The 114,043-nt window shown below is 61.7% G+C and carries 101 protein-coding genes, 1 pseudogene and 1 riboswitch (1 of these 103 cut by a window edge); of the genes and pseudogenes, 37 read left to right on the top strand and 65 right to left on the bottom strand.

Features of this window, described 5'->3' with window-relative positions; all coding sequences use genetic code 11:
• Positions 1 to 166, bottom strand: partial view of a winged helix-turn-helix transcriptional regulator gene (locus tag AC1VS5_RS00510; protein ID WP_204627020.1) — the beginning only. It extends 236 nt beyond the left edge of the window; 166 of the gene's 402 nt are visible here — the first part of the coding sequence; the start codon lies at positions 164 to 166; the stop codon falls past the left edge of the window.
• A 130-nt stretch (positions 167 to 296) separates the two neighbouring features.
• Between AC1VS5_RS00510 and AC1VS5_RS00505 the strand changes: the two genes are divergently transcribed.
• Positions 297 to 863 (top strand): flavin reductase family protein, encoded by a 567-nt coding sequence (locus AC1VS5_RS00505; protein WP_481217324.1) that lies wholly within the window; start codon positions 297 to 299, stop codon positions 861 to 863.
• Between the two features lie 430 nt (positions 864 to 1,293).
• Here AC1VS5_RS00505 and AC1VS5_RS00500 read toward each other — a convergent pair whose 3' ends face one another.
• The 3 genes from AC1VS5_RS00500 to AC1VS5_RS00490 all read right to left on the bottom strand — a co-directional run bounded on the left by AC1VS5_RS00500 (position 1,294) and on the right by AC1VS5_RS00490 (position 4,279).
• Positions 1,294 to 1,806 (bottom strand): hypothetical protein, encoded by a 513-nt coding sequence (locus tag AC1VS5_RS00500; RefSeq protein WP_481217323.1) that lies wholly within the window; start codon positions 1,804 to 1,806, stop codon positions 1,294 to 1,296.
• A gap of 215 nt (positions 1,807 to 2,021) precedes the next feature.
• Positions 2,022 to 3,008 carry a GNAT family N-acetyltransferase gene (locus AC1VS5_RS00495; RefSeq protein WP_481217322.1) on the bottom strand — a complete coding sequence of 329 codons (987 nt, stop codon included), beginning with the start codon at positions 3,006 to 3,008 and terminating at the stop codon, positions 2,022 to 2,024.
• A gap of 155 nt (positions 3,009 to 3,163) precedes the next feature.
• The gene (locus AC1VS5_RS00490; RefSeq protein ID WP_481217321.1) at positions 3,164 to 4,279 is read right to left on the bottom strand and encodes a winged helix DNA-binding domain-containing protein; all 1,116 of its coding nucleotides are present in this window, start codon (positions 4,277 to 4,279) and stop codon (positions 3,164 to 3,166) included.
• A gap of 87 nt (positions 4,280 to 4,366) precedes the next feature.
• On the opposite strand from AC1VS5_RS00490, the gene AC1VS5_RS00485 reads away from it, so the two are divergent.
• Positions 4,367 to 4,891 (top strand): AAA family ATPase, encoded by a 525-nt coding sequence (locus AC1VS5_RS00485; RefSeq protein ID WP_481217320.1) that lies wholly within the window; start codon positions 4,367 to 4,369, stop codon positions 4,889 to 4,891.
• 183 nt (positions 4,892 to 5,074) lie between these two features.
• On the opposite strand, the pseudogene AC1VS5_RS00480 reads toward AC1VS5_RS00485, so the two are convergent.
• The 5 genes and pseudogenes from AC1VS5_RS00480 to AC1VS5_RS00460 form a co-directional block, all read right to left on the bottom strand.
• Positions 5,075 to 5,128, bottom strand: a pseudogene (locus AC1VS5_RS00480) (macro domain-containing protein); the annotation flags it as partial.
• Positions 5,129 to 5,146: 18 nt separating this feature from the next.
• Positions 5,147 to 5,725, bottom strand: coding sequence for a GNAT family N-acetyltransferase (locus AC1VS5_RS00475; RefSeq protein ID WP_481217319.1), 579 nt, complete (start codon positions 5,723 to 5,725; stop codon positions 5,147 to 5,149).
• A complete protein-coding gene (locus tag AC1VS5_RS00470; protein ID WP_346680346.1) occupies positions 5,718 to 6,164 on the bottom strand; it encodes an Rrf2 family transcriptional regulator in 447 nt (148 codons plus the stop codon). Before AC1VS5_RS00470 ends, AC1VS5_RS00475 begins: the two co-directional genes overlap by 8 nt.
• Positions 6,165 to 6,592: 428 nt before the next feature.
• The gene (locus AC1VS5_RS00465) at positions 6,593 to 7,861 is read right to left on the bottom strand and encodes a uracil-xanthine permease family protein (protein ID WP_087186584.1); all 1,269 of its coding nucleotides are present in this window, start codon (positions 7,859 to 7,861) and stop codon (positions 6,593 to 6,595) included.
• Between the two features lie 12 nt (positions 7,862 to 7,873).
• Positions 7,874 to 8,245, bottom strand: coding sequence for a cysteine-rich small domain-containing protein (locus AC1VS5_RS00460; RefSeq protein WP_481217318.1), 372 nt, complete (start codon positions 8,243 to 8,245; stop codon positions 7,874 to 7,876).
• A gap of 324 nt (positions 8,246 to 8,569) precedes the next feature.
• On the opposite strand from AC1VS5_RS00460, the gene AC1VS5_RS00455 reads away from it, so the two are divergent.
• The gene (locus AC1VS5_RS00455) at positions 8,570 to 9,166 is read left to right on the top strand and encodes a helix-turn-helix domain-containing protein (protein WP_417046365.1); all 597 of its coding nucleotides are present in this window, start codon (positions 8,570 to 8,572) and stop codon (positions 9,164 to 9,166) included.
• A gap of 369 nt (positions 9,167 to 9,535) precedes the next feature.
• On the opposite strand, the gene AC1VS5_RS00450 is transcribed toward AC1VS5_RS00455, so the two are convergent.
• From AC1VS5_RS00450 to AC1VS5_RS00440, 3 genes are read right to left on the bottom strand one after another with little or no spacing between them, the layout of a single operon-like run.
• Entirely contained in the window at positions 9,536 to 10,726 is a 1,191-nt protein-coding gene (locus AC1VS5_RS00450) for an ABC transporter permease (protein ID WP_481217317.1), read from the bottom strand.
• Positions 10,713 to 11,909 (bottom strand): ABC transporter permease, encoded by a 1,197-nt coding sequence (locus AC1VS5_RS00445; protein WP_481217316.1) that lies wholly within the window; start codon positions 11,907 to 11,909, stop codon positions 10,713 to 10,715. Before AC1VS5_RS00445 ends, AC1VS5_RS00450 begins: the two co-directional genes overlap by 14 nt.
• Before the next feature lie 9 nt (positions 11,910 to 11,918).
• Positions 11,919 to 12,854 carry an ABC transporter ATP-binding protein gene (locus AC1VS5_RS00440; protein WP_481217315.1) on the bottom strand — a complete coding sequence of 312 codons (936 nt, stop codon included), beginning with the start codon at positions 12,852 to 12,854 and terminating at the stop codon, positions 11,919 to 11,921.
• Between the two features lie 389 nt (positions 12,855 to 13,243).
• On the opposite strand from AC1VS5_RS00440, the gene AC1VS5_RS00435 reads away from it, so the two are divergent.
• Positions 13,244 to 14,131 carry a helix-turn-helix transcriptional regulator gene (locus AC1VS5_RS00435; protein ID WP_481217314.1) on the top strand — a complete coding sequence of 296 codons (888 nt, stop codon included), beginning with the start codon at positions 13,244 to 13,246 and terminating at the stop codon, positions 14,129 to 14,131.
• A 110-nt stretch (positions 14,132 to 14,241) separates the two neighbouring features.
• On the opposite strand, the gene AC1VS5_RS00430 is transcribed toward AC1VS5_RS00435, so the two are convergent.
• Positions 14,242 to 15,540 (bottom strand): MFS transporter, encoded by a 1,299-nt coding sequence (locus tag AC1VS5_RS00430; RefSeq protein WP_481217313.1) that lies wholly within the window; start codon positions 15,538 to 15,540, stop codon positions 14,242 to 14,244.
• Between the two features lie 144 nt (positions 15,541 to 15,684).
• Positions 15,685 to 16,590 (bottom strand): TetR/AcrR family transcriptional regulator, encoded by a 906-nt coding sequence (locus tag AC1VS5_RS00425; RefSeq protein ID WP_481217312.1) that lies wholly within the window; start codon positions 16,588 to 16,590, stop codon positions 15,685 to 15,687.
• 685 nt (positions 16,591 to 17,275) lie between these two features.
• Here AC1VS5_RS00425 and AC1VS5_RS00420 point away from each other — a divergent pair.
• The 3 genes from AC1VS5_RS00420 to AC1VS5_RS00410 all read left to right on the top strand — a co-directional run bounded on the left by AC1VS5_RS00420 (position 17,276) and on the right by AC1VS5_RS00410 (position 19,580).
• Positions 17,276 to 17,860 carry a hypothetical protein gene (locus tag AC1VS5_RS00420; RefSeq protein WP_481217311.1) on the top strand — a complete coding sequence of 195 codons (585 nt, stop codon included), beginning with the start codon at positions 17,276 to 17,278 and terminating at the stop codon, positions 17,858 to 17,860.
• Positions 17,861 to 18,411: 551 nt separating this feature from the next.
• Positions 18,412 to 19,032 (top strand): TetR/AcrR family transcriptional regulator, encoded by a 621-nt coding sequence (locus AC1VS5_RS00415; RefSeq protein ID WP_204627036.1) that lies wholly within the window; start codon positions 18,412 to 18,414, stop codon positions 19,030 to 19,032.
• 11 nt (positions 19,033 to 19,043) lie between these two features.
• Positions 19,044 to 19,580, top strand: coding sequence for a flavodoxin family protein (locus AC1VS5_RS00410; protein ID WP_481217310.1), 537 nt, complete (start codon positions 19,044 to 19,046; stop codon positions 19,578 to 19,580).
• A 47-nt stretch (positions 19,581 to 19,627) separates the two neighbouring features.
• Here AC1VS5_RS00410 and AC1VS5_RS00405 read toward each other — a convergent pair whose 3' ends face one another.
• Together AC1VS5_RS00405 and AC1VS5_RS00400 are read right to left on the bottom strand one after the other, a co-directional pair.
• Complete coding sequence (locus tag AC1VS5_RS00405) at positions 19,628 to 20,434, bottom strand: class I SAM-dependent methyltransferase (RefSeq protein WP_481217309.1); 807 nt, start codon at positions 20,432 to 20,434, stop codon at positions 19,628 to 19,630.
• 77 nt (positions 20,435 to 20,511) lie between these two features.
• The gene (locus AC1VS5_RS00400; RefSeq protein WP_481217308.1) at positions 20,512 to 21,105 is read right to left on the bottom strand and encodes a TetR/AcrR family transcriptional regulator; all 594 of its coding nucleotides are present in this window, start codon (positions 21,103 to 21,105) and stop codon (positions 20,512 to 20,514) included.
• 154 nt (positions 21,106 to 21,259) lie between these two features.
• On the opposite strand from AC1VS5_RS00400, the gene AC1VS5_RS00395 reads away from it, so the two are divergent.
• A complete protein-coding gene (locus AC1VS5_RS00395) occupies positions 21,260 to 21,544 on the top strand; it encodes a type II toxin-antitoxin system RelB/DinJ family antitoxin (RefSeq protein ID WP_022348787.1) in 285 nt (94 codons plus the stop codon).
• A gap of 2 nt (positions 21,545 to 21,546) precedes the next feature.
• Positions 21,547 to 21,855: a type II toxin-antitoxin system RelE/ParE family toxin gene (locus tag AC1VS5_RS00390; RefSeq protein WP_419058740.1), complete on the top strand. Its 309-nt coding sequence runs from the start codon at positions 21,547 to 21,549 to the stop codon at positions 21,853 to 21,855.
• 66 nt (positions 21,856 to 21,921) lie between these two features.
• Here the strand turns inward: AC1VS5_RS00390 and AC1VS5_RS00385 are convergent, their stop codons facing one another.
• Entirely contained in the window at positions 21,922 to 23,829 is a 1,908-nt protein-coding gene (locus AC1VS5_RS00385; RefSeq protein ID WP_481217307.1) for a PH domain-containing protein, read from the bottom strand.
• 3 nt (positions 23,830 to 23,832) lie between these two features.
• Positions 23,833 to 24,309, bottom strand: coding sequence for a PH domain-containing protein (locus tag AC1VS5_RS00380; protein WP_276765907.1), 477 nt, complete (start codon positions 24,307 to 24,309; stop codon positions 23,833 to 23,835).
• Positions 24,310 to 24,557: 248 nt separating this feature from the next.
• On the opposite strand from AC1VS5_RS00380, the gene AC1VS5_RS00375 reads away from it, so the two are divergent.
• The 3 genes from AC1VS5_RS00375 to AC1VS5_RS00365 all read left to right on the top strand — a co-directional run bounded on the left by AC1VS5_RS00375 (position 24,558) and on the right by AC1VS5_RS00365 (position 26,071).
• Positions 24,558 to 24,908: a DUF2200 domain-containing protein gene (locus AC1VS5_RS00375; protein WP_144687210.1), complete on the top strand. Its 351-nt coding sequence runs from the start codon at positions 24,558 to 24,560 to the stop codon at positions 24,906 to 24,908.
• A 384-nt stretch (positions 24,909 to 25,292) separates the two neighbouring features.
• Positions 25,293 to 25,502: a helix-turn-helix transcriptional regulator gene (locus tag AC1VS5_RS00370; RefSeq protein ID WP_019127722.1), complete on the top strand. Its 210-nt coding sequence runs from the start codon at positions 25,293 to 25,295 to the stop codon at positions 25,500 to 25,502.
• A 65-nt stretch (positions 25,503 to 25,567) separates the two neighbouring features.
• The gene (locus AC1VS5_RS00365) at positions 25,568 to 26,071 is read left to right on the top strand and encodes a hypothetical protein (RefSeq protein ID WP_022348791.1); all 504 of its coding nucleotides are present in this window, start codon (positions 25,568 to 25,570) and stop codon (positions 26,069 to 26,071) included.
• An 86-nt stretch (positions 26,072 to 26,157) separates the two neighbouring features.
• On the opposite strand, the gene AC1VS5_RS00360 is transcribed toward AC1VS5_RS00365, so the two are convergent.
• From AC1VS5_RS00360 to AC1VS5_RS00350, 3 genes are all read right to left on the bottom strand, one after another.
• Positions 26,158 to 26,949, bottom strand: coding sequence for a MerR family transcriptional regulator (locus tag AC1VS5_RS00360; protein ID WP_481217306.1), 792 nt, complete (start codon positions 26,947 to 26,949; stop codon positions 26,158 to 26,160).
• A gap of 424 nt (positions 26,950 to 27,373) precedes the next feature.
• Positions 27,374 to 27,595: a DUF6440 family protein gene (locus tag AC1VS5_RS00355; protein ID WP_481217305.1), complete on the bottom strand. Its 222-nt coding sequence runs from the start codon at positions 27,593 to 27,595 to the stop codon at positions 27,374 to 27,376.
• A 183-nt stretch (positions 27,596 to 27,778) separates the two neighbouring features.
• Positions 27,779 to 28,375, bottom strand: a complete 597-nt coding sequence (locus AC1VS5_RS00350; RefSeq protein ID WP_368284806.1) for a helix-turn-helix transcriptional regulator — start codon at positions 28,373 to 28,375, stop codon at positions 27,779 to 27,781.
• 298 nt (positions 28,376 to 28,673) lie between these two features.
• On the opposite strand from AC1VS5_RS00350, the gene AC1VS5_RS00345 reads away from it, so the two are divergent.
• Positions 28,674 to 29,657 carry an NAD(P)-dependent oxidoreductase gene (locus AC1VS5_RS00345; protein ID WP_481217304.1) on the top strand — a complete coding sequence of 328 codons (984 nt, stop codon included), beginning with the start codon at positions 28,674 to 28,676 and terminating at the stop codon, positions 29,655 to 29,657.
• A gap of 292 nt (positions 29,658 to 29,949) precedes the next feature.
• On the opposite strand, the gene AC1VS5_RS00340 is transcribed toward AC1VS5_RS00345, so the two are convergent.
• Positions 29,950 to 30,843, bottom strand: a complete 894-nt coding sequence (locus tag AC1VS5_RS00340; RefSeq protein WP_481217303.1) for a CorA family divalent cation transporter — start codon at positions 30,841 to 30,843, stop codon at positions 29,950 to 29,952.
• A 435-nt stretch (positions 30,844 to 31,278) separates the two neighbouring features.
• Here AC1VS5_RS00340 and AC1VS5_RS00335 point away from each other — a divergent pair, with 435 nt between their 5' ends.
• The 6 genes from AC1VS5_RS00335 to AC1VS5_RS00310 all read left to right on the top strand — a co-directional run bounded on the left by AC1VS5_RS00335 (position 31,279) and on the right by AC1VS5_RS00310 (position 36,885).
• On the top strand, positions 31,279 to 32,007 hold the full coding sequence (locus AC1VS5_RS00335) for a lantibiotic protection ABC transporter ATP-binding protein (RefSeq protein ID WP_481217302.1): 729 nt from the start codon (positions 31,279 to 31,281) through the stop codon (positions 32,005 to 32,007).
• The gene (locus tag AC1VS5_RS00330) at positions 32,004 to 32,954 is read left to right on the top strand and encodes a lantibiotic immunity ABC transporter MutE/EpiE family permease subunit (protein WP_481217301.1); all 951 of its coding nucleotides are present in this window, start codon (positions 32,004 to 32,006) and stop codon (positions 32,952 to 32,954) included. Before AC1VS5_RS00335 ends, AC1VS5_RS00330 begins: the two co-directional genes overlap by 4 nt.
• Positions 32,954 to 33,787, top strand: a complete 834-nt coding sequence (locus tag AC1VS5_RS00325; protein WP_481217300.1) for an ABC-2 family transporter permease — start codon at positions 32,954 to 32,956, stop codon at positions 33,785 to 33,787. The genes AC1VS5_RS00330 and AC1VS5_RS00325 overlap by 1 nt, the downstream gene beginning before the upstream one ends.
• Entirely contained in the window at positions 33,780 to 34,250 is a 471-nt protein-coding gene (locus AC1VS5_RS00320) for a hypothetical protein (protein WP_481217299.1), read from the top strand. The genes AC1VS5_RS00325 and AC1VS5_RS00320 overlap by 8 nt, the downstream gene beginning before the upstream one ends.
• A gap of 380 nt (positions 34,251 to 34,630) precedes the next feature.
• Positions 34,631 to 35,293, top strand: a complete 663-nt coding sequence (locus AC1VS5_RS00315) for a response regulator transcription factor (RefSeq protein ID WP_204666428.1) — start codon at positions 34,631 to 34,633, stop codon at positions 35,291 to 35,293.
• Between the two features lie 29 nt (positions 35,294 to 35,322).
• Positions 35,323 to 36,885: a sensor histidine kinase gene (locus AC1VS5_RS00310; protein ID WP_481217298.1), complete on the top strand. Its 1,563-nt coding sequence runs from the start codon at positions 35,323 to 35,325 to the stop codon at positions 36,883 to 36,885.
• A 346-nt stretch (positions 36,886 to 37,231) separates the two neighbouring features.
• On the opposite strand, the gene AC1VS5_RS00305 is transcribed toward AC1VS5_RS00310, so the two are convergent.
• The 3 genes from AC1VS5_RS00305 to AC1VS5_RS00295 all read right to left on the bottom strand — a co-directional run bounded on the left by AC1VS5_RS00305 (position 37,232) and on the right by AC1VS5_RS00295 (position 39,021).
• Positions 37,232 to 37,630, bottom strand: a complete 399-nt coding sequence (locus AC1VS5_RS00305) for an MmcQ/YjbR family DNA-binding protein (RefSeq protein WP_481217297.1) — start codon at positions 37,628 to 37,630, stop codon at positions 37,232 to 37,234.
• Between the two features lie 100 nt (positions 37,631 to 37,730).
• Complete coding sequence (locus AC1VS5_RS00300) at positions 37,731 to 38,480, bottom strand: GyrI-like domain-containing protein (RefSeq protein ID WP_481217296.1); 750 nt, start codon at positions 38,478 to 38,480, stop codon at positions 37,731 to 37,733.
• Positions 38,481 to 38,568: 88 nt separating this feature from the next.
• The gene (locus AC1VS5_RS00295; protein WP_481217295.1) at positions 38,569 to 39,021 is read right to left on the bottom strand and encodes a zinc ribbon domain-containing protein; all 453 of its coding nucleotides are present in this window, start codon (positions 39,019 to 39,021) and stop codon (positions 38,569 to 38,571) included.
• 322 nt (positions 39,022 to 39,343) lie between these two features.
• Here AC1VS5_RS00295 and AC1VS5_RS00290 point away from each other — a divergent pair, with 322 nt between their 5' ends.
• Positions 39,344 to 41,353, top strand: a complete 2,010-nt coding sequence (locus AC1VS5_RS00290) for a GTP-binding protein (protein ID WP_481217294.1) — start codon at positions 39,344 to 39,346, stop codon at positions 41,351 to 41,353.
• 16 nt (positions 41,354 to 41,369) lie between these two features.
• Here the strand turns inward: AC1VS5_RS00290 and AC1VS5_RS00285 are convergent, their stop codons facing one another.
• The 3 genes from AC1VS5_RS00285 to AC1VS5_RS00275 all read right to left on the bottom strand — a co-directional run bounded on the left by AC1VS5_RS00285 (position 41,370) and on the right by AC1VS5_RS00275 (position 42,292).
• Entirely contained in the window at positions 41,370 to 41,549 is a 180-nt protein-coding gene (locus tag AC1VS5_RS00285; protein ID WP_204627055.1) for a hypothetical protein, read from the bottom strand.
• Positions 41,550 to 41,630: 81 nt separating this feature from the next.
• Positions 41,631 to 42,125 carry a pentapeptide repeat-containing protein gene (locus AC1VS5_RS00280; protein WP_481217293.1) on the bottom strand — a complete coding sequence of 165 codons (495 nt, stop codon included), beginning with the start codon at positions 42,123 to 42,125 and terminating at the stop codon, positions 41,631 to 41,633.
• Positions 42,092 to 42,292: a hypothetical protein gene (locus tag AC1VS5_RS00275; protein ID WP_481217292.1), complete on the bottom strand. Its 201-nt coding sequence runs from the start codon at positions 42,290 to 42,292 to the stop codon at positions 42,092 to 42,094. Before AC1VS5_RS00275 ends, AC1VS5_RS00280 begins: the two co-directional genes overlap by 34 nt.
• A 410-nt stretch (positions 42,293 to 42,702) precedes the next feature.
• Between AC1VS5_RS00275 and AC1VS5_RS00270 the strand changes: the two genes are divergently transcribed.
• Both AC1VS5_RS00270 and AC1VS5_RS00265 read left to right on the top strand, forming a co-directional pair.
• On the top strand, positions 42,703 to 43,209 hold the full coding sequence (locus AC1VS5_RS00270; protein WP_481217291.1) for a flavin reductase family protein: 507 nt from the start codon (positions 42,703 to 42,705) through the stop codon (positions 43,207 to 43,209).
• Positions 43,210 to 43,380: 171 nt separating this feature from the next.
• Positions 43,381 to 44,010, top strand: a complete 630-nt coding sequence (locus tag AC1VS5_RS00265) for a helix-turn-helix domain-containing protein (protein WP_481217290.1) — start codon at positions 43,381 to 43,383, stop codon at positions 44,008 to 44,010.
• A 192-nt stretch (positions 44,011 to 44,202) separates the two neighbouring features.
• On the opposite strand, the gene AC1VS5_RS00260 is transcribed toward AC1VS5_RS00265, so the two are convergent.
• Positions 44,203 to 46,044, bottom strand: a complete 1,842-nt coding sequence (locus tag AC1VS5_RS00260) for an ABC-ATPase domain-containing protein (protein WP_481217289.1) — start codon at positions 46,042 to 46,044, stop codon at positions 44,203 to 44,205.
• 162 nt (positions 46,045 to 46,206) lie between these two features.
• Between AC1VS5_RS00260 and AC1VS5_RS00255 the strand changes: the two genes are divergently transcribed.
• A complete protein-coding gene (locus AC1VS5_RS00255; RefSeq protein WP_481217288.1) occupies positions 46,207 to 46,821 on the top strand; it encodes a YdcF family protein in 615 nt (204 codons plus the stop codon).
• A gap of 325 nt (positions 46,822 to 47,146) precedes the next feature.
• On the opposite strand, the gene AC1VS5_RS00250 is transcribed toward AC1VS5_RS00255, so the two are convergent.
• Positions 47,147 to 48,145, bottom strand: a complete 999-nt coding sequence (locus AC1VS5_RS00250; protein WP_481217287.1) for a VanZ family protein — start codon at positions 48,143 to 48,145, stop codon at positions 47,147 to 47,149.
• 315 nt (positions 48,146 to 48,460) lie between these two features.
• On the opposite strand from AC1VS5_RS00250, the gene AC1VS5_RS00245 reads away from it, so the two are divergent.
• Positions 48,461 to 48,931 carry a YbaK/EbsC family protein gene (locus tag AC1VS5_RS00245; RefSeq protein ID WP_481217286.1) on the top strand — a complete coding sequence of 157 codons (471 nt, stop codon included), beginning with the start codon at positions 48,461 to 48,463 and terminating at the stop codon, positions 48,929 to 48,931.
• Positions 48,932 to 49,034: 103 nt separating this feature from the next.
• Here AC1VS5_RS00245 and AC1VS5_RS00240 read toward each other — a convergent pair whose 3' ends face one another.
• The 6 genes from AC1VS5_RS00240 to AC1VS5_RS00215 all read right to left on the bottom strand — a co-directional run bounded on the left by AC1VS5_RS00240 (position 49,035) and on the right by AC1VS5_RS00215 (position 57,013).
• Positions 49,035 to 50,315, bottom strand: coding sequence for an MFS transporter (locus AC1VS5_RS00240; RefSeq protein WP_481217285.1), 1,281 nt, complete (start codon positions 50,313 to 50,315; stop codon positions 49,035 to 49,037).
• Between the two features lie 403 nt (positions 50,316 to 50,718).
• Positions 50,719 to 51,717: a ketol-acid reductoisomerase gene (gene ilvC, locus AC1VS5_RS00235; protein WP_481217284.1), complete on the bottom strand. Its 999-nt coding sequence runs from the start codon at positions 51,715 to 51,717 to the stop codon at positions 50,719 to 50,721.
• A gap of 103 nt (positions 51,718 to 51,820) precedes the next feature.
• The gene (ilvN, locus tag AC1VS5_RS00230) at positions 51,821 to 52,294 is read right to left on the bottom strand and encodes an acetolactate synthase small subunit (protein ID WP_019127688.1); all 474 of its coding nucleotides are present in this window, start codon (positions 52,292 to 52,294) and stop codon (positions 51,821 to 51,823) included.
• A 1-nt stretch (position 52,295) separates the two neighbouring features.
• Positions 52,296 to 54,467 (bottom strand): biosynthetic-type acetolactate synthase large subunit, encoded by a 2,172-nt coding sequence (gene ilvB, locus AC1VS5_RS00225; protein WP_481217283.1) that lies wholly within the window; start codon positions 54,465 to 54,467, stop codon positions 52,296 to 52,298.
• Positions 54,464 to 56,128: a dihydroxy-acid dehydratase gene (gene ilvD / locus AC1VS5_RS00220; RefSeq protein ID WP_481217282.1), complete on the bottom strand. Its 1,665-nt coding sequence runs from the start codon at positions 56,126 to 56,128 to the stop codon at positions 54,464 to 54,466. The genes ilvB and ilvD overlap by 4 nt, the downstream gene beginning before the upstream one ends.
• 696 nt (positions 56,129 to 56,824) lie before the next feature.
• The gene (locus AC1VS5_RS00215; RefSeq protein ID WP_481217281.1) at positions 56,825 to 57,013 is read right to left on the bottom strand and encodes a hypothetical protein; all 189 of its coding nucleotides are present in this window, start codon (positions 57,011 to 57,013) and stop codon (positions 56,825 to 56,827) included.
• A gap of 738 nt (positions 57,014 to 57,751) precedes the next feature.
• On the opposite strand from AC1VS5_RS00215, the gene AC1VS5_RS00210 reads away from it, so the two are divergent.
• From AC1VS5_RS00210 to AC1VS5_RS00185, 6 genes are all read left to right on the top strand, one after another.
• Complete coding sequence (locus AC1VS5_RS00210; protein WP_481217280.1) at positions 57,752 to 58,375, top strand: DUF1819 family protein; 624 nt, start codon at positions 57,752 to 57,754, stop codon at positions 58,373 to 58,375.
• Between the two features lie 5 nt (positions 58,376 to 58,380).
• Positions 58,381 to 58,983, top strand: coding sequence for a DUF1788 domain-containing protein (locus tag AC1VS5_RS00205; protein WP_481217279.1), 603 nt, complete (start codon positions 58,381 to 58,383; stop codon positions 58,981 to 58,983).
• 66 nt (positions 58,984 to 59,049) lie between these two features.
• Complete coding sequence (gene brxC, locus AC1VS5_RS00200; RefSeq protein ID WP_481217278.1) at positions 59,050 to 62,631, top strand: BREX system P-loop protein BrxC; 3,582 nt, start codon at positions 59,050 to 59,052, stop codon at positions 62,629 to 62,631.
• Positions 62,632 to 62,697: 66 nt separating this feature from the next.
• Complete coding sequence (gene pglX, locus AC1VS5_RS00195) at positions 62,698 to 65,262, top strand: BREX-1 system adenine-specific DNA-methyltransferase PglX (RefSeq protein WP_481217277.1); 2,565 nt, start codon at positions 62,698 to 62,700, stop codon at positions 65,260 to 65,262.
• A gap of 12 nt (positions 65,263 to 65,274) precedes the next feature.
• Entirely contained in the window at positions 65,275 to 65,784 is a 510-nt protein-coding gene (locus tag AC1VS5_RS00190) for a hypothetical protein (protein ID WP_481217276.1), read from the top strand.
• Positions 65,785 to 65,805: 21 nt separating this feature from the next.
• The gene (locus AC1VS5_RS00185; protein ID WP_481217275.1) at positions 65,806 to 66,414 is read left to right on the top strand and encodes a hypothetical protein; all 609 of its coding nucleotides are present in this window, start codon (positions 65,806 to 65,808) and stop codon (positions 66,412 to 66,414) included.
• 316 nt (positions 66,415 to 66,730) lie between these two features.
• Here the strand turns inward: AC1VS5_RS00185 and AC1VS5_RS00180 are convergent, their stop codons facing one another.
• Positions 66,731 to 67,414 carry a DUF3800 domain-containing protein gene (locus AC1VS5_RS00180; protein ID WP_481217274.1) on the bottom strand — a complete coding sequence of 228 codons (684 nt, stop codon included), beginning with the start codon at positions 67,412 to 67,414 and terminating at the stop codon, positions 66,731 to 66,733.
• A gap of 187 nt (positions 67,415 to 67,601) precedes the next feature.
• Between AC1VS5_RS00180 and AC1VS5_RS00175 the strand changes: the two genes are divergently transcribed.
• From AC1VS5_RS00175 to brxL, 3 genes are read left to right on the top strand one after another with little or no spacing between them, the layout of a single operon-like run.
• Positions 67,602 to 68,576: a BREX-1 system adenine-specific DNA-methyltransferase PglX gene (locus AC1VS5_RS00175; RefSeq protein WP_481217273.1), complete on the top strand. Its 975-nt coding sequence runs from the start codon at positions 67,602 to 67,604 to the stop codon at positions 68,574 to 68,576.
• A gap of 12 nt (positions 68,577 to 68,588) precedes the next feature.
• Entirely contained in the window at positions 68,589 to 71,213 is a 2,625-nt protein-coding gene (gene pglZ / locus AC1VS5_RS00170; RefSeq protein ID WP_481217272.1) for a BREX-1 system phosphatase PglZ type A, read from the top strand.
• A 5-nt stretch (positions 71,214 to 71,218) separates the two neighbouring features.
• Positions 71,219 to 73,447, top strand: a complete 2,229-nt coding sequence (brxL, locus tag AC1VS5_RS00165) for a BREX system Lon protease-like protein BrxL (RefSeq protein ID WP_481217271.1) — start codon at positions 71,219 to 71,221, stop codon at positions 73,445 to 73,447.
• 296 nt (positions 73,448 to 73,743) lie between these two features.
• Here brxL and AC1VS5_RS00160 read toward each other — a convergent pair whose 3' ends face one another.
• The 11 genes from AC1VS5_RS00160 to ilvA all read right to left on the bottom strand — a co-directional run bounded on the left by AC1VS5_RS00160 (position 73,744) and on the right by ilvA (position 87,906).
• Positions 73,744 to 74,688, bottom strand: a complete 945-nt coding sequence (locus tag AC1VS5_RS00160; protein ID WP_481217270.1) for an FHA domain-containing protein — start codon at positions 74,686 to 74,688, stop codon at positions 73,744 to 73,746.
• Positions 74,688 to 76,517 (bottom strand): serine/threonine-protein kinase, encoded by a 1,830-nt coding sequence (locus AC1VS5_RS00155; protein ID WP_481217269.1) that lies wholly within the window; start codon positions 76,515 to 76,517, stop codon positions 74,688 to 74,690. The genes AC1VS5_RS00160 and AC1VS5_RS00155 overlap by 1 nt, the downstream gene beginning before the upstream one ends.
• Positions 76,518 to 76,609: 92 nt before the next feature.
• The gene (locus AC1VS5_RS00150) at positions 76,610 to 77,572 is read right to left on the bottom strand and encodes a hypothetical protein (RefSeq protein ID WP_481217268.1); all 963 of its coding nucleotides are present in this window, start codon (positions 77,570 to 77,572) and stop codon (positions 76,610 to 76,612) included.
• A 745-nt stretch (positions 77,573 to 78,317) separates the two neighbouring features.
• Positions 78,318 to 79,160 carry a PHP domain-containing protein gene (locus AC1VS5_RS00145; RefSeq protein WP_481217267.1) on the bottom strand — a complete coding sequence of 281 codons (843 nt, stop codon included), beginning with the start codon at positions 79,158 to 79,160 and terminating at the stop codon, positions 78,318 to 78,320.
• Positions 79,161 to 79,263: 103 nt separating this feature from the next.
• The gene (locus AC1VS5_RS00140; RefSeq protein ID WP_481217266.1) at positions 79,264 to 80,256 is read right to left on the bottom strand and encodes a CehA/McbA family metallohydrolase domain-containing protein; all 993 of its coding nucleotides are present in this window, start codon (positions 80,254 to 80,256) and stop codon (positions 79,264 to 79,266) included.
• A 265-nt stretch (positions 80,257 to 80,521) separates the two neighbouring features.
• Positions 80,522 to 81,547, bottom strand: coding sequence for an ABC transporter ATP-binding protein (locus AC1VS5_RS00135; RefSeq protein ID WP_144687242.1), 1,026 nt, complete (start codon positions 81,545 to 81,547; stop codon positions 80,522 to 80,524).
• Positions 81,547 to 82,377: an ABC transporter permease gene (locus tag AC1VS5_RS00130; protein ID WP_144687243.1), complete on the bottom strand. Its 831-nt coding sequence runs from the start codon at positions 82,375 to 82,377 to the stop codon at positions 81,547 to 81,549. Before AC1VS5_RS00130 ends, AC1VS5_RS00135 begins: the two co-directional genes overlap by 1 nt.
• Positions 82,374 to 83,276 carry an ABC transporter permease gene (locus AC1VS5_RS00125; protein ID WP_481217265.1) on the bottom strand — a complete coding sequence of 301 codons (903 nt, stop codon included), beginning with the start codon at positions 83,274 to 83,276 and terminating at the stop codon, positions 82,374 to 82,376. The genes AC1VS5_RS00130 and AC1VS5_RS00125 overlap by 4 nt, the downstream gene beginning before the upstream one ends.
• Positions 83,277 to 83,341: 65 nt before the next feature.
• The gene (locus AC1VS5_RS00120; RefSeq protein ID WP_276765611.1) at positions 83,342 to 84,496 is read right to left on the bottom strand and encodes an ABC transporter substrate-binding protein; all 1,155 of its coding nucleotides are present in this window, start codon (positions 84,494 to 84,496) and stop codon (positions 83,342 to 83,344) included.
• Between the two features lie 344 nt (positions 84,497 to 84,840).
• Entirely contained in the window at positions 84,841 to 86,220 is a 1,380-nt protein-coding gene (locus tag AC1VS5_RS00115; RefSeq protein ID WP_481217264.1) for an outer membrane protein assembly factor BamB family protein, read from the bottom strand.
• A gap of 465 nt (positions 86,221 to 86,685) precedes the next feature.
• The gene (gene ilvA, locus AC1VS5_RS00110) at positions 86,686 to 87,906 is read right to left on the bottom strand and encodes a threonine ammonia-lyase (RefSeq protein ID WP_481217263.1); all 1,221 of its coding nucleotides are present in this window, start codon (positions 87,904 to 87,906) and stop codon (positions 86,686 to 86,688) included.
• 377 nt (positions 87,907 to 88,283) lie between these two features.
• Between ilvA and AC1VS5_RS00105 the strand changes: the two genes are divergently transcribed.
• Complete coding sequence (locus tag AC1VS5_RS00105) at positions 88,284 to 89,102, top strand: ABC transporter ATP-binding protein (protein ID WP_481217262.1); 819 nt, start codon at positions 88,284 to 88,286, stop codon at positions 89,100 to 89,102.
• Between the two features lie 105 nt (positions 89,103 to 89,207).
• On the opposite strand, the gene AC1VS5_RS00100 is transcribed toward AC1VS5_RS00105, so the two are convergent.
• The 15 genes from AC1VS5_RS00100 to AC1VS5_RS00030 all read right to left on the bottom strand — a co-directional run bounded on the left by AC1VS5_RS00100 (position 89,208) and on the right by AC1VS5_RS00030 (position 108,972).
• Positions 89,208 to 90,113 carry a zinc ribbon domain-containing protein gene (locus tag AC1VS5_RS00100; protein ID WP_481217261.1) on the bottom strand — a complete coding sequence of 302 codons (906 nt, stop codon included), beginning with the start codon at positions 90,111 to 90,113 and terminating at the stop codon, positions 89,208 to 89,210.
• Between the two features lie 544 nt (positions 90,114 to 90,657).
• Positions 90,658 to 91,530 carry a MetQ/NlpA family ABC transporter substrate-binding protein gene (locus tag AC1VS5_RS00095; protein ID WP_346680581.1) on the bottom strand — a complete coding sequence of 291 codons (873 nt, stop codon included), beginning with the start codon at positions 91,528 to 91,530 and terminating at the stop codon, positions 90,658 to 90,660.
• Between the two features lie 112 nt (positions 91,531 to 91,642).
• Complete coding sequence (locus AC1VS5_RS00090; RefSeq protein WP_019127659.1) at positions 91,643 to 92,326, bottom strand: methionine ABC transporter permease; 684 nt, start codon at positions 92,324 to 92,326, stop codon at positions 91,643 to 91,645.
• Entirely contained in the window at positions 92,319 to 93,068 is a 750-nt protein-coding gene (locus AC1VS5_RS00085) for a methionine ABC transporter ATP-binding protein (protein WP_481217260.1), read from the bottom strand. The genes AC1VS5_RS00090 and AC1VS5_RS00085 overlap by 8 nt, the downstream gene beginning before the upstream one ends.
• Before the next feature lie 406 nt (positions 93,069 to 93,474).
• Entirely contained in the window at positions 93,475 to 94,080 is a 606-nt protein-coding gene (locus AC1VS5_RS00080; protein ID WP_481217259.1) for an Asp23/Gls24 family envelope stress response protein, read from the bottom strand.
• Positions 94,081 to 94,125: 45 nt separating this feature from the next.
• Positions 94,126 to 94,575: a DUF2273 domain-containing protein gene (locus AC1VS5_RS00075; protein WP_022348865.1), complete on the bottom strand. Its 450-nt coding sequence runs from the start codon at positions 94,573 to 94,575 to the stop codon at positions 94,126 to 94,128.
• On the bottom strand, positions 94,568 to 95,116 hold the full coding sequence (locus AC1VS5_RS00070; protein WP_022348866.1) for a hypothetical protein: 549 nt from the start codon (positions 95,114 to 95,116) through the stop codon (positions 94,568 to 94,570). The genes AC1VS5_RS00075 and AC1VS5_RS00070 overlap by 8 nt, the downstream gene beginning before the upstream one ends.
• Positions 95,117 to 95,308: 192 nt before the next feature.
• On the bottom strand, positions 95,309 to 96,115 hold the full coding sequence (locus tag AC1VS5_RS00065) for a YebC/PmpR family DNA-binding transcriptional regulator (RefSeq protein WP_019127653.1): 807 nt from the start codon (positions 96,113 to 96,115) through the stop codon (positions 95,309 to 95,311).
• Positions 96,116 to 96,351: 236 nt separating this feature from the next.
• The gene (locus AC1VS5_RS00060) at positions 96,352 to 97,479 is read right to left on the bottom strand and encodes an SIS domain-containing protein (protein ID WP_481217258.1); all 1,128 of its coding nucleotides are present in this window, start codon (positions 97,477 to 97,479) and stop codon (positions 96,352 to 96,354) included.
• Between the two features lie 267 nt (positions 97,480 to 97,746).
• Positions 97,747 to 99,078, bottom strand: a complete 1,332-nt coding sequence (glmM, locus tag AC1VS5_RS00055; protein WP_019127651.1) for a phosphoglucosamine mutase — start codon at positions 99,076 to 99,078, stop codon at positions 97,747 to 97,749.
• Positions 99,079 to 99,594: 516 nt separating this feature from the next.
• Entirely contained in the window at positions 99,595 to 100,293 is a 699-nt protein-coding gene (locus tag AC1VS5_RS00050) for a DUF4430 domain-containing protein (RefSeq protein ID WP_481217257.1), read from the bottom strand.
• A 230-nt stretch (positions 100,294 to 100,523) separates the two neighbouring features.
• Complete coding sequence (locus AC1VS5_RS00045; protein ID WP_481217256.1) at positions 100,524 to 103,346, bottom strand: DUF4430 domain-containing protein; 2,823 nt, start codon at positions 103,344 to 103,346, stop codon at positions 100,524 to 100,526.
• 45 nt (positions 103,347 to 103,391) lie between these two features.
• Positions 103,392 to 103,498: riboswitch (adenosylcobalamin-variant (AdoCbl-variant) riboswitch) on the bottom strand.
• A gap of 324 nt (positions 103,499 to 103,822) precedes the next feature.
• Positions 103,823 to 104,638 (bottom strand): prolipoprotein diacylglyceryl transferase, encoded by an 816-nt coding sequence (lgt, locus tag AC1VS5_RS00040; protein WP_481217255.1) that lies wholly within the window; start codon positions 104,636 to 104,638, stop codon positions 103,823 to 103,825.
• 105 nt (positions 104,639 to 104,743) lie between these two features.
• Positions 104,744 to 105,028 (bottom strand): NifU family protein, encoded by a 285-nt coding sequence (locus AC1VS5_RS00035; RefSeq protein ID WP_019127648.1) that lies wholly within the window; start codon positions 105,026 to 105,028, stop codon positions 104,744 to 104,746.
• 476 nt (positions 105,029 to 105,504) lie between these two features.
• A complete protein-coding gene (locus AC1VS5_RS00030; RefSeq protein ID WP_481217254.1) occupies positions 105,505 to 108,972 on the bottom strand; it encodes a DUF6020 family protein in 3,468 nt (1,155 codons plus the stop codon).
• A gap of 596 nt (positions 108,973 to 109,568) precedes the next feature.
• Here AC1VS5_RS00030 and AC1VS5_RS00025 point away from each other — a divergent pair.
• Positions 109,569 to 110,099 carry a response regulator transcription factor gene (locus AC1VS5_RS00025; RefSeq protein ID WP_481217253.1) on the top strand — a complete coding sequence of 177 codons (531 nt, stop codon included), beginning with the start codon at positions 109,569 to 109,571 and terminating at the stop codon, positions 110,097 to 110,099.
• Entirely contained in the window at positions 110,069 to 110,437 is a 369-nt protein-coding gene (locus AC1VS5_RS00020) for a sensor histidine kinase (protein ID WP_481217252.1), read from the top strand. Before AC1VS5_RS00025 ends, AC1VS5_RS00020 begins: the two co-directional genes overlap by 31 nt.
• Before the next feature lie 63 nt (positions 110,438 to 110,500).
• Here the strand turns inward: AC1VS5_RS00020 and AC1VS5_RS00015 are convergent, their stop codons facing one another.
• Positions 110,501 to 112,330, bottom strand: coding sequence for an OPT/YSL family transporter (locus AC1VS5_RS00015; RefSeq protein ID WP_481217251.1), 1,830 nt, complete (start codon positions 112,328 to 112,330; stop codon positions 110,501 to 110,503).
• 158 nt (positions 112,331 to 112,488) lie between these two features.
• Between AC1VS5_RS00015 and AC1VS5_RS00010 the strand changes: the two genes are divergently transcribed.
• Entirely contained in the window at positions 112,489 to 113,403 is a 915-nt protein-coding gene (locus AC1VS5_RS00010) for a type III pantothenate kinase (RefSeq protein ID WP_481217250.1), read from the top strand.
• 476 nt (positions 113,404 to 113,879) lie between these two features.
• On the opposite strand, the gene AC1VS5_RS00005 is transcribed toward AC1VS5_RS00010, so the two are convergent.
• Entirely contained in the window at positions 113,880 to 113,990 is a 111-nt protein-coding gene (locus tag AC1VS5_RS00005; protein ID WP_463671811.1) for a DUF4368 domain-containing protein, read from the bottom strand.
• Between the last annotated feature and the right edge of the window lie 53 nt (positions 113,991 to 114,043).

The following is a 114,043-nucleotide window of genomic DNA, read 5'->3' as shown; positions in this document are numbered from 1 at the left end:
CGTTGAAGCGCACCGGCTGGAATTCCATCAGGCAATACAGGATCACCATCTTGTACTTGCCCTGGATGAGGGAGAGCGTATACGAGAAGCCCGTCTGCTCGAAGTCCGCGTCCTCAATACACGCCCATGCATCGCGGCACGCTCTCTCTTCTACGCGTTTCTCCATATCCCGCCCTTTACTATCCAAATGGTAAGTACCTGTCATAAGTTTCGGTACTTGCTTTGATTTGTGTTCAAGCGTATCACAGAAGCAGCGGCAGTTACGCCGCCGCCAATCCCTAGTGAACGGAGGAACCGTGAAGAAGGACCTGGGCGTACAGCCTGCGATTTACCCTATGCCGGTGCTTATGATCGCCACCTACAATGACGACGACAGCGTCGACGTCATGAACATGGCGTGGGGCGGTATCTGCGCGCGCGACATGGTGGCGCTCAACATCAGCCGCGGGCACAAGACCACCAAGAACATCGAGCAGCGCGGTGCATTCACGCTGAGCATCGCGGACGTGGCCCATCTGGACGAAAGCGACTACTTTGGCATCGCGAGCGGAAACAAAGTGGCCGATAAGTTCGAGCGGACGGGCATGACCGCCACCAAGAGCACCCGCGTGGACGCACCGGTGGTGGACCAGTATCCCATCACGCTCGAATGCAGCGTGGTCGAAATGCAGGAGCAACCCTACGGCCTGCGCGTGCTGGGCAAAATCGAAAATGTGCTGGCCGACGAGGCGGTGCTCGACGAAGAGGGTAAAGTCGACCCCGCAAAACTCGGCGCGTTCGCCTTTGACCAGTTCCAGAGCGGATATTTCGCCCTGGGCGAGAAGGTTGGCCAGGCCTGGGACAGCGGCAAGCGGCTCGTGTAGGAAGCTATGCCGGCGAGGCGCTGCCATTGCTAGGACGTACATCACGAGGACGTATTGCGTCGCCCTGATGCGCTTTTTCGCAGCAGGCCCCATTTTTCTGGCAGTTATTTCAGATATGCGCGATTGACTTGCGTAGCTGTCGCTGTAAAACACCGAGACACCCACAGAACGATGATAAAACCGCAGGAAAGCGGCACTCGAAACTGACAGCTTGGTCCATTCTTGCGCCTTTGCGCCACTTCGCACGCCCGTCAATCGCGCATATCTGAAATAACTGCCAGAAAGAACCCGAGCATCGAGAAAAAACATTGGCTTTGTCGCAACGCATCGTTGATTTCCAGCGTCTTCCCATGCGAAGGGGCGAGAATCACAGCGCGTTCTTTTGACCTATCGTGCGCATTGTGACAGCAAAACTTCGCACAACCATGCCCTATGCGTTCTTTGGCGCTTTGCCGCCGACCGAAGCTCCTGCATCCCGTTCGCGACGCTTGCGCGCGACCGCATCTCCGACCGCCTTGCCGCCGGCAGCCGCAAGCTTGCCTCCTGCCGTAGCTGCCGCCGCAATTCCTTTGCCCGCAGCTCGGGCCGCCTTTTCTGCCACTACGGGCGCTTCCCGCGCCGCTGTCTTCGCGATTTTTCCCGCTTCTTTTTTGGCGGCGCTGCCAAGCTTTTCTGCAGCAGCATCAAGCTTGCGCTCCACCTTGGTCGGCTTGCGGCCTGAATAGGTGCGCTGCCCCTTGCTCGCCAGCGCCACCCCGCAAGCAATGACCGCCACGCCGGGACCAGGCAGCACGCATAGCGGGACACCAATGGCTGCCACAGCAATGCCTGCAATCATTTGAGAGATTCCCTTTGCTTTCTCTCGCTTCGGCTGCGAGTGATGCCCTTTTCTTGTTTGCGGATTCGTTGCCTCGTTGCCCTCGGGCATGCCTTTGGTCTGCACGGAAACTCCCTTTGCGTTCGTATCTTAGCAGCGCTTTTTCCCGAAGGTGTGCAGACTATACACCGCTTGCACTCAACCACGAACAAAGCGCCCCGTTGGCCGAGCGCCTCGCGTGCGCCGCCATGGCCCACGCGCCCGGCCGACTCACGCGTCTCGTGTGTGCCATCCCAGCTTCACGGCGATACGACGCCCCAGCCTCTCACGCCTCGCGAGCCTCACGCATCCGCCCGCTTCATGTAAAGCAGCGGAAACGGATCGCCTTGCGTGTCGGTATCCGTTCTTCGATAAGTCACGAAGCCCATATGCTCGTAAAACCCTATGGCCTGCGGATTTTGCTCGTTGACCGAGAGCTCAGTAACGCCGAGAAGCTCTGTTGCGCGCTCAAGCAGCAGCCGGCCGACGCCCGAACCCCGTGCATCGTCCGCAACGAAGAGCATCTCGAGAAACGCGCCGTCGGTTCCGGCAAATCCCACCGGCGCACCGCCCCGGCGCGCCACAAGCAGATGAGGAACCTCCGCTATGGCCTGCGGAACCATGCCACGCAAGCGCTGAATGTCCGCCTCGGCCAGAAAGGCGTGCGTCGCACGGACAGACCCTTCCCATATGTCGAGCAACCGGGCGACGAGCTCGCTCGACGGGCGCTGTTCCTCCCCAACGGTTATGCCCCGGCGCTCGAGCGCAAGCAGCGCCCGCTTGCGCCAGAGGCCGCCGGCATATCCTGTGAGCGAGCCATCCGCCCCCGTCACGCGATGACACGGCACGATGAGCGAGACAGGATTCCTGCCCACCGCCGCGCCAACCGCGCGGGCAGAAGTTGGCGCACCGCGATGCTCTTCGATGCTCTGGGCAAGCTTGCCGTACGTTGTCGTCTCGCCATACGGGATACGCTGCAATGCCTCCCAGACCATTCGTTGGAACGGCGTACCAAGGAGTTCAAGCCGAAACAACTCGCCAGCCGGCGCCCTCAGCCCCGGGCCAGCGGGCGCGCCCGCGCACTCCTTCGGCATTTCACCTGCTAAATATGACTCGAGCCATGCTTGCGCGAATTCGAAAACCGGCAACCCTGGAGCATCCGCCGCATCGGCTGGCAAACCCGCACCGCAATACGCCTGCCCCACAAACCACAAACCCGTGAGCGCCGCGCCGTCGCTTGCCAAGAGTATGTCGCCCAGCGGCGACGGGCACACCGTCTTGAACTGCATATACGCCTCCCTTGTCGCCTTCAGTCTACCTTGATGGATAGATCGGCACACCGAACAAGCGCCGCCTATGCAACGATCTGGAAGAATGCAAGCCGGTTGAGAACCATTATCCGGCAGATAAATCCTACTCAACGCATCCGAAAGCGCCGCGGCCGTTAGCCCTCAGATGAGCCGCGAAGCGCACTGGGCAGCGTCTCGAGGTTGAAAGGCTTTGGCGCGGGAAGGTCCGCCTCTGTTTGAAAGCCCACCACGATGCGCCTCCCCGCAAAAAGCCTGCGCCCACGCGCAGCGATTGCATCGCGCGCCGTTTGAGAAAGCGGGCGGAATTCCGTGATGGACAGGCGCTTGCCCACAAGCTTCCAGCGCGCGCAGGCGCGGCCGCGATAGAGCACGATGGGAAAGACGATGCCCGCTCTGTTGGTGATGTGGGGCAGGTCCTCGGTGCGAGCAAACCGGGATCGGTTGCGGTATCCCAGCACGAGCTGGTCAAAGCCCGCCAAGTACACGCATCCGGGCATGCGCGCCTCGGGGTCGAGGTCTCCAAGATAGAAGAGCTCGACGCCGTCGCATGTCACCCTGCGCAGCGACAACCCGGCGCGGCGCACGAGCCCCGCCACCTCGCTCGATGGATACCCAAGAAACGCCGCACAGTCCGCTATGGTCGCCGGGCCAAAATGCTCGAAGTATCGACGGACGAACATCGCTCGTGCCTCGTCTCGAGGCATCCATACGGGCTCCTCGGGAGGGAGCGTGAAGCGCTTGGACGTGCCCGCCTCGTACACGAGCATGCCGCGGTCGCACATCTCCTTAAGCAAGCCGCCCCATCCGTTGAAGATGCGCGGCACGAGCTCCGGGGCCATACCGGCAGCCACGCAGGCCCGCTTGAGCTCCTCGCGTTCTCCCATGCCTGCAGCAGCTCGCTCCCGGATAACATCGGCCCAACGTTCGACCTCGTTCAGCGGGATACCCCAGCCATGCCATGCCTCGGTAAGCGAGCCCGTATTGCCGCGCGCCGAGAGGTGCAAGCCAAGCTCGCTCGCTGGCACCACATGGATGGTGCCGCGATGCGACCAGATCTTGACAAGTCCCCGGTCCCAGCCGTCCTCGGTGTAGTCTCGCGCCCGAATGCGCAGCGCCTCGCGCGGACCGGTGGCAAACTGGGCCTGTAGGCCGCAGAGGTCCGACACGACCTGGAGCTGGGTGGCGCGCTGCAGCACATGATGCCGAGCTAAGGACTGCGCGAGCAGCTCTTTCTTGGTAAGGCTCGTCATGGGCGCCTCCTCACACGTAAGATATGGCAAGCTTATAGCAGAAGCGGCATGCCGCAATCTACGAAGACTCCGCTCGGGAGGAAGCACATGAAGACCTTGTATCTCATCGGCGGCACCATGGGGGTGGGCAAATCGACGGTCGCTCAGCGCCTGCGCGATGCGCTCCCCGCCGCCGTGATGCTTGATGGCGATTGGTGCTGGAGCGCAGACCCCTTCATCGTGACGGACGAAACGCGCACGATGGTGCTCGACAATATCTGCCACGTGCTCGGCAACTTCTTGCGTTGCAGCGCCTATGAGAACGTTGTGTTCTGTTGGGTGATGCACGAGCAGGCGATTATCGATGCGATACGCGCGAACCTTCCTCTTGCGGAAACCGGCTGCCGTGTCGTGAACATATCGCTCACCTGCTCGGAAGCGGCGTTGCGCGAACGGCTGGCACGCGACGTTTCCGCTGGCAAGCGCACAGACGACGTTATTGCACGAAGCGTTGCGCGCTTGCCGCTTTACCCTACCCTAGACAGCACGCTTATCGATACCACCGCGCTCACGCCAGAAGAGGTTGCAGAGAGAATCCTCTCGATCAGCCCCCTGCTTGGTAACAGCGCTTAGGACTTTGCCGAGAGATTGACCGGGAATTCCAGTGAGAAACTGGCAGGCTCAAATCTGCTACGCGCTGAGCAGGCGCCGGTAGATCGCGGCATCCTCGTCGAGGAACACGTTGAAGATGACGCGCAGGCAAGCAATTGGATGCGCGCCAAGCCACGCGCGAACGGTTCGCACGGCGATTTGCGCCGCTTCATCGCACGGGAAACCGAACACGCCCGTGCTGATGCAACAGAATGCAATGCTGCCGAGCCCCTCGCCTTAGCAAGCAGCCGCCCATGCGTCGCGCGACAAGCACATGCAGTGCTCCACGCGCCGCTCGCCGAGCAAGGGCACGTCGCATTCCGCGCTGCGTTGGTACGCCATGCCCAAGCGCTCCATCACCCGGTGGGAGCGCTCATTTCCCTCGTAATAGCAGGCCCAAATTGCCGAAAGCCCCAGCTCGGTAAAGCCGTATCGAACAAGCTCGCGGGACGCCTCCGTAGCAAGTCCCTTGCCCCAGAACGGCACACCGAGCCAATAACCCAGCTCGGCCTCTCCCTCGCCTGCAGCGCTCGACGCCTCCGCCGGCGTAAGGCCAACGCAGCCAACCAATGCGCCGCCATCTTCAAGAAACGCGGCGAAGCAATAGGGCGCGGACAGCACGTCTCGAATCACCTGCCGGCTCTCATCAACGCTCGCATGCGGCGCCCAGCCCGCCGGCGGCCCTACCCGCGGATCGCGCGCGAGCTCGAAGAGGGCGGGCGCATTATCGACGTTCCAAGGACGCAGCAGTAGGCGCTCGCTGCGCAAGGCCGTACAATCATCGCAAGACGAGGCACTTAGTGCGGGGCTAGGCACGGGAGCCCTCCTTTGCAAGCTGAAGTTCGACCTCTGCATCTAGATCGGCAATCGTTGTCTCGCTCAGCCGTTGTTCGAGCGCATGCTGCGCCGCAGCAACCTCGCCATCGAGCACCGCATGCACGTTGCGCCCCACCGGGCACTCCGGATTGGGATTGGCGTGGAAGCTGAACAGGTCGCCCTGCACGCAATCGACCGCCCGGTACACATCGAGCAAGGTGATGCGCTCCGCAGGGCGCGCAAGCGTAGCACCGCCCACACCCGCCTCGACCAGCACGATGCCCGCTTCCTTGAGCTGCCCGAGCGTCCTTCGAATGACGACCGGATTCACGTTCACGCTCCCCGCGATAAACGCCGAGGTCACTTTCTGCGAGCCCGAGAACCGCGCGATGCACAGCAAGGTGTGCACCGCGATGGTGAAGCGAGAAGAGATCTGCATGGCCGTACCTCCGAATTCTGCGAAAAGCAGTGGCGTCACCGCGCCGCGCCTCGTTGTATACATCAAGTGTACAACACACGGAGCGGTAGTCCGGCGCGGGACGGCTATTTGGAACGAGGCGCACGATGCGGGGGGCCAGCCCGCCATTCGGCTCGGAGGGCCGCCGCTCGGCACGGCCAGCCCGCCATTCGGCACAAAACGCGCTAGGGAAACGCTGATTTCATCTTAGGGGCGATCGCGATTTCAGCTTTTGGGCACTTCGGGGCGGAGGGCCCGGGTAGCCGCGCCGCTGCTGGGAGGGCGCCGGCCGCCTGAGCTGCGCCTTTCCCTTCCCCTCGCTTTCCTCTACCCGCCCGCCGCGTCGGGAAGTGCCCAAAAGTTGAAACCTCGCGGGACGGACAGCTCCGGTGCCCAATAATCAGCGTTTCCTAGCGGCTCTCCTGGCGCCCGCCCGGCAGAATCAGGTTGAGCAGAATGCCCGCAAGTGCCGAGGTGGCCATGCCGGGAAGCGTGTAGTCACCGATGGGAATCGAGATGCCCGAGGTCTCCATACCCACGCCCACGATGATGACGACCGATGCGATCATGAGGTTGCGGTTGACGTCGAAATCAACCTTGTTGGAGACGAGCATGCGCAGGCCGTTCGAGGCGATGAGGCCGAAGAGCAAGAGGCACACGCCGCCCATGACCGGGCTCGGGATGGACTGGATGAGCGCCGCCAGCTTGGGGCAGAACCCGCCGATAACGAGCGCGAAGCCGCCTGCATACCAGAAGATCTGCGTGGAATACACGCGCGTGACGCTCATGACGCCGATGTTCTCGGCATAGGTGGTGGTGGGAGGGCCGCCCAGGAAGCCGGAAATCATGGTGGAGATACCGTCGCCCGCGAGCGAGCGCGGCAGCATCTCGCGGTAATCCTTGCCCACGATCTCGCCCACGGCAAGCAGGTGGCCGATGTGCTCGATCACCACGACGATGGCCACAGGAGCCACGAGCGCAATGGCGCCCACATCGAAGCGCGGAGTGGAGATGTTCGGCAAGCCGATCCACGCGGCCTCGGCCACGGGCGCGAAGTCCACGAGCCCGAGCGGGACCGACACCACATAGCCCACGATGATGGCCAGAAGCACCGGAATGGTGCCGAAGATGCCTCCCATGCTGGAGAACACCACGGCTGCAACGAGCGTGATGGCGGCAACGATGGCTCCCAAGCCATAGAACGCCGACGTTCCATCGGGGAGGTCCTGCATGAAGGCCATATCGACCGCCGTAGCCGAAAGCCCCACGCCGATGACCACCATCACCGACGCCACGAGCACCGGCGGCAGCAAGCGGTCGATCCAGCCGGTGCCGGCAAGCCTAACGATGCCGGCAACCGCCAAAAACACGAGGCCCGCGACCACGACACCGGACATGGCGGCGTCGAGCCCCTGCGTGGCGCCCACGGCGAGGATGGGGCTGATGAAGGCAAAGGAGCTGCCCAGGTAACTGGGGATCTTGTTGCCCGTAACCAGCAGATAGCAGATGGTGCCGATGCCCGAGCACATGATGGCCACGTTGGGATCGAGCCCCGTGAGCACGGGCACGAGCACCGTCGAGCCGAACATGCTCATCATATGCTGGATGCCTAGCGGGATGGCGCGACCAACCGACACGCGGTCGTCGACGCCGATCACTTCACGTTCATGTGAACTCATGCAAAGCCCCTCTCAGTCGGTGCCATCATTCTCGCATACGGCGCGCCCCCGAGGCGCCCGCCCCGTGCTCTTAGCAAGATTGGAAACACGTTCAAACTGCCGCATGAGGTACTCGTAGTTTTCCACGCGGTGCGGCAGCGTGCACGCGCTGCAATCCTTGATATCTCCGATATAGCTGAAATTGCCCCCGCAGGTGCTGCCCAAGCAGTAGAGCGGGCAGAAGCAGAATAAGCAATTGAGCTGCTCGGCGGGCATATCGTGGCACGGATAGAATTCGCATGTCGTATGGTTGAAGAACTTGTAGTGCTGGGTCGCGGGCCAGTCGCCGGACGCAGCGGGCCGGTCGCCGCGATCGGCGGGTTGCCCGACAGGCAAATCGTCCATGTGCCCTCCTCATGCCATGGCACCCAACATGAGGACGCCCTCGTCCATGCCATTGTAGCGCGCGTACACCAAACTCGTGAATCGTAGACACCGGGTGTTCGCGAGTCATGCACCAAATCGAGGTCCGCGGGGCGCCGCATGGTTCGCAGACACCCGGTTCCCGCGAACCATGTGAATCGTAGACACCGGGTGTCTACGATTCACGCTCTACGGTCCGTAGGTAGCGCCCGGCCGAATCGGCGTACATAATGAGCGGTGCCGGCACCAATCGAGCGACCGTCATACCTCGACGCACTCCATGACCACACAACACGAAAGGATGCCATGAGCACCTACATCACTGCAGATACCATCCGAACCCTGCGTGAACAGCAGGGACTCACCCAGCGCGCCCTTGCCGAAGCCGTCGGCGTCACCGACAAAGCGGTTTCCAAGTGGGAAAGCGGCCGGGGTCTTCCCGACATCTCGCTCATCGAATCGCTCGCAGCAGCGCTCGGGGTGTCGGTAGCCGAGCTTCTCACGGGCGATGTGCGCCAAAACGCCAACCGCGCCGGCAACATGCTTCGCTCTCGCTTCTACGTTTGCCCTATCTGCGGCAACGTTGTCCATGCCCTTGGCGAAGGATCGTTTTCCTGTTGCGGAAGCCAGCTGATTTCCCAGGAAGCAGAGGAGCCCGACGAGCACCATAACGCCACCGTAACCTGCCTCGACGGATCGTGGCATGTGCTGATCGACCACAACATGACCAAGCAGCACTACATCAGCTTTATCGCCTACGTAACCTCGGGCGGCATCCAGCTCACCAAGCTGTATCCCGAGCAGGAGGCAGAGGTCCGCATCCCCGCAAACGGATCGGGATACCTTTACTTCTTCTGCAACCAGCACGGCCTGTTCCGCATGCGCACCCCGCGCCGCCGCTAAGGAATCGCTGGCTTTGCCATCGAGGGTGAACGGGATTGCAACTTTTGGGCACTTCGCGGCGATGGGCTCGAGTAGCCGCGCCGCAGCCGGGAGGGCGCAGGCCCTCTGAGATGCACTTTTTCCTCCGCCCCGTTCACCCGTACCTGCCGTGCGCGCGGGGAAGTGCCCAAAAGTTGAAAACTCGACGGCAGTACGCCCCCGACTCGACGGCAGTACGCCCCCGACTCGTCTGCCAGGCGTCTCCGGCGCCCGGCAGACGGCACTTCCCGAGGGAATCGCTGACCATTGCTCTTGGCGCGCCGCGGCGGCGATCCCTCCGATAAACCCAATTTCCCCACCGCGCATGTTCGCGGCATGCGGACTTCCCGGCTACGCCCTCGGACGGGCGCGCCCCAAAGCAAGCCCCACTGCCGTGAAGGCGACGGCAAAAAGCAAGGTAACGCCCACATCGGTTCCCATGCGCAAGAGAAGCTCTTCGGTAATCGAGGGAGAGGTCAACGCAGCGGCGACGGCATCGTTTGTCCAGTACGCGGGCGAAAAGAGCGCGGCTGTCTGAACGGCGTTGCCCAAAAGCGCTATAGGCACCCACGCCCCTCCCAAAAACGAGGACACCATGCCTCCAAGGTTACCCAGGGCATTGAGCCCTTCCTCACGAAATCCCAGCTGAGAGAGCACGAAGGCGAACGCGAGCGGAACAAGGGAAAAGGCGAGCATCGCGCCGAGTGCGAGCGCAATCTGCACTGCGCCCACACCGTTGGCAAGCGCCCCGCTCGAGATGACTCCCACCGCGCTCGTGAGCGCCCAGACGCACAGCACGAGCGCCAGGCATGCTACGAGCACTCCGGCGCTCAAACGCCACGGGCGCGTGGGCGACACGAGCATGCGCCGGCGAACATCCTGCTCGCTCATCTTGGTGAGCACAAGGCCCACGCAGACCACAATTGAGCACACGATGGTGTATGTGCTGAAGCTCAAGTACGCGCCAAGCGGGTACGAAGGCCCTCGCGACGACGAAACCCCGATCACCTCGGTATCGGCTCGCTCGGCGGTCGCAGCGGCAGCAAGCTCCGCAATCTGCGAAACGTCCGCCTCGGGCTCCAGCGCTGCAGCTGCCCCGGCCAGTTGGACCCACTGCACCGCCTGTTGCTCAGCCAGCGCAGACGCCTGCGTGTAGCCGCCGTACGCGACCTCGACCTTCGGGAGCTCCTCCCCCGCACGCGCCGCCGCCAGGCAATCCGACCCGAAACCCTCCGGAACGATGACCACCGCGTCAACCGTGTTGGTGGCAAGCGCATCTTGCAGGGCGTACTCATCATCTGCCACGTCCGCGACGTTGTGCATGTCCGCAAGATAGGTCTCAAGCGCCTGCGAGAGCGCCGAACCGTCGCGATCGACCACCGCCAAGTTCGCCGGCTCCGCCACATAGGTGGTGCCAGCGGTGTCCACATAGGTAGACCCGCCGGTGAGAAAGATCCCCAGAAGCGAAAGGAATACCACGTAGACACCCAGATATATGGGATGCGCCAAGGCAATGCCAAAGACCGATTTACAGATGCGCATAGCGTTGCCTCCTGAACAACGGCGCCGCGAGCGCGAAGAACACGACTCCCCAAGCGATGCAGGCCGCAAGGCGCGCGGCGAACGGCGCGAGCGATTCGTAGAAGTACAGGCTGTGGAACAGATCGCAAACGAGCTTGGCCGGGTTGATCCACGCGGAGACCGGCACCGCGCGAGCGATGGCGTCGGCGAGCTTCATGGTGGGCTCGCCGTAAAGCCCCGCGAAGATGGAAAGGACGCAGGTGAGGCCCGTAAGGATGCCCGATCCAGCAGAGGCTCCTCCGTGGAGCGGAAGCGAGCCCACCAGCGAGCCGAGCCCCGCCGCCATGAACGCGCTACCGGCGATGCCAACCAGGCAGAGCACCTCGCGCCCCGCGAAGTCGATGTTCACCACGAAGCGGACATAGCAGAAGGCGACCGAGAGGAACGCGACCGAAAGCAGCCATGACCCTGCGAGCGCGCCGGCAAGTTGCCGGACACGGCTCACCCCGGCGATAGAGCGCCGCGCGGCGACGGCCGAGGCAGTGGGCCGGATGTTCGCCACGGCAAGCATGGAGAGCTGCGACGCGAAGAGCGCTGCCATGCCCATGAGGGCGTAATAGTAGCGCACCGTCTCGTCGGGCGTGCCCCGGGTGAGCGACACGCGCTCCGAGCCGGCCTCGAGCGAGAGCGCGCGGGCCACGGCCACGGGGTCGGCGAGCACGGCGGGATCAGATGCGGCAACCTCCTCGATCAGTGCCGCCGACTGCACGTAAGAGCTTGCGAGCGTCTCTAGGATGGACCGATTGATGCCGTAGGACCGGCCGCGTTCACCTTGGTGGGCGTCGGAGGACTCGGGCGCGACCGTAAGGTGCGGAACGCCCGCCTCGTCCACCTCGAACGTGCCGTCTACCTCGCCCTCCTCAAGAAGCGCTCGGGCCTCGGCCGCATCATCTACCTCCCGCACGGCCACAAGCGCGTCGTCACCCGATGCAAGGCCATCGATGACCTGCGAGAACGTTGATTCTTCCCATGCGCCATCTGCTACCACCGCCACGGGCACGGCGTCGACCGTACCGTCGGTGCGCATGCTCGAGAACATGAACATGAACAGCGTTGCCATGAGGATGGGGAACGCCAGCGCCCACACGATCGCCCCCGGCGTGCGCAGGAGCATCTTGACGGTGGCCTTGAACGTACTTCTCATGTGAGCCCCCTAATCGCGCAGTTCGCGGCCGGTAAGCTCGAGGAACACGTCGTTCAAGGTGGGTGGCTCGGCCCAAACGCGCCCGGGCACGATGCGCGCCGCCCCCAACACGCCGAGCACATCGACGAGGTTGTGCGGGCTCGCCTCGCAGCGGACCGTAAGCTCCCCATCGGCGAACGCGGCGTCGATCACATGCGGGAGGGCGCGCAGGCGTTCGAGCACGCGAGCGGGAAGCTCGGAAAGCTCTACCACGATTTTCTCGCCCGTAGATACCATGCGCTTGAGCTCTTCATTGGTGCCCTGCGCCAGCACGCGCCCGCGGTCCATGATCATGATCTGAGAGCAGATCTGCTCGACCTCTTCCATGTAATGGCTGGTATAGACCACCGTTGCGCCCTCGTCGCGCAGGCCCTGGATGCCAGAGAGAATGGCGTTGCGGCTCTGCGGATCCACGGCGACCGTGGGCTCATCGAAGAAGATGAGCTCGGGCTTATGGGCGATGCCGCAGGCGATGTTAAGGCGGCGCAGCAGGCCACCCGAGAGCTTCTTCGGGCGGAACCGCACGTAATCTCCAAGGTCGACGAACTCGATCGCCTCGTCTACCAACGCCCGGCGGCGGGCGCGGTCGCGCACGTAGAGCGAGCAGAAGAAGTCGATGTTCTCGCGCACGGTGAGCTCCTCGAGCACCGCGACCTGCTGCGGCACCATGCCGATGCGCCGCTTGAGGTCGTAGCGCGTGGGCGCCATGGCCTCCCCGAAGAGCTCGATGGAGCCGCGGTCGTAGGTGAGAAGCTGCAGCATGCAGTTGATGGCCGTGGTCTTGCCGCTGCCGTTGGGGCCGAGCAGGCCGAATATCTCGCCCTGTTTGATGGACAGATCGAAGTGGTCGAGCGCAAGCAAATCTCCGTAGCGCTTGACGAGGCCGGTAACACGAACGATATCCACAGGCTCCTCCTCGTGGTCGGGTGACCGGATGGTCGAATGGTCGGATAGGCGGGCGGTTGATGGACGGGCTGGCAATCTTGCGTGGACGCGACGGCGGGCGTGGGCAGACGAAGCCTCGCAGGCGGCGAGCGGGCGCGCGTAACGGGCGCGGCTTCGCAGCCGGCCGTTGCGGCGCCGCGGCGACGCACGAAATCGCAGCCGGCGGATTTCGGCGCTGCGGACAGCGGCCCCGCGTTGCCACCCATAATGCATAAGATCGCTTCCCGCAACTAGTGACAAATGTCACGAAGTATCGTTTTCGCAGGTACATTGATTGTGCTGAGATGCTAGGCCGGCGCGGTCCCACCACCTTTGCTGCGCGACTTCGCGCATTTGCTACTATGGAGCGCATGGAACGAATGACCGACAAATGCGCCGTATTCATCGCCTGCCTCGTGTGCCTGCTCACCGGGGACGCACTCGCGAGCGAGGCGGGAGGGGCCGCGCTGCTTTCTGCGCCGGGCGTTGCCATGGTGCTGCTCGCCATCTCCGCCGCAGCGCTCGAGCACGCGCTCCCCGCACGGCTGCGGGCTGTCGCACCGATCGCCTATGGCGTCGTCGCGCTTGCCGCCCAACCGGGCCTTTACTTCATGCCCCTCGCGCTCTATGACGCCATGCGCGAAATCCACGAGCCGGGCGTTGTTCGCGGCGCGCCGGGCATCGTCGCAGGCTTGCTTGCCGTATCCGTGGTGGCCTGGCACCCGCAGCTTTCGTCGGTTCTCCTCGTCCTCGCTTCATGCGGGCTCGCCGCGCTGCTCGCCCTGCGCACCAACCGCCTGCTCGCGCGGCTCGGCACCTTCAACCGCATACGCGATGACCTTGCCCTCAGGACGCGCTCGCTCCAAGACCGCAACCGCGCGCTCGAGGCCGAACTTAACCATGTACAGCACGCCAGCGGCGCTCCGGAAACCACTGGCCTCTCCACAGCGGGCGGCACGCCTGCAACTGCCGGCACGCCTGCGCGCTCAGCAGGCCTCTCTACCATGGACGCGCCGGCCGAGGCGGATCTTCATTCCGCGGCCTTTGAGCGACCCGCCGCGTTCAGCTGTCTCACCGATCGGGAATACGAGGTCGCGCGCCTTGTGGCCGACGGACTCGACAATCGCGAAATCGCCGCTGCAGCCTATATGGGCGAGGGCACGGTGCGCAACCACATCTCTTCGATTCTCTCCAAAATGCAGCTTAGCAACCGCACCCAGCTCGCCGTGTCGTTCTGGCGCGCCCACTACGAGGCGTGAATCCAAGCCCGCAATCTGCCCCCCGCGCGATTCGCAAGCACCCAATACGTGAATCGCAGACACCCGGTGTTGGCGATTCATTCGCTGCGAACGCACCGCTGCCGCGAGGGTCATTCCCCGCGGCGGAAGGAGCGCGACATGGGCACCGCCACAAGCGCCGTCGCCACCGCCGCCAGCGCAGCGACGAACCATGGGCTCGCAAGGTCGAACGCCGCACCGTACGCTATCTGCCCCGCAGGAGTAGCCAGATTGCCGAACATCATCGCGAGCCCCATCACTTTGCCGGTGAACTCGTCCGGCGTCTCCATCTGCAGATACGACGTCATAAGAATCGACGCAGCCATACAGCACACCATCACCCAGAGATAGCTCGCGAGCATGCCCGCGAACGCAACGTAGGGCTCCCCCGCAACGAGCAGCACAGCCGCCACGGCCCCGATACCTGCCGCCGCAAGCCCAACGAGGCGCGGCGTTGCCTTCACCGTGAAGCGCTCCGGCATGAACACCACGAGCGCGCCGCCCAGAAGCCCGCCCACGGCAAGAGCCCCCTGTGCGATGCCCATAAGCTGGTTCGAGAGTCCAAGCGACTCGGTCACGATATAGGGCGTGCCGATGTTGATGAACGACGAGCCGAAGAGGTTTATCAGCGTGGCGGCGGCGATAATCTGCCAGAGCACAGGTCGCATGCGCAGGAAATGCAGCGCATCGCGGATGTCGCCGGAGGCTGTGCGCAGCACACCCTCGGTCCGGACCGGCGGCTCATACGGAATGCGCACGAATGCAAGCACCAGCGCGCTCGAGACGGCAAACGACACCGCTGCGACCACTACGATGGGTGCCAAGCCAAAGAATCCGAACACCATGCCACCGATTACCGGCCCGCCAATACCTGTAATCATGCTCACCTGGTTTGCGACGGCAGTGGCCTGCGGGATGCGCTCGGTGGGGACCACGAGCGGGAGAGCAGACTGCACGCAAGGATGGTAGATGGCCTGAGCTGCGAAGGCGACCATGAGCACGAACACGGTGATTCCCACGAGGTGCTGAGACCCCGAACAGGCAAGGTAGCCGAGCATGATAAACGCGAGAACGGCGTCGAGCGCGGCCATGACCCCGCGCTTGCGGGTACGGTCGGCAATGACGCCGCCCACCGGCGACAGGGCGATATAGGGAACGAAGCCGGCTGCGACCACTCCCCCGTACAGCGTGCCCGATCCAGTCAGGTTGAGCAGATGGAGCGGAAGCACGAACTGCAGGATCTCAATACCAAGGAGCGAGAACACCTGCGCCACCACGATGGCGCGAAACCCCGGCGTAAGCAAACGGCTTTGGGAACCAGTTTTTGGCTCGTCATGAAGCGCCTGCGGCACCTCGTGCGGAGCCCGCGCTGCCCTGAGCCTTCTTTCCATGATACATTCCTTTCTTTTTCATACATTCGGTTGGTATGTAAACACGGTCGAAAGAAAGCCGCTTGTAGCGGCCTCCTCCCGCGATTACAACCATATGGGGCGGACGCGGTTGCATCCACCAACCACTGGTTGCAAGATGAGATGCTACGAATCCGTCTCCCTGGGGCAACCAGCGGGTTCCTCCCCGGCGCCAGCGGGGCTCGCGGCTGTTCCGGCGGCGGGTTCCTCCCCGACGGCTGCGGCGGTAGCCGGGCTCGCCGCCGTACCCGCAGCAGCCCCCTCCCCGGCCGTCGCTCCAGCAACGGGCTCCTTCCCGACTACCATGCCAGCAGCGGGCTCCCCCACGCCGCCGGCCCAAGGCTCCTTCTGCGCCCAGCGCCAGCTCGCCCAGTCCTCTTCCTCCGCTACCTTCCCAACACGTTTTTGGTCAAGGGATTTCCAGTCGACCAGATCAACACCGACCGCATGCGAAACGCGCAGGAACGTTTGGACGCGGCGCTGGTACGCCTCGCGATCGTCTGCCGGCAACGGGTTGAACATTGGCACGAGCCAGAGATTCGCCAAAAGTATCAGCACTTCGGCCACCTCGCGCGGGTGCTCCGCCGCGATGGACCCATCCGCCATGCCCTCGCGAATCACCGGCTCAACATAGCGGTGCGCCGTATCCATGGCATCAACGAACTCCTGCGCGATGAGGCGCGGGTTCTGAACGGGGTCAGATGAAGGCTTCATCGCGTGCCACATATCGACTGAAGGACCCTCGGAAGACGCCTTGTCGAGAGCGCGGAACTTCTCCAAACCCGTAAGCGAACGGTCGGCAAGAATCGCATCCGATCGCTCGTACACCGGCCTGTTCGCCCTCTCGAACACGGCCTCGAAAATCTCCTCTTTGCTCTTGAAATGATGGTAGACGGCACCCTTGGTAAGGCCCCCAAGGCCATCGACGATATCCGCCATGGTGGTGTGCTCATAGCCCTTCGTATAGAAGAGCTCTTCGGCCACATCGAGAATGCGGCGAACGGTCTCCTCGGGATACTTGTTGCGCGCCATCGACGCCTCCTCTTACGCGGCAAGGCACCTGCATGCCACGCCCCGCTCAAAACCCACCGGGTCTCTTTCGCAATCCGCCCTCACCGGACCTCTCGAGACCCGCCCTCACCGGACCTCTCGCGATCTACTCGCACGTTGTAGCCACATTACATACCATTGGTATGTAAGTGTCAACTGCCATATGCGAACGCCGCGAGCTCTTTCGGCTATTCACCCTAGGAAAACACTGATTATTGGACGCAGGAAGCATCCCGCCAAGAGAGATTTCAACTTTTGGGCACTCGCTCGCACTGCGGGCGAGTACAGGCGAACGAGGGGAAGAGAAAGGCGCAGCTCAGGTGGCCGGCCCCTCCTGGCAACGGCATGGCTACTCGGGCCTTCCACCCCAAAGTGCCCAAAAGTTGCAATCCCGATCGGCCAGAAGATAAAGTGAGAACCGTTCCGTTAACCCGGGCTCACGCCCCGAATGTCGAGCGAAGCGAAGGCCATGCCGCAACATCCCGCCACACACCGGCCCGAGACCCCCATGTGCAAGCCCCTGCCGGCTGATGAAACGCACACACCGGGTGTGCGCGATTCAGGCAACGCGCTAACGCATGATGTACGCCGCGGGGAAAACGATGAAACGCCAACACCGGGTGTGCGCGATTCACGAGAGGGGGCTTTGCGCCGAAGGACGCTCGCCATGCTCGCGGAGCGCGGGCTGCTCATGCAAGCACCTGATGGCACCCGTCGCAACCGCAACCGTAGCCACCAGCACTCCGAACACACGCGTGACGCGCAGCAGCCAAACGTAATAGAGGCAGAACCACTCACCATCTACCACCAACCGGCGTGGCGCGCCGTCGATCCCGAACGCAAGCCGCAAGCACTCATGGATGCCTCTGCACGTCAGCGCGACCTCGTTGCCCTTGCCCACGCCACGCCCGCGGCAGAGGCGGACCAATGCGCCGCCTGGGTTGAACGCGTCTTCCTCCGCATGGGGCTCGGTGTGGTTACCGGCGATGCGTCCGCCCTCTATCACGCCTGGTGCCAAAGCTCCGACACGAGATGCCTTCGCGTGGGTATGATCGTCGCCGTACCCGCACACCCCTATGGCGCGGGTGGACGCTCATGGGGCCATGTTGGTCTTTATCTTGGCGACAGCCGTGTACGGCATTGCACGGACGGACACCTCGCAGACGCTCCGCTCGAGCTGTGGGCGTCGGTATACGGAGTCATGGCCGAACCGCGCTGGGGTTGGCTCGGCGGTATCGCGCTCGGTTCATAGAATCGATCGTTTTGCACGCAGCCCAATAAACGTTCGCATTGCCGATGGAGCGCCGGTTGATGGCGATGCCGAGGGAAACCTAACCGGTACCGTGCTCTCTGCCGGTTATGCGCAGCCTGCGACACCACCCCGGCAGCGAACCGGCTACCAGTGCCGCCCGGCAGCGAGCCGGCTCGTGTCGCAGCCCCATCCCAAGCAGGAGCGCGCAAAAACTTGTCGAGTGCTGCGCACAAACTTGCTGAGTGCCCGGAAATGCGTAACTTCAGCAAAGTTGTGCGCACCACTCGTCAAGTTTGTGAACCCAATCGGCCATGCGAGCCGCTCGGCTACATAGGCCACTCGGGCATGCGCACCACCCGGCCACATAGGCCACTCTGCCATACGCGCCGTCCGACGATGGGACCCGCTCGGCCATAGGCCCCTCTCTGCTAGGGGCGCCGCTCGGCCATGCGCACCGCCTAGCAAGACTTTGCGCACCTACCCCGACATTCCCTTGACTCACACGCCTTTCCCAATAAACTAGTAGTTGATAGTTTTAAGAAAGGAGCGCCATGGGGCGACCAGCGGGGCCAACGCGCGACACCAAGGCCCTTATCTGCGAGCGGGCGCTCGACGTATTCGCGGAAAAGGGCTACACCGCCTCGACCATGCGCGACATCGCCCATGGGGCAGGGATGAAGGATGCTTCTCTCTACAACCATTTTTCCAGCAAACGCGACCTGTTCGACGCGACGGTCTCGTTGCAGCTCGAGCGGCTCACCAACCTGCTGCGCAGCCACCAGGCCCTCGCTCATCCCGAGGACAGCGCGGCAGCATATGCAACCGACGACCCCAACCGACTGCTCTCGACCGTCCTCGCCAGCTACGAGCCCTTCTTTTCAGACCCGGCCATCATCAAGCTGCGACACATCCTCGAAGCGGAGCGACACGCCGATCCAAGTATCTTCCAGCTCTACCGCACGATATTCATCACGAGGCCAATCCAGCTGCAGGAGACGATCTTCGCCCAGCTCATCGCACGCGGATACCTCGGTCCCTGCGATACGGAACTTGCTGCTAGGCAGTTCCACGGAGCTGTGTTTCTAGCGCTCTCAGAGGAGATGCCGTGGGACGACGCCCGTCGGTTTATCGCCAAGCACCTCGACGCATTCCAAAGTGAGCACCGCATCTGAAAGGAGCACGCATGAGCACCGCCGTCGTTTACTGCTCCCAAACGGGGTACACCAGGACCTACGCTCGATGGCTCGCTGAGTCGCTCGGCACGGAACCCCTTCCATTCAAGAGGCGCGACGAGGCAGCAGCGTCCGGTGCCGATACGCTCGTCTTCCTTAGCTGGTTCCATGCCGGCGGGCTCAAGGGCGCAAAATGGCTGCGCGGTCTCATGGATGCGCAGCCGGGCAAACGCTATGTCGTCGTCGGCGTGGGCGCGTACCCCATGCCGAGCGAAGACTGGCCGCAAAGCGATACCGACGAGGCGTTTGAGCGCGCCTTTCCCCGCGAGCGGTATTCCGCGCTCAAGCACTTCTATTGCCAGGGCGGCTTTGATTTTGACCGACTTTGCACGCTCGACAAGCTGGCCATGAGGGCATTCTTCCGCTTGCAGGCCAAAGCAGCCGAAACCGATCCGCGCATCGCCTTTGCCCTCGAGTCCATGAAGCAAGGATTCGACGGCACGAACCGCGCTTACCTGCAACCGGTCCTCGACTATCTTGGAGCGTGACCGCGCGACATGCTGGCACATGGTCGATTGTTCCGCAGTTCAGGCATTCAGCCCTTGCTTGCGACCACAAGGCACCCCGTGAGCCCAATCCGGCTCCAGCGCACTCGCTGGAACCATGTTCCCAGAATCGCGCGAAGCTCCGTCTCCGAGTAGATGCGCACATCCCCCTCGTGAGAGAGGGGCATCCAGGCATTCATCACCGCGCGTGCGGGCGCTGGCTGCCACACGTCGCCCAGTACCAGCGCCCCGCCTTTTCTGAGAACGCGCCACATCTGAAACGCCGCGCGATCTGGGTCGGGATAGTGATGAAACGAATCATTGCATACCACAAGGTCGAAGACTCCATCATGAAAGGGCAGACGCTCCGCATCGGCCTCGCGGACCTCTGCCCTGCCCGCAAGGCGCGCCCTTGCACGCTCTACCATGGCAGGCGAAAGATCGACGCCGGTAAGCCGACAGGAAGGGAATGCGCTTAGCAGCTGCTCGGACAGCATTCCGGTGCCACAGCCCACGTCTAGCACGCTTGGAACGGGAATGCCTTCCAGAGCTCGGTGCGCCTCATCGAGAATACAGGGATAGAGCGCGCGGGCATGGTCCCCTTGCATGCCCTCGTCGTATATCGGCGCTTGCTCGTCAAAAGCCGCTTTTGAACGAGCTTTGAGCTGCTCCGAATCGGGCTTGCTGCCCCTACGCCCGTGCACGTTGAGCCGCCGCGGGGCCGGCGCTTCTCCCCTGCGCCCGTGCATGCTGAACCGCCGCGGGGCCGGCATTTCACCCTTCTCCGCGCGCGCGTCGAGCTGCCCCGAGCCCGCTTCCCCATTCTCTCCCGCCTGCCTGTCGATACCCTCGTCCATCTCTCATCCTTTCTGTTGAACATTGCTCAATTGTTACGTGCAAGAAAAGCCCAAGCCTAAGGACTCGGGCAAATCTCCTATCCTTTGCGCTCGCCGATGTGCCGGAACTCCTTTATAAGGGCCGCTACGTAGCGGCGCGCTGCCCGCCGTGTCTGCTCACCCAACTCGTGCCCATCCGACGCAAGCCCGATGCTTCCGTATACGAGCATCCCGGCAAGCATCTCGGCATCGGGCGCCGACATGCCGCGTGTTGCCGCATCGCGCTCGAGCGCGGCGGTCAGGCTGGGCCGCACCGCTTCGCAGATGCCGAGAGAGAGCCGCTCGTGAAGCGCACCGTGCTCGCTCGCATGGAAGAAATCGGCATACGGAAACGCTTCCCTCTTAGTTCCCAGGTCGAAGGCTAGGTCAAGCTGCTCATCCAGCGAAAGCGAGCGGTCGGTAAAAATCGAGCAGAACCGTTCAGCGCACTGGCGTGCGTACTCCTCAATCGCCGCATCGAAGAGCGCCTGCTTGGAATCGAAATAGTGGTACGCAAGCCCCGATGCCACGCCTGCCTCCCGCGCGACCGCACGGACCGACACGTTGTCATAGCCTTTCTCGGCAAACAGCCGCATGGCGCACGCCAAAAGCTCGCGTCTGCGCTCCTCGGGATCTTTAACCGTTCGGACCATACCATCGCCTCCTTGTCAGGCCTCATGGTAGTCCTTGATTGAGCATTGGTCAATATGGGATCCATTAATCTCTCACTGAAATTCAGAAGTGATGTATATATACATATGATTGAGGTATATTCAATATATCTTCTATATACCAGAGGTGATTGCCATGGCAACGACAACTATTACTTTGGATGATGCCGTCAAGCAAGAAACAACGGAAATCCTCGACACCCTTGGTCTTTCGCTCAGCGGGTACTTCAATCTTGCTGCCCGCCAGCTCATCATCAAGCGCCGCATTCCATTCGACATCGAAGCGCCCGATCCCGCACCAAACGAGGCAACACGTCGCGCAATGGTAGCAGCCGAAGCAAGGGAACTCGGCATCATTCCCGATGATACGCCGGCTTTCACCGACGTCGATGATCTTCTCGCTTACCTTGACGAGGCGTAAGCATGTTCGAGCTGAAACCTGAGCCGCAATTTATCGCCGACTATCGGCAGGTGATGCGAAAACACCCTGCTCTAAAATCGGAACTCAGAGCCGCTCTTCGAGAACTTGCCGCCACGGGAACGCTTCCCGCAATGTACCGGCTTCACCAGCTTGCCAATCCGGGAGGAAACTACAACGGGCACATGGAGTTCCATCTCGCCGACGGCATGGTTGATGTCCTTGTCCTATTCATGCCTCACCGCTCCAACCCTGTTATCAGGCTCGTGCGTATGGGGTCGCACCAAGAGCTGTTTCAGGGCACGCTGAAATAGCGCAGCGTGTTATCATCCGCATACAAAAGCAATTGATAGAAGCCGGGGAAGGGCCTCTCATCCCTCTTAAGAATCCTTTCGAGAAGCCGCCGCATCAACAGGTTTCGCCGCACCGGCACCTCTACGCGGGCGAATCCAAGCAAGCAGCGCATCGGCATCGGCTGCCGAAACATCGCGCAGCGCGAGATCGCCCGTTGCAGCGGTCCTCGTCATGAACGTCGCAACCTGCACCCTCTGCTGGAAAGGGCTCGCCGAAGCGGTCGCGTGTTGGAGGCGCGCGCGTAGCACCACTTCGGTCCGGCGTTTAACGCCGCCCAAAACCATCACGAACCGCGTGCGGTCGTGACCGATGCGGCTATCGCGGTAGCGAAGAACGGCGCTCAGTATCATCCGTGCAACGACCGCGACCCCCATGACGACAAGAAGCGCGCCGACCGCCAAACGCACCATACTCCAAGATTCACCCGCTAGCAGCACGCGCGCCAGAAAGACCCCCACGCCCGCAAGTGCAACGGCAAGCGCCAGGGACTTCATCGCCGTACGGAACGCCAACCTCCGCGCCGCCGCTCGAGGAAGCCGCACCAGGCCGATCTCTTCGAGCTCCTCGGAAGATGAGTCAAAACAAACCCGTCCCGTTTTGACCACCGAGAAATCGGGTGCGATAGACGCCAGGAACGCATCGACCTCGGTCAGGCGGATGAACGGGTGCAGCACCACGCCGTCGGCAGTGGATGTCTCATCCGAAGACCCGATAGCTCCCACTACAGACGCGCGCACCTCCGCATAGCCTATGAGCTGCCGAATAATCCCTTGTCGAATGCTAATCGACTGGATGCGCTCAAGCGCAACCGTATGAGACGTACGACTGAGCAAACCGCGCTCGACCGAGATGCGCCCGCCCGCGCGCTCCGCCCGGTATCCCGCAAACCCGATCAAGCTCATGACAAACGAGACCGCGAACCCAACAACCAATGCCAAAGCGAGTAGGAGCGCTACGGCACCAACGAGCAACGCAACGGGAAGCACCGCGATATCTCCCGCAACGTCTGAAAGGTTAACGAGCGCGCTTTCCTGCAAGAGATTGATACCTTGAACGATGAGAATGAGAAATGCCGCCGCCTGGGCCACAACACGTGCCTCGGTTAGGGCCGCGAACACGAGCTGGGCGGTCGTAAGCGTATAACATGCGTCGGGCGAGGGCGCCGGGGCAGTCGGCGAGGCCCCATCATCCGCTTCGGCGCTTGCATCCGCGGCGGCGGCTCGTGCGTCCAACCCCTGATCCGCCAACATCGCCGCCTTGCGCCGGAAAAGCTCTTCTCGCAGCGCTTCGGCCATGCCTGCTTGCAGGCCCCTAATGCGTGTTGCCTCGCCCTCCGAGCTCGCCGCACCTGTATCTAGGTCGAGCGTCATAAGGCCGAGCACGCGCTCAACTAAGTTAGACGACATGTTTACCGTGTGGATGTGCTCGTACGGAACCTGCAACTGCTTGGACGTGACAAGCCCGCTCCTCAACATGATGCCCGCATCGGTTAGCTCCCAAGTGCGCGTGCGCCATGTTATAACCGAGCTCACTACACTCAATGCAACGATGGCGCTCGCGATGGCAATGACGCCGGGCAGGTCCTTTGCAACGTTACCGCCAACCGTCCGAACAATCGCCACGAGCGACACGCCGAACGCAACGCCCAAGCCGCTCACCGCTCCCGTAATGAGCGAAAGCGCGCTTCCCCGATGCACGCCAGAAAGCGGGACGCCCGCCTCTTCAAAAAGGGAGTTCCTCGGATTCGCAAGGCGCTCTACCTCGCGCCCAAGGTGCTCCAGGGTCCGGTTCGAACCCGCGCTGCGGGCCTTCTCTGCCGCATGAGCCGCTTTTGCTGCAGGAGTTCCCACCGGAAGCGTCTTGCAATCTGATTCCAGCCGCGCCGGCGCCTCCTCGCTCGCATGCGCGCGTTTCTTATCGTCCTGCCCGGCCATGTTCTACACGTCCTCTTTGGCAAGACGCGCGAGCTCCGCAACGCGGTCGCGCAGCGTCCGCGCATCGTCTTCGGCGAGCCCGGGAATCTCAAAGCTCTCCCCCGCCGTTGAGATACGCACGGCGGCCAAACCGTTCGCCTTGAGGATCGGCCCCTGCTTGGTCTCGACATGCTGTACGCGAACGAGGGGAACGATTACGCGCTTCTTAACGAAAACGCCGTGGTAGAGGTCAACATCGGTGGGCGTCACGTCAAATCGCCACGTCGCATACTCAACGCGCGGGCTGATTGCCATATCCGCCAGCTCAACGACGAGCGCAACGCCCATGATGATGAGCGGGACCAAGATAGGACCCCCGAAATGACGGACAATGAGCATAGCAACGAGGCCTACCGCCACGGTTCCCACCATGAGTGCAAGCGATCCGGCATACCATGCCCGCAGCATGCGCGGGTCAAGACGGCGTGAGGGGAGTTCCACGGATGCCTCCTCTTGCTGAACAATATGTCTGCTCATGATAGCACCCCCCCCCGAGCGCGACACAACCGCTTTGGGTCTGCGGACACAACCGCTGTGGGCCTGCGCATGGTACGCTTGACGGACAGCCTTGATTCTCTCCGGAATGAGGGACGCTGGCCCTGTCCCGGCTTGGCTCGCTGGCTCGGCCCGGCTTGCCCCGGCCTGCCCCGCCGGCTCGGCTCGGCCCGCCTTGACTGAAAGGAACTGCCATGGCTCGCATGCAGATCGCGCAGATGTCGTTTGCCAAGGTCTATCCACTGCTCGTGCAGAAGGCCGAACGCAAGGGCCGTACTAAGGAGGAGGTCGACCAAGTTCTCTCCTGGCTTACCGGATACGATGCGGCGGGGCTTCAGGCACAGCTTGAAGCGGATGCCACCTACGAGCAGTTCTTCGCGTCCGCGCCGCGGCTCAATCCCAATCGTTCCCTTATCACCGGCAAAATCTGCGGCGTAGACGTCTCTGCGATTAAAGATCCGGTCGAGCAGAATGCGCGCTATCTGGACAAATTGGTAGATGAGCTCGCTCGCGGGCGCGCCATGGAAAAGATCCTACGGTCATAGCTGTCGTAAAGCCATCCCCGGCGGTGGTCATGCCGTCGCTCCTCCGGCGGCGTCATTCCTGGAAGTTGGTTCGCTGGGCGAACGGTCGGCCCTGATTCTCGCCCAAGTGAGTCAAAACAGACCCGTCCCATTTTGACCGTCGTACTCGCCATGTGCTGCCTGCAAAGCATTATCGCCTACCCTCAGCCCCTTTGAGAATCTAGAAGGACGCTGAATGTTGCCTTTGAGATGGCACGGCGTCTCCTCAAGAGCAAGGGCCAGCGCTTCCCTAGTGCGAGCAATTAATTTGCAAAGTTTACTTGTCATCTTTTGCAAAGTATACTATGCTTGTCTTGCAAAGCGAACTTTGCACCTTCAATCGCAATCAGCCGAGGAAGGGAGACCATGAGGAGCCGTATCCGCGAACTCCGGCGAGCGCAAAAGCTCAGCCAGGCCGAGCTTGCCGACGCCGTGGGCACGACGCGCCAAACCATCACCTCTATCGAGGTCGGTAAATACACCGCGTCGCTCCCGCTCGCATACAAAATCGCCCGCTATTTTGGACTCACCATCGAGGAAGTATTTGATTTTTCCGAAATAGATGAGGAACTGTAGCCATTCAATCCGGCAACCCGCCGGCTAGTCCAGCACTTCGAAGAACAAAAGAAAGGGGCCCGTCCATGAAGACCACCATCGAATCCCTACGTGAAGATGCCGCCAGGCGTCTCCGCCGCGAAACTCTGTCTGCAGCAGCCATCTGCATCGTGCTCGTCATGGGCGGCGCGCTCACGGCGACCGAAAACCTCCCTGCCCTAAACGGCACGACGAGCACGTCGGCCTTCCTCTTGGGGGCTGTGATGGGGCTTTGCACGGTCGCCGCCGTGGTCACCATCAAAAACATCGTTGACCTGCGCCGCGCGCTTTCGGACGACCGGGCGCTTCGCCACCTCCATGCAAAGGAGAACGATGAGCTTCAGGCCCACATGGAACGGGAGATAGCGCGGTCGTTCGTCCAGATCATGCCCGCCCTTGCCGTGATCGCCATCTTCGTTGGGGCGCTCGTGAGCCTTGAGGCCATGGCAGCGGCTGCCGCAACGCTCGTGTTCCTCTCGGTGGCCCTGCTCGTGGTCAAGCTATCCTACAAGATCCGCTTGCAGGGCGAAATCGGCGATGAAGCGGAGTAGCAAGCGCGATTGCTCTGCCCGCAACTCGTGAACGCATTGGTGCCCGCCCGCACAATCTCGGTACGGACGGGCACGGTTTTGCCGAGCTACGGCAAGCATGCCTCTAATGCCTTGACGAGGAACTCCGTTGCTCCCGCGCCGACAGCATCGTCGTAATACGAGCGGAATCGGTCGTCGGCTAGATACATCTGCGCCAAGCCTCGATGCGCCTCGGGCGTGTAGCGCCCGGCACCCCAATGCCCCTCGATCCACTGTGCGTGCATGTGCGCGAGCCGCCGCGCCTCCTCGCCCGCCGGGTCGCCCGTTGCCATGGCAATCGCGAGCTGCCTGTTAATTTCATCGCCCAGCCGCTCGAGCGAATCCCATTCCTCGCGCGAAGCGGCCCGCAAGCGCTCATTCGCCGCATCTACCGCTTCATCGCCCCAGCGCGCCCGTGCCTCGTGACCATACGCACGCTCGTTCTCCGCAATCCTTTCGCCCTTCAGCGCCTCGAAGGCATCGTTCTCGTTCATCTGCTCGATCCTTTCGATTGCGGTAATTGCCGCTTCCGTGCGTTCAATCGCCTCGTCCAGCGAATCTCTCTGCGCGCTCAGAGTAAGAAGGTGCGCATGGAGCACATGGCGGAGATCTCCCTCATCGTTCTCCAGCAAGCTGCGAATCGTAGCCACCGGCAAGCCACAGGCTCGCATGGACAGGATGTACGCCAAGCGCTTGGCATCGCTGGCGGCGTACACACGATACCCGCTCTCCGCGCGCGAAGGACGGAGTAGCCCCTCCTCCTCGTAGTACCTGAGCGTGCGCGCGCTCACGCCGGCGAGCTTGGCCAACTGGCCCACCGTATAGCTCGCGTCGCTGCGCTCCTTACCTCGTTTTCCCATGCCACACCTCCCTGCAACCATAGTGCACCTTGCCGCAGCGGAAAGGTCAAGCACGAGACAGCTGGCGCCCCAGCCTCCCTCTCTTCAATACATCGAACGCACATAGACATACCGGCCGCGCGATTTACCAACCACGCGCCCTCAATGCCCCCTCCTCTTACAAGGTTTCAACTTTTGGGCACTTAACGTGCGCGCCGCCAAGTACAAGCAAAATGGCCCGAAAGAAAAGCGCTGGTAGAACGGTTGATGACCATTGGCAAACCCGGCTTATATTCGGGTCACTCTCGATAAAGTGCCCAAAAGTTGCAATCTCGTATGCGCTTGCATCCGGAGAACGACTCGCAGGCGTTATCCAGGCCGCCAGCCGACAAGCATGGTGCTCGCGATACAGCGCCCACCGCGTTGCGATGGGCGCCCGCATCAGCTATTCCCTGTTGAGCAGCTGACCCATCGCCACGGAGTCATCTGCGTCGAGCGGCGTGACCACTGGCTTACCGCCGGCGTCTACCAGAACGGTGATGCCGCTACCGCCCGTCATGTTGGAAGACATCAGCAGGTAGTTCGCCCCGGTTTGCGTGTCGACAATAATCTTGCGAACGTTGGTTACTCCCTGGGAATAGACCTCGACGAAACGATCGGTTGCCATGGTTGTTCCTTTCTGTAAATGGATAGAAGCAATCGCACTGGGCATTTCCCACACCCAGGAGATTCCACGAAGCGAAGGCTGGCTCGAGACGAGGCGGCTCGGACCTGAAGGCAAAGCAAGCCGAAGCGGGGCGACACGAGCGCTCGGCAAACCGGGGTCGGAGCCTTTCTCGCCGGCGGGCCATCACCCTACGAATCTGAGGACAATGCCGGCGGCTCCCCACCCGCAGCAAAGACCTACGATAATCATCAGAACAGTGAGCGCGATCCGCCGCGCGACCCAGTGCTCGCCGGCACGCTGGTTGAAGCGGCTGTTCACATCGGGGTCTTCGCCCGCTAGGTACGCCTCCACCGACTGGTACGCGTACAGTTGGTTGTCATGACGCATCTTGTCGACTCGAAACGCAGCAACCGATGCGGGAGCGAACAGAACGACCGCGGGCATCACGATGCACGGGACGTCCAGATCCATGATGATTCCGGCTATCACCCACGCCAAGCAGGCAAGACCGAATGCCGTCATGACGATTCCAAGACGACGCATCCTCTTCGAGCCCGCGGCAAGGGCCTCGCGCATCTCAGGCGAATCCTCCCTCACCAGCGCATCGATACTCACACCAAAGATATTGCTTAGGAGGAGCAGGCTCTGCACGTCGGGGTACGTTCGATCCGTCTCCCAGTTGGAGATGGTGTTCCGTGTCACGAACACTGCCTTCGCCAGCTCTCCCTGGGACATCCCCAGCCGCTCGCGATGCTCCTTGATGCGCTTTGCGAGTTCCACGCGGATCCCTTCGAATCTTGAGGTGTTGGACCGCGGCAACTGTACCATCGAACCGGTTTGGCGAGCGCGCAGCCATGCGAAAATGGCATGCCAAAAGATTTGTGCAACTATGCTGAGCTGGCTGCCTGTCATTCATACCTAGATTTTGAACAGTATTTGCTAAGGGATTCATAATGCGCGAGCGCGCTATGATGGGACGGCGCGGCTGCCATGTTGCTCGCCAGCCTGCCGCATGCCGGCCCGCGCGCTGGCAGCACAGCCAGCCTCTACCATCCATCCAATCGCCCTAAGGAGCGCTATGAAGATCTTCGCGTTTGCCCTGCGCCCGTTCGACGAGCTCGCTTACCTTGAGCGCGCCTGCCATGAGCTGAACATCGAGTTCGACTGGACGAGCGAATACCCCACGCTGGAGAACGCCTCGCTCGCCGCCGGCGCGGACGCGCTCACCATCATCACCAACCCCATGACGGCCGAGCTCCTCGACCGCTATCACGAGCTCGGCATCCGCGCCATCGCCACGCGCTCCATCGGCTACGACCACATTGATGTGGACCATGCCCGCTCGCTCGGCATGCGCGTGGCTCATGCCGCCTATCCGCCCGAAGGCGTTGCAGATTACACCATCATGCTCATGCTGATGGCTCTCCGCCGCGCCAAGCAGGTGTTTCGCCATGCCGGAGTGCAGAGCTTCGGGCTCGAAGGCAAACTTGGGCGCAGCTTGGGATCCTGCACCGTGGGCGTAGTGGGCACAGGCGCCATCGGATCGTGCGTGATTCGAGAACTCACCGGATTTGGCTGCCGGGTGCTGGCATACGATCCGTTCCCGCGCGACGACGTGCGCGCGATGGCAGAGTACCTGGAGTTGGAGGAGCTGCTCTCTGAATCTGATGTGGTGACGCTCCATGCACCTGGACTCGCGGAAAACCACCACATGATCGGCGCCGCCGAGCTCGCGCTCATGAAGCCCGACGCGGTGCTGATAAACGCCGCTCGCGGTATGTTGGTTGATACCGATGCCCTTATCACCGCGCTCGAACAGGGGCGTTTGGGAGGCGCCGCGCTCGACACCATCGAGCATGAGGCCGGCCTCTACTACCTCGATCGAAGCCTTGACGTGCTCGCCAACCGAGAGCGCGCCATCCTCATGGCTCTGCCCAACGTTGTCGTCTCGCCCCACATGGCGTTCTACACTGCCGAGGACGTTGAGCAGATGGTGCGCACCAACGTCGAGGCGCTGTTGGCGTTCACCAGCGGAGCGGGCACGCCGTACGAGGTGCGGTAACCGGTACCTTGTGAGAAGATTCCACGCCGTATAAAGTGGTTTACGCGGATACCGGAGCTGCCGAAAAGCGTCGCATAACTCGCGGGAGAAGGCCCAATCTGAACTCCAGTCTCGAGATATGCGACGCTCGGAAGGGCAGAATGCGGATTGCTGGCGTCTACGATGAAGCGCCGGCCACCCGCGCCTGAGGGACGTCGGCAGCTAGCGCCGGCCGCCTGCGCCTGGGGCTGCGTCCACACGGCCGTTGGCGCCCGCGACTGGACCGACTGCCTGCCAGCAGCGAGGCGAATTCCTAGCGCCTGCGGCGGCGACTTCCGAATCTCAGCCATCCGCGTCGGTAGAAGAACACCACCTCTGCAACGACTATGACGATGCAGACACACGCCACTAGCAGGTAGCCGCCCGCAGCATCGATGAGGCCCATATGCGGGAAGTTCATGCCGTACCATCCGGTTATCACCGTGAGCGGCATGGCAATCGTCGTGACCACGGTGAGCCACTGCATCACGTTGTTCTGCCGGATATCAATTCCCTCTTGATAGAGGCCGTTGACCTGCAGCGCATAGTTCTGCAGCGATTCAAGCCGCGCGGACAGGCGGTCGAGCTGACGTGAGAGCGCCGCAAGGCGCGCGCGGGAAACCGGGCTCATGAAGGCTGCATCTTCCCCGCCCAAAAGGCCCGTTATATCGGAAAGCCCTTGGTAAAACGTATCTAGCCCGAGCATTCGGCGAGAATCGGCCATCATCTTCGCTCGGTCGATACGCTCTCGCCCCTCCAAAAGCAACTGCTCGAACTCCTCGAAATCCGCGCGCACGCGAGAGAGGAGCTCGGGCTGCTCGCGCAACGGCTCGGCAAGCAGGTAACAAAGAACGTCGGCGCAGCTTTCCACCGCGACATCGTCTGAGGACAGCGCGTTGAGCACCGGCGCGCAGATGCCGTCGCCATCAACGATGACGAGCTCGCTCGATGTGAGAGAAAAGGCGAAACGCGGGGCCTCCGCAGCCCTCCTACCTGCAGGGGGAAGCACCACTACACCCACAGCACACGTATCGCCCACCTCAGCGAACGGCATCGCTGCATGTGGAAGCTGGGCGACGACCTCCATGCCCACCCGACCGAACTCATAGTCGGCGGCATGCTCGGGGCCGACAATCATAACCGTCGGTACGCGAGATGGCCGTGCCATGCCCTCCGGTTCTGCCGTTCGACCGCCATGCGGCGCCAACTTTTCCGCAGGTTTCAGCCGATCACCCAAAACTGTCCAGACCTTCGCCATCGCCGCACCTCCATATGGCATCAATATCTACGCCTCATGGTACCCATCGGGGGGCTTTAGGACCGCGGCCTTGCGGGGAGGTAGTGGCATTGGCTGTATGCGGGATAGACACCCTGGCGCTCTTCGGAGACATTCCGGAGGTTTTGCACCTATCGGCTGCCTGTGGGAGCGGCCCCGGCGCTCTTCCGAAGCTTGCAAGGCAGCCCACGAGCAGAGCTCGAAAGAGCGCACGGCGCGCCCATGTCCCGCGCCACACAAACAGATAAAAGACCGTTATGGCTTCGTTATAGTTGCCCGCGAGCATAGGAAACGTCAGGAAGCGAGACGCGAATAGAAAGGACCTCCATGGCGTTCATGCTCGAAACACGCGGGCTCACCAAACAGTTCGGCCGCGGCGACCACGCCCAAACAGCCGTAGCCAGTGTGAACCTCCACATCAAAGAGGGCGAAGTGTACGGCCTCCTCGGGCCAAACGGCGCGGGCAAGTCCACGACACTCAAGATGATCTGCGGAATGCTTCGCCCCTCGGCAGGGCAAATCCTCATCGGCGGCCACCCGTGGCAGCGCGACGACCTCTACCGCATTGGCTCGCTCATCGAAGAGGCACCGCTCTACCCCAATCTCTCTGCAAGGGAGAACCTGCGCGTCCGCACGACGCTCCTCGGCCTGCCCGAGGAGCGCATCGACGAGGTTCTTGCCGAAGTGGGTCTCGGCAACGTGGGCAGCAAGCGCGCAGGCCGTTTCTCCATGGGCATGAAGCAACGGCTGGGAATCGCGCTCGCCCTGCTCGCGCACCCGCATCTGCTCATCTTGGACGAGCCTACGAACGGCCTCGACCCCATTGGCATCGAGGAACTCCGCGACACCATCCGCGGCTTTGCGGCGCGCGGCATCACGGTCCTCGTCTCGAGCCACATCCTTTCGGAGGTGCAGCAGATGGCAGATTCGGTGGGTATCATCCACGAGGGCAGGCTTGCCCATGAGGACCGGTTGCACAAAGGCCAGGACCTCGAGCAGCTCTTCATGGATGTCTGCAGGCACGGAGGGGCTTCTCGGCAGAGGGAGGTGGCATGATGGCTTCCCTAGATCGATGCCCCGCAGCAAACGCGGGCCGCTTGGGTGCTAGCGCGCAGGCGCCTCGCGTAACCCCAGCCGGCGCACGCACGCCCCGCATCAACTCGACCGACGCGCAGGCGCCCCGCGCCACCTCGACCGGCGCGCAGGCGCCCCGCGCCACCTCGACCGGCGCCCAGGCGCTCCGCGCCACCCTTAGCTCGGCACTTGCCGCGGAGGTGCGCAAGTTCCGGCACGCCGCGCCCATGCGCCTCGCCCTCATCATGGCACTACCGTTTCCACTCATAGCACTCCTTACCGCACCGAGCGGCAACGTGAGCTTCTCGCCCTGGAACTACTGGTACGTGCTCCTCATGCCGGTCACGATCGCCCTGTTCACTGGATGCGTTGCCAACGCCGATGCGCGCATGCGCAATCGCCCGCTCCTCGGTTCAGGAGCCCCGCTCGGGCAGGCCTGGTGGGCGAAGGCGCTCTGGTGCCTCATGCTCTCGGGGCTCTCCAACCTCGTCGTGCTCGCTCTGTACATCGCAGCGCTCGCCATCGGCGGAAGCCTTTCTGCCGCAGCGGTGCTTACCATGGCATTGGCGGCCCTTGCCACCACCATCACGAGCGCATGGATGATACCTGCGGGGCTTTTCCTCACCGCCCGCGCCGGGCTCTTGGCGGGCATCTTCCTGCCGCTCGCCGTTCAGCTTGTGGGCGGGTTCGCCTGGAGCGCCATCCCCGTGCCGCAGCTCTTCCCGCCCTCGGCGACCACCGTCATCCCCACGGCCTTCATACCCGTGCTACCGAGCGGCGAGCCCCTTGCCGCAGATACCGTGCTGGGCGGTGCGCTGGCAGCGAACGGCGCGCTCACCTGGGCGGGCATCGCCGTTGCCGCACTGACGTTTGTCCTGCTCACCGCCGTATCCGCAGCATGGTTCGCGCAATCTGAGGAGGTACGCTGATGAGCATTCTCGCCGAAGCTCGGACAGAGCGCATGACACTCCTTCGCGCCTTGCGTTCCGAGGCACTTCGCCTCGCGCGCTCACCGCTCGCGCCCGTCCACCTCGCCTGCGCGCTCACGGGCGGCACCGCCTGCGGGGTGTACTTCGCCTACGCACCGTGGGATCCGGCCTTTGGCGCAGACGCGTACGTGCAACTGCTTGGCGCGCTTATGCCGCTGATGGCGAGCATCGTCTGCGGGCTCAATATGGACGAGGAACGCCGGGCGGGACGGCTCGCCAATCTCACAGGCGCTCCTTCGCGTGCGGTCGCCATCGCAGCCAAAGCAGCCGTGCTCTGGGCGGCGGGCGCGCTCGCGCTGCTGCTTTCGATGGGTATCTTCGCCAGCGCGCTCGCCCTAACCGGAAGGCTCTCGCTCGGCGCCGAAACGCTCGGCTTGGCCACCGCTGGAATCTGCTTAGGGAGCGCCCCACTCTATCTGCTCTTTATCGCCATTGCCCTACAGAGCGGGCGGAACGCCGCTATCGGTGCAGGTGCGGCGGGGCTCGGCATCGGGCTCTTCTCGGTAGGCGGCCTGGCGCATGGCCTCATGACCGGCGAGCTCACGGCGGCAAGCGGGGGCGTGCTCGGCCTGATTCCCTTTTCCTGGCCTGCACGGCTCGGGTCGCTCGCCGTCGAAGCGGGCATTGCGCGAGCAACGGATGCCGCCCAGGCCGCCGCAATCAGCTCGCTTGCCTGGGCGCTCGCCATCGCAGCGGCCACGCTCACCATAACGGGGCTCGCTGCGCTCATAGTATGGTTCAACCGATTCGAAGGAGGACGAAACGATGCCTAATCCAGCCCCTGCCCGTGCCATGCCTAACCTCACCCGCACCCATGCCGTGCCCAACCCTGCCCGCTTCCGCGCTGTCGCGCTCCTGCTTCCTGCGCTGTTCGCCTGCACCCTGCTCTCGGGCTGTGGAGGCGGCTGGGGCGTGGCGGTGAGCTCGTTGTTCGACCGCGTCTTCATGCCTCAGGAGACCGTCTGGGCGGCCTCCCCAGAACCCGATTCGTTCACCGAGAGCTACGCCGATGCCACCGGCGCCGGTACCAACTACGTCTACCGCGTCCAGGCCGCCACCGCCGATGGTTCGCCCGTTGAAGTTACCCTTATTTCGTACGGGGGCAAGACGTCGGGCGAGGGATGGCTCCAAATCGAAGCTCATGGTGGGTCCGGCGTGCGGTACCGGACCATAGATGAACTCGATGTGCCGCTCGCAGCGCATGAGGCGCTTGCGGCACCCTCTTCTGCATCGTAACGGCGATAATCCATCGCAAAACAAGTTCGAAGCTCGAGTCGGCAGGTTTTATGCGAGCCTCCGAGTAGGCACGACCGCACAATCAACAAAACCCCTGTTGGCAGCTGCGCATTACAGCCGGCTACTCGGCCCATCGGCAAAAATCTTCCGACTCGAGCCTCGAACTGTTTCAACCGTGCGGCGGCATCGAGCAAATGGGGCGAACCCTCTCCCATCGTTATCGCTTCGTTAGAATGTTGGCGCACCATGAAACACGATGAACCACAGACACCGGGTGCCTACGACCTACGAGTCAAACGCGGGCACCACGTGAAACGCAGACACCGGGTGTCCACGATTCACGAACCACGGTGAGCCAACCGCAGCAGAAAGGAGCGAACGTGGCACGCATCATCGCGATCGACGACGAGCAGGCGATACTCGATGTGATCGAGCGCATCCTCAAGCGCGACGGGCACGACGTGCTCTGCCTCGCCGATCCCACCAGCGCTCTAAAGCTGAACCTTGCCCGAGCGGACCTCATCTTATGCGATGTGATGATGCCCGGCATTGACGGCTTCGAGCTCGTGCGCGAGTTGCGGCCGCGCTTCGACGGGCCCATCGTCTTCCTCACCGCCAAAGTTGCCGAAGAGGACGCCGTGACCGGCTACGGCCTCGGCGCCGACGACTACGTACGCAAGCCGTTCGGTGCGGCCGAACTGCGCGCGAAGGTCGCTGCTCACGTGCGCCGAGAACGGCGCGAGCACACGCATGCCATCGCATTTGGCCCGGTTCGTCTGGACCTTGGTGCTCGGCAGGTCACGGTCGATGGCACACCCGTCGCCCTCACTCCCACGGAATATGAAATCTGCGAGCACCTTGCCCGCCATCCCGGTCAGGTGCTCAGCCGCGCGCAAATCTGCGAGGCGCTTTTCGGTTGGGAGCGCGAAGTTGACGATGCGGCCATTTCCATGCACGTAAGTCGTGCGCGCAAGAAGCTCGCCGCCGCCGGAGCCGACCCGATTGCGACCGTATGGGGAATGGGGTACAAGTGGCAGCTTTAAACAGCAGCGATGACCGGGGAGGCCAGCCCGTGCTAGAGGAATGCGAGGTAGCAGGCACCCGTGAAGAGGACGCCGATGGGGCAGGAACCGGCAAGGCCGGTGTTGCCGACGCGCGCGCCCGCCGCGCATGGCGCATGCCGCTTTCCTTCCTCATCGTGCGCTACTTCTTCTACGTGCTCGCCGTCCTCGCGGGAGTATGGCTCGTTGCGTTCACAGCATTCAGCATGACGCTCAACGCCGGGCTCGTCTATTCAGCGAATTACGGCGCGGCCCATGCCAACGAGACCATTACTGCGGTGCAAGAGGCGGGATCGGTAAACGAGGCGAGCATTCCCTCTGCATATCGGTATGCCCATGTAGCCCATGACGGCATGGTGCTTGCCACCGACCTTTCGGCGGAACGTCTTTGTCGTGCGCTCGATGCCACCGCCAGCTTTCGATCTGAGGACACGAGCAGCCCGCAAACGTTTGGCATGGACGGAACCACATATTCGGTGGGCAAGCTCGCAGACGGAACGTTCTGCATTCTCACCAGCACCTACATGCCCGAATACACCACACGAGAGCTACGCGACACACTTCCTAACCCGCAGAACCTCATGATTGCAGCCGGCTGTGCTGGAAGCGCCTTGGCGGTTGCCCTCATCGCGCGACGTGCCTCGTCTGTGCTAACAGGCAAGATGTTGCTGCTAACAGACGCGGCCGAGCGCATCGGGAAGGAGGAGCTCGATTTCGCTGTGGGCGCAAGCAATGTGCGCCAAATTGACGACGTGCTTGCGGCGATGGAACGCATGCGCTCCTCGCTCGCAGATTCTCTTGAAGCGCGCTGGCGCTCCGAGCAAGCACAACGCGACCAGATCGCAGCGCTCGCGCACGATCTCAAAACGCCGCTCACCGTGGTACGCGCTAATGCTGAATTTGTTGCAGAGGAAATGCAGGACCTTGCGAAGCCTGGGGCATGCAATCAACTGGCGAATAGCGCTTTTTCCGATGTCGCCGCTGCTGCGCATGACGCAGCGCAGGGTTGCAAGCAGGTCGATCGATACGTGCAGCTCCTCATAGAGGCATCGCGCGGAAAGGCAGCCGAGGGAGCCAGACAGCGCATCGATGCTGCCAGCTTGGCAAAGCATCTTGAACGAGAGGTCGTCCCGCTCGCACGGACCGCGGGGGTGGAGCTGCGCGTCATACGCGACGACGCCCTCGGGGGCGCGAGCGTTTTCGTTGAAGCCGAAGCGGTTGAGCGCGCAGTGGCCAATGTCGTCTCGAACGCCGTCGACCATGCGCGAAGCCGAGTGCGCATAGCATTTAGCCTTGCAGAACATGACAAGGGTTCCGCTCGCGCGTTCGCCATCGACGTGGAAGACGACGGACCAGGCTTCTCGCCCGCAGCCCTCGAACATGGTTGCGAGCGCTTCTTCCGCGACGATGCGTCCCGCACAGGCGCCGCATCGGGAACACATTACGGCATCGGGCTCTTTGCTGCTGCGGAAACCGCTCGCAACCATAACGGCACCATTGAGCTCACCAACCTCACGAACCCTGATGGCTCCATCCGCGGTGCCCGGGCTGCGCTTCAGCTCCCGCTTGCTTAGCCTGTCGCCCCCTTTGTCCGGCTGGCCCTCCGCATGCTTGATGCACCTTTCATCCTGTCCAACCCAACCCCTCTCCTGTCCAGTGTGCTCTTCCATGCTGTTTTACGCAGTAAGGGCTCGATTTAAGGTGCTTATTGCGTAATTCTGCATGCTACCTTCATCGCGGCACGCCCGCCCGCAACACGCCATCCCATTGTGGTCCGTCACGCCCTCGCGGCGCACGCTCCCGTCGCCGTCCGTTACGCCCCGGCGGCGGCGCGCGCCTCCGTCGGGGTACGCTACACCCCGACGGCATGCCACCCCCACCGCAAGCAACCAAGCGCCCTCGACAGTTCAGCCTATCGCTTCAATTGGCGAGAATCTCGCGCTGCACCCTCTTCGTAAGCTTGGTAAACACAAACCGGTAGCTCATGTCGCACAGATCGAGCACAAGGTCCTCCGACGGGCCTCCGGGCCGCCCAACGCAATCGATATCCACCGATATCCAGGTGCGCCCGTCAGAATAATATCCAGGCAACACTGTGTTCGGATACTCCGCGCGCAGTTCGCGAATGCGATCAGGGTCGCACTTGAGCGAAAGAAGATGCCTGCCGGCATAGGGCTTCTTGGCTTCTGGTGCAGCAACGAACTCGCAGGCAAACTGCTTGCCGCCCACCCAATACACCATCCATCCCCACGCCTCATGGAACGCCCTCGATGCTCCGGCATGCGAGAGCAAGCGTTCGTCTATGTGCGCGTAGTCCATCTATGCCCCCCGAAGACTAGAACTGCACTGACAGCATTCATCGAGACGCTCCGCAACACCCCCGCCTAAGCCCGGCAAGCGTAAACCCGGCAAACGCACGCTACACGAGGGCACTCACCGGATGCCTAATCACCGTCTTGAGATTCTCGGGCTTCGTACGCCGCGGGTCCCCCAGATATATCTCGTGATGCAATCGGACCGCGGGAACAGCACCATGCACATCGAGCGCATCGAGCATCTCAGTGGCATCGAAGTCCCTCGTCGCCTCATGCCCCGCCGGAGACTCGCCGCCCTCGGCGATATCAGTCACCAGCCCTTCGCTCTCGATAAATGACGACAGCTTAGCGATGGTCGCAGGCTCGTCATCGTACGGCCCCCGATGCAAAACCTGAGCGCATGATCCTTCAGCGAAGCGGACCAGGCGTAGGTCGCCCCGGTCGACCGGAACAGCAAGCTCGGGCTTTTTCTGGACGAGTAGCTCACAAACCTTAATGAACACATCGGGAGTCACGAAATCGGGCTGTCTGATGAGCGAGACCCATGACAGAGCCCCTTTGTCGGCGATAACGGTACCATCAAAGGCCCCGGCACCACCCCACCACAGGCCCTCGAGCGGCGGCACCACATAATCGAAGTAGCCGTCAGGCTGCCAGGAACCCATCTTCGCCATCTTCACGGTGTAGGAGAACCCATAGAGCAATGCAAGCGCCCGCGCGTATGCGCCGCCCTCCTCGTTGGGGTCGCCCGTACCGGCGACCGCGGCAAACGTCATCGCCGGCACCTCGACGCGCACCGGCTTCGTCTTGGCCTGATAGAGGTCGCGGTACTCTTTCTTGAAATCGAACGCCATGCCGGCCTCCTCTGCCTCCGGGGTCTCTTTCGTACATACTACACGAACATGTGTTCTCTTTCAAGCTTCTATTCGCGCCGACTGCGAACTAGCGACTCTCCTTCCAGCGCTTGAGCGTGGGAAGCACAGCGCCCAGAAGCGAGGCGCTCTCGTCAACCGTCCAACCCATCGCCTCCGCCATGCGCGGGGCGCAATCCTCAATCATGTCCTCCATGGTGGTTTCGTAGGTATAGGCGCCGTCGTCGTAGCACCATCGGCAGAAATCCTCGACCTCGGTTCCATCCGCCTCGTGGCCATGCTGATCGGGCGCCGTAAACATCATTCCGCAGCTCTGGCAATAGTGTTCCGGCATCTCGAGGAGCTCGGTTACGGGCACATCGAGCGTAACGGCGATGAGCTTCGTCATGTCGATTCCCGGCGCCGTCTCGCCCGTCTCCCACCGACTAACCGCTTGACGGGTGATAAAGAGCATCTTCGCTAGATCTTCCTGTGTGAGCCCGCGCTCGCGGCGCAGACGAGGCAGCACGTCTTTGATAGCCATACCGGCACCTTCCTCGCTGATAACACTCGTGGAATCGCCCTCCCCGAAAGCGGGGCGCGGCATCCCTATTCTCTCCTCGCTCGCCTGTTCCTGTCGAGCAACAAGCTGTTGCGCGGACCCTCTAGGTGAAGGAGCTCTACGGGGCGAAGACGAAAGCCCTCGCCGAACGACGAGCCGCACGTCCCCCCGGCGATGGCCTGCCAAGCGAATCGGCATGCAAACCCGTAAGGAACGGCTGCCCCACGGCACGGCCCGCGCACGCGATGCTTGGCCACCGCACTTGCTACAATCATGTGCGCTGGCAGCGAAGGAAGGAGCACGAGTGAAGCAGGCGGTCGTAGGTCTTCTGGCGCATGTCGACGCAGGCAAGACAACGCTCGCCGAGGCCATGCTCCTCGCCGCGGGCGCCATCCGCACCGCCGGGCGCGTAGACCGCGGCGACTCGCACCTCGACACCGACCCCATGGAGCGCGAGCGGGGCATCACCATATTCGCGTCACAGGCCTCGCTTGACTTGAACGGCACCCACATCATGCTTCTCGACGCACCCGGGCACGTGGATTTTTCCGCAGAAGCAGAGCGCACCATCGCCGCCCTCGACTGCGCGCTCCTCGTCGTGGGCGCCAACGACGGCATCCAGGGCCACACCGAGACGCTCTGGGACCTGCTCCGGCGCCACCAAGTCCCCACGCTCATCTTCATGAACAAATGCGATCTTGAACACCCCGGGCGCAGCGCGCTTATGGCCGATCTTCGCGTACGCCTTTCCCCCGCCTGCCTCGACGGCGCCGCCTTCGCGTCGGGAGATCCCACGGCTCTTGAAGACGCCGCCTCCGCAGACGAGGCGGCGCTCGATGAATACCTCGAGACGGGCTCGATCGCCCCCGCCTCCTATGCAAGGCTCGTCGCAGAGCGTTTCGTCTTCCCCGTCTTCTTCGGAGCTGCACTCCGCAACGATGGCGTGCGTGAGCTGCTCGACGCATTGGCCGCCCTTGTTCCCGAACACTCCTGGCCCACCGCCTTCGCGGCGCGCGTATTTCGCATCAGCCGCTCGGATCGCGGCGAGCGCCTCTCATGGCTCAAGGTCACGGGCGGCACGCTCCGCGCCAAGATGATGGTCGAGGGCGCCGATCATGGCGCGCCATGGGCCGAAAAGATCAACGAGATTCGCCTCTACCAGGGGAAGCGCCACGAAACGGTGGCCGAGTTGCCCGCCGGCAGCATCTGCGCGGTCACAGGCCTCACGCACACTATGCCCGGTAGCGCGCTCGGTGCCGAGGCAACCGCACCGCGCCCCCTGCTCGCCCCCGTCCTCTCCTACCAAGTCATCCCCGCGCCGGGAACCGACGCCTCCGCCCTCGTGCGCGCACTTCGCGAGCTTGCAAGCGAGGACCCGCTCCTCGGAGTTACCTGGCATGAACAGCTCCAAGAGGCCCATATTCAGCTTATGGGCGAGGTTCAGCAGGACGTGGTTCGCGAGCTCCTGCGTGATCGATATGGCATCGAGGTGGGATTCGGCCCCGGCGGCATCCTCTACAAGGAGACGATTGTCGACCCGGTCGAAGGGGTGGGGCACTTCGAGCCGCTGCGCCACTATGCCGAGGTGCGCGTACAGCTGGAACCGCTGCCGCGCGGAACGGGGGTGCAGTTTGGCACGCGCTGCTCTGAAGATGACCTCGATCGTAACTGGCAGCGTCTCGCTCTGAGCAACGCCATGGAGCGCGACCATGCGGGCGTGCTCACCGGGGCGCCCCTCACCGATGTGCGCATCACGCTCATCGCTGGCCGGGCGCACGCCAAACATACCGAGGGCGGAGACTTTCGACAAGCCACGTACCGCGCGGTTCGCCAAGCGCTCATGACGGCTCGCGAGCAGGGAGCGTGTGTGCTGCTGGAGCCATGGTATCGGTTTCGGCTTGTCGTTCCCGCCGATAAGGTTGGTCGCGCGCTCACCGATCTCACGCGCATGGCAGCGGTATTCGAAGCACCCGAAGCAGCAGGCGAGATGGCAGCGATCGAGGGGGTCGTTCCGGCTTCCGAAACCGGCGAATATGGGCTCGAAGTCGCTCGGTATACTGGAGGACGCGGCCGCATCTCACTTGAGCTCGAAGGCTATGCGAGCCGCCATGACGCAGAAGCGGTCATCGAAGCCGCCGCATACGATCCGGAGGCAGACCTCCCCAATACGCCTGACTCCGTGTTCTGCAGCCATGGCGCTGGCCATACCGTCAAGTGGTACGACGTACCGGAACACGCCCACACGACGGTCGACCCCGCGCACCTGCGCCCATGGCGCCCAGCCGACGCTGCGTTTTTTACGAAAAGGCCGTAACCGGTGGACTATGAATTTAACGCGCGCGATCAAGCTCTGCCTTGAGGCGGGCGGCGGCGCTGCGATGGGCCAGGAACGAGAACGCCCCGCACGCTATAACCCATGCGACCATAAGACCTGCAAGCAGTGCGGGCGGTGCAGCCGACCCCATGCCGCAGAGCGCCCGGGCGAGCTCCGCCGCCTGGCCACCCGGCATGAGCCACCACACCTATTGCAACGCACCGCCAAGGCCACGCCCACAAGACCACCCAAGTGTGGCAATCCCGGCGAGGGCGCCCTAATCCTCTTTCACCTGGATGCCCAGAAGACCAGCAAGCTGCACGGCCTGCTCGGGACCAACGATGCAACCGCGCAGCTCGCGGAACGTATTCGATACGATGATGCCGGAAATATCGCATGTTGAAAGGTCTATTCCCAAAAGCGACGTGCGGAACACATCCGCGCGCGTTAGGTCGCACGACTCGAACGCGCTGCGCTTGAGCGAAACGTCGTGCCACAGGCTCTCGGCCAGATTCGTCTTCCGTGCGCGCAAATCGCGAATGGAAGCCTCCGAGAACTCTGCGTAGCGCATCTGGCTCTCTGCCAGCAAGACGCTGGTAAAGCGGCCTTTCTGAAAGCTCAGGCCCGGAGCGGAGCACGAGATGAAGTCACACCGGTTGAGCCAGCAGCGCTCCATCGAGCACGAGATGAACCGGCACCCCATGAACTTTACATCGGTAAACGTGCAACGCGAAAAGTCTACGTCCTCGAACACGCAGGATTTGAAGACCACCTGATCGAATGTTGCGCCCCTGCCGACACCGCGACAAGCTCAAGCCCATCGAAGGCCGTCATCGTCACGAGCGCATCGCCCTCGGCAAAGAGCGCGAGCAACTCGTCGCTGCCCACATGCGCATTGATATGCTCGCTTGCCCGCGCAAACCCTTCACGCCGCGCCATATCGACCTCACCGCACGCCCGAAACCACCCATCGAAGTTGGCCGCCTTGCGAAGGCCCGCTGCGCGGCCCCGCCCATTGTCCCACAAGGCCAACGCGCGCAAAAGGAGGGCACGGAGCGCGACGTCCCGCAAATCCGCGTGCGGTGCCAGAGTCCTGCCATGCCCCACGGATTCGAACGCAGAGCGAGGCCTTGCCATGCCCCGGGAATCCGCACACTGCGCCAGGGCCCTGCCATGTCCCACAAGTCCGCGCACGGCGCCACCCCCCAGCAATGCCCCGGGAATCTATGCGCAGCGCCATGCCCTGCAAATCCACTATGATTTGAATTATGGGCGGGCAAGCCCCCCGCACGACACCAGCGAGGCCACCGCCCGTTAGCCGCCTAACCGCATCTCGCAAAGGAGCACGCATGGCACTTCAGGAGATACCCATCAGCGACCTCAGCATCAATCCGTTCGAGCTCATCGGCACGGAATGGGGGCTCGTGACCGCCGGCGATGCAACGGGCTTCAACACCATGACGGTGAGCTGGGGCGGCATGGGCGTGATCTGGGGCAAAAACGTCGTAACGATCTACGTTCGCCCGCAGCGCTACACCAAGCGCTTCATCGATGCCACGGGCCGTTTCACGCTCTCGTTTTATGCCCCGGAGCACAAGCGCGCGCTCGGGGTGCTTGGAACGAAAAGCGGCCGCGACGGCGACAAAGTTGCCGAGGTGGGGTTCACGCCGTTCTTCCTCGACGGCACGACCGCATTCGAAGAGGCGCGCCTGGTTCTCTCGTGCCGGACGCTCTACGCCGACGACATCAAGCCGGAATGCTTCCTCGACCAAAGCTGCGACAGCGCCCATTACCCCAAGCATGACTATCACACCATGTATATTGCCGAGGTTGAGCACGTCTATCGCGCGGAGTAGGCCGAGTGCAACGTATATGGTTTTCGCGGGTCAGATGGCATGTCAAGACCTTTTGACGGCACCAATGCGCTGTGATTGGGGCCATGTCGGGCCCTTTTGATGGTACGCTAGCTCGCGCCATGGCACGCTCCTTCTCGACAGGGCCGTGCCGAAGATCGAGGGAGGGCAAGCATGCAGATCGGAGCGCGCATACGCAACCATCGTACTCAGGCGGGCATGTCGCAAGACGACCTCGCCATGCGCGTATACGTGAGTCGCCAGACCATCAGCTCGTGGGAAAACGATAAGACGTATCCCGATGTGCAAAGCCTGCTTCTGCTCTCCGAGATCTTCGACACGTCCATCGACGACCTCATCAAAGGAGACGTGGAGACCATGACCAGTACGCTCGATTCAGATGCAACCACCATGAAGCGGCTTGGCTACACCATGCTCGGCTTCCTGGCACTGATGCTGCTTGCTTTGGTTTGGCTAACGGTTCAGCTCGTGGTTTGGGATTGGCCATTTGCCCAGACGTTGCCTACCTTCGTGCTCGCACTCATGCTATGGGGCATCGCGATGTTCGCAGCCGTTTGGGCGGATCGCATCAAAAAGGAGCATGACCTCGTAACCTATCACGAGATCGTCTCCTTCTGGAAAGGCGAGCCCATCGACCGCGATACGCCTCGCGGGCGCCGTTTGCGCTTGATCCCTACCTGGATGAAGGTCATCCGCACGATCGGCATGACGCTTCTCGCGGCAGCGATCGGCGCCTTCGTGGGCTACGGCGGCTCCGCACTCGTTAACCTGCTGTTAGGGTAAGTTCTAGGGCAATGGCGCCGGCACCGCATTTAGATGGTGGCCCGGCACCGGGCAGAATGGCGGCTCAGCGCCGGGCATGGCACGGTCAAATGGCAACGCATTACCTGGTGTCGAGCGGTCAATCGGCTCTCCAAAATCCCGTTATGAAACGCCAACACCCGGTATTGAATTGTCAAAACGGCCATTGCCCATTCAGCGCAGGCGATTAAGGGCGGCGAAGAGCTCGCACGGGCGAGGGCGCGCCAGACCGCAGGCAGCATCTCCGTAAGGCGAAAGCGCCTCCCAACCCTGCTCGTCAAGAACACGGAAGGCCTCGTCTACCACATCCCGTAGCGCGCGCATGCCATCGAGCAGCCCACGCTCGAGCACCACGCGCACCATCTGGGCAAGAGCCGCTGACTGCTCAGCATCCACGAGCTGCTCGACCAAGCGCAGATCTGTGTCGTACGAGCCAACAGAAAACCCGTCACGACCGCGCCCGCGGACCTTGAGATGCTCGTGCCGAGCGGTTCCAGCACCGTCGCCTCCCCTTGCTCGGCCACGACGCCCGGGCCGCCCCGTCGAGCGGCGCTCGAGCCTTCCACCCAGCTCGAGCGGACGCGATGCCGGGGCATCTTGATCCGATGACGATGAAGCGGAGGTCTCGCCCGCCTCGCTCGCCTCACCCGCCTCGCTCGCCTCCCCCGCCGAAACGCCCAGACCGGACACCTCCGGGTACGTGCCCGCCAACCGCGCATCGGCAAGCACAGCCCGTACGCGCTCCGTGATATCGTTTGCCTCGTAGGCGTCCATCTGAATAACGCTATCTGCCACCGGGAAAAACGCTCCCGAGCTTCCCATCACGAGCACGCAGCTCACGCCGTGCCGCTCCCAAAGGGCGCGCACGCGCTCGACGAACGGCGTGATGGGCTCGTGCCCCGCCGCAACCACCGCCTCCATGAGCGCGTCGCGCACCATGAAATTCGTTGCCGATGTGTCTTCATCGATCAGCAGCGTCCGAGCGCCGGCCTCGAGGGCCTCTACAGTCGACGCCGCCTGCGAGGTGCTTCCACTTGCGTCTTCCGTGCTGAACGAACGCGTATCGCGACCATCTGGAAGGTTGTTGATGAACGGGGAAATATCGACCGCATGCACGACGCGGCCGTCTTCCGCGCGCAGCTTCATCGCCGTCTCATCGGTTGCCACAAGTTCGCGCCCATCGCCCGCAATATGGTCGTATACACCCTCTTGCAGTGCTTTGAGCAGAGTCGACTTGCCATGGTAGCCACCGCCCACGATGAGGGTGATGCCCCGGCGAATGCCCATGCCGCGCACACGGCCGCGGTGGGGCAGCTCGAGCGTCACGCGCATGCTTTCGGGAGAGGTGAAGGGCCGAGCGCCCGCAAGCGGCTTCGCCGAGACACCGCTCGACCGTGGCAAGACCGAACCGTCCGCTACAAAGGCCACGAGGCCCCGCTCCCGCATCGCAGAGCGAACTGCCCGCTGATCGTCGGCCAATTCCGCTGCCTTCTGAGCCGCACGCCGCCCAGCGTCATCTAGCATGAGCGCGCGCTCCACACAAACCGGGATGAGGTCCAGCAGCATACGCGCCGCAGCGCGCGCATCGATGGTGCGACCATGCGCCGGGAGACCCGCCTCGAAGCGCAGCATCACCGCGCCATCCGGCGCGATCTCGCTGGCCGACCGCGCGAGTATCTCGGGACCCGGATTGCTTGTTCCGATAAACCCGCTCTTGCCCGAGCCTCCCACCTTGAAGCTCGCCCGCGCCGCCTCCTTCGAGAACCGCCGCACGAGCAGGTCCTCCGTCGCCGTGCGCCTATGCGCGGCATCGCGGCAACATGCCGGAAGCCCGGAAACATCGCCTGGAACAAATACCGCAAGTTGAGAGGGCGCGGCGAACGGATCCCCCTGCACGTGGGCGATATCCAGCTCGAAATCACCGAAATCGTATGTTCCGCGCAGGCCCTTGTATGCCGGATATCCGCGCCGATCGATTGACGCGAGCTGGCGCTCCAAGTCCCGGTCCGTCTTCATGCCGCCCCCTTTGCTAGCTCATCCGATTGTAGCAAGGTGTCCAAGACGCTGCTTGTGGGCGAAGGAGTGCCCGCAGGCACACCGCGCGTACCGCCCGCGCCACCGCACCTGCCCCCGGCCTCACCGAACCTGCCCCCGGCCTCGGTTGGCAAGCAATCACGCATGGGTACCATGGAGTCATCCAGAGAAACGGAGGTGACCGTGACAGCGCTCTTTCTGCTGGCTGCACTCCTAGCCGTTGTGCTCGCCTATTGCGCCGCGAGCATAATCATCATGCGCGCGGGCTGCAGCACCCCGCCCCAAGACCTTGAGTACCTCATCGTGCTCGGCGCCATGGTCCGGCCCGACGGACTGCCCACGCGCGCGCTGCATTATCGGCTCGAAGCGGCGCTTTCCTATCTTGCCGAACACCCCACCACCATCGCTATCGTATCCGGTGGCCAGGGTGCCGACGAACCCGTTAGCGAAGCGGCTGCGATGGCATGCTGGCTCGCAGACCGCGGCGTCGGCAGCGAGCGCATCATTCAGGAGAGCGCCTCGACCACCACAGCCGAAAACCTCTCGCTATCCACTCAACTCGTGCCCGGACTCCGAAAGCGGCGCGTAGGTATCGTGACAAACGACTTCCATCTTTATCGCTCCCTGCTCATCGCCCGCAAACAGGGGTTTCAACGAGTCTGGGGCATTCCCGCCGCCTCCACGCCCGAAAATCTTCCCGTGAACCTCGCCCGCGAGTGCTTCGCCCTCATCAAAAACCGCATCCAGGGCAACCTCTAAACCATCGCAGCCTCCCGGAGCGCGCTCATTGATGCCCTCATAAGGTCAATCCAAACAAGTTTTCAACTTTTGGGCACTTCATCGGCACCTGTCTGAGTACATGCCAATTGAGGCTCATAGAAACCGCAGGTGGAAACGTTGCTCGAGCAAGGGGCAGGACCTATATACCCAGACCTCTTCCAAGCAAGTGCCCAAAAATTGAACTCTCCTATCAATTAAGAAGCACTCGTCTGCCGAAACGCTAGAAGGCGCGCTCGTCGCCGCCCGCATGGCCCACTTCATACATGCTCGCCCCGCCCTGCAGACGCCCACCGCCCGCCGCACATTACAGCTCGTCGTACGGCATGCGGCGGCGGACGAAATAGTACAGCACCAGCAGCGACCATGCGAACGGGAAGAAGCAATAGCTCATGCCCAGCACTGCAAGACGCGCCACGTAGAACACCCCGCGCCCGAGCCCCTCGCGCTCTCTGGTTTCGCACGTCATGCGCACGAAGCTGCCTCCCGGCGTGGACCCACCGTGCAACCATGGAAGCACACCTTCAACCAGCAGAAACGTCGCAACTGACACGACGAGAATCCATGGTGCTCGCGCCAAGCGATCCCCGCCCGGCACGTTCTCGAATAGCATCGTGAGTGCCGTGGTCGCCACGATGACGATCAGCCCCATAAGGAGGCTATCGAGCCCGAACGCCACGCAGCGGCGCACGAACCCCGGTTCATGGGTGATATCGCTGGCATTTGCCAGCGCGCCCGGTGGCAGAACGCGCCCGAGCTGCCCGGCGAACCACCAACCAATCGCCGCGCCAAGCGTGTTGTACATGAGGTCGTTGACATCGGCGGTGCGGTACGCGTACGGATATATTCCGAACAACCCCGTGCCCTGCGCGAGCTCGATGCAAAGCGAAGCCACAAGCCCCGCCACCACCGAAGCCCCAAACCCCCAGCGCAGAAGGCGCCCAGCGATAAACCCGAGGGGCACGAAGAACACCACGTTAAACGCAATCTGCGGAATCGTCGATATGCCCTCGCGCACGAAATCGCCTATAAATGCCAAGGGATTTAGTTGCCATGGCACACCGTACGTGATGCCCAAGCCAGAATCTCCCGACGGCAGCGGGTAGAGGGTAAAACAACCGAGACCAAGCAGGTAGAGCACCGCGAGATAGGTCGATGCCACCGAAACGAATTTGAGACGCCCATCGCGATGGTAGAGATACGCCAAAATAGGCAAGGTGAGCGCCGTGGCCGCAAGCGGCCACAAACCCACCGCGAGCATGAAGTTCTCGCTGTATCCGCTTATGAATCGCTCGATCATGCCCATGGCTACCCCGTGTTCGAAATCGCATTTGCACCGCAGCGCTATGCTCCATTGCCTACGCTGCCAGCCATTTTTACAGGTACACGCCAGACACACCATCGATTTTGCTTACGTGTAGCTTACGGTTTGGTAAGAAGAGGAGCAGGGAGTGTCCAGATGCGCGCGGCCGTCGCGAAAAAGGGCGCGAGATGCTTCGGGCCTGGCGCGTGAAGCGTTCTCAAAAGGGCCGCGCATTGCCCCCTCAAAAGATGCACGGAAGCCACTGCAAGCGATATGCTAAGAAGATAGCAAACTCATTCTGGAAAACGGGGGTTGCCCATGGCAATCGAAAAGGTCAGGGCGTATTTAGCCGAACATGACATGGCAGATCGCATCTTGGAATTCGAAGTTTCAAGTGCCACCGTCGAACTTGCCGCCCAGGCGGCGGGCGTGGAACCGGAGCGCATCGCGAAAACGCTCTCGTTTCACGCGGGCGACCGCGTGGCGCTCATCGTTGCTGCGGGAGACGCGCGCATCGACAATCAGAAGTACAAAGCGCAGTTTCACACCAAGGCGAAGATGCTCGGGACCGAGGAAGCCGAGCAGCTCATTGGCCATGCCGTCGGCGGCGTGTGCCCCTTCGCCGTGAACGACGGATGCGATGTGTACCTCGACGCCTCGCTCCGCCGGTTCGAGACGGTCTTCCCCGCCTGCGGCAGCGCGAACAGCGCCATCGAGCTCACGCCGGACGAACTCGAAGAGCTCTGCGCACCCTGTACCTGGGTCGACGTGTGCAAGCTACCGGCCTAGCGCGACGTGCAAAACGACCCCATGTAAAATCACCCCAGGGGTTTTTAACAAGGGGTTGTTATCATTGCCGTCCCGTGCGAGCGAGACGGCAGTCCTGTCCTGGCTATTCCGCAGTACGTCCCGCGTGCGCCAGTCCCACCAGGCAGACGACGGAACCCATGGCTGCAAGCACACCACCTGCAAGCCCAATGCTCGACAGCGAAAACGCCGTGCTCACCATGCCGCCAAAAAACGACCCAGAACCAATCCCCAAATTGAAGATCCCCGAGTATAGCGCGACCGCCACAGACGCCTCGTCCGGTCGCGTGTAGCGAATGATCTCGGCCTGGAACGCGATACCGAACGCCGTGTTGCACGCTCCCCACAGCGCGAGCATACCGAATATGCCTGCTACAAACGGTGCCGCGACATTCAACAGGAGCAGCGCTGCCGAAAGCCCCGCGAGCGCCGTACCCAAGAACGGAAGCCGGTGCGCGTCGTAGGCACGCGAGAACAGAAGGCTCCCTGCGAGCCCGGCAGCGCCGAAAACCGTGAGCGCCATGGTGGCGGTACCGGCGTCGAGGCGTGCGACCTGCGCAAGATACGGGTCGATGTAGCTGTACGCCGTGTAATAGCCGGTCGCCACGAGCAACGTGCTCACATAGACCGTCAGGAGCGCACGGTTGCGGAAGAGACCAGGCAGCTGACGCAGTCCGAAACGCTCGCCAGCGGGAATGCGCGGAAAGATGAGCGCCATGTAGACTGCGAGAGCTGCACCCACCACGCCCACGCAGGCAAACGTCATGCGCCAGCCCACTGCCAAGCCGATCGCACGACCAAGGGGCAGGCCGAACACCATGGCGACCGACGTTCCCGTCGCGACCATGCTGAGCGCAAGCGACCCATACTCCGGCGCGACTGCACGCGTCGCCATGACCGAGGCGATCGACCAGAAGATCGCGTGCGCGCAGGCAACGAGCAGGCGCGCTGCAACGAGCAGCTCGAACGTGGGAGCCACAGCGCAGGCGAACTGGCCCGCCGTAAACAGCGCGATTACCGTGAGCAGCAACCGCTTGAACTCGAAACGCGATGCAAACACCATGAGCGGCAGCGAGAGCGCCATGACCGCCCATGCATAGATCGAGGTCATCATGCCAGCCTGCGCCTCGGTAAGGCCGAAGCCGCCGGCGATGCTGCTCAAAAGGCCGATGGGCATGAACTCCGAGGTGTTGAACACGAAGGCCGAGCAGGTGAGACCTGCAAGCGCAAGCCACTGCCGCGCCGTCATGGCGTCGCTCTGCGAGGAAGCTGTGCGCGCTGCCGCACCGCGTTCGGCAGACGACTCGGGTGCGGCAGCAGCGGCAGATGTAATCTCAACGGCAACCGCTTCTCCGCATTTTTCCATCGTCCATCCCCTCTCCATGCTATTCGGGCGCTCGCTATACCCAACAAACGGTTCGCGATTGTAGCAAAGTGAGACTCTGGCGTTGGCCCTGGAGACACGGCAACATTTCCGAAACATCCCGCCGCGAGCAATGGCGCAAACGCGCCCCGCGAAACGCCTGCCGTGCATCCGTCAGACAAAAACTTCCGGATATCAACGGTTGTTTTCCGAGTCGCCGAGTATAGACGATTTTTAGCCCGCGTTTATCTGGGAAAATAACCGAGATTTCAGACGCATACTCGGCACATCCAAAAATAACCGTTGATATCCGAAAGTTTTGGCGCTCAAACACCGGCGGCCCCGCCACCGGCATGGGCAGCGGGGCCGCAATGTTAGAAAAACCCTGGAGTTCTTTTACATGGTGCTAGTCCTTCTTGATCCAGGAGAACATGGAACGAATCTTCTCGCCTGTCTGCTCGATCGGATGGCTGTTGATCTCTTCGCGCTTCTCGAGCAGCCACTTGTGGCCATTCGCGCAGTCATCCACGAACTCCTGAGCGAACGAGCCGTCCTGGATGCGAGCCAGGATCTGCTTCATGGCCTCGCGGCTCTGCTCGTTGATGACCTTGGGACCGGCATAGTACTCGCCGTACTCGGCCGTGTTCGAGATGGAGTAGTTCATGAAGTGGATACCGCTCTCGTACATGAGGTCCACGATCATCTTCATCTCGTGGTAGCACTCGAAGTACGCGAGCTCGGGCGGGTACCCCGCCTCGGTGAGAGTTTCGAAGCCCGCCTTCACGAGCTCAACAAGACCGCCGCACAGCACGGCCTGCTCGCCGAAGAGGTCTTCTTCGGTCTCCTCCTTGAACGTAGCCTTGATGATGCCGGAGCGGGCACCGCCCACGCCCCAGCAGTACGCGAGCGCGATGTCCCACGCATTACCGGTAGCGTCCTGCTGCACACAGGCGAGGTCGGGCACGCCGGAACCCTCGGTGTACTGGCGACGAACGATGTGGCCCGGGCCCTTAGGCGCGCACATGATGACGTTCACGTCCTCAGGCGGCACGATGTAGCCGTAGTGGATGTTGAAACCATGGGCGAAGGCGAGCGTGTTGCCGGGCTTAAGGTGCGCCTTGATGTGCTCCTCGTAGACCTTGGGCTGGGTCTCATCGGGCGTGAGAATCATGATGAGGTCGGCTTCCTCAGCTGCGGTGTCCATGTCGCACACCTTGAGGCCCGCCTCCTCGGCCTTGGTCCAGCTGCTCGAGCCCTCGCGCAGGCCCACGCGCACGTCGCAGCCCGAATCGAGCAGGTTGAGCGCATGGGCGTGGCCCTGGCTTCCGTAGCCGATGATGGCGATCTTCATGTTTTGGATCACCTCGGGCTTGCAGTCCGCCTCATAGTAAATCGTTACAGCCATTTCTTGTCTCCTTTGAATCGTGGCTGATAGTACCTTGCTCACATCTCCGTGTTGGGACACCGCCGCGGAATGAGTCAAAATGGACCCGTCCCAAAATGGATCGCTACGAGCGCGACATGGCGATCTTGCCCGTGCGCGTGATTTGGCGCAGGCCGTAGCCGCGGAAGAGATCCTCCATGGCGTCGAGCTTGCTCGCCGTGCCCGTCGCCTCGACGGTCAGCGAGTTCTTGCCCACATCGACCACCTTCGCGCGGAAGATGTTCGCGATCTCGATGATCTCGTGGCGCTTGTCGGCGGGCGCGAGCACCTTGAACAGCACGAGCTCGCGTTCGATGGCGTCCTCATGCGTCATATCGCTGATCTTATAGACGCTCACGAGCTTATGGAGCTGCTTGGTGAGCTGCTCGTATGCCACCGCATCGGCGTCGACGATGATGGTCATACGGCTCATGGTGGTGTCTTCGGTTGGGGCCACGGTCAGCGAGTCGATGTTGAACCCGCGTCGGCTGATGAGCCCCGTCACGCGACTGAGCACGCCGGGCTTGTTCTCGACGAGCACCGAAAGGATGTATTTCATCTCACTCGTCTCCCTTCTGCGCGGCAACACCGCGCGCAAGCCCGCTGCCCTCGGAGCCGGGTTGCGGACCGGCGGCAACGCGCGCCGACGCATCGGACTCATCGAGCGGCAGCGGCTCTGCCACGGTGCCCGCATGCTCGCCCGCCGGGCTCATGCCCTTCTCGGTTACGCGCACGCCGCCGAGCGTCACATCAATCGCGCCGATGATATCGTCGATGGCCGCGCCGGGCGCCACCATGGGATACACGGTCTGCGCCGTGGGAATGATGACATCCAGCAAGTAGGGGCCCTCGGCGGCGAGCATCCGGTCCAGAGCGTCACTGATCTGGTCGGGGTGCGCGATGCGCTCCGCCTGCCAGCCGTACGCCTCGGCCAGCTTCACGAAGTCGGGGTTCGCCGTGAACTCCGTGCACGAATAGCGCTCGTGGTAGAACAGCCGCTGCCACTGGTGCACCATGCCGAGTGCATTGTTGTCGATGACGAGTACCTTCACCGCTACACCGTTACCGAGCGCCGTGGCCATCTCCTGGATGTTCATCTGGATGGAACCGTCGCCCGCGACGCACACCACCTGCGCGTCCGGCCGCCCGATCTTGGCGCCGATAGCCGCCGGGAATCCGAAGCCCATCGTGCCCAGGCCACCCGAGCTGATGAACGTGCGGCTCTCCTCGCGGTGCACGTGCTGGTGCGCCCACATCTGATGCTGGCCAACCTCGGTCGTGACCACGCTTTCATGGGGATCGAGCTTGTTGGAAAGCGCCTCGAGCACTTGCTCCGGCGCGATGCGGTCGGGATAGTCGACGAAATCCTCGGTGTAGAACGGCCAGCGCTCGCGCCATTCGAACACGGTCTCGACCCATTCCGCACTTCTTGGCTGGGCCTCAACCTTGTCGAGTCGCGCGTTGATGGCCGCGACGACGCCTTGGGCATCGCCCACGATGGGCACCTGCGGGTCGCGCACCTTGCCGATCTCGGCCGGGTCTATATCGATGTGAATGACCTTCGCATGCGGCGCGAACTCGCTGAGCTTGCCCGTCACGCGATCCGAGAAGCGCGCGCCCACCGCAATGAGGAGGTCACACTCGGTCACTGCCATGTTTGCATACTTGGAGCCGTGCATGCCCACGGGTCCTAAGTTGAGCGGGTTGGAGCAGGGCATGGCCGCCTTGCCCAACAAGGTCGTGACCACGGGAATCTGCATCTTCTCCGCGAGCTCAATCACCTCGTCGCACGCATGGCTCGACACCACGCCGCCACCCACCATGAGCAGCGGTCGAGTTGCCGCGCGGATATACTCGACCGCCTGCTTGACCTGCTTGGCATTGCCGCGATAGTTGGGCCGGTAGCTGGGGATGTCGATATGGTCCGGATAGCGGAACACCATCTGCGCGCCGGCGAGGTCACTCGGGATGTCGATGAGCACCGGGCCGGGGCGACCGGTCGAGGCGATGTAGAACGCCTCGCGGAACGTCTTCGTAAGGTCGTCGGTGCTCTGCAAGAGGAAGCTGTGCTTCACCACGGGCATGGTGATGCCCACGATGTCGGCTTCCTGGAAGGCGTCGGTGCCGATGACGCCGCGCGTGACTTGGCCCGTGATGACCACGAGCGGCACGGAGTCCATGTACGCCGTGGCGATGCCCGTCACCGTGTTGGTGGCGCCGGGGCCGGACGTCACGAGCACCACGCCCACCTTGCCGGTGGCGCGGGCGTAGCCATCGGCCTCGTGCACCGCACCTTGCTCGTGGCGGGCAAGGATGTGCCGAATCTTCGTGGAGTCGTAGAGCGCGTCGTAGATCTTGATGGCCTGGCCGCCGGGGTACCCGAAGAGCGTGTCCACGCCCTCTGCCTCGAGGCTCGCGATGATAGCCTGGGCGCCGGTCATGGTCTTGCCCTCGTGCTCGGTATGGCTGCCTGGCCCGAAGGGCTTGCCGCTTATGGCGAGCTCCTTGAGCGCCAGCCGTTCGGCGCGCGTGGTACCCGCCGAAGGAGCGGCCTGCGCGGCAGTTACGCAGACATGCTGGCGAATATCGTCGGGCATGTCCGGCGTGCGCGGACTGCCGGCGAGCGGTGCCGGCTGCCCAGCTGCCGCCCCTGCCGCCGGCGTCTCCGTGCGCGCCGCCGGCGCGGCACCGCCCGCACGCTCCGTCCCGCTCCGGTCGTTCGCGTTCGTCATGACAGATACGCCCCCTTATCTGCGCTGGTCACGAGCTTTGCATACCGGCTCAGCACGCCGGTGATGTACTTGGGCGCGGGCGGCTGCCACGCAGCGCGGCGCTGCTTGAGCTCCGCCTCTTCCACCCGCAGCTCAAGCGATCCCGCCTCGATGTCGATGTCGATGATGTCGCCCTCTTCCACGAGCGCGATGGGACCGCCTGCCGCGGCCTCAGGCGAGACATGGCCGATGCAGGGACCCTTGCTCGCGCCGGAGAAGCGCCCGTCGGTGATGAGCGCCACGGACTTATCGAGCCCCATGCCGCAGATAGCGCTCGTGGGCGTGAGCATCTCGCGCATGCCGGGGCCGCCTGCCGGGCCCTCGTAGCGAATGACCACCACGTCGCCCGGGTTGATCGCCCCGCCGAAGATCGCCTTGCAAGCTTCTTCCTCGCTGTTGAACACGCGCGCGGGGCCGGAATGCCGGTACATTTCGGGCGAGCAGGCGGAGCGCTTCACCACGCCGCAATCCGGCGCAAGGCTGCCGCGCATGACCTTAAGGCCGCCGATGGGGCTGTATGCGCTCTCGATCTCGCGAACGATCTCTCCGTCCGCGGGCGGGCACTGGGCGATCCAATCCTTCATGCAGCCATGGCAGGTGCATGCCGTCTCGTCGAGCAGGCCTGCTCGCCCGAGCACGCCCAGAATCGCCGGGATGCCGCCCACGGTGTTGAGGTCCTCGATATGGAGCGGCCCCGCCGGCGCGATGCGCACGATGTTCGGCGTCTCGTCGGAGATGCGATCCCAGTCGTCCATGGTGACGGGGCAGCCCGCCGCCTGCGCGATGGCCGTGAGGTGGAGCATGGTGTTGGTGGAGCCGCCGAAGGCCATGTCGAGCACCATGCCGTTGTGGATGGCCGCGGGCGTGAGGATGTCGAGCGCCGTGATGCCCTTTTCGACCAGCTCCATCACCTGCATGCCCGTCTGCTTGGCGAGGCGGATGCGCTCGGAATACACGGCAGGCACGGTGCCGTTACCGGGAAGCGCCAAGCCGAGGGCCTCGGCCAGGCAGCAGATCGAGTTGGCGGTGAACATGCCCGAGCAGCTGCCGCATGTGGGGCAGGCGGTATTCTCGAGCCACGTGCACTCCTCCTCGGTCATGGTGCCCGCCGTAACCTGACCCACGGCGTCGAAAAGCGTGTTCAGGTCCGTCTGCTTTCCGCACTTATCATGCCCGGCGAGCATGGGCCCGCCGGAGACGAGCATGGTGGGGATATTCAGACGCGCCGCGGCGATGAGCATGCCGGGGACGATCTTGTCGCAGCTGGGGATGAGGACCATCGCATCGAACTGGTGGCCCTGGATAGCGCACTCGACAGAGTCTGCGATGACCTCGCGCGAGACCAAACTGTAGTGCATGCCCTCATGGTTCATGGCGATGCCGTCGCACACGCCGATGGTGTTGATCTGCAGCGGCGTGCCGCCGGCCATGCGAATGCCCGCCTTCACGGCGTCGGCAATCTGCTGGAGGTGGAGGTGCCCCGGGATAACTTCGTTCTGCGCGGAGACCACGGCGACAAGCGGGCGCTCAAGCTCCTCGTCGGTAAGGCCATCTGCCTTGAGCAGGCTGCGGTGCGGCGCACGAGCCAGCCCCTTCTTTACGGCATCGCTTCTGAGTTCCATACACCCTCGCTTCCCTTTACGTCGGCGCGTGGCCAAACGGCTGGTGAAATTCAGGAAATGCGAGGTCATGGCGTGGGTTCGGCGATTGCTGCGGCGATTTCCGCGCGGTCGCTTGGCGGGGGCCCGTCGGGACCCTCACCTACTACCCAACCCTGCTCGATGCCCGTAACGGGGGCGCCGGCGCGGCATACTGACGAGCCTGCCGCGCGGGGGATCGCCCGGCGCAGACACGCGTTCAGCTGCACTGCTCGAGGGGGTGTTCCCAACCAGTCGCCGCGGGTTCTCACGCATCCCCGCTCGCTGTGGCACGTCCGGCCGGTACTCGCCCTGTCATCGCATTTGCTGAGTGTTATTAGTGTCGCATGGGCACACGCGGGCACGGACGACAAGCAGGACACGAAACACGCAGGAAATACTTTGACATGATGGAGTGTCGCCCTCCATTCAGGACTCAGATTCACAGTTCGAGCCCCACTATTTCCCAAATTGCGCCAAGTGAACAGTTTTTGCAGGGGTGCCGGAGTATAGGCGACTTTTTGAAAAACAAACTCGCAGGTCAGCCGAATGAGAAAAGATGGGCTATTTGGCAGGTGGTCACAAAACTGTTCACTTGACGCAATATGGGAAACAGGACACTCGGAACATCCCGTTTCGAGAGCCTCCGACAAGCACCAGCAGGCGTCTGACGTAGAACCGTCACTCGGCGAAGCGGCGCAAGTCCCATCCACGGCGCTCCGCTTCGCGAATGAGCTCCTGCGGGCTGGCATCCTCGAGCGCCGTCACGTCTACGATCGCCCACGGCGAGCTCGAAAACACCGCCGACCCCGTCTCGTCGATAAGCGCCGCACGTAGGCGGTCGACGTTGATAAGAATGCGATCATCCATGGACGCCCCCTACTCGCTGCGCTGGCTAAGCCGCGCAGCCATTGTGCTTCCCGCCGTCACTTGAACCCGCATAGTCTTGAAAAAGAAGACCGGCACAGCGCGACAAGTACCCTAACGTGGCACTTTGCAACGGCGCGACGCGATAGAACCGTATTTGGAAAAACGCCGCGCTAGAACTCTCGGAACCCCTGCAAGCAGATAGTACCTCGGTATGCACCAGCCGTCCAAGCGGCTTTTCGCGTTGCGCGTCTTGGCTACAAGGTCGACGTCGTAAGACAAGGGCCTGTCGAAAACCGAATAGCGAAGCGACCGACGGCGACCTCAAAATCATGCGAGGTTGCTGCCGACCGTTTTCCCATACGCAGCAGAGGCTTTGTCCGAACGCAGGACGAAGCCCTTGTTCGTATGACCCGCTATAATAGAGAACGTTTCCAATCGTAAAGGGAGCCCATCTTGCTCAACCCTGCCTATGCGTGCAGGGGGGGTCGCAAAAACCAGCAGCCCTTCCCAGGCAACTCGCGCTAATAACCGAATAGCCTGCCCGCACGCCACACGCTCGCGCGCCGCCCGCCGCACCGGCGCCCGCCCGCACCGCACCGCTCTACCGGCGAACAATGTTGCTCAACTTTCTGCGCACCCTCTGATGTATGTAGGAGATGCTGTATCCGCTGCATACATCGAGGAGCGCACCCCCATGCCCACCGCTGTACCCGCTGCCATCCTGCGAGGCGGCGCCCTATGACCGCGCCGGCAACCTATCGCGGCACCATCACCCGTGAGCAGTGGCTCGTCGACGAGACCCGCGTGATCGCCCGGCTCATGATGGAAGAAGGCCTCACAAGCGACGCGGAACTCATTGAGCGCGTCACCTCCCAGAATCTCTTCCAGTACCCCACCGAGCGCGAACAGGCCTCTATCACGCGCGCCTGCGCCCGGCGTCTGCGCGCCCTCTCGGACGACCCGCAAACCCGCGAACGCGCCATCGACCTCGTGGCGCACGGCACGCCCGACCAACTCAACCAAACAAACCTCTACGCCATGATGCGCGATAACCGCGTGGTGTGGGACTTCATGCTCTGCCTGGTGGCACGCAAATTCGAAGCGCTCGACAGCACGCTGCACCGCTACGAAATCGCCGACTTCCTCGAAGATCTGCGCACGCAAAGCGCGAAGGTCGCCACCTGGAGCGACGCCACGCTCAACAAGGCGCGCCAGGTGCTCACCGCCTGCCTGGCGAACTGCTGCATGTACAACCGCAAAACAGAGCAGCTCGTACCCCTCTTCTTGGATTTCGATCTCGAGATGTGCATCCGGGCGAACGGTGACGAGGCCGCGCTGCGCGCCTTCGGTATGGAAGGGTAGGCGACATGACCGCATCGGAATCCCCCTCGTTGGCCATGAGCTTCGAGCTTATACGCTCGCGCTTCTGCGATCCAGATTTCCGCGAGGGCAAGGGCTTGGGCAACGAGGTCCCCTTCTTCGTGTTCTCGTATGACGCGAAGAAAGAGAATGAGGTACGCGAACACACAGAGGAACTGCTCCGCTCGTCGCAGGCGGGCGAGATTCCCACGCGCATCGTTCATTTCGACCTATGGGATATCTTCCGCTCCGTATGCGAGCACTTCGAAATCTTAGACGACCTCACGCGCTTGGAAGAGCGGCAGGGCACGGATGCGGTTCTGCAGCAGATCCGCGAGCTTGCCATGCCGGAAGACTACGTGAGCGTTATGGCAGACCGCTATGAGAGCGAATATGGCGGCACGGAGCCTGGTCGCGACGTGGTGCTCATCACCGGCGTGGGTAAGGTCTATCCCTTCACCCGCGCGCACGACATCTTGGAAAACGCGCAGCCTGTCCTAAGCGACGTGCCGCTCGTGATCTTTTACCCCGGAGTCTACGACGGTCAGAGCCTACGACTGTTCGGCTCCATAGCAGATGGCAATTACTACCGAGCTTTCACCCTGCTCTAAAGAGTTATGGGTTGGCTTGAACCCGTCCCCAGCCAACCCGACGAGCGACAGGAAAGGAACGAGGACATGCGTATCCACGATATGTTCGAACGCGATATCGACCGAAACATCAACGGCGTCATCAAAATCGACCAGAACAGCGACGAAATCATCCAACAGGAGCTCGAGGAGTACGTGGTCACGCGCGAGCTGCGCCGGCACTTCTCCACGTTCTACGACGCCTACGAGCGCGCGCTCGACGTCCCCACGGACAAAATCGGTGTGTGGATCTCTGGCTTCTTCGGCTCTGGTAAATCGCACTTCCTGAAGATGCTCTCCTACCTGCTCTCGAACCGCGTGGTCAACGGCAAGCACGCGCTCGACTACATCGAACCGCGCTTCGAGGATCCCATGCTCGCCGCGAAGGCCGTGCGCGCGGCCAGCGTTCCCACGGAAACGATCCTCTTCAACATCGACAATAAGGGCTCCGGCAAGGACGAGTCTGCCGTGGTGCGCACGTTCTACCGCGTATTCTACGAAAACCAAGGCTTCTATGGCGCCAACCTCAAGCTGGCGCGCCTGGAATCGCTCATCGAGCTAGAAGGCAAGACGGAAGCCTTCCGCGCCGCCTATGAGCAGGCAAGCGGCCGCCCATGGCTCGAATGGCGCCGCACGTTCACATCCAAATCCGAGCCCATCATCGAAGCGCTCGCGGCCTGCGGATTCCAAACCCGCGAGGAGGCCGAACGCTGGTACAACGCGACAGAGCCCGAAGACCTCTCCATCGACACCCTCACCAACGAGATCCGCGATTATGCCGAACGCCGCGCCCGCGAGCACAACGGCCAGTTCCGCCTGCTCTTCATGGTGGACGAAGTAGGCCAGTACATCGGCGGCAACACGAGCCTCATGCTCAACCTGCAGTCCATCGTGGAGGGCATCGCTTCGAAATGCGCCAGCCGCGTGTGGGTCGTCGTGACCGGCCAGGAGGCAATCGACGAGATCACCTCTGTGGCGAGCGACGACTTCTCCAAGATCCAGGGCCGCTTCGACACGCGTCTCTCGCTCTCCAGCTCGGATGCGAGCGAGGTCATCAAGCGCCGCGTGCTTGCCAAGACGCCGGACGCCACGCAGCTGCTTAGCATGAAGTACCAGGAAAACTCCGCCGTGTTGGGCAACCTCTTCGCCTTTAGCGGAGATACCCGCGCGGACCTCACCGGCTACACCAGCGGCGAGGACTTCGCGCAGACGTTCCCCTTCGTGAACTACCAGTTCGGCCTCATGCAGAACGTCATGAACGAGCTGCGCAAGCAGGGACATTCCGGCAAGCACCTCTCGAGCGGCGAGCGCTCCATGCTCTCCGGCTTCCAAGAGGCGGCGCAAGCTGTGGAAAACCTCGACGAGAACGCGCTCGTGCCGTTCTGGCGCTTCTACGACGGAGCTCAAACGTTCTTGGAAAGCTACCACCGCCGCGTGATCAACCGCGCAGCCGAAGCGGCAGATAAGCACCAAGGCCTCGACCCTTACGACGTGAACGTGCTCAAGCTGCTCTTCCTGGTGCGCTGGGTGGAGCGCGATGTGGCGCCTACCATCGATAACATTGTGACCCTCATGACGAGCGACGTGCGCGAGAACCGCATGGAGCTGCGCGAGCAGGTGCAGGAATCGCTCGATCGCCTGCTTAAGCAAAACTACATCGCACGGAACGGCAACCGCTACCAGTTCCTCACAGATGAAGAGCAGGAAATCGCCAACCAGATCGCCCGCACCAAGGTGGATACCGCGCAGGTCGTGCGCAAAGCGGGCGAGATCCTCTTCAAAGAAATCTTCGACATGCCCAAGCTCACCGTAGATAAAAACCAGTTCCCTGTGGAGGAATGGCTCGATGCCACGCGCGCAAGCGCTCCGGGCGGCCTTACGCTGCGCGTGCTAGCGTGCATCGACGGTTCGCAGCCCCCCACGCGCGAAGAGCTCATCATGCGCTCGAGCGGCAACGAAGCCATCGTGCTGCCCAGCCAGGAGATCGACTTCTTCAGCCCCATCATGGAGGCGGCACGCATCGAACAGTTCACCCGCACGCTCGTGCGCGGCAACCTCCCTGCCAACCAGCAAGAGATCGTCCGCTCAAAACAGCAGGAGAAGACGCGCCTGGAACGCGAGGCAAGCGCCCTCTTGGAGCAGGCTATTCGCCAAGGTGAGTTCTACGTGCAAGGGCAGCAGGTCACGCCCGCTAAAACGTCGCAGGCGAAAAAGGCCATGGAGGAGTGCCTCACGCGCCTGGTGAACGCGGTCTACCCCAACCTCTCGCTCATCGACACGAACTACGACGGCGACGACGACATCCGTAAGATCTTGAACGGCGCCATGCAGGCGCTCCCCGGTATCGAGCCCAACAAGGCGGCCGTCGACGAGGTCGACCGCATGCTCAAGGGCGAGGCAAGCCGCCACCGCACCGTGAGCATGCGCGATATCCAAACGCGTTACCAGGCCGCTCCCTACGGCTGGCGTGAACAGGATGTCGCCGGTGTGGTGGCACTGCTGCTGGAAGGCAAGCGCGCAAAGCTCACATATGCCGGCAAGGCAGTAGATCCGCGCGGCCCCAAGTGCGTTTCGTACCTGCGTCAACGCAGCATGATCGACAAGGTGCAGGTGGAGGCACGCGTCGCTGTGTCCGAAGGCACCCGTTCGCGCGTACGCCGGGTGGTGGAGGAACTCTGCGACGCGCATAACCTCCCCGTAGAGGAAGACGCGCTCGCCGAAGCCTCACGCAAGCTCTTGGAGGAGCGCCTTGCCGGGCTCAAGCAGCTTATAGGTGTGGAATACCGTCGCAACGGCAGGTACCCCGGCCGCGCAGATGTGGATAACGCTATCAGGACGCTCGAAGGCGTGCTCGCCACAGGTATGGATTCCGCCGATCTGCTGAACTCCATCGCGAATGATCACAACGAACTGCTAAACGCCGCCGAAGACCTCGAAGACGTGGACACCTTCTTCAATACCCAGCAGCGCGAGACGTTCGACCGCGCAGGTCAGCTCTTGAAAGACATGAAGAGCGAGCAGAGCTACCTCGCCACGAACGAAGAGGCGACATCTGCCCTCAAGCTCGTAGATGAGATTCTCGACCTGCCGAGCCCCTATAGGCGCATCAAAGAGCTCCCCGAAGCCTCCCAAACGGTGCAAAATGCCTACAGGCAGCTACTTAAAGCGAAGCGTGACGACCTTCTAATGCGCATCGAGAGCGTCTTCGCAGAAACCCGTGCTTATGCGGACGAACATGACGTCAAGCTGCCTAGCATTGAGCAGACGCGCCTTTCCTTCGAGGGCTATGCGAAGGACTACGACTCGCTTGCCCAGCTCGATGCCCTGTGCACGCGCCTGGAACAAGCCCAAAGCAGACTGTACAGCGAAATCGAAACCGAGCGCGACCGCCTGGAGGCGCGGCATGCAGCGTCACCCGTTGCACCCACACGGGCAGGCGCGAGCACCGACGGCGGTTCCGCCCCAACCATCCCGCCCGCTTCTAAACCCAAGCTTAAGCACGTCTCGCGCAGCGAGGTCTTCAAGCCCCAACGCCTGCGCAATGAGGCGGAAGTCGACCAGTACCTTGAACGAGCTCGCAAGCGGCTGCTCCGCGCGCTCGAAGGCAACGACGCCATCCAAATGAACTAGTCGCCGCGCGGACGGCCCTCCGTGAAGCAGCCGCCCGCGCACCTCACGCATACCGAAGGAGCGTGCATGGATACCAAACCGCTTGAAAAGTTCTGCCCCTGGGCTCGCGTAAAGCTCATCGATGCCATCCACGCCCGCTGCGTGCTCAACGGCCTGGACGACGCTGGCCGTGCCGCTGCTGGTATGGGTTCCGAGGTTGTTGGCGGCCGCGTACTCAGCCCAGTTGAACGCCGGCAGCGCGACAACCTCTTCACGCGCATCGAAGCAGTTGGCTACAACGCCTTCGTGGATGAAAAAGCCTACACCTGGTTCAACCGCTTCATGGGCATCCGTTACATGGAGGTGCACGGCTATCTGCCGAGCGGTATCCGCGTGCTTTCAGATACCGATGGATCGTTCGGCCCCGCGTGCCTGCGCGCCGCCGGAGAGCTCGATCTGCCCGGTCTCGACCGCGACCAGGCGATCGACCTCGCGATAGCCGGTAACCGCTCGGAGCTCTTCCGCCTCATCCTCATCGCGCAGTGCAATCAGCTGGCCGATGCCCTACCCAGCGTATTCGATCATGTGGATGACGCTGACGCCCTTGTGCTGCCCGACGCCCTGCTTAACAAAGACGAAAACAACGTGCTCTACCACCTGATGGAGGACATTCCAGAGGAAACCTGGAACGACGTCGAGGTCATGGGCTGGATGTACCAGTTCTACAACAGTGAGCTCAAGCGCGCGTACTTCGATAGCAAGCGCAAGGCGGCCGTAGAGGACATCCCGCCCGCCACGCAGCTCTTCACGCCCGACTGGATCGTGCGCTACATGGTGGACAACTCGCTCGGGCGGCTGTGGATGCTCAACTTCCCCGAAAGCCACCTCGCCGAGCGCGCGAAGACCGTAGACCCCGCCGAGCACCTCATGGAGTACTACATCGCGCCGGACGAGGAGCACGAGGACGTTATCCGCATATCCGGGCCGGAGGACATCACCTTCTGCGACCCGGCGTGCGGCTCGGGGCATATCCTGGTGTACGCGTTCCGCCTGCTATTCGCCATGTACCAGGAGCGCGGCTACCGCGAGCGCGAGATCCCATCGCTCATCTTGGAGAAGAACCTCTCCGGCATGGAGATCGACCCGCGCGCCGCGCAGATCGCCGAGCTGGCGCTCGCCATGTGCGCCCGAGAGCACGACCGACGCTTCTTCACACGCGGCGTGCAGGCAGATGTCCGGGTGCTGGAAAGCGTGGATATCGATGCCGATGGTCTCGCACCCGAAAGCCCCCTGCGCGAGCGGAGCGGGCTGCTTGAGGGGCTGGCGCACCTGAGCGAGATCGGCAGTTTGCTCGCGCCGGGCAAGGACGACATCGCCGCGCTCGAGAGCGCGCTTGCCGAAGGCGCGAGCGACACCATCTTCGCCTCGCACGCGAGCGAGCGCGTGAAGCAGGCACTCGGCATGTGCCGCACGCTCGCACGCCGCTTCGACGTGGTGGTCGCCAACCCGCCGTACATGGGTGGCAGCAGCTTCAACCCGTTCATGAGCAAGTGGATGAAGAAGCACTATCCCGATGTTAAAAGCGACCTGTTTGCCGCTTTCATCGTTCGCATCATGAACTACGCGAACGACCACGGTGAAGTGGGCATCATGTCACCTTTCGTGTGGATGTTCATCGGTAGCTACGAGAAGCTGCGCAACAAGATCATCGACGAAAAGACGCTCACCAGTCTCATCCAGCTCGAATACTCTGGATTCGCCGGCGCAACCGTTCCGATCTGCACCTTCACGTTCCATAACTCGCATATCGATGACTATATGGGTGGCTACATCCGCCTTTCCGATTTCGTCGGCGCGTCCGTTCAGGCACCGAAAGCGCTCGAAGCCATCCAAAACCCCGACTGCGGCTACTTCTACCGAGCCGACGCCACAACCTTCCACGACATCCCCGGCTCCCCCATCGCCTATTGGGCTAGCGAAGCCGTCATGGATGCCTTTATTCATTGCAAGGCCTTAGGTTCATGGCTTACTACTAGAGAGGGCATGGCAACCGCAGACAACGATCGCTTTGTTCGTTGCTGGTGGGAAGTTTCCACCAGCCGATTGAACCCTTCCTGCCGCGATTCCGAAAATGCAACCGCTAGCGGCGCCAAATGGTTTCCATACCAAAAAGGAGGTGATTTCAGAAAGTGGTTCGGGAACAACGAGCTCGTTGTCAACTGGCTTAACGATGGAGAAGAAATCAGAGGCAACGTCGACCCAAAAACAGGAAGAATTCGTTCACACAATTACAACGGGCAATATGCTTTTCGCGAGGGAATCACTTGGTCATCGCTCTCATCCGGAATGATACATCTGCGCTATTCACCTCCAGGTTCACTCTTTGATAGCAAAGGCGCCAAAGGATTCTCCTCAAACACAAATAAAACCCTATATGCACTTAGCCTGATTAACTCAAGCGCCGCGTCATCCTTTTTGTCTTTCTTGGCGCCAACACTTGACTTCAAAGTTGGCGATGTCATCGAGATCCCAGATCCAGACGCAGATATCGAAACAACGATACCCATTGCGCGTGACTGCGTATCTCTTTCAAAGAAGGAGTACGACTCCCAAGAAACCTCTTGGGAATTCAAGCACAACTCATTGATATAGGCAGGAGACGCTATGGCGGAAATCACATTCATGCCAATTAACGAAATTAGCATCGATTTAGTGGCCGTAATATATGACTTCTTACTCGCCTGCCTCACGGGATATATCGTTTGGTTCAAAACTGACGAGTATATGCTACGACGCGAAGAGCGCGAAGCGTTTAGACGTGAGCAGCAGGAGTACTCACGTTATTTAGGCAGGCTATGTTTAATGCTTAAGTCATTTAAGCAGCCAGATGAGACAATCCGTTACACAATCGAAGATCTATTAGAAAATGCACCCGTCCGGCAATCTTTCGTGTTCCCAAATGATCAACGCACCGAACTCTTTGATTCGCTCGATCTTTGCTTCGGATCAATCCAGGCATGCTTGACGGGCAAAGGCCATTCATATGCTGAATTATTGAAGCTGTCTGAAGATCTCTCGAAATATCGCAGAGAGATACTATCGCTTCGAATCCAACAGCCTAAAGTCCGCTTCTGGAAGCTCTGGGGTAAGCCTTCTCTTGCAAATCCATATTAGTTTGTCCTTTCGGAGTATAAAATGCAGCTTGATTTCAAAGCGCTCTTCTCTTCAAATAGCTCTATACCAACTGAAATAGTTCCTCTTTATGAACAGTATCTTCTTGCAAGTCCAGCAATTGGAGCATCAGCTCGCTCATCTGGTTTTATTAGCGATCTTGGCATCACCACATCAGCGCTTGCGGAAGAATGGCTCAGGGTTCTTGACCCTGAGCACAGTATCATTCATTTTTATGAATCAGCTGCTTCACTCGAAGAGAAAGCCATTGAGCTGCAAGGTAACAATCTTTTATTCGGCCCGAACCAGTATTATCTGTGCACCCGATCAGAAAAAACCCAGTTAATCAAATCAGTAGAGAAGCTAGATGAGTATTCAGCATCAGCGAACTCCAAGCTCGGCAAACGGGCTACAAAACTCATCAAGCGCAGATATTATGAAGTGGACTCCGTGTATCGGCACATTCGAAACGCTCTTGCACACGGCTGCTTTGAACTCAACACTCATGATCGATTCTTTTTCCTAGACATGGACGGCGATGCTGAAAAATTGACTGCAATCGGCATGCTTACGATCAACACGCTTGAAGAATGGTATAAAAAGGCCTGTAACTTGGCAGAGAGAAAACTTTAACATGATGCTTGTGCATGTCCAGGCAGTTTTCTTGCATGCCCTCTCGTCAATCCACCCTTCAGCCTTTTGTGGCTTTCCCGCGCGATCATGTCAAGTTCGCCATACGATTAATCGCAACCCTGAACACGCTACCGTAAGGTCGGCTGCTGCCTGCGATGGGGATCTCAGACAGCGCCGCTTAATTTGGGTGGGGGCTGCCTACCGCTTAGCGACGGCGGCCCTTCTTCCTCCCCTCACGCACGTAGCTTCAAGCGATGGTTATAAGCTTGATTGTTGCGTCCAGGAACTTGAAAACCGGGACTCGCAGGTTCAAACATCACAGACGATGCTTGCGCAGCTTCTTCAGGAAGTCCTTTTCGAAACGTTTGCGCATGCCAAAGAAGAGTTGGTCGGTGCTTCCCGTCTCGGAGTTTGCGTACTTGAGCGCTTCGAGCTCGAGCGTGCAGATGTAATCGGCAACCTGAGAAATTCGATAGCGCGTAGGAGACGCATCGCGGTAAACAATGGCCTCCTTGGACAATGCGAACTCGACGGCATCATGCAGCGTTTGGGTAACCAAGGTCTGTCCGTTGTCGTAATAGACCTTAACTTCATTGAATTGTTGCAGATAATCAAGGTGATCAAGCAGGAAGACCGCGATGTCCCGCCTGATGCGCTTGATTGCGCCGCGTGGCGCCATCATGTTGGCGTCGAGCTCGGACTTCTTATAGGAAAACGCCGCATACCGAAACGGGAGGTACTGCAGAAAGACGCGGAACGCAGCGAGGTACTTCTTGCGTTCCTCAACATCCATGCCTTTGTATCCGTCGTTGCCGTTAAGCAGCGGCGAAAGATGGAGCGGAATATCCCTAAGCCCTTTTCTATTCAGAGCATTACGATAGTCCGCTTCGTATCGAGCAAATCCTTCGTTTTGTTCATGGAATACGAGGACTATAAGGTAGTACTTGGATTCGGTGCCGGGATCGCCGGATTCATCAACGAATATGGAAAGATCCCTCATAGTCCCCACGCCCCCAATAACAAAAATGCCGGGGGAAAACCCCCGGCTGTCGGAGGCCCTCCTTGTGGGGAAGACCACCTACTTTATATCACACGCCGGCTCGGCAATTCAATCATACCAAAATACGAACACATGTTCTCCATCATAGGCACGAACATCTGTTCTACACATAGAAAGGCGGCATAGCATGGCAACCCTCATCCGCGACAAGTACGAGGCGCACAAGGCCGAGGTCAACGCGCGCTTCGACCAGCTCAAGGCCAACGAGGAAGAGCTCAATCGCATCTTCGCCGAGATCTACAACATGGTGGGCGAGGTGCCCATCGAGGTCGAGGACAAGTACGTCTCGGTCGCACGGATCTTCGACACGGCCGACGAGTTTCCCGAGAGCTTCAAGGGCAACAACTACGTCCGCACCATGCGCGACGAGATCGTCTCGCTCATCTCCTATGCCGTGGGCTGCATGTTTGGCCGCTACTCGCTCGACGTGGACGGCCTGGTGCTCGCCAACCAGGGCGATACCGTAAACGAATACCTCGCCAAGATGCCCGACCCCGCGCACGTGAGCTTCATGCCCGCGGCAGACAACGTCCTGCCCATCACGGACGATGCCTACTTCGAGAACGACATCTGCGCGCTCTTCGAGCGCTTCCTCGTGGCGACCTATGGCGCGGAGACGCTCGAGGAAAACCTGCGCTTCGTGGCCGATGCCCTCTCCCCCGCCGCCAAGGGAACCCCGCGCGAAACCGTGCGCGCGTACTTCCAGAAGGAGTTCTTCGCCGACCACTGCAAGACGTACAAGAAGCGCCCCATCTACTGGCTGCTCGACGCCGGCAAGAAGGGCAGTTTCCGCGCCCTCTTCTATATGCACCGCTACCAGCCAAATCTCTTCGCGCACCTGCGAACCGCCTACGTGCACCCGCAGCAGGAGCGCCTGCGCGCCCGGCTAGACGACATCTCCGCCGCGGAGGACGCGGCGAACGGCCGCCAGAAAGCCGCACTCGCAAAGGAGGAAAAGCGACTCCTTGCCCAGCAAACTGAGCTCCGCACCTTCGAGGAGAAGGTGCACACCCTCGCCGACCAGATGATCGCCATCGACCTCGACGACGGCGTGAAGGTGAACTACCCGAAGTTTGGCGACGTGCTCGCGAAGATCAAGTAAGGAACGCATCCTATGAGAACCACCGACATTCAATCCGAGCTGCAACGCCTCTTCGGCGCGCAGGATTCCGCGCAGGGCGGCGCCATCGTGGTATGGCACGATCCCGATGGCTCCTTCACCGAAGCGCTCGACACCCTCGACCTGCCCGGCGTGGAGGTCATCCGCGAGGAGGACGAGAGCCGGTTCGCGCTCAAATGCCGCCTGAACGAGAACCTAGACGGCCAGCGCATCCTGCTGTACCGCCGCAGCCTGCGCCGGCTCGACGGCGACTGGTTCGCGGATGTGGAGGCTCGCTCGCAGAGCTTCTCGGCCGATTACGCGAGCGTGCAGCTGCGTGAGCTGGGCGCACCGGATACCCCGGAGATGCGCGAAGCGCTGCAGGCTCACCGCGCTTTCCTTGCCAAGAAGACCAACATGAAGCGCATCGGGAAGCTCACGGAGGCGTGCACCACGCCGCAAGAGCTCGAGCTCGTCATCATGGCCGTCGCCCTGGGCGCGACGGAGGCTGAGCCTGTGGCGATCCTGCGCACCTACCTTGCGAACGCTGCATACGAGGGAGCGCAAAAGCTGCTCGAGGCGCTCGATGCAGCGAACGCGCGAACACCATTCATCGCAGCCGTGAACGTATGGACGGGCTTTGCGGGCGATATCTCCGATACTGCAGCACTCACGCAGCACGTGCTGCTGAGCGCCCTCGCCCCTCGCCTGCCCGATCAGGCGCTTGAGACGCTTCAAACCTGTTTTTCGGCGCCTCATGCCGCGTTCTGTCACGCAATCTTCAACGAATGGGTACGCGGCGACCAGCAAGACGGTCTCTTCACCATGTGCGTCTCGATTGAGCAAGCTACCAACATGGAACAGCTCCTAAGCATGGTGGCAACAGATTCCCTCGCGCCCGCCGATGTCTTCCCTTGCATCGACGCGGTGCTCTTACGGCGCCTCTTCGATATCGTGAACGCAGGGGCCGAGTATGTCGACGAGGTGCTGGCACTCGCGGCGAGCCGGCGCAACTCCGCGTGGTATGCGACGTTCTCGCCCTTCTATGACAGCGTCACAGCGGCAGCGAAGATGCAGGGCTTCTACCGCGAGCACGGCCCTGCCCTTGCCCCCGGCACGGCGGAGCAGGTGTGGCACTTCTACACAGAGCAGGGCTACCAGATGGATCGCTGGTACCGCGACCTGCACATGGCGTTCGGCCGCGCCCTGCGCGGAAGCGGCATCGAGGACTACAATCTCACCGAGGACTTCCGCGCCTGCACTAACACCATGGAAAACCACTACAAGGGATGGTTCTTAAAGGAGCTTGCGCGGCGCTGGACGGGCGCTGCAGAGGAGAACTTCCTTACCCAGGGCTACGCAGACGGCATCCCGCGCCAAGTGGACTTCGACCTGGCGGAAGTCGACCCGCTCACGCGCTCAAGCAAGCGTGCGTGGGTGATTGTTTCCGATGCACTGCGCTACGAGGTCGCCACCGAACTCGCCGAACGCCTAGAGCGCGAGACCAAGGGTTTGTGCGTGCTCGACGCGATGCAAGCGGAGTTCCCCTCGATCACGAAGTGCGGAATGACGGCGCTCCTGCCCAAGGGGTCGTTTGCCATGGTCGAGGCTTCCGCACCTAAGACCGGCCTCGTGATCATGGCAGACGACAAGGAAACCCCCACATGCGAGGCGCGCGAGCAGGCTATTCGCACGCACCATCCCACCGGCATCGCCGTGCGCTACGTTGACTTCGTCAATTCCATGACGCGCACGGAACGCCGCGAACGCGTTGGCGAGGCAAACGTGGTCTACATCTACCACGACTCCATCGATGCCGTGGGCGATAAGCCTGCCACCGAGCGCAAGGTCTTCGCCGCTTGCGAAGACGCGATCAACGAGATCGTCACCTGCGTGCAGATCATCGTCCGCGAATTCAGCGCATCGAGTATCATCGTGACGGCAGACCATGGTTTCCTCTATACCGCCGACCCGCTCCTAGAGTCCGAGCACGCCGTGATAAGCGATGTCTCCGGCGATGTCGTAGAGGCAGGCAGGCGCTATGTCATCGCCCGCGAGGGAGCCTCTTCCGAGGCGCTTGTTCAGATGGCGCTCCCCGCCTCTGGCAAAAACGGCACCACGCCGCTTGTGGGATTCACACCGCGAGAGTGCGTGCGCCTGCGCAGGCCAGGTGGCGGTGAGAACTACGTGCACGGCGGCATCTCGCTGCAAGAGCTGTGTGTTCCCGTGCTGCGCTTCACCAACAAGCGCGCCGGCTCGAAGGGCTACGTGGCGAACGCACCCGCAGGAATCTCGCTCGTCACGCAAATCGACACCATCTCGAACAGCATCTTCACCCTCGAGGTGCTACAGGAAAGCCCGGTGGGAGGCAAGGTGCTCCCCGCCACATACGAGCTCTTCGTAGGCGACGCGGCGCACGCACCGGTGACGGATACTGCCCTTGTGGTGGCCGACCGCGCCGATGAAGACGCCACGCACCGTGTGACGCACGTGCAGCTGAGCTTGAAACCCGGCGTGCAGACCTCTGAGAGCCAGCGCTACTTCCTGTATGCGCGCAACACGGAATCCGGCATCGCGCAAAGCCTACGCGAGGTACGCATTCGCATTTCGTTCGCCCCTTCGATTGATTTTGGATGGTAGGAACTATGGAACAGGAACGCATCGATAATTCGGCAACCAGCACCTTTGTAACCAACACTACAACTGCCAGCGCCCCCATGGAAGGTACCGCCGCTCAGACCCCCACCTACAAGAAGGACGCGCTCGACGAAAAGATCGTGCGAAACTTCCCCGGCAAGATCGTGCGCAAAGACCTCACCGCGCTCATGAAGCGCGGTGCGGGCATCCCCACGTTCGTCCTCGAGTACCTGCTGGGCATGTATTGCGCCACCGACGACCCCGAGGCGCTTGAAGCGGGACTCGCCCGCATTCGCAAGATTCTCGCCGAAAACTACGTGCGCACCGAAGAGAGCGAAGTCATCAAATCGCGCATTCGCGAGCTTGGCCAGTACACGATCATCGACAAGGTGGGCGCCTACCTGGACGAGCGCCGCGACCTCTATGTGGCGCAGCTTGCAAACCTTGCCATCGAGCCATTCATCATGCCCGATGAATACGTGCGCAAATACACGAAGATGCTCACAGGTGGTATTTGGTGCATAGCGCGAATCCAGTACCTGCGACCTGAAGACGCCGCCGAAGACCCGCTGGCAGACGTCTTTGGCGAGGGTCCTGCAGCGATTAAGCCCAAGCCGCAGCCCGGCAAGAAGGGGCCAGAGAACTCACCATTCCATATCCTCGATCTCACGCCCATCCAAATGCCGAACCTCGATGTGAACGAGCTCATTAGCCATCGCGCGAACTTCACCACCGATGAATGGATCGCGCTTATTCTGCGTTCGGCCGGCTACGAACCCAACGCGCTCACGCCCCGCGAGCGCCTGCATTTCCTCACGCGTATGGTTACGCTCATCGAACTGAACTACAACCTGTGCGAACTGGGACCGCGCGGCACCGGCAAGTCACACATCTACACCGAGGTCTCGCCCTATTCCTATCTGCTTTCTGGCGGACAAGCCACCACGGCCATGCTCTTCGCCAACAACACAGCGCGCACGGGCGGCATTGGTCTGGTGGGACACTGGGACTGCGTCGCCTTCGACGAGGTCGCCGGTATGCACTACAAGGATGCGAACGCCATCCAGATCATGAAGGGATACATGGCGAACGGCACCTTCGGCCGCGGGCGCGAGCAGTTCAACGCCGAGGCCTCCATGGTTTTCGAGGGCAACATCAACGATTCAGTGCAGAACATCTTGAAGACCACGCACCTCTTCGAGCCGTTCCCACCGGAATTCAACAACGACAGCGCGTTCTTCGACCGCATCCATTGCTACCTACCCGGCTGGGAAATTCCCAAGATGCGTTCGGACATCATCACCGGGCGCTACAGCCTTATCACCGACTGCCTCTCTGAGTTCTGCCACGAGATGCGCCGCCGCGATTTCACGCACTACATCGATCAGCACTTCCGCCTGAACAGCGAGTTCAACCGCCGCGACGAGATCGGCGTGCGCAAGACCTTCTCCGGCTTGGCGAAGCTCGTCTTCCCCGATGGCAACATGAGCAAGGAGGACGTGCGCATGCTGCTCGAGTACGCCATCGAGGGGCGTCGTCGCGTGAAAGAGCAACTCAAGATCATGGCAGGTATTGAGTTCATCAACGTGAAGCTGGGTTACACCGACGCGGAAAACTCCTCCGAGTCCGTGGTCGTGCGCGTGCCGGAACAGGCGGACGATACGCTCATCCCCGAGGGAGAGCTCATGCCCGGGCACGTATTTGCTATCGGCACGTCCCTATGCGACGAAACTGCCATCTATAAGCTTGAAAACAAGGCCGTCGCCGGTGAGATGAAGTTCACCGTGGAGGGCGTGGGCACCGGTAATCCCGCGCGCGATTCGCTCAACGCGGCGTTTGAGCAGTTCAAGCAAAACGCACCGCGCCTAGCAACCGGGATGAACATCGCGTCGAAGAATTACCTGCTCTACTATAACGACATCCAGGCGAAAGGGCTTTCGGCAGAGCTCTCGCTCGCAGAGTTTGTTGGCCTTTGCTCTGCCGCTGCAAACCACTCCGTGATGGCCGGCCTTGCGATTCCCGGCATCCTACGCATATCGGGCACAATCGAACCGGTCGCGAATCTCGAGGACGTGATGCGCGTTGCTAAAAACGCCGGCGCGAGGCGCGTGCTGCTACCAATGAGCTCCATTGCGGATTTACAGGCTATTTCGACGGAACTCATTGGCTCCGTAACACCGGAGTTCTACGCCGACGGAGACATCATCGCCGCTGCAAAGAAGGCGCTGGGAATCTAATAAAAGCTAGCGGCCTGCTGGTGCCAGACATCAGTAGGCCGCTAGCTAACAGAGAATTCAGCGGGAGCTCGGCACGTAGTCAAAACGTCGGAATAATGTCTTTTCCCAAATCGCGCCAAGTGAATAGTTTTGAAGGCACCCGTCAGGTATTCCGAATTTTCACACCTCGATTACCTGCGCTTTTCTTTTTACATATCTCTTTTATACTTCGACACCCCCGTTAAAACCGTTCACTTAACGCGATTTGGGTTTCCGCGAACCGCCTCATCATCTTTTCGAGGCCGGGCGTTTCGCATTTACGCCATGACCACGAAGGTCGTGGAGGCGCCAAGGGTGATCTCATCACCGGGATAGAGCTCCGCCGCTCCACCAGAATCGAGCACCTTTTCCTCGCCGTTGGCTCCGCTTACCAGCCTCGTGCCGTTCGTCGAGCCCAGGTCGCGCAGCAACCAGCGGCTGCACCCCGCATCCCAGCCCACGCTCGCATGCTCGGCAGACACGTCCTCTTCTACATCCGAGATATCCGCCGTGCCAGTGGCCACCGCGCCGATCACGGCACCGACACCCACCGGATCGATCCAGTGTATATCGCCCGTAAGGTAACCGTCGCTTACGCGTACGAGCCCGATCGCGTGCGGCACGTCGTCGGCAGCGCCACTCGCACCCGCTTCCGCATTGTTCACCGGCGCAGACTCCGGCGTTCCCATGCGACCGCCCAAGTTCTTATCGACGTACTCGAGCGCATAGTCGATCGCCGTCCGCACCTGGGCGGAGCATCCCACCGCCACGAAGAGAACAAGCAACGCCTCCGCATGCTCACCTGTAGTGTGCCCCTGACCCTTGGAAAAGCGCGCCAGAGCGTTGCGGTACAGCTGAACGTTCTGGTAGCATGCCGCGAGCGCCGCACACATGAGTTCGCAGCCTTCGCCGCACACCAAGTCGATTATCTTCTCGAACGTCATGCTGCGCGGCCCGTGCTGCCGAAGCCTGCTCATAATCCGCTGGGCAGCAAGTCCCCAGTCTCGGAAATATCCGGGCTGGAGGGAGCCTACCGGCGCATGAACAATGAAGTGCGAGAGCCACGTGCGATCGGAAGCGCGACTCGACGCGCTTCTGCCGTCGGAAAGCGGGCGATCGGACAAAAGGAGGCCGGCGAGCTCTTTGTGGCTGATGCCACCCTTGCGCTTGAACACATCGAAGAGCACGCCGCAGGGCGTGAGGTCGGCTTGTCGAAACACCATCATTCTCCCTCGGTAAGCTCGTGAACTTCGCGTTCGCGCAAGGCGGGATGCGCGTCCGCAGCCTGAAGCATGCGACGACGCTCGGCAAGCAGCGCCGGAACGACCGCCATAGCATAGTCAAGCACAATAGGGCACCACCCGGCAGCCACCGCTGCGAATAGGGCGGCGTACAAGCCAAGCGCGCCGCGAACAGACTCAAAATCCAAAAGCCCTATGCCAATCACGAAGATAGCCGTCGCCACCAGCAAGGCGCACGTTCCCCGCAGGAAGCCAGGGCGCGTGGCGCGCGACGTGCGGCTCGCGATGCGGGCGCACAGCGCGGGAACCAAGAGCGCGAATGCCACGACGATCCCGTTAAGCGTTATAGGCAGCGAAGTCGCCCCCATGGTGACCTGGGCAAGGGCGCCGTCAAGCAAAAGGCCGGTCGCCAAGGATGAGACCATCAAAACGCCCAGAGCGATTGCCTTGCCCACGGATCGCACGATGCGGCGAAGCGCGAGTGGGGATGCCGCATCGAGCCACGAGACAGTCCCCCAGCAGGGGATGAGCGGGGTACCACGCAGCGCCCGCGCGACATTTTGACCATAGTGCTCGCAAAATGCCGCAAGGCCATCGCGCATCGCCTCGGCAGACGGGCGGTCGCTCTGCTTTGGCGAGAGGCAAGCTTTCAGCATATCTGCAAGTTGACCGTCTACCAGCACAAGTGCATCGCGCAACGTCTGCTCTTCTGGTTCCATGCCAAAATCGAGCAGTGCTTTGCCCACCGTGATGGCAACCTCTTCTTCGAGAGCCAAAACGTCAACGATCGCCGGAGCCGCCTCGTGCGCACCCAGGAAGACGCGGGGCGAGGAGCTGCTCTTGATGAGGTATGGGGATACCGCGTCGCCTGGCTTCCCCTCTTCCTGCGTTGCATGACTATCGTTGCTGGCATGGTCACTCGCGGGCTCTTCGGCTTGTCCCGCCGCACCGTCGAGGTCAAATGGAACGTTGCCTGTCACCAGCTCGAAGAGCACGCTCGCCGCTGCATACACGTCGACCGACGCAGACTGGCGAAGCGACGCAATGCCCGAGATGTCATTCGTGAGCATCTCGGGCGGCGCGTAGTTAGGCGTGGCAAGGCGCACGGCACCTACGGAATCCGTGAACGATCCCCGATTGCCTTGCTGTAGCGCCGTCGCAGAACCGAAGTCCACAAGACACAAATCGAACGCGCCTTCCCCTTCCTGCTGTTCTACTGAAAGATGGGAAGTTCGAACCATCACGTTCGAAGGCGAGATATCGCGGTGGACGAAACCTTCATCCAGAGCATCAAAGCGGGCGAGCACGTCGAAAAGGTCGCGCCCTATCCGCGCCACGGTAGGCGAGGACATGCGGTGCGCATCGTCGACTGCAATCTGACGTGCCGCCTGCGCAAGCGTTATGCCGTCGATCCATTCCATGACGATCGCCGGTGCCCCATCGACACTTCCATAACCATACAGCCGAGGGACTCCCTTGATACCGCCAAGTGCCCGATGCTCCTCGTATTCCCTGCGGAACGCGCGGCCGCGAAGCTGTTCGCGGCGCTTTGCAGCGTCTTCAGGATTGATTTCTTCGGTAGCCGCATCACTTGTGCCCGCATCGTTTGCGGCGGGCAGCATAGTCTTCAGCGCCAACGCCTCACCCATGGCGTTCTGGGCGAACATCACGCGCCCAAGGCCGCCTGTGCGCGTGCGCTCATCGTCGACGAAAAGGGTGCAGAACCGGCGCCGATACGCCGCCTGCTCGTAATCTGCAAGCGGAACCGCTGCTTCGAAGTGGTCGACATGCACCACGCGAAGGTGTTTCACCTGTGCGCCTCTTAGCGAGCGTGACACTGCGTCCTGGATCTCCTCGCTAGCCCGATCTTCAGATGCCTTTGAAAGGACGTTTTCGTTCGAATTCATAGCACGAACTCACTGTAGTACTCATTGAACTCAGCAAGGTGCTTGTTCTCGCCATTTACCTCGTCATTCCAGATGGGCTGCATGAACTCGTCCACGTGGTCGGAAGGGTCTTCGAACGAGAGGTTCACTATCCACGCCTCGCTCAATGTATCCAAATATCCGCTCAGGCAGCGATACATCCCGAGCAGCTTGCCCGCGGCAGCGGAATTATGCGACGACATGCCGCCCACTCTGTTCACAAGGGCGACGTAGTGACTGTAGAGCTCCGCATTGATTGCTTCGCAGCGATACAGATGTGTAGTGCGCACTTCTGTAGGCGCGAACTTGTCCTGATCGAATGAAGTGCTGCACGCATTGATCTGGTCGATGTAGCCGCCCTCGCCGTCGATTGCTTGGAACTCAGCGAGGAGAAACTCATAATCCTGCTGGTCTTTCTCGGTGTCATCGGGCTTATCATCGCCAGACCCGTCTTCATCTGGCGGAGTGCTTGGGTCGTTGTCGTCCGCTCCCGAGCCAGGTTCTTCCCCGCCATCTTGGGGAGGTGTGGCGTTCGAATCCTTATCGGAATCGCCCTCATGAGCGGAATCTTCCGTTGAATCGTCGGTGGAAGTTATCGGCGTGGAAACGCCGCCCGTAACCCCGCCCACGCCACTCACAACGCGCCCTGAAGACGTTACGCCACCTTGGTGAGAACTGCTGGTGCCCGCATTGCCCTGTGAAGAATCGTCTCCGGGCGTTTCCGTCAATGCTTCAAGCAAAGCCCCGCTTGCAATCTGGGCATACGCGCCGTCGCTCTGTTCGGCGTTGGCCACGAGGGACGGAAGGGCTGCGGTGTAGACCGCGGCGCCAAAAAAGAGAAGCGTGAACGAGAAAACGACGAGCCCCATAAGAACCGAGGGCAACGCCAACCGCCTACTGAGCCGCTTGAACAGCGCGCGCATACGCGATTGTGGACTCATCAGCTTCTCCTTCTTCCCGCTCGCCCACCATTGTACCTGAGTCATTAAGCCCGTCATTGGGGACGGGTTCAAATGGCTCATAGCGTAAGCAGCGAGTGAGTAATTGCGCCCGATGTCTACGGGTAGCCTACCATTGCATTCGGTCAAAAAGTTGTTCGACAAACGCCATCACGCATGGCCTATGTCCGAAATTGAAGGCTCCGACACACCGATCCTTCTAACAGCCAGCATGAAAGGACGTTGCGTACGCGTCGTATTCGCTCTACATGAGTGCTATTGGCTTCAGCACATCAAATTGCACACTCAGGGGCCTGTGACGTGACGATAGCGGTCGACGGAGAAACAACATCGCACTCTGATTGCACCAGCCACATCCGATCCCGGAAACCCTGCCATCGCCTCAGAGGGGATCATCCATCCCAACGTCTTCCCCTGCCTGCCGTTGAGCTCGTCCCGCGCGGCTTCCACCTCGGCGTCGAAAACTGCCGAGAAGTCCGTCCCCTTGGGGAAGTACTGCCTAACGAGCCGTTGGTGTTCTCGTTGGTTCCGCGCTGCTACGGCGAACACGGGTCGCAAAAGTAGACCTCGAAGGCGGTCGCGCCGGCGAAGCCCCTCCAGCACACCATCTCGACGCCCTGATCCCACGCCAGCGTCAGCGACAGCGACGCCCCGGTTGTGCGCCGTCCGATAGCGCGCCGCCTCGGCAGCGTGCCGCCCGACAACGCCGCCCCGGCAACACGCCGCGCTACGCAACGATTTCCATCTGCTCCCACGAGCCGTCCGCGCGCGGCACCTCAACGGTACGGTAGCCAACCGACGCCGCATGGTCGTACGCCTGCTCGATTCCCCAGCACAGGTCGCCCGGCACATGGCCGTCGGAGCCAACGGTGATGGGCACACCCGCGTGGCAGAATCGCTCGAGCAAGCCCCTGGCCGGGTAATAATCGCCCACGCCCTTTCGCCACCCCGCCGTGGAAAGCTCCACGCGTTTGCCGGTACCGTGCGCACAGGCCACCATCTCGTCCCAGAGCGGCGCGAGGTCGATCGTGGGCGCGAAGCCGTCGTTCACAAAGCGCATGGCGAGGTCCGGGTGCGCCATCGTGTCGAAGAGCGGGCACTCGCACGCGCGGCACCAGGTCTCTGCATAGCGCCGCCAGACCTCGTCCGGGCCTAACTCCTCCCAAATACGCCGGTCGGTCGAATCGTCGATCCAAGCGCCGCCCTCGATGGGCCCCAGCCAATGCACCGACCCCAAGCGCACGAGCGCGCCCGCACTCCAGCGGCGGATGTTCTCCTCGCAGCCCTCATACCAATCGCACTCGAAGCCATAGATGTACTCGAGCTCAGGATACTCGGCTGCAGCTGCCTCGAACGCCGCACGGTGCTCGGCAAGGCGCGCCTCGGGCACCTGGACCTCCTCGCCTGGGTCCATTATGCGCGGCAGCGTAAGGTGGTCGGTCGAGACCATCACGCGGCATCTCGCGGCGACCGCAGCAGCCGCGTTCTCCATAAACGTACCGACGCCGTCCGAGAACCGCGTATGGGTGTGCGTGTCGACGATAGAACGGGCAGGCAAAGGCTCGATCATGCTCGGTCTCGCTTTCTCTATCAGTCTTCCGGAATCGCCCGCTCCCTTTCTAGGTCTCGCCCCGCTCGGAGAGCGATACGGAAACGGGTCGCGCGGAGCCGTGCTACGCTTCAGGATACAGCGGATTGCTCCACGCCGCATGTCCCGTCGCATCCACGCACTCAAAGCGTAGGTACGTCTCGGTACCGTGCAACTCGAACTCAGCATAATCCAAGAGCGGGCCGCCAGCGGAGCGGCGCGTCTCGCCCACTCCCACCGGACCTCCTGCAATAAGGCTCACGCGTTCGCAAGGACTGCACGCTACCCAGGCACGTCCGTCGCGTACGCCCCAGTTTTCAATCGAAGGGCCGCTCGACGCATAGAACGCCCCCTCTACAAGCGCGCGCACCACCGCATCGCGCGTGAGCTCGGGAGCAGCGACCATCACCCAGCCGCCAAAGGAATCGGGCAGATCAGGCGCATTGTGGTTATCGTCCGATGCCACGCCGCCCAACCGTTGCCCACGACGCAGCATAAGATCCCAGAACAGCGTATCGTGCCCGAGCGCGCACTCCTCCACCGTGCCGAAGTTGTGTACCTCGATGGCAAAGCAGCCCTCGAGCCCCACGACGTCCGCCGGGTCTACGCGGCTCCAGATAGGATGGTTGTACATCACGGCACAGCCATGCGCGGCCAGCTCGTCCACCACCCGCTGCGCCACGGCGCGGCCATCCCAGCCGCCCCGGCATATCACCGGCTCCAGCCGCTCCATGTGCGCAAACCTGCGCGGTGCAGCGGCAACCATCTCGTCCGTACCCAAGATGCCGTGAATATGGTGCGTGGCCAGGCGCGTGCCCTTGCCGTCATCGGATACCAGGACCGCCGAAGCTTCGATGCCGGGCAGGATGATGAAGTCCTCCGTGTCAAAAGCACCGGAATAGTCGGTAAACAGGTCGTGGTCGGAAAGGCAGAGGAATTGGTAGCCGTGCGACCGGTGCTCGGCTACCGACTGCTCGGGCGTCCAGCGCCCGTCAGAGTTGACCGTGTGGCTGTGCAGGTTCCCCTTATAGCGAGGCAAATCCTCCGGCAGCCCCGTCTGATCGGCAAAATGCGTCATGGTTCATCCTTAGCTGAGATACCCGTGAGAAAACATCGACGTTGCTTCGGGGGGTGCGAGCGAACGTCTCGAAGGAGGCAGGAACCGACAAGAGGTTCCCCGCTCCGCTTCATCACCCCTCATCCCCAAAATGATAAAAGTAACCGGGTTCGTTTTCTCACTTGGCTCGTTGAATCACGCCATCACGCGAGCAGCGATGCATGCGCCAACATGTGCGCACACACCGCCGCCCGCGCGTCTGGAAGGAGCGTCTCCGCACGCAGCGCTACGCCGCGGCGGGAATGACCAGGCAATCGTGCTCGGGAATGGTCAGGAACACGTCGTCACCGGTATTGAACATGTGGAAGCTGCGGAAAAGCGCATCCACACGCAGCACGGTGGCACCCACGCGCACGGTGTAGCGCAGCACGTTGCCGCGTGGCACGCTGTCCACGACCATGCCCTTGACCACGTAGCAGCCGTCGGCCTCGGCAGGGCGCTCGGCCGTGATGCCGATGGTCTCGGGACGGATGGCCACCACATTGCCCGCCGGTACCACCGTGCCGGTGAGCATGCCGTACTCCTCGGCGCGCAGCTGGTTGTAGCTGCCGATGAAGCTCGCCGCGAACTCGGAGACCGGGTTGGTGTACACCTCGACCGGGCTGCCGGCCTGCTCGATGCGTCCGTCATGGAAGAGCTGGATCACGTCGGACATGACCATGGCCTCGTCCTGGTCGTGCGTCACGAAGATCGAGGTCAGGTTGAGCTCTTGATTGATCTCGCGAATGCGCGACTGCAGGGCTTTGCGGAGCTTCGCATCGATGGCCGAAAGAGGCTCATCGAGCAAGAGCACCTTAGGCTCGGTCACAATCGAGCGGGCGAGCGCCGCGCGCTGCTGCTGGCCGCCGGAAAGGCTCGCGGGGTAGGCGCGCTCTTTGCCGGTAAGCTCGACCATGGCGATGGCCTCGGCCACCTTCTTGTCGATCACGTCCTGCGGGGTCTTCTGCATCTTGAGACCGAAGGCGATGTTCTGCTCGACCGTCATGTTGGGGAACAGGCTGTACTGCTGGAACACCATGCCGATGTTGCGCTTGCTCGCCGGCACGTTGGTGATATCCTCGCCGTCGAGGATGATGGTGCCCTCGGTAACCTGCTCCAGGCCGGAAAGGCAGCGCAGCAGGGTGGATTTGCCGCAGCCGGAGGGGCCGAGCAGCGTCACAAGGTCGCCCTTCTCGATACCGAAATTGATGTGATCAAGGACGGTGTTATCGCCAAAGCGCTTGACGACGTCGCGGAATTCAATATAGGCCATTACTTGGTCTCCTTCTGGGTAGACGAGTTCTGCAGCTTCAAAACCACCGCCGTCACGAGCGCAACCACCACGAAGATGACCACGACGATGGCGCTGGAAAGGCCGCTCGAAACGTCCATGTTCGCCTGCAGGAACACCTGGATGTTCTGGTAGTTGGTGCCCGCGATGTTGTTGGCAAGCACGAAGTCGCCGAAGATGATGCTCTCGGCAAGCAAGCTCGACACCAAGATGCCGGAGAGGATGTTCGGCAGCACCACCTGCACGTACGCGCGGAAGCGCCCGCAGCCGAGCATCTCGGCCGCCTGGATGAGCATCTCGGCATCGATCGAATTGAGCGCATTGCGAATGCCCTGGTAGATGTAGGGCAGCACCAAGATGGTGTACGCGCCGAACAGCATGAACAGCCGGTTGGAGAGAATCGTGCCCGTACCGGTGTAAAGCGAGATGATACCGATCGAGAGGATCACGCCCTGCAGCGCATAGGGGATCATGCAGAGAAACTGCATCACACCCGCAAGCTTGCGATTGACGGCCACGACCACATACATGGCCGCAAGGATGAGCACGATGGTAATGATCACGCTCACGATGCACAGGATCAATGTGCGGCCTATGGACATCCAGAACGTAGTGTTGGAGAACAGCTCTACATAGTTGCGCAGCGTGAACCCGGACGGCAGGATGTCGGTCCATTCAACGAAGAGCGAATACACGAGCGTCACGGCGAACGGGATCAGCAGATACAGGGCGACGGCGCCCAAGAAGATCTTGCCGGCAAGGGAGGTCTTCTGCTTGGGCGCCGCGCTGGCAACGGCGTTCTTCTTGCTCATACGATCTCCCTCCCCTTGGCAGCACGGCGCGTGAAGTAGTTGTTCACGAGCGTGCAGATGACCATGAGGGCGATGAGCACTATGGCGAGGGCACCGCCCGTGGCGGCATCGGTCTGCACGTCACCACGGAAGCGCGAGGTGATCTGCAGCGCCAAGAGCGCGTAGTTGTTCATCACGAGTGCATAGGCCGTTGCGTAGGCAGCGAGTGCGTTAGAGAAGAGCACCGACAGCGTGCCCAGAATGGAGGGCATGAGGTTGGGGATCACGATGCGGAACCAGTAATCGAAGGTCGAGGCCTTGAGAATGGTTGCCGCCTCGCGCCATTCCTTGCGGATGCCTGCAAACGCCGGGATGAGCAGCAGCGTGGCCAACGGAATCTGGAAGTAGATGTACATCATGACCAGGCCGTCGAAACCATAGAGATTGAAATTGGCAAGGAACGGGATGTTGAACTGCTCGCCGATGAGCGTGAGCACGCCGGCGTTGCCCATGAGGATCATGAACGCGAAGGCCAGCGGCACGCCCGAGAAGTTCGACATCATGTTGAGCACCATGGTGAAGCCGTTGCGAACGCGCGGGCTCGCCTCGGAGCAGAAGCGCGCCGCAAGGAACGCCACCACGATGCCCACCACAGCAGAAAGCAGGCTGATCCACACGCTGTTCCAGATAGACTGCGTGTAGAGCGGCGTGGTGAACACGCGGATATAGTTCTCGAGGCCAAGCGCCTCAGAGTCGCGGCCGATCACCGAATCAAGGGCGAGCTGCGCCAAAGGGGCAAGCTCGTAGAGAATCACCACGAGGAAGAACGGAACGATGGCGATATAGCCCATCCAAGGACGGCGCTTCGCCGTCTTCGCCTTGCTCGCGGCGGCCGGCTCGACACCGGCATCTTGCTGCAAAACGTTTTCCATACGAACGACGGGGCGCGATGAATCCCGCCCCGTCTAGCTCCTTTCGAAGTTCCTTAGCCCAGAGCCGGGATAACATTCTCCTGGTACCAGGTGATAAGGTCCTGGCACACGCCACTCCAGACGGACTCGTCCACCGTCTGGACCTGATCACCGTACTGCTCGTCGGGCAGACGCATGGCAGCCACGTCCTCGGGCAGCTCCACGTCGCGGATGGGAGTCGCGTAGCCGCGGGCGAGGTTGATCTGGCCCTCGTCGGAGAGGATGAACTCGCGGGCGAGGCACGCGGCCGCCGGGTGCGGGGCGTACTTGTTGATAACGGTGCAGTAGCCCGACTGCACGCTCGCATCCTGCGGAATGCTCACCGTGAAGGAAGCGTTGGGGTTGTTCGTCTGAATCTGGTCGCGGTAGTTGAGCGAGTTGTAGTCCCAGTTGATGCAGACATCGATCTCGCCGGACTCAAGACGCGCGAGCGAGGCATCGGCGACATCGAGGCGGCCGGCCTCGGCAAGCTCGAGCAGGAAGTCATAGGCGGGCTGCATGTTGTCGATATCACCACCGAGCGCGTAGGCGGCGGCGAGGCTCGCGTACTGCGCCACAGCGGCGGCGGTCACGTCGCCCACGCAGACCGTGTAGTCGCCGTCGAGCAGGTCCTGGAAGCTCGTGGGCGGGTTGGAGACCGTGGCGTCGTTGGACATGAAGGAGATGGTGCCGTAGTAGCCCACGATCCAGTCGCCGTCGTCGTCCTTGGCCCAATCGGGGATCTCGTCCCAGTAGCTCGTCTTGTACTTGAGCGTGAGCTCCTGCTCCTCGGCCGTGGGGCCCCACGACTGGCCCACGTCGCCGATGTCTTTGGTGCCGTCGGCGCCCTCCTCGCGGAACATGGAGAGCTCCTCGGACGAGGACATGTCCTGGTCGGCGTGGGTGATACCGTACTCGGCCTCGATATCCTGCCAGGTCTCGACCCAGTTGGCCCAGGTGTCGGGCATACCAACGGACTGGATCTCGCCCTCCTCCTGCGCCTGCGCGATGAGGTCTTCGAGCGACATCTCGTTGTAATCAACAGCAGCCGCATCGCCGGAGCCATCGTCGCAACCGGTCAAGGCGCTGCCCGCCACGATAGCCATGCCGGCGCCCGCCAGCATGTTGAAGAACTGGCGGCGGGACACGCCGCGCTCCATCGCCACGCGCACGATCTTTTCTGTATCCACGTTTACTCCCATCGTCTTCACTGCTTCTATGGCTACATTGCAATAAACAGCAGGACAACGATATCGAAGGGAGGAACAGAGGATACCCCTTGCGCCGAAAGGCTTTCGCAAGGCTGACGGAATCTTACGATTAGCTAACAGATGCTGCGTTTTTCCTTTTCATGCGCGCGCGTCTGTAAAGAATCGAACGCAGGGGAATCGGGCGTCCCGGGAAAAGCCGATGCGACGCGAGCAGCAGTCTCTACGCATTGCGGCCTTATAAAGGAGCCCAGACGCGAAAAAGCTGCTACTCGCAATGCACGCGGAGAATCACAGGTAATGACTCTCTGCTGTTTGCCTGCACGCTACCCGAGCGCGATGGCATACAGGTTTTGCCTGTCGGTATTGCCCGACACCACATACGCTGTACCGTCCTCAACAAGCAACGGCTGATCCCAGGCCTGATGCGTCCTGTGAACCTCGGTGGTAAGCTCGGTCATTTCCAGCGCGTTTGGCAATTCGTCGAGCCCGATACGGTAGATACCCCCTTCGCCCAGATACACCGCCGATCCATCAACAAGCGTCGGAGTTGACTCGATTTCCCGCGCAGGAACCGAACCAACGAGCTCAAGCGTTTCCGCATCAAAGACGTTGCACGCTCCGTTGCTTGCGTCATGATCTGGGTCGAGCACCGTGCTCCCAGCACTTTCATCTATAGTCGGCGCGTTTACCAGCACATAGCCATCGAATACAAGTGGCATCGCACCAGAGGGTGTGCGTTTGTCATCATCAAGGCCGTCGGTCGAACAACTTATGTGCGCCTGCCCATCGCCATCGAATGCGACACGGCACAGCGTCCCTCGACGCGTCTGAAAATAGACAACGTCCCCAGCCTCTCCATCGTGAGAAAACCCGGTAGTAATCATATCGTCCACTTCGAGGTGCTGAACAATCTCGCCGTCAGCATAGCTCACCAGAAGACACGCCGCTTCGGTTCCCGCTGGAACCAACAACCCATAAGGGCTTGCATAGGGGTACCCGAGATTACCCGAGGCGATGATTCGACTATCAACCGTTACGTTCCATTGCAGCGTTCCCGTACGTATGTCTATACAGGCAAGTCGAGATGTCGCTGCAAGTTCATACGAGGAGACCCCAATATAGGCATTTCCATCAAAGATGGCAAAATCGGTTGACTCCCAACCGACAACGATGGGCGGCTCTTGGTCGCTCCCCTCAAGCTGCGTTGCAACGTCTTCATCTTCGACGGAGATGACGGAGACGTTCCACCTTGTCTCCAGCGTATCGGCATCGAATGCTGCCACGCGACCCCATCTGCAAAACACGAGCACATAATCGCCGGCGAGCGCCAAAGCCTGTTCGATATTGCCCCAAGATCCATCAATGGCCTGCGTACACAGTAACTCGCCTGTAGCCTTGCTGTAGCTACGCAGCTCGTTGCCGGCGCCGATGAACAAGCGATCGTCGTTACCGTCGATTCGACTCGTCTCTGCCTGCCCGTTCACGATAACGGAAGCCCCGAGTTCTTCGCCGGATAAAGCACCCTTGCTTACGCAAACCTCAGCATTCCAATGAATTGGGCCTGCGACACGCTCCGACCCTTCATGTTGAGCATGAGAGGATTCACGACCCGAACAACTGGACAGAGCAGAAGCCGATAACAACCCAAGTGAACTGAGTATTCCAACGCATATCGCTGAGCGACGAGTATATACCGACTTCATGTTCTTATTCCAACTCGTACGTTACAGGATAGGCATCAATAACCGTCACGAAATCTTCGGCATAAACTTGAATATATCGCATACCTTCATGCTCCTTTCGACATGGCCCATACCTCATCAGCCAAGACGGAAACATGACTTCTTAACTATATGCTTTATTCATCATATTATGATTATTATTATGCGAAAGGCGTGCATACAGCGCTCGGCGGTAGATGAAACGAGTCGTCACTGACCCCGAATTGACCACGTCATGATGCGTGGTGCAACCGATAAAAACAACCAAATCGATGCAGGAAAGGGCATTCATCAACCCGACAGCTTTCATCACTCCTGCTGCCCCAAACTCCCTCCATGGCGCGAGCAGCAGCCTCTACGCATTGCGGCCTTTCAAAAGCATGCCGAAATGTGCAGATGCCGCCGCCCGCTCCGTACGGGGCTTCTTTGCCGGCCGCTCCGGCTCCGTCACAGCATGGTGGCGCTGAGGGCGGGTTCGAAGCCGGCCGTGCGCAGCGCGTCCATGATCTGCTCCTTGTGCGAGGTGCCGTATGCCTCGATGGTCACGCGAAGCTCTACGGCGGCGTTGCGATTGGTGCTCACGAACTGGTTGTGCTCGAGCTTGATGACGTTGCCGTTCTGCTCGGCGATGGCGCTTGCCACCTTCACGAGCATGCCGGGGCGGTCGGGCAAAAGCACGCTCACCGTGAAGATGCGGTCGCGCGCGATGAGCCCGTGCTGCACGACCGAACTCATGGTGATGACGTCCATGTTCCCGCCAGAGAGGATCGAAGCCACGCGCCGGTTCTCCGCCGGCAGGTGCTTGAGCGCCGCCACGGTAAGCAAACCCGAATTCTCGACAATCATCTTATGATTCTCAACCATATCGAGGAACGCAACGATGAGCTCTTCATCGGGGACCGTGATGACGTCGTCCAGATTGGCCTGAAGATAGGGAAACACCTGGTCGCCGCATTCAAGCACCGCCGTTCCGTCGGCAATGGTGTTTGCGCTCGGCAGCTTCACCACATGCCCCGCCTCGAGCGCGCGCGTGAGCGAGGGGGCGCCTTCGGGCTCCACGCCGATCACGCGGATCTTGGGATTGTAGAGCTTGGCAAAGGTTGAGACGCCGCAAGCCAGACCGCCACCGCCCACCGGAACGAGAATGGTGTCTACGAGCGGCAGTTCGGAAACGATTTCCATGGCAATGGTACCCTGGCCCGTTGCCACCACGGGATCGTTGAAGGGGTGGATGAACGTATAGCCGTGCTCCTCGGCAAGCTGCATGGCATATTCGCACGACTCGTCGTACACGTCGCCATAGAGCACGACCTCGGCTCCGTAGCCTTTGGTGCGCTCGACCTTGATGAGCGGCGTCGTCGTGGGCATGACAACGATGGAGCGCGCCCCGGCGCGAGAGGCGGCAAATGCCACGCCCTGCGCATGGTTGCCCGCGCTCGCGGTGATGATACCGCGCTCCAGCTCTTCGGGCGCGAGCGTGCTGATCTTATAGTAGGCGCCGCGCACCTTGTAGGCGCCTGTACGCTGCATGTTCTCGGGCTTGAAGAACACGCGGTTGCCCGTTGCCTGGCTAAAATGCGGGCTCTCAACGAGCTCGGTCTTCTGCGTGACTTCCTTGACCTTCTCGGAGGCCTGCTCGAAGGCGTCGAGCGTGAGCATCTCAGGCATAGGCGATTCCTCCTCTGGCATCACTGCTAGCATACGCGCCGTTTTCGTGGTCTCTACGGTAGCACAGTGGAGCAGCGCCGAAGGCATGGGCCCCATCAAAATGATTCGCCAGGGTCTGAGTGGCCCCCTGACGCAAAACTCTCGTCAAAGGATCGGATTTTTCTTCCTCGGGCGTGTACAAAGCAAATTGGGCCCACAGAAACAGCAGGTCAGAAGCTTGGCGCATGGAGGTATAGTTGCCCCGTGCTCCAAAATTCGATCCTTTGGCGCGAGTTTTGTTTCCACAGCAGCTTTGGCACCCCCAAATTCGACGTTTGTGCCACAATTCGTGTTGCTACGACCTACCCCAGCCCCATCGCGCTCGAATCGAGGTTTTCATGGCCAGCACAGCGCAACCGGCAGCAAACACGCCTCCCCTCTTCTCGCTGCGCGATGCGCGCGTCGTGCGGAGCGGACGCACCATTTTGCATGTGGACCATTTCGATCTTGCAGAGGGCGAGCACGTAGCGCTGCTCGGTCCCAATGGTGCGGGCAAGTCGACGTTCATCCAGCTACTCACGCGCGAGACGTTCCCGCTTCATCGCGAAGAGCCCCCGGTGCGCTTCCGCGGGCAGGCGCGGCCGCTGCTCTCCGATATCAAACAGGCACTTGGCATCGTTTCCGCCACTATGCACGACCAAGTTCGCGTGCACCTGCCGGTGAGCGATATCGTGTGCGGCGGGCTTTTCGGCACGCTCGGCCTCCCCAACCACGTGCAAGCGACAGACGAGCAGCGAGCCCAGGCCCAAGACGCCCTCGACCGGCTGGGCATAGCAGATTTGGCCGAGCGCGACGTCATGACGCTCTCAACGGGCCAAGTGCGCCGCGTGCTCGTGGCCCGCGAGCTTATGAGCGACCCGCGCATCTTGATTTTCGACGAGCCGTGCACCGGCCTCGATCCCGAAGGCATGTACCACGTGCGCAACACGATGAGGCTCTTGGCAGACGAAGGGCGTTCGGTCGTGCTCGTCACGCACTATCCTGAAGACATCATCCCGGCAATCGAGCGCGTGCTGCTCATCAAAGATGCCGAAATATTTGCCGACGGGCCGAAGGAGGACCTGCTCACCAGCGCAACGCTCTCCGACCTCTTCGGCGTGCCGCTTGAAGTCGAAGAGCGCCGCGGCTGGTACTCGCTCCAAGGCCGCTACGAATAGCAAAAACGGCGGAACCCGCTGGCTGGGCCCGCCGTTTTGAAAACTCGAAGCCGGCGTTGCTCAAGCGCCGGGGTGACTACGGCCTAGACCAGCCGCAGCCGCGGACTAGTCCTTGAGCACGAGCGACGAGAGGGTTCCCGCTGCGCCAAGCACAATCGTCACCACCGCACCATAAGCGGGAGCCATGAAGGGGCTCAGCAGCGACATCGTGAGGTTTACCGAGCTTGACGAGCTGGAGTACGATGCCATGTCGGAAATCAGCCCTTCGACGATGCCGCCGAGCACAAACGAGCCGATCGTGCACGCGAGCGCCACGACCGCAGTACCCGCAAGCGCGAAGAAGAGCACCGCGTCAAAGCCGCGGAACAGCCTGAGGGCAACGCCCACGACCAGCGCCACAATGCAGATAACCCATAGAGCGAAGAGCACCTTCGTGACGAGAGACACCGTTCCGAACGTGCTGACCATTTGCTGCATTTGAAGCAGCGAGGAGTCGGTTGCGCCGTACGAGCTGTAGAGCGAGACCTGTTGCGCGGCCGCATCGGCAATCGAGCCGACCGTATTGCCTAAGGTGAAGAGCTCCGGCATGGTCACGGAGGGGCTCACCGACTGCACGATCGCGGTTTCCATTCCCGTAAAGCCGCCGGCACCCGATGCAACGGCTGCGTTGAGAAACTTATTCACGAACGGGAAGCTAAACCAAGCCTGAAACATGAACACGAGGGCAAGCACGGCAGCAAAGATCATGACCGCCGAGCGCCTGCCCAGCGCCTTGCCCGCCTGCGCATGTGCGGTTGGGGCCGTCGGAAACGTTCTGGCGGCGCTGGGAGCGCTTTGCGTAGCAGGCGCCTGGGATGTTGGCACCTGGGCAGTAAACGCTTGGGCAGCAGGCACCTGAACGACCGGCGCCTGAGCTGTTGCCTGGGCGGCAGGCGCCTGCAGCTCTCGTCCACACACCGCGCAAAACTTACTGCCTTCTGGCTGCTGGGAACCACAATGTGGGCAAAACATACCGACCCCTCCCCACGCCCCTGCGCATAGTCCTCGTTACCGATATTATACGCGCTGCAGGTCTCTGCCACCATCGTGCGACCTTAGCATCAGCGCCTGCGCGCACGTTCGTTTCACTTTTGGGAATATCTTTTCTTACGGCCCACCGGCAACGCCTCGCATATCACGAAAGTCGCAGGATTCGGCTCCGCTGGAAACGCTTGTCGGGCCTTACGCGAAATAGATGTTCCCAAAACTGAAACGAACAGTACTTCTTTCTCAAACACGAGGAGGGCAACTCTCTTTGACACCAAGCGTGAAACCCGATCAACAAAGAGCGCGCCGCAGTCCATGAGCACGCGAGCCAAGAACGGCCGCAAGAGACCCCGTCCTTAGCCCAAGCGCAGTTCCGCGGCAAAAGGGCCCCATACCTCGATCAATTACCGTAGATGTGCTTGTACGTGGCAGTCCAAACACAGTTCCACAGCAAAAGGGCCCCATGCGGGGCCCTCTTGCGAAAACTATCTGATCACCGGACATGGGCGGGCTTCTGCAAGGGAGCCCCCTAGAAGGCCGCCTGCACAGCGTCGCCAAAGGTCTCGACCAGGTAATCCTTGAAGTCGTCGGTCTGCAGGGCCGCCACGAGCGCCACGATGCGCTCATCGTCCTCGAGCTCCGGCGTGGTCACGATCACGTTCGCGTACTCATCCTGAATGACAGCGGAGTTCGCATCTTCCTGGGCCACAGCGTCCTCAAGAGCAAGGCCCGCATCGATGGCATAGTTACCATTGATCACAGCAAAGTCCACGTCGTTCAGCGTGCGAGGCAGCGCCACCGCCTCCTGCTCGGAGAACTGCAAGTTCTTGGGGTTATCGACGATGTCGTTCGGCGTAGCGGTAATGCCGGCGTCATCGGCAAGCGTGATGAGCCCAAGATCCTGCAGAAGCAGCAGCGCACGGCCCTCGTTGGTGGGATCGTTGGGCACGCCAAAGGTGGCTCCGTCGGCAACGTTCTCGATATCACTCGACTTTCCCGCGAACACGCCCATCGGCTCGAAGTGAATCTTGCCCACATTCACCAGATCGGTGCCATTCTCCTCGTTGTAGTTATTGAGGTAGTTGATGTGCTGGAAATAATTGGCGTCAATGGCACCGGAGGTGGTGTCCTTGTTGGGCTGGATGTAGTCCGTATACGACTTGACCTCGAGCTCGATGCCCTGCTCCGCGAGAATCGGCGCCGCGTAGTCGGCAAGGATCACGGCGTGCGGGCTCGGCGAGGCGCCCACAATGAGGGACTGGGTGGCGGCTGCGCCGGAGCCAGCTGCGGAACCGGCCTCGTTCGAACCGCCGCTGCAGGCAGCAAGCGAACCTGCGGCAACGAGTCCAGCGGCGCCTGCAATGAACGAGCGACGGGAAATGGAAGCATTCTGGAAGTTCATAATCTTCTCCTTTACTAGTTGGTGAGTCGTTTGAGGCGTTTGAAACACGTCCCAAAATGACTCAAACAGCCTCGGTCAGTGTCAAATAGGAACTGCCCTTAATTTGATATCGCTATGCCTGCGTACGATGGTCGATCTTGCGCGCGATGAAATCGCATGCGCTCTGAATGAGCTGCACGATGATGATGAGCAGCACCACGGTCACAACCATCATCTCGTCCTCAAAGCGGTAGTACCCGTAACGAATGGCGATGTCACCCAGACCGCCGGCACCAACCGCGCCCGCGATAGCCGTATAGCCAAGCACGGCGATAAGCGTGATGGAAACGCCGCGCACGATCGACGGCAGCGCCTCGGGCAAGAGCGCCGAGACCACGATGCGGGGTATGCTCGCCCCGCATGCTTCGGCCGCCTCCACGCTCGCGCGCGGCACCTCGGCGAGCGACTGCTCGATCATGCGCGCCACGAAGGGGGCGGTGGACACCACGAGGGGCGGAATGACGCCGCGAACCCCCGACGTCGTGCCCACGAGCGCCGACGTTACCGGCATGAGCGAGATGAGCAAGATGATGAAAGGCAGCGAACGACCGATGTTCACCACCCACCCCAGCACGGCGTTAAGCGCGCGCATGGGGCGCAGCGACCCCGGCGAGGTGAGATAGAGCACCACACCGAGCACCGTTCCTATCACATAGGCGATAGCGGTCGAAATAAAGAGCATGACAAGCGTATCAAGCACGCCCTGGCCAAGCAGCTCGCCATACTGCCCAATGAATTCGGTCACGATGCTAGGCATCCCAATCAACCCTTTCGAGCAAAACCTGAGCGGCGTCGGACACGGGGTTAGCGAAGACCTCTCCCACGCTCCCCTGCTCCACCACGCGCCCGTGATCAAGCACGACCACGTTGCGGCAGATTTTCTCTACGACGCCCATGGAATGCGTGATGACGATGATGGTGACACCCGTCGTGCGGTTGATATCGCGCAAGAGCTTGAGGATGGTGTTGGTGCTGGCCGGATCCAAGGCGCTCGTGGCCTCGTCGCAGAGGATGTACTCCGGATCGCACGCGAGCGCGCGGGCAATGGCCACGCGCTGCTGCTGGCCACCGGAAAGCTGGGACGGATACGACGATGCCTTCTCCTTGAGCCCGACCATATCGAGCAGTTCGAGCGCGCGCTCCCGATTCTCGGCCGTTACGCGCCCTGAGGCTGCACGGAACGGAAAGCAAACGTTATCGAGTACCGTTTTCTGCGCGAGGAGACCGAAGCTCTGGAAGATCATCGCCACGCGGCGACGATAGCTACGCAGCTCCTTGCCCGTAAGCCCGGTCACATCCTGACCATCTACCACGATCTTGCCAGCGGTGGGGCGCTCAAGCAGGTTGATGCAGCGCACGAGCGTCGATTTGCCGGCGCCGCTCATGCCGATGATGCCCACGATGTCGCCGTCTGCAATGGAGATGCTCACATCGTCAAGCGCGTGCGCCGACGCGGCAGTACCATCGTAAGCCTTGGTGAGGTGTTGGATTTCGATCACGGGAACTCCGCTCGATGGATGGTTGAAAAAGAAGGCGGGCTATCCCCCGCCGGAGATAGCCTAACGAAGGCGCCCGGTCTCCGCATGCCCGCGACGATCGCGCGACATGACAAAGTGCCCGGGCGAGGGCATCTCCATGACCATCATCATCGTGATATGTGCGGCAACCGTAAACATGGTTGTTAGCCTACCAGCCTGCGGCGGGCATGGCAAGCGCGAAATGGTTCTGAAACGGACGAGGTGGGTCGGAAAGCCCAAGAGCTGGCAGCGCGCCAAGCATGGACCGCAGATGAATCGCAGGCACCCGGTGTCTGCGATTCACAAAATGGTTCGCAGACACCCGGTGCCTGCGAACCACATCCAGTCGAGAACCGCCTGGCCGCGAAGCCGCAGCCCCGTGCCAACCTTACTCGGCTTCTTCGTCCTCGCGCTTAAGGTTGTCGATGAACTTCTTGCGGCTCGCCTCGTACTCCTCGCGGGTCACGACATCCTCGATGCGCAGGTTGATACCCGCCACCTCGAGCCCTGTCATCTCGGCAAGGCGCTCGGTCACGCGGTTCTTCACATCCTCGAAGATATCCGGGGCATAGCAGCCGTATTCGATGATGACCGAGATGTTGATGATCATGCGGTTGTCATCGGTGACCTCGACCGTCACGCCCTTGGTGAGGTTCTCGGCACCCAGCTGCTCCTGGAAGAAGTGGACAAGGTTGCCCTTCATACCGAGCACGTGCGGCACCTCGCGCGTGGCCATGGCAACGATCTTCTCGATCACGCCGTTGGAATACGTGAGGGAATCATCGGTTTCGAAATCCTCATCGTCATAGGCGTCATCGCCGGCATCGGTAGGTGCAGCCCCTTCCGACGCGGCGCCATCGGCTGCATCTTCCGCTGCTTTGGGGGCTCCTGCCTCGGCCGCGCCCTCGCTCACAGCGTCTTCCGCCTTGATACCCTGATGCTCTTCCTGCTCCGCCACGGTCGGCGTCTTCGTCGTCGAATCGCTTGCTGCCATGGTATCCCCTTTCGAGTCCCAGATCGTCACGGTTTGCCGCTTGCACTACGAGCGGCGGTCGAACAGTCGGCCGAAGAAGTTCACCAGCCCGTTATCGCCATCGCGAATCTGGCCGAGCAATGCTCCCACCAGCACAAAGACTGCGATGACGATCGTGCTCCACAGGCCGATGGTAAGGATGAGCACCGCGAGCACAAGGCCAACGAAGGCGTAGCCGACGGTAAAGGGATGGTCTTCCGCATAGGCCCACGCCGAAGCGCCAAGTCCCTGGATGAAGCCGACGGCATCCGCCAGATCGTCGCGCGTGATGCGCTCCTTGCGCGCCTTTTTGCGGGCATGGCGACGCTTGCGTCCGCGGCCCGTGGCAGCGCCCTCGGCGCTTGCAGCGTCCTCGGCATCTGCGCCCATGGCATCCGGTCCCTCCGCCACGTCGCCTTGCTCTATGAGCAACTTGGGCGCGCCCGTCTTCTCGTTGCCCAAATCTGTCTTACTCACCGGAAACCTCCCTGGTCACCGTTGTGGTCTTACTCGGCAAGAACCGCACAAGCACGTTCACGCCCGTAGCTCCGAGCAGTTGCTCGCAAGCACCCTGAACGCGCTCTTCGATGCGGCGGCCAAGAGCCTCAAGCCCCGTATCGGTAAACGCGATCACCTCGAGTGTGACGCGCACTTGTGAATCGTTATGCCCCATAACGCGCGTGCGAACATCTTCAACCAAAATATCTTCAGCTTCTGCAGCTGCGCGGGCAGCCGAGGAAAGAGCCGCGAGGCGCACCTCGATATGGGGGTTGCCCGCAGGATGCACGCTCGACGGCGGGCGCTGCTCGAGCAAGGCGAAAAGCGCGCTGAGCAGCACGCCCGCGCCTACAATCACCAAACTCACGATGAGCACGATGCGTCCAGCTGGATGGGCGAGCAGCGCATCGACGCGGCGGCTGATCAGCGAGGGGGCAAACTGTGCACAGGCAAACCCGCCCACCACCACGATGGCGGCAGCGAGATACAGCACCGCGCCGAATTTCTTGAGCAGCCGCACGCACGTCTCCTCTCATCGGGGCCGCCGTGCATCGAGCCCGGCATCCCCGCTCGTTCGCCTTTCGTCTGATTATAAAGAAAGCCGGGCACGCGCACGTAGCGCAGACCCGGCTTAAGCGCTTTATCACATGAGACACGGAGCAGGCGCGTTGCCATGAGACAAATTAACCTGGCACGATTGTCTCGTTGGGTGCTACTCCTCTTCGAGAGCGGCGACGACCTCGTCGGTCATGTCCATCGTGTTGTACACGTCCTGGACGTCGTCGAGCTCCTCAAGACGATCGATGAGGCGCTGAACCTTCTTGGCGTCGGCAGGAGAGACCGCGGTGGGCGTGGTGGGAACCATGGTGAGCTCAGAGCCCTTGACCTCGATGCCCTGCCCCTCGATGCCCTTGGACACGGCCATGAGCTCGGTGGCGTTGGTCCACACGATCCACTCGTCGCCAGCGTCCTCGTAGTCCTCGCCGCCGGCCTCGGCCACGGCCATCATGAACTCGTCCTCATCGCCGGCAGCGCCGTTGGCCATGAGGTTCTCCTTCTTGTCGTTGGGATCCACAATCTCCTTGGCAACGACGATCTGGCCCTTGCGCTCGAACTGGAAGGCAACGGAACCGGTGGTGCCCAGGCTGCCGCCGGAGTGGGAGAAGGCGGAGCGAACGTCGGCGGCGGTGCGGTTGCGGTTATCGGTGAGGCACTCAACGTAGACGGCAACGCCCGCGGGGCCATAGCCCTCGTAGACGATGTTCTCGTACACGGCCGCATCGGCACCGGCGCCGAAGGCCTTGTCGATGGCGCTCTTGATCTTGTCCTTGGGCATGGACTGCGCCTTGGCCTTGGCCACCGCCGCGGCAAGGGAGGCGTTGTTGTCCGGGTTGGGATCGTTGCCCAGGCGCGCCGCAACGGTGATGTTGCGGGAGAGCTTGGAGAAGAGTGCCGAACGCTTAGCGTCCTGCGCGCCCTTGCGGTGCTTGGTTGTTGCCCATTTTGAGTGTCCGGACATGCGAGACTCCTTCTATACGCTTCTGGCCGAGCGCGCCGAGAACATATCACCGGGAGCGCCAGCCCGTCTAACCATAAACGGCAATATGATATACCGACTTGCCCAGCTGGTACAGGGTTCACATGCGCGACAAAAAGTGCAGCACAACCGTCGCATACGGCAGCGCAGCGCGCTCTGGGACCGGCGTGGGCGGCGCGGCGGGCGGCGGAACAACGCCCATCGCGCCGATGCCCCGCCTAGTTGGGCATAATCTGGTCGATCGTATCCGTCTTGGTGCTGATTGCCTTGCGGAAGCGCTCCTCAAAGAGGGGGTGCTTCTCCCAGCGGTGGAGGTCCGTTGTGGCCTGGTGAGCGATGATCTGGTAGAACGGCAGCACGTAGAGCGGCATCATGAGCGGCTCTTTAATCTCGAACGGCAGGCGGATGGCATGGTCGTCATCCACACGCTCGGAATTGGTAACGATAAACGCATGGTCCGTGACCGTGCGCGCAGCGAGATAGATATCCACGAGGCGGTCGGAACCCTCAGTTAGGTGATCGACGCACACCACCGTGTAATTCGGCGTGAGCTGCAGATTGGGGCCATGAATCCACTCCTCGCCCTCGTAGGCGAAGCTGGGGATCTGGATGGTCTCGCCAAACTTGAGCGCGCCTTCGCACGCGATGCCATATCCCTGTAGGAAACCACAGTGGTTGACCACGGTCATCGAGGTGAAGTCGGCTTGGTGGCGCTTATACAGATCCCAGGTCTCCCGCTGCACGATCTCATGACGACGCGGGGCGTCTGCCATCTCGTTCAAGAGCTCGGTGCGCTGCTCGGGGGACACGATTCCCGTGCGTGCGCCCGCTTCGATGGCGAAGAGCATGAGGAACTGCGCGAGCGTGGCGACGCCCTTGGTCACGTAGCCCACGGTCTCCTCTCCCACACCGTAATCGACCACGAGGTCCGCATAGTCCTTAAAGTCCGAATCAACGTTGCCCGTAAGCCCGATGGCGGTGATGCCCAGCTTGCGGAGCTCGTCGAGGGCCTCAATGGAATTGGTGGAGCAACCGCTCTGCGAGATCACGAAGACGAAATCGTCCTCGTGCAGGTCGTGCTCGCCGTAGATGAAGGTAGCCGGCGAGACGATCTTCACCTCGCGCTGCAGGTACTTCATCATGAAATAACGAGCGCACTGCGATCCGTTCGAGCTTGAACCGCAGGCCACGATCCAGATGGAATGGCAGGGCTTTTGGGCGTACAAGTCGACCAACTCGGCAGTGAGCCCTTCGGCGCGCTCGACGTTGAGCTTGAGCTGCGCCGGAGTCTGCTCGACGTACGTCAGCATCGTCGGCTTCTCGCTTGAGTTAGCCTGGCTCGCCATCGTTCCTCCCAACTCCACAGGCCGGACCGAAGACACTTCGCCTTGGTTACGCCCGATGATGATATGTCTTATGACATTATATTCTTGCTAACTAGAGCTGATGAGCTTCTCCTGCAAGCGGTACCGCCCGGACGGCAAAAGGCGGACAGCACGCCGATGCGCACTGCCCGCCCTCATCATCTTTGATACGTGAGGCATTTATCGCCGTTTACCTAGACCGGGCGCTCCGGCACCGCTGCCGACGCTTGGCGCGACCCGGCACCTCGTCTACAGGCTCTCGATGACCTCAACGACCTTATTCACGTACTGCTCGCACAGCTCGATCGTCGGCGCCTCGACCATAACGCGGACCAAGGGCTCTGTGCCGCTCGCGCGGATGAGCGCGCGGCCCTCGCCCTCGAGCGCGGCCTCGACATCAGCCGCGGCGGCCTTGACCGCCTCGTGCTCCATGACGGCGTGCTTGTCCTCGACCTTCACGTTCTTGAGCAGCTGCGGGTAAATCTTGAGCGGCTTGGCGAGCTCGGCCAAGCTTTTGCCAGTCTCTACGAGCGTCTGCATGATGCGCAGGCTCGTGTTGATGCCGTCGCCAGTGGCGCTGTACTCGGAGAAGATCACATGGCCGCTCTGCTCACCGCCGAGCGCATAGCCGTGCTCCTGCATGCAGGCGCTTACGTACTTATCGCCCACGTCGGTCTTCTCGTAACCGATGCCCAGCTTGTCGAGCGCCTTGAAGAGGCCGATGTTGCTCATGACGGTAGCCACGACCGTGTTGCCGCTGAGCTTGCCCTGCTTGGCAAGGTGCGCGCCGCACACGTACATAATGGTGTCGCCGTCGCAGACGTTACCGTACTCGTCCACCGCGATGCAGCGGTCGGCGTCGCCGTCATAGGCGAATCCGATGTCGAGCCCCTCCTCGCGCACATACGCCTGCAAGCGCTCGATATGCGTGGAACCGCAGCCCATGTTGATGTTGAAGCCATCGGGCTCGTTGGAGATCACGTGGACATCGGCACCGAGCGCGGTGAACACGCGCGGGGCGATAGGCGTGGAGGCGCCGTTGGCGCAGTCGATCGCCACGCGGAAACCCTCGAGCGAGCACGGCATGGACTCGATGAGCGACTTGATGTAGCGCGCGCGGCCCTCGACATAATCGACCGCACGGCCAATCTGCTCACCCGTAGCGAGCGGAATCTCGAACTCACCGTCGATATAGGCTTCTACCTGCTCGAGCACATCCGGGCTCATCTTGTAGCCACCAGAATCGATGAGCTTGATGCCGTTGTCGTGATAGGGATTGTGGCTCGCCGTGATCATGATGCCACAGTCGAAATCACCGTGGCGCACCACGTAGCTTACCGACGGCGTAGTGGTCACGCGCAGCACATACGCATCGGCACCACTCGCCACGAGGCCCGCAACCAGCGCGTTCTCGTACATATAGCTGGAACGACGGGTATCCTTGCCAATGACCGCCTTGGTCTTGCGCCCCTGGCGGAGGCCGTAGTACCAGCCCACGAACTTGCCGATCTTGAATGCGTGGTCGACCGTGAGCTCCTCGTTGGCGCGCCCACGGAAGCCATCGGTACCGAAGTACTTCATATGTGCTCCCTCTAGATGGTTATCGGACGTGGGAAAGGCGCTACGAGAGATACCCCCGCGCATATGGTACCGATTGTTGGGTGCCTGCGCACAAACATCCACCAATCGCGCATATTCATCCCGCCGCGCCGGCGGGCGCTCGCCACGCGTTCCCCATGCGGTTGCCCCGCACTCGCCACACGGCCGCGGCGCGCTGGCGGGCGCTCGCCGCTCGGCCGCCGCGCGGACACCAGTACATGAAGAGATGACTTAAGCCGCAGGAAAAGGTGCGCACGAGCGCCCGGAACCTAGACCGATGGGCCCACCCACCAGAAAAGGTGTACACGAGCGTCAAAAAAGTGCCGAAAAGCAGCGATTCGTGACGCTCATGTACACCTTTTGGTTGAGAAGAGGCTCTTTGGCTTATGCAGAGTCTCTCGATTGGGAAGAACCGTTTGCCTGGAGTGGCACCCCCCCCCAGTCGAAAGAACCGTTTGCCTAGAGTGGCGCCTCTCGATTGAAAAGGACGGGGCAGCCCTATCCCGTGATGGTGTAATACCAGGTCACATGGTCACCATCACTTAACGTGTACGACCCGGCGGACTGCATGACCACCTGTCCATTCACCATGTACTTCCAGCCCGAAACGCCCGGGTAGCGGCTATCGTTCTCAAAAAGGCCGCCGATGCCTTCGACGTAGATGCCCATCGCCGTGCTCGACGAGGTCACATCGGAGCGAAGCGCGCACAGGGCGTCGTAGGGCGTGGCCCCTTCCTTGAACGTAAAGGTGCCCGAGCCGCTCACCGAGCCGTCTGCCGCGCTTGAATCGATCGACACCGAGACGGTAACAGTCTTCTGCTGGCTCTCCCCCTGGCTCGCCCCGCTTGATCCTCCATGCGATGACGAGCTATCGGAAGTGTCACGGTCTCCGCCGTTGGATGAGCTTTGGTCCGACGCACCCGAACCGGCGGAGTCGTCCGATTGATCCGAAGCATTCGATGGAGACGAATCGTCCTCGCCGCTCGACGTGGCCGCTGCCTCATCGTCTTCGGCGGAAGCGTCCTCGGAAGCCGCCGCGTCGTCCTCAGGCGCGCGGAGCGCGGCGCTCCCCTGCACCGCGACTCCGCCGGATGCAGGAGCGCCGCCGTCCGTCGCGAGCGCGAACCCGCACACGGCGATAAGTGCCACGAAGCAAAGAGCGAGAACGGCAAGCACGACGCGCTGCCGCCCGCTCACGCGCGGCGCAGCCTTATGCGCCTCCTCCCGGGTTGGGGCTCCTTCCTGAGATGGGGCCACTTCCCGTGCTGGGGCCACTTCCCAGGTTGAAATCTCTTCTAGAGCTGGCACCTTCTCCCGAATTGGGATAGCTTCCTGGGCTGGAGCCCCTTCCTGGGCCGGCATCTCTTCCCGATGTCCTTGAACATCCCCTGTCTTGTGGTCGCTCATGTGGTCACACCCCTTCTGCGCTAGGAGCGCTTACGAACGATGGCGAGGTAGATGCCAATGGCAGCTAAACCGCAAACGCCAACGACGATGCCCGCGACAGGCACCCAAGAGGGCAGGCCGCGCTCGGCTGCCGCATCAGAGGCAAGCGCGCTCGTCGCCCGGGCCGAAGCCGAAGCCTGCTCTTCGGCATCAGAACCATCGGCGGCAGCGCCCTCAAGCGTTTTGCCATCGGAGGTTGCAGCATCTCCATTGCTTGCAGCGAGAGGCTGGAGCGCAGGGGATACGGCCCCCGCGGGGCGCCGGCCCGCAGCTCCATCATCGCCGTTCTCGGAAACAGTACCAGTATTGCCCGGAACCTTATCGGACTCGTTCGGCTCCTTCTCTGGAGTATCGCCCCCATCGCCCAAAGAGGACGATGCGCCCTTGATGGCGAAGAGGTTGCCCGAATCGTTGATGTAGTAGAGCGTGCCGTCGGAGCCGCAAACGACCGACGCCATGCAATAGTTCTGCTGGCCCTCAGCCGGCGTGTAGATCAACTCGGCCTGCTTATCGCCCACACGGTACCGGTACACGCCGCCGGGCGTGGTATTGCACGTGAAGTACACGTACGTGGAGCCACCCTGCTGCGAAACAAGGGGGCTCGCCTGAACCGCGGCAGGCAGATAGCCATCCTCCGTAGAGATGATCCTGCACTCGATGGCGAGCGAGGCTTCATCGATCACCGCAATCGTTCCGTAGTAACTCGTGCTTCCCCAGGAGTTCGCATAGCTCTCAAGCGAGGCGCCGCCAACATATACCTTGCCACCGGCCACCACCGGCGTAGAGGTTGAAGACGACCCGAACTTTACCGACCCCAGCTCAACGGCAACGCCCGTCCGGCTATCGACGGCAATCTTATGCAGACAGCCGTCTTTTGTCACCACGATAAAAGTACCAGCGTCCGTTCCGTTCACCACTTGTGAGCGCGAACCGGCATCCAGGGCGAGCGTCGACGCCGTCTCCCCCGTCTCTCGGTTGAACACCGTCACGGTACCTGCATCGTCTGCGATGACAGCCCATGAGCCCGAAACCGCCGCGCCGGCCCAATAGAACCCGCTCTGCGTGCTCTCGCGCTGCCACACGACGTCACCCGTCTTGATGTCGACGCACAGCAGGTAGCCGTTATAGGAGCTCGACCAACTGGCCGAGGCCGTCGCGAAGTAGAGGTAACCGCCCTCCACCGTGAGCGACCCCAATGCCTGCTGGTCTCCACCCTGCTCGTGCGCAGGCAAGGCGTCGGTGTACCACACGGTGCTGAGCGTATCGGCGGTGAGGGCCTGCAAGCGACCGTTATGCACGGGCACGATGATGAGGCCGTCGACCATGACCATGCGAGCGATGGAATCGACCTTCTCGACGAGCGTCGCGCGGCCGAGTTCCTCCCCCGTGGCAGCGTTCATCATGATGAGCTGGCTGCCAGCGCAGATGTAGACCCTGCCGTGAGCCACGAACGGATCGGAGACATTCGTCTGCCAGTCCGTTACATCCTTGATCTTCAAAACCCACGATTCTTCGGCATCGCCAGCGGGTGTCTCGGCCGTAGTGGGCCCCTGGCCGAAGCCATAGGCACCTTCCCAATCGGGTTGCTCCGCATCGGGATCTGCCACCACGCCGTTTTCAGGGTATTCTGCACCATACGCCGCGTAATACCAGGCAATCGACATGCCGTCTTCAACGGCAACAGAGCTTGCGCCTGCATCCGAGGCCGCACCGTTGACCCAGAGCTGCCAGTACGCACCCGTCGCCTCATCCCAGGCCAACACGCGCCCATCGGAAGAGGTCATGCTGTTGAGGTACCATCCGTACGTGGATTCCTCGGCATCGTAGGCAATGCCCGCAGCGTCGAGCATGCGCTCGGTCAGCTCTGCGGCGGTGGTGCCCTCCTCCACCGAAAGAGAATCGGTGGTCCACACCTCGGGGTTGCCCGAAGCATCGATGCCATACACCTCGAAGGTCGCCCGCACCATGGAAGGGAGCTCGCCCGTGGATCCGAAGACCAGGGCATACGAGGCCCCTTCGGTGGCGACCACGCTGCTGGCACCCGTGGAGGCAGACGCGCCGTCCACCAAGAACTGCCAATAGTTGCTCCCGTCGTAGCTCAGCGTGTTGCTGGCATCAAACGGCGAGGTAATGCTCTGGAAGTACAGACCATACTCACTCGGCGTCGCATCATAGGCGATGTTGTTCTCTTCGAGCGCCTGAACAAGGGCGTCTTCCGCAGTCTGTCCCTCATCGAGCGTGACCTCGTAGGGCGCGAGCCATTCCTCTGCATCGCCCGAGGCAGACATGCCATAGATGGACACGCTGACAGCCACCTGCTGGTCCTCGTCGTCCAAGGCGGCCGTCGAGCCTTTTTCGGCGGAATCTGCCGACTGGTTGCTCCCTTCGGTTTGGCCGGAAGCGGTGTCATCGGCAGAAACCGTATTGCCTTCGGCCGCGTCGGTGTTGGCATCGGCTGCGCCGATGTTGTTATCGGCGGTCTCCGAGGCGTCCTGCTGGCCTTCGTCGGCCTGCGCATCGCTTGCCTGCTCGGCGCCCGCCGCATCGTCGGTCTGTTCGGCATTCGCCGCATCGGAAGAATCGCCCGAGCCGACATCGCCGGAGCTGATATGCGCCCCCTGGAGCTGAGCATTCGCAGCCGCAGCCGAGCTTGATTCTGCCGGCGCAACCTCGGCCCATGCAGCCGCGGGCACCTGACCCCACACGAGCAGCACGGCCAGTGCGGCCGCTGCCGCACGACGCGCGATGCCCCGCATAGCGGGAGCGCCTCCCGAGCGCATGCGCTCTGGAATCGTATTGGACATCTTCAAAAACCTCTCTATCCAGGACCCTGGCCGTATTGGGCCATGCGATGGAGAGGCGATCCGACTTGTCCGCGCGCGGCGATTCGCGCTGCGAGAGTTACGGTTACTGGTATAGCCGGGGACTTTCACCCCGATTCCCCTAGGCACCTGCGTGCCTGCGCAAAACGCGCCATCCATCAGGTCAGTTAAACAGATGTGCCTATTCTAGCCGTTCCCGAGGAAAAAGGGGCGGGCGCAGCGATGGAAGGCGGCGAAATGACGGAGCCGGCGATGGGCGGGCATGATGATGAAAAGCAGTGAGATGACGTGGCCGGCGATGGGCGGGCGCAGCGAGGGAAGGTGTGAATTGACAGCGCGAGCGATGGGCGGCGGCGCACCGACGAGCACAAGCGATGGGGGCAACGCGCTGCCGAACGCGACGGCAGACGACAGCGCGCCGACGGATGCAAACACAGGACGCCGGCGCGCTTACACGCTTATATATAATCGCGCTGCGGGCGCTTGGCGTGCAGCGCATAGGCGATGAGCCCGATGCCGATAACGATGAGCGGCAAGCTCAGCAGTTGCCCCATGGTGATGACATCGCCCAAGATGTAGCCGAGCTGAGCGTCGGGCACGCGCACGAACTCGATGAGGAATCGTACGATCCCATAGCCCAAGATGAACGTACCCATAAATGTACCCTGCGGAAGCGGCGGCTTGCGGCGGCTCATGAGATAGAGGACCACGAAGAGCACCACGCCCTCGAGAAACGCCTCGTAGAGCTGGGAAGGATGACGCGTCACATCGCCCGCGGCGCCACCGAACACCACGCCCCAGGGCAGGTCGGTCGGTTTGCCCCAAAGCTCGCCGTTCACGAAGTTGGCGCAACGACCCAGGCAAAGCGCTATGGGCACGCCGATGACCGCAAGGTCTGCAATGGTCCACGCGGAGATGTGGTAGATGCGGCATACGATAGCGCCGCCCACAATTCCGCCCACGAGCCCACCGTGGAAGCTCATACCACCGTGGTTGGTCATGAAGATCTCGAGCGGGTGCGTCCAATAGAATCCGTCGCCATAAAAGATCACATAGAAGAGGCGCGCGCCGATGACGAGCCCGATCACCACGCCGAAAACGACCATCATGAGGTCGTCGACCGTGAGATTGAGCCCCCAACGACGCTGCGTGCGGTACATCACGATACCCGTGATGAGAGCACCCACAACATACGCGACGCCGTACCAATAGATCGTGATCGGCCCGACCGAAAGGGCCACCGGGTCAAGGCTTTGATAGAGTTCTGTGAGCATACATTCCCTGCCATGTTGAAGCGGGACCGAACGAACCTATTACCCGCATGAGACAGTTGTGCCGGGTTAAACTGTCTCATGCCGGCGCCGCTGTCACACGAATCGTTAGAACGGCGCGTACTCGTCGTACAGACTCGAAAGCCCACCGTCGGCGTTGTCGTTTACGGCAACAACGCGCGTTACGCCGGGGACGTGCTCTTTGAGCACGCGCTCGATGCCCATCGAAAGGGTGAGCTGGCTCATGGGGCAGCCGGCGCAAGCGCCCTGCAGCTCCAGCGATACCACGCCGTCCTCATCGACACCCACATACTCCATATCGCCGCCATCGCCCTGAAGGTTCGGGCGAATTTGCTCAAGTACCTGCTTGAGCAGCTCTTCATTTACTGCCACAAGGGCTCCTTTCATGCCAATGCAAGCGCGCCGCTCGCAGATGCGTTCATGGTACTACAACGGTATACCCGTCTTCTCTTTCTTCCCTCGTTCTGGTTTACGGGCAGAAAATGTACGAAAAAGCCATCTGGACAAGCTTCATCCGTAGATTTCCTGCCCGAAACCCTACGACCATGCACATGGGCGCACCGAGAGCATGACGACAACCTGCGAACATGGCGGCGATTGGTGCGAGCGGCGAACAGGCGGAAACCCTAGGAAAACGCTGATTATTAGGCACCGGAGCCATCCGTTCCGTCGTGGTTTCAACTTTTGGGCACTTCCCGACGCGGCGGGCGAGTATGGGCGAGCGAGGGAAAGGCGTAGCTCAGGGGGCTGGCGCCCTCCCGGCGGCGGCGCGGCTACCCGGACCCTCCGCCCCGAAGTGCCCAAAAGTTGCAATCCCGATCGCCCGCGAAGATAAACTCAGCGGCTTCCTAGCGCTGCCGCCTGCGCATCTCATCTTCGGCTCGATACACATCGAGCTCCCAGCGCTTTCTGGTCGCCTTGGCCACGGTGTCCAAGATGCATCCCGTGCTAAACGCAAGCGCTCCGCAGAACACGAGCCCAACGGCCAGAATCGCCGAAGGCACCTTGCTCACGTACCCCGTCTGCGCGAACTCGGCGACCACGGGAATACCTGCCGCCAGGCCAAGCGCCATGAACACCGCCGCCACAAGCGAAAAGAACTTGAACGGCAGGTAATCCTTGAAGAGCGACCCGATTGCCATGAGCACGCGAACGCCATCGGAAACCGTCGAGAGCTTGGAGACGCTTCCCGCCGGGCGATCGCGATAATCGATGGGCACCTCCTTGATGCGCCAGCCCTTGTCTACCGCGTGGATCGAAATCTCACACTCCAGCTGGAACCCGCGCGAAACCACGGGCAAGCTGCGCACGAACACACGGCTGAAGGCCCGGTAGCCGGTCATGACATCGTGGAACGCGTAACCGTACATAAGGCGGATGAGCCAGCGCACGAGGTTATTGCCGAAATCGTGGAAGGGCCTCTGGTTCTCTTGTGCATAGCTGCCGTTGGAGAGACGGTCGCCTACGGTCATATCGGCTTCGCCCGCAAGAATGGGGTCAATGAGAGCGGGCGCGGCATCGGCAGGGTACGTGCTATCGCCGTCGACGAGCAGGTAGCAGTCCGCTTCGATGTCGCGGAACATCTGGCGAACGGTCACCCCTTTGCCCTGGCGCGGCTCAAAGCGCACCTGAGCCCCGTGCTCGCGTGCCACCTGGGCCGTCCGGTCGCTCGAGTTGTTGTCGTACACATAGATGCTGGCCCCAGGGAGCACCCGCCGGAAATCATCGATTACCTCGCCAACGGTCAGTTCCTCGTTGCAGCAGGGAATGAGCACCGCCACATGCCCTTTGGCGGCTGGTGCTGTCTCGGCAGCTTCGGGCGTGGCAGCGCCCACCGCCGCAGCACTCGTCGCGCCAGCGTTCGCCTCTGCAGCGCCCGCCACGGCAGCGCTCGTCGCGCCAGCGTCCGCCACGGTAGCCGCAGCCGTGGCCGCACTTGCAACCGCAACGGAGCCTGTGACAACATCTGTATCCGCAGCCGCAGCCGCAACCATGCCCACGGCCGCACACGCAGCCGTGTTCGATGGACTATCCATAGAAGACCCTCCTGTGGTCGAAATCGAAACGAACGTAGAAGCGCGGCGCGCGCAATCCCGGGGGTCGGGCGCCATGGTGATAAGCGCCAGGAACGGCACGAGCAGGGCCACCGGATAGGCATAGCGAAAATACGTGGTGGCGTTACAGGGGCCCACGAGCGCAATAAGCAACACGATCCATGCCGGCGCGAGAAAGACCGCTGCGTGCGATCGCCGCCGTCGCACCGCATAGGCCGTAAGCAGAACGAGAGCCCAGTCGTAGAGCGCCGCCTGCATGGTGAGCGTGAGGAACGGAAGCCTCTGGAAGAGCAGCCGGTACCCCGAGCACAAACCGTCAAGCGCACGTACGAATGGATGATCAAGCTGATGAAACGAGAAATACGAGGCTATATCCGAATAAATGAGGTTCGTCTCGGTGTTCTCCATGACCAGGCTGCTGAAGTACGAGGTGTAGCTCCAGCTCATCGCATGTGCAGGATAGAAGTAGCCATAGTAGTTCGCCGCCGTCGCAGAGATGAAGCAACCGGGATCGCGGGCGAACAGCCTCGCCCACGTTTGCCAGAATGCGGAAAGGTCGTCGGATGAGGCCTGTTCCTTATACGTCGCCTTCACCGGGTCCGATTTGCTCGGATCGTAGAGGCGGACGAGGCTCGGGGCATCGAGAACCCGATCGATGGCGCGAAGGTCCTCAGTCTGCACGGCATCGGGGCGATCGCGCATGAAGCGCGCGACTTGCTGCATGGGAATGGAGAGCGCCTCGCGCCTGCTCGACGGCGTGATGGCCAGAGCAGGATAGACCACGCGCGCGAGCAGCAGATTCACCGCTATGACGAGCGCCAGGGCGATCAGCGGGACGCGAAGGAGCGATCGCGCGGAGACAGACCGGAGGTCCTCTGGCGCCAAGCGGCGCTGCATGCGCCACAGAAGCAAGGTTGTGGCGATGGCACCACCCGCCACGGCGACGACCATACCGCTTCTCAGCAGCGCGGCGCCAAGCGCCCCGGCCACGAGCAGCACCGCATGCCGGCGCGAAAAAGCGATTCGCCCGTCAAACGATGCAGCACAAAAGACCAGGTAAACAAGCTCGATCGCGAACAGCAGCAATGCAGATGCGAAGAGCACGTCCTTGGTTACCAGCACGCTGTAATTCGAATATGCCGGCACGAGCGCGATGAAGCCGAGCGCCACGAAACGCGGGGCACGAGGCGCGCCCACGATCTGGGCGATGCGAAACGCCCACGAGATTGCGAGGATGTCGACTATCCACTGAAGCACCGCGTAGATGAATATGCCGAGGTTCTCGCTGCCTGCAAGCGAGATGCCCGCCTGAACGCAGAGGCCTACGAGCGCCGTATGCAGCGGCGGATGGTGCTGGGTGAGCAACACGCTCGAATCGAGCAAATCGACGGAGCTGCTGATATGGTTGGGCAGCTCGAACCACTGCAGTATCTGCGTGTTCGTGTCCCACATGAAAAGCGCAGGAGCATACCCTACGAGCACCGGAAGCCAGAACAGTGCCAGCACAAGCGCCGGGGCCGCAAAAGGGTGCCGGTCGAATGTACCGAGAATGAGGCGCACCGCGCGCCGGAGCCTCCCGCACGACGGCGAAACGGATCGGGCGCGATCACCCGACGGGCACGTGCCATGCGCGCGGAGGCGATCCAGACCTTCGAATGCGAGCTCGACAAGCGCCCGCGCGGGCAGCAGCCATCCTATGAAATACCAGCATGAACGAATGGCGGGGGTGATGCCGCCAACGATATAGGCCGCGGAGCCGGCTTCGTCGAAGCTTCGCCCAAAGAGCATTGCCGCTGCGAAGAGCACGGCAACCACCCAGGCGGAAGCTCCTCCACCGCAGCGGTGCTCCATGAGCACCCCCGCGTCCGCCGCAGAAGCACCGCGGGCAAACCTAGGCATACCGTCTTCTGCGGTAGAAGCGCTGCGAACGAGCACGCCCGTGCCCTCAGGCTCGGAAGCGCCGCGGTTTAGCGCGGAAGCACTCTCCCCTGCAGGAGAAGCGCCGCGGCCCGCGCGACGAAACAGGGCGAACAGCGCCGCGGTAAGGCCGAGCACGGCCAGGGCCCCATCGCGCGCGGGAAGCGAGCAGAGCAGCTCCGCCACGATGTACGAGGTGCCATGCACCTCGCCGAACAGATGCGTTATCTCGCTGTAGGTTGAAGATGCTCCCGAGAGGTCGAGCAGAAGGCCCGAAGCGCACACGGCAGAACACAACAGTACCGCAGCACTTCCGCCACGGCGCACGCACAGAGATTTTGACATTACCCCCCCCCAGCCGATTTTTTCAATCTGAACCCAAAGATCCAGATCCGGCTGAAACGGAACTAATTCACGCCCGGCGTGCCCCTAGCGACACGCCACGCCTTGCGCGCACGCGGTAGCCTATCACGGTCCCCCACCCGAATGCGAGCACAGCAGGCTGCTAGAGCCCAAACACTGCGCAATACCCATCAAGGTAAAGAAAGGCATAATACGATGTAAACGGACCCTTTCAAAGGTGTAACAAAAGGAAGAGCAGTACGAAGGCAAGAAGCGCCTGCTGCAAAACCGCAGGTCCCGGTGCTTTTCCGAGCGTTCACGATTCCATCATAGTTTTTTACTCTTGAGGTTCGTTTAAGGATTCGTTTTTATGCTGAGCTCACGCTCTGCGTCGTATGGCCCCACCTAGTTCTCTACGCAGAGCGCATATCCCGCGCCGTCGTCAACCTCCCTTATTGCAGCAGCGGCCGGGTCCAGCACCCGTGCGCAGGCCCCCGATCTACTGCGCACGGGTTTTTGCATCTACCGCGGATGCGCCTCCGCGCACTCGCATGGAATATGCGCTATCGTGAAACCACGATGCCGAGGAGGGAGCACGCATGCGCGTTTTAGTAGCCGACGACGAGCAAGACATGGCCCGCGCTCTCGAAGCGATGCTCAAAAGCGATGGGTATGAGGTCGATACCGTCTACGACGGCCAAGCGGCGCTCGACTTCGGCGAAACCGGCACGTACGACTGCATCGTGCTCGACATCATGATGCCCTACCGCGACGGCCTCGACGTGGTGCGCACCTTGCGCAGCGAATCGGTCCGCACGCCCATTCTTATCCTCACGGCGAAAAGCGCCCAAGAAGACGTGGTCGGCGGGCTCAACAGCGGTGCGGACGACTATCTCACCAAACCGTTCTCCATGGTCGAGCTCCTCGCCCGCGTGCGCGCCCTCTGCCGCCGCAGCGACACCTATGTGCCCGGCGTACTCACCGCAGGAGACCTCAAGCTCGACCGCGCTGCCCCCTCGCCTGCACCATTGACACCTTCGAAGGAGCGGCGACGCGCGCGAGCGTGGCGGACGGGCTGGAGGGAATCTCCGCGTGCGAGGTGGGCAAGGCCGAACCGCGCATCATCGTGAGTGGAAGTCCCGAGGAGCTCGACCGGCTGGTAAGCGTGCTCGTAGATAACGCGGTCAAGTACTGCGACGATAACGGATCGATTCGCGTTCGCCTTGAGCAGCGCAAACGCGAAATCGTGCTCACCGTGACCAACCCGTGCGCCTCGCTCACCACGCAAGACACGCAACGCATCTTCGATCGGTTCTATCGCGCCGACGCATCCCGCTCGCGCTCGACCGGCGGAAACGGCATCGGGCTCTCGATTGCCCAAGGGATCGTCTCGCGGCACGAGGGAAGCATTCGCGCGAGGAAGTTCGGCTCCGAGCTGGAAATGCGAGTCACGCTGCCCAACGGTTAGGCACGACGGGGCGCCTGCAAGATGTTCGTGGCTCGAGCCGGAAGGTTCAGTTTTGCCAACGGCCTATCCCGCAAGGCCTGCCGCGACGCTGGCGAACGCCACGATTACGCCCACGATAGACTCGCCACCGAGCACACCCGAAGCCACCACGGCACCCGTCTCTTCCGCCGCGCCCTTCTCGATACCGCGCGCAGCCACCACGCGGTCGAACACAACGCGAATCAGTGCGCCCACCGCCGTGGTGAGCGACATGTAAAACGGCAGGTACACGCCAAGGCCGAGCATCATAGCAGGGATTCCCGCGCAGTAGAGCACCGTGCCCGCAACGACGCCCACAACGAACGCGGGGACGCTCGGGATGCCCGAGACCATCGTCGCCACCACCTGGGCCTGAGCCGCCACGAAGAGGTTGTCGCCACCGAACGCATCGGTTCCGTATGCTGCTACGAGGGCAACGAGCACGGCAACGGCCACGACCGTGCCCAAAAGCGCTCCGATAACCTGGCCGAGCCACAGGTCGCGCGGATCAGTGCCGATAATCTGGCCCGTCTTGAAATCGCTCATGACGTCGCCCGCAAGGCCACAAGCCACGGCAATCACTCCGGCAACGAAGAAGAGCTGCACCTGGGTCACATCGGAAAAGGCCGCCACGAACAGCAGCACGATGAGTCCGAAGATCTCCATGGGGTCGATGCCGGACTGGCCGACCGATTGCGCGCTCATGATGGCCGTCACAAATGAGAGCAGCACGATGGCCACGGAGACGAACGGGCCGAACGAGAGAGCGATGCAGCACACGAGCGCAGCCGCCGCCACGAACAGCGCGAGCAAGCCGGCATCGAAACGCGAGAAGTAGTCGGTGAGGCCGCCAAGCGAGGCGCGTGGCGCGGAGTGCCCGGGGGATTCATCAACGCGAGTTCCGCACGAGCCGGAGGCGCCAGCGACGCCTCCGCGCGAGCAGGACTGCCCGAGCGGGGAGGAATCCCCCGAGCACTCCGCGTTTCCGACGCCCTCGCTACCCATCGCGTCCTCTCCACTTTCAGAAACAGAGAATGAGCTACGCCGAGCTCTCGCCCGCCGCGCCAGCGGGAGCACGATATCGCGCAGCACGACACCGAATCCCGACCCCATCATGAGGCCCATGCCCAGGCTGCTCACGATGCCTTGCGCAGTTCCCAGATCCCACAACCCCGCTGCAGTGCCGCCCACGATGATGCCGAAGCTGCCCAGCACAGCGCCGACCATCCACCATGCAATCGAGCGGCCCCCAACAAGGAACCCGACCGAGAAGCGCATGGGCGAGGCCTGGATACCGAACGAAATCCCCGGGATGGGCAGCGTGGCCACCAGCGACGGTATAACGCCGAGCACATCGCGAAGAATCGCCCAGAGCCCAGCGAACGCCATCGACCCGAAGAGCTTGCGCCCCGTCGACCCGCCCGCCGTGCTGGCGAGCAAGGTCTCGGCCGCTGCCGTGCCGATGGGGTATTCCAGATCAGAATCTTCAACAAACCGTTTGCGGATGAGCGCCGTGCACACGAGGCCTAACAGCGTGCCCGCCAGCGCAACGGCAAGCATCTCCTGCCAAGACACCTCGTCCGCCAAACCAAGAATCCAGATACCGGGAATGGTGAACGCTAGGCCTCCCGCAACCATGGAGCCGGCAGACATGATGACCTGCGTGATATTCGCTTCATTGAGGCTTGTGTGGCCGAGCGCCCGCAAAAGCACGAGGGCCGTGATAGATGTGAAAATGGTTGGCCACGGCAACGCGCCCATCTTGAGCGCAGTGTAAACAGACGAGGCCGTGATGATGACGCAGCCGATGCAGCCGATCAAAATGCCGGCAAAGCTCAGCTGCCCGCGCAGTGCGCGCGTGCGTGCTTGGTTCATATTCGCTCCTTCGTATATCCGCTCCCCCGCTTGGGGAGTCGGGTTACGGCTCAAGCGCGTTCAGTATACGCTAAGGAATCGAGAATCGAAACCTGCCCGAGCATAGTTCGACTCGCAACATGCGACAATGGAGGCATCTATCGCGCAAAGGAGGACTCGTGGCCCACGTACTTGCCGCAGACATCGGAAACACCACCGCTCGATTTGGCCTGCTCGAAACGGCCGAAGCGGGTGCTGAGGGCGCCCCAAAGCTTCTCAGCGCATGCGAGGTCACCACGCGCCAGCCCATCACGACAGACGAGGCGCGCATGCAGCTTGGGCAGATTTTCAGCGAGCTGACGGGCAAGGCGTCCTCGCGCGGAGGCGCGTGTCCTTCTCCCGAAGGCTCCATCCTCTCTTGCGTGGTTCCCACCCTCACCGACGCATGGCACCGAGCGCTTGCGGATACCGTTCCTGGCAGGCAGCTCGTGGTGGGACCCGGCTTGCGATCGGGCGTTAAGCTGCGGTTCAACGACCCTTCTGAAGTCGGGCCCGACCGCATCGCGGACGCCGTCGCGGCACGCGCCGCCTATGGAGCGCCCGTTGTGGTGGTTGACTTGGGAACCACCACAAACTTCGAGGCGATTGATGCCAGCGGTGCGTTCTGCGGAGGCATCATCGCGCCGGGTGTTGCGCTCGGGGCGCGGTCACTCGCCGAAGCCGCGGCGCGCCTGCCCATTATCGAGCTTCGTGCACCTGAGCGCGTGCTCGGGCGCTCTACGCGCGAAGCCATGCAGTCTGGCGTCGTGCTCGGAGAGGCGGCGCGCATCGATGGCTTGCTCGATGCGGTGGTTGCCGAGCTTGCGGACAACGGCAAGCGTGCACGTGCCAGGTTGGGCGAAGGCTCGGCTGCGCATGAAAACGAGCGCGACGAAGCCGATGCAGGTGCCGCCGAGCCGATGACCATTCCCATTGTCATCACGGGAGAGAATACCGACGCCATCGCCGCGCTCCTGCACCACCAGGCACTCGTCGACGACGCCCTTACCCTTCGGGGGCTCGCCCTCATCTGGCAGGCTAATCAACGAGGATAACCGCTGGGCCAGCGAGGCACGGCATGGCGTGGCATGGCGTCGCGGAGGCACAGCGCGGCTGAGCACGCTCGCTTGCCTGCACAGCGCCGCCGCCGGCACACTCGCTTGCCTGCACGACCCCGAGACAGGCCCCTCCGCCGCCCGCCCCGCGCCGCCGCTGGCACATTCGCAACCCGCGCAGCCCCACGGGGAAACGCATCTCAGCGGAAGAGACGCGGCGCAGCCCCGCGACAGGCTCATTCGGCTCATTCGCTACCTAAATCAGGCTGCCACGCGCCGCTTAACAAACTTGCATGCCGTTTTACGCAATAAGACGAAGAAAAATGCTTCTTATTGCGTAAAACGGCATGCAAGTTTGCAACAGACGCTTCAACCACGTGCAAGTTTGCTAATGTGCGATAAAGAAGTAATAGAAGTGTAAAAAATTTTGCCGTTCCTATCCGGCACTTGGCCATTGTGTCGGATAGGTCGGGCGGTTATTCGGGCAAGTCAATCTTGCCGACAAAGCTGTAATAAATCTCAATGTCCTGCCTGCGGGTGCCGTTCTCGTCATAGCTGCACTCATGCACGACGATTTTCTCAATCACATCTCTCTCCCAATTCGATAGTGCCTGCCGGGTAACATTCAATTCCCCGGCTA

This window comes from Enorma sp. (assembly GCF_982429025.1).
The sequence above is the reverse complement of the archived record's forward strand: the minus strand, read 5'-3'. Positions and strand labels throughout refer to the sequence as shown.

What these genes read in the sequence shown, in the direction of transcription:
- AC1VS5_RS00185 (WP_481217275.1), top strand. Translation starts at nt 65,806, where the DNA reads ATGCAGCTTGATTTCAAAGCGCTCTTCTCTTCAAATAGCTCTATACCA.
- AC1VS5_RS00250 (WP_481217287.1), bottom strand. Translation starts at nt 48,145, where the DNA reads ATGGGCATGATCGAGCGATTCATAAGCGGATACAGCGAGAACTTCATG.
- AC1VS5_RS00045 (WP_481217256.1), bottom strand. Translation starts at nt 103,346, where the DNA reads ATGTCCAATACGATTCCAGAGCGCATGCGCTCGGGAGGCGCTCCCGCT.
- AC1VS5_RS00210 (WP_481217280.1), top strand. Translation starts at nt 57,752, where the DNA reads ATGACCGCGCCGGCAACCTATCGCGGCACCATCACCCGTGAGCAGTGG.
- AC1VS5_RS00335 (WP_481217302.1), top strand. Translation starts at nt 31,279, where the DNA reads ATGGCGTTCATGCTCGAAACACGCGGGCTCACCAAACAGTTCGGCCGC.
- AC1VS5_RS00175 (WP_481217273.1), top strand. Translation starts at nt 67,602, where the DNA reads ATGGCAACCCTCATCCGCGACAAGTACGAGGCGCACAAGGCCGAGGTC.
- AC1VS5_RS00190 (WP_481217276.1), top strand. Translation starts at nt 65,275, where the DNA reads ATGGCGGAAATCACATTCATGCCAATTAACGAAATTAGCATCGATTTA.
- AC1VS5_RS00285 (WP_204627055.1), bottom strand. Translation starts at nt 41,549, where the DNA reads ATGCCGGGTGGCCAGGCGGCGGAGCTCGCCCGGGCGCTCTGCGGCATG.
- AC1VS5_RS00030 (WP_481217254.1), bottom strand. Translation starts at nt 108,972, where the DNA reads ATGTCAAAATCTCTGTGCGTGCGCCGTGGCGGAAGTGCTGCGGTACTG.
- AC1VS5_RS00130 (WP_144687243.1), bottom strand. Translation starts at nt 82,377, where the DNA reads ATGAGCAAGAAGAACGCCGTTGCCAGCGCGGCGCCCAAGCAGAAGACC.
- AC1VS5_RS00385 (WP_481217307.1), bottom strand. Translation starts at nt 23,829, where the DNA reads ATGGCCGGGCAGGACGATAAGAAACGCGCGCATGCGAGCGAGGAGGCG.
- AC1VS5_RS00430 (WP_481217313.1), bottom strand. Translation starts at nt 15,540, where the DNA reads ATGGAAAGAAGGCTCAGGGCAGCGCGGGCTCCGCACGAGGTGCCGCAG.
- AC1VS5_RS00410 (WP_481217310.1), top strand. Translation starts at nt 19,044, where the DNA reads ATGAGCACCGCCGTCGTTTACTGCTCCCAAACGGGGTACACCAGGACC.
- AC1VS5_RS00095 (WP_346680581.1), bottom strand. Translation starts at nt 91,530, where the DNA reads ATGAACTTCCAGAATGCTTCCATTTCCCGTCGCTCGTTCATTGCAGGC.
- AC1VS5_RS00445 (WP_481217316.1), bottom strand. Translation starts at nt 11,909, where the DNA reads ATGAGAAGTACGTTCAAGGCCACCGTCAAGATGCTCCTGCGCACGCCG.
- AC1VS5_RS00065 (WP_019127653.1), bottom strand. Translation starts at nt 96,115, where the DNA reads ATGTCCGGACACTCAAAATGGGCAACAACCAAGCACCGCAAGGGCGCG.
- AC1VS5_RS00470 (WP_346680346.1), bottom strand. Translation starts at nt 6,164, where the DNA reads ATGCAGATCTCTTCTCGCTTCACCATCGCGGTGCACACCTTGCTGTGC.
- AC1VS5_RS00405 (WP_481217309.1), bottom strand. Translation starts at nt 20,434, where the DNA reads ATGGACGAGGGTATCGACAGGCAGGCGGGAGAGAATGGGGAAGCGGGC.
- AC1VS5_RS00325 (WP_481217300.1), top strand. Translation starts at nt 32,954, where the DNA reads ATGAGCATTCTCGCCGAAGCTCGGACAGAGCGCATGACACTCCTTCGC.
- brxL (WP_481217271.1), top strand. Translation starts at nt 71,219, where the DNA reads ATGGAACAGGAACGCATCGATAATTCGGCAACCAGCACCTTTGTAACC.
- glmM (WP_019127651.1), bottom strand. Translation starts at nt 99,078, where the DNA reads ATGAAGTACTTCGGTACCGATGGCTTCCGTGGGCGCGCCAACGAGGAG.
- AC1VS5_RS00295 (WP_481217295.1), bottom strand. Translation starts at nt 39,021, where the DNA reads ATGGCTATCAAAGACGTGCTGCCTCGTCTGCGCCGCGAGCGCGGGCTC.
- AC1VS5_RS00345 (WP_481217304.1), top strand. Translation starts at nt 28,674, where the DNA reads ATGAAGATCTTCGCGTTTGCCCTGCGCCCGTTCGACGAGCTCGCTTAC.
- AC1VS5_RS00495 (WP_481217322.1), bottom strand. Translation starts at nt 3,008, where the DNA reads ATGCAGTTCAAGACGGTGTGCCCGTCGCCGCTGGGCGACATACTCTTG.
- AC1VS5_RS00080 (WP_481217259.1), bottom strand. Translation starts at nt 94,080, where the DNA reads ATGGCAGCAAGCGATTCGACGACGAAGACGCCGACCGTGGCGGAGCAG.
- AC1VS5_RS00135 (WP_144687242.1), bottom strand. Translation starts at nt 81,547, where the DNA reads ATGGCCTATATTGAATTCCGCGACGTCGTCAAGCGCTTTGGCGATAAC.
- AC1VS5_RS00240 (WP_481217285.1), bottom strand. Translation starts at nt 50,315, where the DNA reads ATGGAAAAATGCGGAGAAGCGGTTGCCGTTGAGATTACATCTGCCGCT.
- AC1VS5_RS00245 (WP_481217286.1), top strand. Translation starts at nt 48,461, where the DNA reads ATGGCAATCGAAAAGGTCAGGGCGTATTTAGCCGAACATGACATGGCA.
- ilvA (WP_481217263.1), bottom strand. Translation starts at nt 87,906, where the DNA reads ATGCCTGAGATGCTCACGCTCGACGCCTTCGAGCAGGCCTCCGAGAAG.
- AC1VS5_RS00105 (WP_481217262.1), top strand. Translation starts at nt 88,284, where the DNA reads ATGGCCAGCACAGCGCAACCGGCAGCAAACACGCCTCCCCTCTTCTCG.
- ilvB (WP_481217283.1), bottom strand. Translation starts at nt 54,467, where the DNA reads ATGACGAACGCGAACGACCGGAGCGGGACGGAGCGTGCGGGCGGTGCC.
- AC1VS5_RS00115 (WP_481217264.1), bottom strand. Translation starts at nt 86,220, where the DNA reads ATGAAGTCGGTATATACTCGTCGCTCAGCGATATGCGTTGGAATACTC.
- AC1VS5_RS00340 (WP_481217303.1), bottom strand. Translation starts at nt 30,843, where the DNA reads ATGGCACGGCCATCTCGCGTACCGACGGTTATGATTGTCGGCCCCGAG.
- AC1VS5_RS00060 (WP_481217258.1), bottom strand. Translation starts at nt 97,479, where the DNA reads ATGGCGAGCCAGGCTAACTCAAGCGAGAAGCCGACGATGCTGACGTAC.
- AC1VS5_RS00450 (WP_481217317.1), bottom strand. Translation starts at nt 10,726, where the DNA reads ATGCGCATCTGTAAATCGGTCTTTGGCATTGCCTTGGCGCATCCCATA.
- AC1VS5_RS00425 (WP_481217312.1), bottom strand. Translation starts at nt 16,590, where the DNA reads ATGGCGCGCAACAAGTATCCCGAGGAGACCGTTCGCCGCATTCTCGAT.
- AC1VS5_RS00025 (WP_481217253.1), top strand. Translation starts at nt 109,569, where the DNA reads ATGCGCGTTTTAGTAGCCGACGACGAGCAAGACATGGCCCGCGCTCTC.
- AC1VS5_RS00180 (WP_481217274.1), bottom strand. Translation starts at nt 67,414, where the DNA reads ATGAGGGATCTTTCCATATTCGTTGATGAATCCGGCGATCCCGGCACC.
- AC1VS5_RS00320 (WP_481217299.1), top strand. Translation starts at nt 33,780, where the DNA reads ATGCCTAATCCAGCCCCTGCCCGTGCCATGCCTAACCTCACCCGCACC.
- AC1VS5_RS00375 (WP_144687210.1), top strand. Translation starts at nt 24,558, where the DNA reads ATGGCTCGCATGCAGATCGCGCAGATGTCGTTTGCCAAGGTCTATCCA.
- AC1VS5_RS00160 (WP_481217270.1), bottom strand. Translation starts at nt 74,688, where the DNA reads ATGGTGTTTCGACAAGCCGACCTCACGCCCTGCGGCGTGCTCTTCGAT.
- AC1VS5_RS00420 (WP_481217311.1), top strand. Translation starts at nt 17,276, where the DNA reads ATGCTCGCGGAGCGCGGGCTGCTCATGCAAGCACCTGATGGCACCCGT.
- AC1VS5_RS00330 (WP_481217301.1), top strand. Translation starts at nt 32,004, where the DNA reads ATGATGGCTTCCCTAGATCGATGCCCCGCAGCAAACGCGGGCCGCTTG.
- AC1VS5_RS00205 (WP_481217279.1), top strand. Translation starts at nt 58,381, where the DNA reads ATGACCGCATCGGAATCCCCCTCGTTGGCCATGAGCTTCGAGCTTATA.
- AC1VS5_RS00215 (WP_481217281.1), bottom strand. Translation starts at nt 57,013, where the DNA reads ATGGATGATCGCATTCTTATCAACGTCGACCGCCTACGTGCGGCGCTT.
- brxC (WP_481217278.1), top strand. Translation starts at nt 59,050, where the DNA reads ATGCGTATCCACGATATGTTCGAACGCGATATCGACCGAAACATCAAC.
- AC1VS5_RS00305 (WP_481217297.1), bottom strand. Translation starts at nt 37,630, where the DNA reads ATGGACTACGCGCACATAGACGAACGCTTGCTCTCGCATGCCGGAGCA.
- ilvN (WP_019127688.1), bottom strand. Translation starts at nt 52,294, where the DNA reads ATGAAATACATCCTTTCGGTGCTCGTCGAGAACAAGCCCGGCGTGCTC.
- AC1VS5_RS00090 (WP_019127659.1), bottom strand. Translation starts at nt 92,326, where the DNA reads ATGCCTAGCATCGTGACCGAATTCATTGGGCAGTATGGCGAGCTGCTT.
- AC1VS5_RS00460 (WP_481217318.1), bottom strand. Translation starts at nt 8,245, where the DNA reads ATGGACGATTTGCCTGTCGGGCAACCCGCCGATCGCGGCGACCGGCCC.
- ilvD (WP_481217282.1), bottom strand. Translation starts at nt 56,128, where the DNA reads ATGGAACTCAGAAGCGATGCCGTAAAGAAGGGGCTGGCTCGTGCGCCG.
- AC1VS5_RS00465 (WP_087186584.1), bottom strand. Translation starts at nt 7,861, where the DNA reads ATGAGTTCACATGAACGTGAAGTGATCGGCGTCGACGACCGCGTGTCG.
- lgt (WP_481217255.1), bottom strand. Translation starts at nt 104,638, where the DNA reads ATGCTCACAGAACTCTATCAAAGCCTTGACCCGGTGGCCCTTTCGGTC.
- AC1VS5_RS00300 (WP_481217296.1), bottom strand. Translation starts at nt 38,480, where the DNA reads ATGGCGTTCGATTTCAAGAAAGAGTACCGCGACCTCTATCAGGCCAAG.
- AC1VS5_RS00255 (WP_481217288.1), top strand. Translation starts at nt 46,207, where the DNA reads ATGGGTACCATGGAGTCATCCAGAGAAACGGAGGTGACCGTGACAGCG.
- AC1VS5_RS00275 (WP_481217292.1), bottom strand. Translation starts at nt 42,292, where the DNA reads ATGGCGCGGCGTGAAGGGTTTGCGCGGGCAAGCGAGCATATCAATGCG.
- AC1VS5_RS00415 (WP_204627036.1), top strand. Translation starts at nt 18,412, where the DNA reads ATGGGGCGACCAGCGGGGCCAACGCGCGACACCAAGGCCCTTATCTGC.
- AC1VS5_RS00370 (WP_019127722.1), top strand. Translation starts at nt 25,293, where the DNA reads ATGAGGAGCCGTATCCGCGAACTCCGGCGAGCGCAAAAGCTCAGCCAG.
- AC1VS5_RS00360 (WP_481217306.1), bottom strand. Translation starts at nt 26,949, where the DNA reads ATGGGAAAACGAGGTAAGGAGCGCAGCGACGCGAGCTATACGGTGGGC.
- AC1VS5_RS00390 (WP_419058740.1), top strand. Translation starts at nt 21,547, where the DNA reads ATGTTCGAGCTGAAACCTGAGCCGCAATTTATCGCCGACTATCGGCAG.
- AC1VS5_RS00455 (WP_417046365.1), top strand. Translation starts at nt 8,570, where the DNA reads ATGAGCACCTACATCACTGCAGATACCATCCGAACCCTGCGTGAACAG.
- ilvC (WP_481217284.1), bottom strand. Translation starts at nt 51,717, where the DNA reads ATGGCTGTAACGATTTACTATGAGGCGGACTGCAAGCCCGAGGTGATC.
- AC1VS5_RS00365 (WP_022348791.1), top strand. Translation starts at nt 25,568, where the DNA reads ATGAAGACCACCATCGAATCCCTACGTGAAGATGCCGCCAGGCGTCTC.
- AC1VS5_RS00265 (WP_481217290.1), top strand. Translation starts at nt 43,381, where the DNA reads ATGCAGATCGGAGCGCGCATACGCAACCATCGTACTCAGGCGGGCATG.
- AC1VS5_RS00150 (WP_481217268.1), bottom strand. Translation starts at nt 77,572, where the DNA reads ATGAGTCCACAATCGCGTATGCGCGCGCTGTTCAAGCGGCTCAGTAGG.
- pglZ (WP_481217272.1), top strand. Translation starts at nt 68,589, where the DNA reads ATGAGAACCACCGACATTCAATCCGAGCTGCAACGCCTCTTCGGCGCG.
- AC1VS5_RS00145 (WP_481217267.1), bottom strand. Translation starts at nt 79,160, where the DNA reads ATGATCGAGCCTTTGCCTGCCCGTTCTATCGTCGACACGCACACCCAT.
- AC1VS5_RS00485 (WP_481217320.1), top strand. Translation starts at nt 4,367, where the DNA reads ATGAAGACCTTGTATCTCATCGGCGGCACCATGGGGGTGGGCAAATCG.
- pglX (WP_481217277.1), top strand. Translation starts at nt 62,698, where the DNA reads ATGGATACCAAACCGCTTGAAAAGTTCTGCCCCTGGGCTCGCGTAAAG.
- AC1VS5_RS00015 (WP_481217251.1), bottom strand. Translation starts at nt 112,330, where the DNA reads ATGAACCAAGCACGCACGCGCGCACTGCGCGGGCAGCTGAGCTTTGCC.
- AC1VS5_RS00400 (WP_481217308.1), bottom strand. Translation starts at nt 21,105, where the DNA reads ATGGTCCGAACGGTTAAAGATCCCGAGGAGCGCAGACGCGAGCTTTTG.
- AC1VS5_RS00435 (WP_481217314.1), top strand. Translation starts at nt 13,244, where the DNA reads ATGGAACGAATGACCGACAAATGCGCCGTATTCATCGCCTGCCTCGTG.
- AC1VS5_RS00100 (WP_481217261.1), bottom strand. Translation starts at nt 90,113, where the DNA reads ATGTTTTGCCCACATTGTGGTTCCCAGCAGCCAGAAGGCAGTAAGTTT.
- AC1VS5_RS00140 (WP_481217266.1), bottom strand. Translation starts at nt 80,256, where the DNA reads ATGACGCATTTTGCCGATCAGACGGGGCTGCCGGAGGATTTGCCTCGC.
- AC1VS5_RS00260 (WP_481217289.1), bottom strand. Translation starts at nt 46,044, where the DNA reads ATGAAGACGGACCGGGACTTGGAGCGCCAGCTCGCGTCAATCGATCGG.
- AC1VS5_RS00270 (WP_481217291.1), top strand. Translation starts at nt 42,703, where the DNA reads ATGGCACTTCAGGAGATACCCATCAGCGACCTCAGCATCAATCCGTTC.
- AC1VS5_RS00490 (WP_481217321.1), bottom strand. Translation starts at nt 4,279, where the DNA reads ATGACGAGCCTTACCAAGAAAGAGCTGCTCGCGCAGTCCTTAGCTCGG.
- AC1VS5_RS00355 (WP_481217305.1), bottom strand. Translation starts at nt 27,595, where the DNA reads ATGGCAACCGATCGTTTCGTCGAGGTCTATTCCCAGGGAGTAACCAAC.
- AC1VS5_RS00395 (WP_022348787.1), top strand. Translation starts at nt 21,260, where the DNA reads ATGGCAACGACAACTATTACTTTGGATGATGCCGTCAAGCAAGAAACA.